103 protein-coding genes, 3 tRNA genes and 2 pseudogenes (1 of these 108 cut by a window edge) are annotated in these 113,527 nt (G+C 67.2%); 59 read left to right on the forward strand and 49 right to left on the reverse strand.

The window, feature by feature from the left end:
• Window positions 1–325: acyl-CoA thioesterase (locus tag AC1DTF_RS03270; RefSeq protein WP_477473020.1), on the forward strand; the 325-nt coding region annotated here is incomplete at its 5' end.
• On the forward strand, window positions 322–984 hold the full coding sequence (locus tag AC1DTF_RS03275; RefSeq protein WP_057169531.1) for a DUF8010 domain-containing protein: 663 nt from the start codon (window positions 322–324) through the stop codon (window positions 982–984). The genes AC1DTF_RS03270 and AC1DTF_RS03275, both read left to right, overlap by 4 nt.
• A 15-nt stretch (window positions 985–999) precedes the next feature.
• Here AC1DTF_RS03275 and AC1DTF_RS03280 read toward each other — a convergent pair whose 3' ends face one another.
• The 4 genes from AC1DTF_RS03280 to AC1DTF_RS03295 are packed head-to-tail and all read right to left on the reverse strand — an operon-like array spanning window position 1,000 to window position 4,892.
• Window positions 1,000–2,514, reverse strand: a complete 1,515-nt coding sequence (locus tag AC1DTF_RS03280) for a glycoside hydrolase family 13 protein (RefSeq protein ID WP_477473021.1) — start codon at window positions 2,512–2,514, stop codon at window positions 1,000–1,002.
• Window positions 2,514–2,918 (reverse strand): globin, encoded by a 405-nt coding sequence (locus tag AC1DTF_RS03285; protein WP_082614379.1) that lies wholly within the window; start codon window positions 2,916–2,918, stop codon window positions 2,514–2,516. Before AC1DTF_RS03285 ends, AC1DTF_RS03280 begins: the two co-directional genes overlap by 1 nt.
• Before the next feature lie 10 nt (window positions 2,919–2,928).
• Window positions 2,929–3,978, reverse strand: coding sequence for a quercetin 2,3-dioxygenase (locus AC1DTF_RS03290; RefSeq protein WP_477473022.1), 1,050 nt, complete (start codon window positions 3,976–3,978; stop codon window positions 2,929–2,931).
• A complete protein-coding gene (locus AC1DTF_RS03295; RefSeq protein ID WP_477473023.1) occupies window positions 3,975–4,892 on the reverse strand; it encodes an alpha/beta hydrolase fold domain-containing protein in 918 nt (305 codons plus the stop codon). Before AC1DTF_RS03295 ends, AC1DTF_RS03290 begins: the two co-directional genes overlap by 4 nt.
• 195 nt (window positions 4,893–5,087) lie before the next feature.
• Here AC1DTF_RS03295 and AC1DTF_RS03300 point away from each other — a divergent pair, with 195 nt between their 5' ends.
• From AC1DTF_RS03300 to AC1DTF_RS03310, 3 genes are read left to right on the forward strand one after another with little or no spacing between them, the layout of a single operon-like run.
• Window positions 5,088–5,732 (forward strand): HNH endonuclease, encoded by a 645-nt coding sequence (locus AC1DTF_RS03300; protein WP_057169535.1) that lies wholly within the window; start codon window positions 5,088–5,090, stop codon window positions 5,730–5,732.
• A 52-nt stretch (window positions 5,733–5,784) separates the two neighbouring features.
• Complete coding sequence (ctaJ, locus tag AC1DTF_RS03305; RefSeq protein ID WP_057169536.1) at window positions 5,785–5,988, forward strand: aa3-type cytochrome oxidase subunit CtaJ; 204 nt, start codon at window positions 5,785–5,787, stop codon at window positions 5,986–5,988.
• Window positions 5,975–6,451 (forward strand): DUF5130 domain-containing protein, encoded by a 477-nt coding sequence (locus AC1DTF_RS03310; RefSeq protein ID WP_477473024.1) that lies wholly within the window; start codon window positions 5,975–5,977, stop codon window positions 6,449–6,451. The genes ctaJ and AC1DTF_RS03310 overlap by 14 nt, the downstream gene beginning before the upstream one ends.
• A 52-nt stretch (window positions 6,452–6,503) precedes the next feature.
• Here AC1DTF_RS03310 and AC1DTF_RS03315 read toward each other — a convergent pair whose 3' ends face one another.
• Both AC1DTF_RS03315 and pepN read right to left on the reverse strand, forming a co-directional pair.
• Window positions 6,504–6,863 carry an HNH endonuclease gene (locus tag AC1DTF_RS03315; RefSeq protein ID WP_057169538.1) on the reverse strand — a complete coding sequence of 120 codons (360 nt, stop codon included), beginning with the start codon at window positions 6,861–6,863 and terminating at the stop codon, window positions 6,504–6,506.
• Between the two features lie 90 nt (window positions 6,864–6,953).
• Window positions 6,954–9,512, reverse strand: coding sequence for an aminopeptidase N (gene pepN / locus AC1DTF_RS03320; RefSeq protein WP_057169991.1), 2,559 nt, complete (start codon window positions 9,510–9,512; stop codon window positions 6,954–6,956).
• A 95-nt stretch (window positions 9,513–9,607) separates the two neighbouring features.
• Between pepN and AC1DTF_RS03325 the strand changes: the two genes are divergently transcribed.
• The 4 genes from AC1DTF_RS03325 (at window position 9,608) to AC1DTF_RS03340 (ending at window position 13,214) form a co-directional block, all read left to right on the forward strand.
• On the forward strand, window positions 9,608–10,216 hold the full coding sequence (locus tag AC1DTF_RS03325; RefSeq protein WP_057169539.1) for a mycothiol-dependent nitroreductase Rv2466c family protein: 609 nt from the start codon (window positions 9,608–9,610) through the stop codon (window positions 10,214–10,216).
• A gap of 201 nt (window positions 10,217–10,417) precedes the next feature.
• Window positions 10,418–11,815: a purine-cytosine permease family protein gene (locus AC1DTF_RS03330; RefSeq protein WP_057169540.1), complete on the forward strand. Its 1,398-nt coding sequence runs from the start codon at window positions 10,418–10,420 to the stop codon at window positions 11,813–11,815.
• Window positions 11,816–11,826: 11 nt separating this feature from the next.
• Window positions 11,827–12,258, forward strand: coding sequence for a nucleoside deaminase (locus tag AC1DTF_RS03335; RefSeq protein WP_477473098.1), 432 nt, complete (start codon window positions 11,827–11,829; stop codon window positions 12,256–12,258).
• A complete protein-coding gene (locus tag AC1DTF_RS03340) occupies window positions 12,255–13,214 on the forward strand; it encodes an isopenicillin N synthase family dioxygenase (RefSeq protein WP_057169542.1) in 960 nt (319 codons plus the stop codon). The genes AC1DTF_RS03335 and AC1DTF_RS03340 overlap by 4 nt, the downstream gene beginning before the upstream one ends.
• Before the next feature lie 3 nt (window positions 13,215–13,217).
• Here the strand turns inward: AC1DTF_RS03340 and AC1DTF_RS03345 are convergent, their stop codons facing one another.
• On the reverse strand, window positions 13,218–13,994 hold the full coding sequence (locus AC1DTF_RS03345) for an SDR family NAD(P)-dependent oxidoreductase (protein WP_057169543.1): 777 nt from the start codon (window positions 13,992–13,994) through the stop codon (window positions 13,218–13,220).
• 107 nt (window positions 13,995–14,101) lie between these two features.
• Here AC1DTF_RS03345 and AC1DTF_RS03350 point away from each other — a divergent pair, with 107 nt between their 5' ends.
• The 3 genes from AC1DTF_RS03350 (at window position 14,102) to AC1DTF_RS03360 (ending at window position 17,264) form a co-directional block, all read left to right on the forward strand.
• Window positions 14,102–14,746 (forward strand): TetR/AcrR family transcriptional regulator, encoded by a 645-nt coding sequence (locus AC1DTF_RS03350; protein WP_477473025.1) that lies wholly within the window; start codon window positions 14,102–14,104, stop codon window positions 14,744–14,746.
• A 69-nt stretch (window positions 14,747–14,815) separates the two neighbouring features.
• Window positions 14,816–16,300, forward strand: coding sequence for an aldehyde dehydrogenase family protein (locus AC1DTF_RS03355; protein WP_477473026.1), 1,485 nt, complete (start codon window positions 14,816–14,818; stop codon window positions 16,298–16,300).
• Between the two features lie 43 nt (window positions 16,301–16,343).
• On the forward strand, window positions 16,344–17,264 hold the full coding sequence (locus AC1DTF_RS03360; RefSeq protein WP_477473027.1) for a TIGR03619 family F420-dependent LLM class oxidoreductase: 921 nt from the start codon (window positions 16,344–16,346) through the stop codon (window positions 17,262–17,264).
• A 10-nt stretch (window positions 17,265–17,274) separates the two neighbouring features.
• Here AC1DTF_RS03360 and AC1DTF_RS03365 read toward each other — a convergent pair whose 3' ends face one another.
• A complete protein-coding gene (locus AC1DTF_RS03365; RefSeq protein WP_477473028.1) occupies window positions 17,275–18,015 on the reverse strand; it encodes an SDR family oxidoreductase in 741 nt (246 codons plus the stop codon).
• Between the two features lie 86 nt (window positions 18,016–18,101).
• On the opposite strand from AC1DTF_RS03365, the gene AC1DTF_RS03370 reads away from it, so the two are divergent.
• Genes AC1DTF_RS03370 through AC1DTF_RS03385 form a run of 4 tightly spaced genes read left to right on the forward strand, consistent with a single transcriptional unit; the run spans window position 18,102 to window position 21,687 of the window.
• Window positions 18,102–18,641, forward strand: a complete 540-nt coding sequence (locus AC1DTF_RS03370) for a TetR/AcrR family transcriptional regulator (RefSeq protein WP_477473029.1) — start codon at window positions 18,102–18,104, stop codon at window positions 18,639–18,641.
• A gap of 33 nt (window positions 18,642–18,674) precedes the next feature.
• Window positions 18,675–19,154 (forward strand): ribose-5-phosphate isomerase, encoded by a 480-nt coding sequence (locus AC1DTF_RS03375; protein WP_477473030.1) that lies wholly within the window; start codon window positions 18,675–18,677, stop codon window positions 19,152–19,154.
• Window positions 19,155–19,156: 2 nt separating this feature from the next.
• On the forward strand, window positions 19,157–19,951 hold the full coding sequence (locus tag AC1DTF_RS03380; protein WP_477473031.1) for an Fpg/Nei family DNA glycosylase: 795 nt from the start codon (window positions 19,157–19,159) through the stop codon (window positions 19,949–19,951).
• 44 nt (window positions 19,952–19,995) lie between these two features.
• Window positions 19,996–21,687 (forward strand): cation:proton antiporter, encoded by a 1,692-nt coding sequence (locus AC1DTF_RS03385; RefSeq protein ID WP_057169550.1) that lies wholly within the window; start codon window positions 19,996–19,998, stop codon window positions 21,685–21,687.
• 90 nt (window positions 21,688–21,777) lie between these two features.
• On the opposite strand, the gene AC1DTF_RS03390 is transcribed toward AC1DTF_RS03385, so the two are convergent.
• Entirely contained in the window at window positions 21,778–22,590 is an 813-nt protein-coding gene (locus AC1DTF_RS03390) for a hypothetical protein (RefSeq protein ID WP_057169551.1), read from the reverse strand.
• 111 nt (window positions 22,591–22,701) lie between these two features.
• Here AC1DTF_RS03390 and AC1DTF_RS03395 point away from each other — a divergent pair, with 111 nt between their 5' ends.
• Window positions 22,702–22,989 carry a hypothetical protein gene (locus AC1DTF_RS03395; RefSeq protein ID WP_057169552.1) on the forward strand — a complete coding sequence of 96 codons (288 nt, stop codon included), beginning with the start codon at window positions 22,702–22,704 and terminating at the stop codon, window positions 22,987–22,989.
• A 60-nt stretch (window positions 22,990–23,049) separates the two neighbouring features.
• Here AC1DTF_RS03395 and AC1DTF_RS03400 read toward each other — a convergent pair.
• A tRNA-Gly gene (locus AC1DTF_RS03400) sits at window positions 23,050–23,120 on the reverse strand.
• A gap of 129 nt (window positions 23,121–23,249) precedes the next feature.
• Between AC1DTF_RS03400 and AC1DTF_RS03405 the strand changes: the two genes are divergently transcribed.
• From AC1DTF_RS03405 to AC1DTF_RS03420, 4 genes are all read left to right on the forward strand, one after another.
• Window positions 23,250–23,323: transfer RNA gene (locus AC1DTF_RS03405), tRNA-Pro, on the forward strand.
• A 41-nt stretch (window positions 23,324–23,364) separates the two neighbouring features.
• On the forward strand, window positions 23,365–24,855 hold the full coding sequence (gene tig / locus AC1DTF_RS03410; protein ID WP_477473032.1) for a trigger factor: 1,491 nt from the start codon (window positions 23,365–23,367) through the stop codon (window positions 24,853–24,855).
• Between the two features lie 117 nt (window positions 24,856–24,972).
• On the forward strand, window positions 24,973–25,572 hold the full coding sequence (locus AC1DTF_RS03415) for an ATP-dependent Clp protease proteolytic subunit (protein WP_057169554.1): 600 nt from the start codon (window positions 24,973–24,975) through the stop codon (window positions 25,570–25,572).
• A 5-nt stretch (window positions 25,573–25,577) separates the two neighbouring features.
• A complete protein-coding gene (locus AC1DTF_RS03420; RefSeq protein WP_477473033.1) occupies window positions 25,578–26,195 on the forward strand; it encodes an ATP-dependent Clp protease proteolytic subunit in 618 nt (205 codons plus the stop codon).
• Window positions 26,196–26,254: 59 nt separating this feature from the next.
• Here the strand turns inward: AC1DTF_RS03420 and AC1DTF_RS03425 are convergent, their stop codons facing one another.
• Window positions 26,255–27,193 carry a hypothetical protein gene (locus tag AC1DTF_RS03425; protein ID WP_477473034.1) on the reverse strand — a complete coding sequence of 313 codons (939 nt, stop codon included), beginning with the start codon at window positions 27,191–27,193 and terminating at the stop codon, window positions 26,255–26,257.
• A gap of 257 nt (window positions 27,194–27,450) precedes the next feature.
• Between AC1DTF_RS03425 and AC1DTF_RS03430 the strand changes: the two genes are divergently transcribed.
• A complete protein-coding gene (locus tag AC1DTF_RS03430; protein ID WP_200962243.1) occupies window positions 27,451–27,609 on the forward strand; it encodes a hypothetical protein in 159 nt (52 codons plus the stop codon).
• 4 nt (window positions 27,610–27,613) lie between these two features.
• Here the strand turns inward: AC1DTF_RS03430 and AC1DTF_RS03435 are convergent, their stop codons facing one another.
• The 3 genes from AC1DTF_RS03435 to AC1DTF_RS03445 are packed head-to-tail and all read right to left on the reverse strand — an operon-like array spanning window position 27,614 to window position 30,323.
• On the reverse strand, window positions 27,614–27,985 hold the full coding sequence (locus tag AC1DTF_RS03435; protein ID WP_057169557.1) for a DsrE family protein: 372 nt from the start codon (window positions 27,983–27,985) through the stop codon (window positions 27,614–27,616).
• Window positions 27,986–28,045: 60 nt separating this feature from the next.
• On the reverse strand, window positions 28,046–29,599 hold the full coding sequence (locus AC1DTF_RS03440; RefSeq protein WP_477473035.1) for an HD domain-containing phosphohydrolase: 1,554 nt from the start codon (window positions 29,597–29,599) through the stop codon (window positions 28,046–28,048).
• Window positions 29,600–29,606: 7 nt separating this feature from the next.
• Window positions 29,607–30,323 carry a hypothetical protein gene (locus tag AC1DTF_RS03445; protein WP_477473036.1) on the reverse strand — a complete coding sequence of 239 codons (717 nt, stop codon included), beginning with the start codon at window positions 30,321–30,323 and terminating at the stop codon, window positions 29,607–29,609.
• Window positions 30,324–30,669: 346 nt separating this feature from the next.
• On the opposite strand from AC1DTF_RS03445, the gene clpX reads away from it, so the two are divergent.
• On the forward strand, window positions 30,670–31,950 hold the full coding sequence (gene clpX, locus AC1DTF_RS03450; RefSeq protein ID WP_057169558.1) for an ATP-dependent Clp protease ATP-binding subunit ClpX: 1,281 nt from the start codon (window positions 30,670–30,672) through the stop codon (window positions 31,948–31,950).
• Window positions 31,951–32,008: 58 nt separating this feature from the next.
• Here the strand turns inward: clpX and AC1DTF_RS03455 are convergent, their stop codons facing one another.
• From AC1DTF_RS03455 to AC1DTF_RS03465, 3 genes are read right to left on the reverse strand one after another with little or no spacing between them, the layout of a single operon-like run.
• Entirely contained in the window at window positions 32,009–33,316 is a 1,308-nt protein-coding gene (locus AC1DTF_RS03455) for a glycosyltransferase (protein ID WP_477473037.1), read from the reverse strand.
• Between the two features lie 44 nt (window positions 33,317–33,360).
• Complete coding sequence (gene fdhD / locus AC1DTF_RS03460) at window positions 33,361–34,212, reverse strand: formate dehydrogenase accessory sulfurtransferase FdhD (RefSeq protein ID WP_057169560.1); 852 nt, start codon at window positions 34,210–34,212, stop codon at window positions 33,361–33,363.
• Window positions 34,205–36,526 carry an FdhF/YdeP family oxidoreductase gene (locus tag AC1DTF_RS03465; protein ID WP_477473038.1) on the reverse strand — a complete coding sequence of 774 codons (2,322 nt, stop codon included), beginning with the start codon at window positions 36,524–36,526 and terminating at the stop codon, window positions 34,205–34,207. Before AC1DTF_RS03465 ends, fdhD begins: the two co-directional genes overlap by 8 nt.
• Before the next feature lie 94 nt (window positions 36,527–36,620).
• Here AC1DTF_RS03465 and AC1DTF_RS03470 point away from each other — a divergent pair, with 94 nt between their 5' ends.
• Window positions 36,621–37,559 carry a LysR family transcriptional regulator gene (locus AC1DTF_RS03470; RefSeq protein WP_477473039.1) on the forward strand — a complete coding sequence of 313 codons (939 nt, stop codon included), beginning with the start codon at window positions 36,621–36,623 and terminating at the stop codon, window positions 37,557–37,559.
• Between the two features lie 43 nt (window positions 37,560–37,602).
• Here the strand turns inward: AC1DTF_RS03470 and AC1DTF_RS03475 are convergent, their stop codons facing one another.
• A complete protein-coding gene (locus tag AC1DTF_RS03475) occupies window positions 37,603–38,715 on the reverse strand; it encodes a Vgb family protein (RefSeq protein WP_477473040.1) in 1,113 nt (370 codons plus the stop codon).
• 157 nt (window positions 38,716–38,872) lie between these two features.
• Between AC1DTF_RS03475 and AC1DTF_RS03480 the strand changes: the two genes are divergently transcribed.
• A complete protein-coding gene (locus tag AC1DTF_RS03480) occupies window positions 38,873–41,047 on the forward strand; it encodes a glutamine synthetase III family protein (RefSeq protein WP_477473041.1) in 2,175 nt (724 codons plus the stop codon).
• A gap of 184 nt (window positions 41,048–41,231) precedes the next feature.
• On the opposite strand, the gene AC1DTF_RS03485 is transcribed toward AC1DTF_RS03480, so the two are convergent.
• Window positions 41,232–42,869 (reverse strand): fatty acyl-AMP ligase, encoded by a 1,638-nt coding sequence (locus tag AC1DTF_RS03485; RefSeq protein WP_477473042.1) that lies wholly within the window; start codon window positions 42,867–42,869, stop codon window positions 41,232–41,234.
• Window positions 42,870–43,115: 246 nt separating this feature from the next.
• Here AC1DTF_RS03485 and AC1DTF_RS03490 point away from each other — a divergent pair, with 246 nt between their 5' ends.
• The gene (locus AC1DTF_RS03490; RefSeq protein ID WP_477473043.1) at window positions 43,116–44,273 is read left to right on the forward strand and encodes a Gfo/Idh/MocA family protein; all 1,158 of its coding nucleotides are present in this window, start codon (window positions 43,116–43,118) and stop codon (window positions 44,271–44,273) included.
• 3 nt (window positions 44,274–44,276) lie between these two features.
• On the opposite strand, the gene AC1DTF_RS03495 is transcribed toward AC1DTF_RS03490, so the two are convergent.
• Window positions 44,277–44,564, reverse strand: a complete 288-nt coding sequence (locus tag AC1DTF_RS03495; protein ID WP_477473044.1) for a hypothetical protein — start codon at window positions 44,562–44,564, stop codon at window positions 44,277–44,279.
• 447 nt (window positions 44,565–45,011) lie between these two features.
• Between AC1DTF_RS03495 and AC1DTF_RS03500 the strand changes: the two are divergent.
• A pseudogene (locus tag AC1DTF_RS03500) lies at window positions 45,012–45,137 on the forward strand (flavin reductase); the annotation flags it as partial.
• A gap of 59 nt (window positions 45,138–45,196) precedes the next feature.
• Here the strand turns inward: AC1DTF_RS03500 and AC1DTF_RS03505 are convergent.
• The 6 genes from AC1DTF_RS03505 to AC1DTF_RS03530 form a co-directional block, all read right to left on the reverse strand.
• Window positions 45,197–45,682, reverse strand: a complete 486-nt coding sequence (locus AC1DTF_RS03505) for an acyl-CoA thioesterase (protein WP_477473045.1) — start codon at window positions 45,680–45,682, stop codon at window positions 45,197–45,199.
• 241 nt (window positions 45,683–45,923) lie between these two features.
• Window positions 45,924–47,492, reverse strand: a complete 1,569-nt coding sequence (locus AC1DTF_RS03510) for a diflavin oxidoreductase (RefSeq protein WP_477473099.1) — start codon at window positions 47,490–47,492, stop codon at window positions 45,924–45,926.
• 89 nt (window positions 47,493–47,581) lie between these two features.
• Complete coding sequence (locus AC1DTF_RS03515; RefSeq protein ID WP_477473046.1) at window positions 47,582–48,841, reverse strand: cytochrome P450; 1,260 nt, start codon at window positions 48,839–48,841, stop codon at window positions 47,582–47,584.
• 10 nt (window positions 48,842–48,851) lie between these two features.
• Window positions 48,852–50,300, reverse strand: a complete 1,449-nt coding sequence (locus AC1DTF_RS03520) for an aldehyde dehydrogenase (protein ID WP_477473047.1) — start codon at window positions 50,298–50,300, stop codon at window positions 48,852–48,854.
• Between the two features lie 18 nt (window positions 50,301–50,318).
• Window positions 50,319–51,419, reverse strand: coding sequence for an NAD(P)-dependent alcohol dehydrogenase (locus AC1DTF_RS03525; protein ID WP_477473048.1), 1,101 nt, complete (start codon window positions 51,417–51,419; stop codon window positions 50,319–50,321).
• Window positions 51,416–53,011, reverse strand: coding sequence for an acyl-CoA synthetase (locus AC1DTF_RS03530; RefSeq protein ID WP_477473049.1), 1,596 nt, complete (start codon window positions 53,009–53,011; stop codon window positions 51,416–51,418). Before AC1DTF_RS03530 ends, AC1DTF_RS03525 begins: the two co-directional genes overlap by 4 nt.
• Window positions 53,012–53,149: 138 nt before the next feature.
• Here AC1DTF_RS03530 and AC1DTF_RS03535 point away from each other — a divergent pair, with 138 nt between their 5' ends.
• Window positions 53,150–53,794, forward strand: coding sequence for a TetR/AcrR family transcriptional regulator (locus AC1DTF_RS03535; RefSeq protein WP_477473050.1), 645 nt, complete (start codon window positions 53,150–53,152; stop codon window positions 53,792–53,794).
• 370 nt (window positions 53,795–54,164) lie between these two features.
• Here the strand turns inward: AC1DTF_RS03535 and AC1DTF_RS03540 are convergent, their stop codons facing one another.
• The 4 genes from AC1DTF_RS03540 to AC1DTF_RS03555 form a co-directional block, all read right to left on the reverse strand.
• Entirely contained in the window at window positions 54,165–54,389 is a 225-nt protein-coding gene (locus tag AC1DTF_RS03540) for a hypothetical protein (RefSeq protein WP_477473051.1), read from the reverse strand.
• Window positions 54,390–54,661: 272 nt separating this feature from the next.
• Entirely contained in the window at window positions 54,662–54,991 is a 330-nt protein-coding gene (locus AC1DTF_RS03545; RefSeq protein ID WP_477473052.1) for a cupin domain-containing protein, read from the reverse strand.
• A 49-nt stretch (window positions 54,992–55,040) separates the two neighbouring features.
• Window positions 55,041–56,129, reverse strand: coding sequence for an LLM class flavin-dependent oxidoreductase (locus tag AC1DTF_RS03550; protein ID WP_477473053.1), 1,089 nt, complete (start codon window positions 56,127–56,129; stop codon window positions 55,041–55,043).
• Window positions 56,126–56,632, reverse strand: coding sequence for a flavin reductase family protein (locus AC1DTF_RS03555; protein ID WP_477473054.1), 507 nt, complete (start codon window positions 56,630–56,632; stop codon window positions 56,126–56,128). Before AC1DTF_RS03555 ends, AC1DTF_RS03550 begins: the two co-directional genes overlap by 4 nt.
• A gap of 407 nt (window positions 56,633–57,039) precedes the next feature.
• Here AC1DTF_RS03555 and AC1DTF_RS03560 point away from each other — a divergent pair, with 407 nt between their 5' ends.
• The 8 genes from AC1DTF_RS03560 to AC1DTF_RS03595 all read left to right on the forward strand — a co-directional run bounded on the left by AC1DTF_RS03560 (window position 57,040) and on the right by AC1DTF_RS03595 (window position 64,412).
• Entirely contained in the window at window positions 57,040–57,810 is a 771-nt protein-coding gene (locus AC1DTF_RS03560; protein ID WP_477473055.1) for an SDR family NAD(P)-dependent oxidoreductase, read from the forward strand.
• 50 nt (window positions 57,811–57,860) lie between these two features.
• A complete protein-coding gene (locus tag AC1DTF_RS03565) occupies window positions 57,861–58,715 on the forward strand; it encodes a mycofactocin-coupled SDR family oxidoreductase (protein ID WP_477473056.1) in 855 nt (284 codons plus the stop codon).
• A gap of 66 nt (window positions 58,716–58,781) precedes the next feature.
• Complete coding sequence (locus tag AC1DTF_RS03570) at window positions 58,782–59,255, forward strand: acyl-CoA thioesterase (protein WP_477473057.1); 474 nt, start codon at window positions 58,782–58,784, stop codon at window positions 59,253–59,255.
• Window positions 59,252–60,337, forward strand: a complete 1,086-nt coding sequence (locus AC1DTF_RS03575; RefSeq protein WP_477473058.1) for an S-(hydroxymethyl)mycothiol dehydrogenase — start codon at window positions 59,252–59,254, stop codon at window positions 60,335–60,337. The genes AC1DTF_RS03570 and AC1DTF_RS03575 overlap by 4 nt, the downstream gene beginning before the upstream one ends.
• Window positions 60,337–60,960, forward strand: a complete 624-nt coding sequence (locus tag AC1DTF_RS03580; RefSeq protein ID WP_477473059.1) for an MBL fold metallo-hydrolase — start codon at window positions 60,337–60,339, stop codon at window positions 60,958–60,960. Before AC1DTF_RS03575 ends, AC1DTF_RS03580 begins: the two co-directional genes overlap by 1 nt.
• 3 nt (window positions 60,961–60,963) lie before the next feature.
• Window positions 60,964–61,821, forward strand: coding sequence for a DUF7161 family protein (locus AC1DTF_RS03585; RefSeq protein WP_477473060.1), 858 nt, complete (start codon window positions 60,964–60,966; stop codon window positions 61,819–61,821).
• A 26-nt stretch (window positions 61,822–61,847) separates the two neighbouring features.
• Window positions 61,848–62,984 carry a beta-mannosidase gene (locus AC1DTF_RS03590; protein ID WP_477473061.1) on the forward strand — a complete coding sequence of 379 codons (1,137 nt, stop codon included), beginning with the start codon at window positions 61,848–61,850 and terminating at the stop codon, window positions 62,982–62,984.
• 66 nt (window positions 62,985–63,050) lie between these two features.
• A complete protein-coding gene (locus AC1DTF_RS03595) occupies window positions 63,051–64,412 on the forward strand; it encodes a styrene monooxygenase/indole monooxygenase family protein (RefSeq protein ID WP_477473062.1) in 1,362 nt (453 codons plus the stop codon).
• On the opposite strand, the gene AC1DTF_RS03600 is transcribed toward AC1DTF_RS03595, so the two are convergent.
• On the reverse strand, window positions 64,398–65,150 hold the full coding sequence (locus AC1DTF_RS03600; RefSeq protein WP_477473063.1) for an SHOCT domain-containing protein: 753 nt from the start codon (window positions 65,148–65,150) through the stop codon (window positions 64,398–64,400). The two genes, AC1DTF_RS03595 and AC1DTF_RS03600, sit on opposite strands and share 15 nt — an antisense overlap.
• 66 nt (window positions 65,151–65,216) lie before the next feature.
• On the opposite strand from AC1DTF_RS03600, the gene AC1DTF_RS03605 reads away from it, so the two are divergent.
• Entirely contained in the window at window positions 65,217–66,305 is a 1,089-nt protein-coding gene (locus AC1DTF_RS03605) for a class I SAM-dependent methyltransferase (protein WP_477473064.1), read from the forward strand.
• On the opposite strand, the gene AC1DTF_RS03610 is transcribed toward AC1DTF_RS03605, so the two are convergent.
• From AC1DTF_RS03610 to AC1DTF_RS03620, 3 genes are read right to left on the reverse strand one after another with little or no spacing between them, the layout of a single operon-like run.
• Window positions 66,302–67,843 (reverse strand): acetolactate synthase large subunit, encoded by a 1,542-nt coding sequence (locus tag AC1DTF_RS03610; RefSeq protein ID WP_477473065.1) that lies wholly within the window; start codon window positions 67,841–67,843, stop codon window positions 66,302–66,304. The two genes, AC1DTF_RS03605 and AC1DTF_RS03610, sit on opposite strands and share 4 nt — an antisense overlap.
• Window positions 67,843–68,916 carry an NAD(P)H-dependent amine dehydrogenase family protein gene (locus AC1DTF_RS03615; protein WP_477473066.1) on the reverse strand — a complete coding sequence of 358 codons (1,074 nt, stop codon included), beginning with the start codon at window positions 68,914–68,916 and terminating at the stop codon, window positions 67,843–67,845. The genes AC1DTF_RS03610 and AC1DTF_RS03615 overlap by 1 nt, the downstream gene beginning before the upstream one ends.
• 27 nt (window positions 68,917–68,943) lie before the next feature.
• Window positions 68,944–69,477: a hypothetical protein gene (locus AC1DTF_RS03620; RefSeq protein ID WP_477473067.1), complete on the reverse strand. Its 534-nt coding sequence runs from the start codon at window positions 69,475–69,477 to the stop codon at window positions 68,944–68,946.
• 65 nt (window positions 69,478–69,542) lie between these two features.
• Between AC1DTF_RS03620 and AC1DTF_RS03625 the strand changes: the two genes are divergently transcribed.
• Window positions 69,543–70,283: an SDR family NAD(P)-dependent oxidoreductase gene (locus AC1DTF_RS03625; RefSeq protein ID WP_477473068.1), complete on the forward strand. Its 741-nt coding sequence runs from the start codon at window positions 69,543–69,545 to the stop codon at window positions 70,281–70,283.
• Complete coding sequence (locus AC1DTF_RS03630; protein WP_057169765.1) at window positions 70,283–70,705, forward strand: hypothetical protein; 423 nt, start codon at window positions 70,283–70,285, stop codon at window positions 70,703–70,705. Before AC1DTF_RS03625 ends, AC1DTF_RS03630 begins: the two co-directional genes overlap by 1 nt.
• A gap of 4 nt (window positions 70,706–70,709) precedes the next feature.
• On the opposite strand, the gene AC1DTF_RS03635 is transcribed toward AC1DTF_RS03630, so the two are convergent.
• Window positions 70,710–72,488 carry a hypothetical protein gene (locus tag AC1DTF_RS03635; protein ID WP_477473069.1) on the reverse strand — a complete coding sequence of 593 codons (1,779 nt, stop codon included), beginning with the start codon at window positions 72,486–72,488 and terminating at the stop codon, window positions 70,710–70,712.
• A gap of 218 nt (window positions 72,489–72,706) precedes the next feature.
• On the opposite strand from AC1DTF_RS03635, the gene AC1DTF_RS03640 reads away from it, so the two are divergent.
• From AC1DTF_RS03640 to AC1DTF_RS03655, 4 genes are read left to right on the forward strand one after another with little or no spacing between them, the layout of a single operon-like run.
• Entirely contained in the window at window positions 72,707–75,058 is a 2,352-nt protein-coding gene (locus AC1DTF_RS03640; protein WP_477473100.1) for an AAA family ATPase, read from the forward strand.
• A complete protein-coding gene (locus AC1DTF_RS03645) occupies window positions 75,055–76,467 on the forward strand; it encodes an NCS2 family permease (protein ID WP_057169763.1) in 1,413 nt (470 codons plus the stop codon). Before AC1DTF_RS03640 ends, AC1DTF_RS03645 begins: the two co-directional genes overlap by 4 nt.
• Before the next feature lie 52 nt (window positions 76,468–76,519).
• Window positions 76,520–77,158 (forward strand): TVP38/TMEM64 family protein, encoded by a 639-nt coding sequence (locus AC1DTF_RS03650; protein ID WP_477473070.1) that lies wholly within the window; start codon window positions 76,520–76,522, stop codon window positions 77,156–77,158.
• 55 nt (window positions 77,159–77,213) lie between these two features.
• Window positions 77,214–78,017, forward strand: coding sequence for a transglutaminase-like domain-containing protein (locus AC1DTF_RS03655; RefSeq protein ID WP_057169761.1), 804 nt, complete (start codon window positions 77,214–77,216; stop codon window positions 78,015–78,017).
• Here the strand turns inward: AC1DTF_RS03655 and AC1DTF_RS03660 are convergent.
• The gene (locus AC1DTF_RS03660; protein ID WP_477473071.1) at window positions 77,962–78,921 is read right to left on the reverse strand and encodes a YVTN family beta-propeller repeat protein; all 960 of its coding nucleotides are present in this window, start codon (window positions 78,919–78,921) and stop codon (window positions 77,962–77,964) included. The two genes, AC1DTF_RS03655 and AC1DTF_RS03660, sit on opposite strands and share 56 nt — an antisense overlap.
• Window positions 78,922–79,118: 197 nt before the next feature.
• Between AC1DTF_RS03660 and AC1DTF_RS03665 the strand changes: the two genes are divergently transcribed.
• On the forward strand, window positions 79,119–82,319 hold the full coding sequence (locus AC1DTF_RS03665) for an ATP-binding protein (protein ID WP_477473072.1): 3,201 nt from the start codon (window positions 79,119–79,121) through the stop codon (window positions 82,317–82,319).
• Here the strand turns inward: AC1DTF_RS03665 and AC1DTF_RS03670 are convergent.
• Entirely contained in the window at window positions 82,244–83,167 is a 924-nt protein-coding gene (locus AC1DTF_RS03670) for a DUF5995 family protein (RefSeq protein WP_477473073.1), read from the reverse strand. The two genes, AC1DTF_RS03665 and AC1DTF_RS03670, sit on opposite strands and share 76 nt — an antisense overlap.
• A 126-nt stretch (window positions 83,168–83,293) precedes the next feature.
• Between AC1DTF_RS03670 and AC1DTF_RS03675 the strand changes: the two genes are divergently transcribed.
• The 3 genes from AC1DTF_RS03675 (at window position 83,294) to AC1DTF_RS03685 (ending at window position 88,715) form a co-directional block, all read left to right on the forward strand.
• On the forward strand, window positions 83,294–84,463 hold the full coding sequence (locus AC1DTF_RS03675; RefSeq protein WP_477473074.1) for an oxygenase MpaB family protein: 1,170 nt from the start codon (window positions 83,294–83,296) through the stop codon (window positions 84,461–84,463).
• Window positions 84,464–84,552: 89 nt separating this feature from the next.
• Entirely contained in the window at window positions 84,553–87,429 is a 2,877-nt protein-coding gene (locus AC1DTF_RS03680) for an MMPL/RND family transporter (RefSeq protein WP_477473075.1), read from the forward strand.
• Window positions 87,430–87,635: 206 nt separating this feature from the next.
• A complete protein-coding gene (locus tag AC1DTF_RS03685) occupies window positions 87,636–88,715 on the forward strand; it encodes a GGDEF domain-containing protein (protein WP_477473076.1) in 1,080 nt (359 codons plus the stop codon).
• Here AC1DTF_RS03685 and AC1DTF_RS03690 read toward each other — a convergent pair.
• Both AC1DTF_RS03690 and AC1DTF_RS03695 read right to left on the reverse strand, forming a co-directional pair.
• Window positions 88,712–89,608 carry an alpha/beta fold hydrolase gene (locus AC1DTF_RS03690; RefSeq protein WP_477473077.1) on the reverse strand — a complete coding sequence of 299 codons (897 nt, stop codon included), beginning with the start codon at window positions 89,606–89,608 and terminating at the stop codon, window positions 88,712–88,714. The genes AC1DTF_RS03685 and AC1DTF_RS03690 overlap by 4 nt on opposite strands.
• 40 nt (window positions 89,609–89,648) lie before the next feature.
• Entirely contained in the window at window positions 89,649–90,215 is a 567-nt protein-coding gene (locus AC1DTF_RS03695) for a TetR/AcrR family transcriptional regulator (protein WP_057169753.1), read from the reverse strand.
• A gap of 93 nt (window positions 90,216–90,308) precedes the next feature.
• Between AC1DTF_RS03695 and AC1DTF_RS03700 the strand changes: the two genes are divergently transcribed.
• From AC1DTF_RS03700 to AC1DTF_RS03710, 3 genes and pseudogenes are all read left to right on the forward strand, one after another.
• A complete protein-coding gene (locus AC1DTF_RS03700; RefSeq protein ID WP_477473078.1) occupies window positions 90,309–90,719 on the forward strand; it encodes a hypothetical protein in 411 nt (136 codons plus the stop codon).
• A pseudogene (locus AC1DTF_RS03705) lies at window positions 90,716–91,717 on the forward strand (FAD-dependent monooxygenase); the annotation flags it as partial. The gene AC1DTF_RS03700 and the pseudogene AC1DTF_RS03705, both read left to right, overlap by 4 nt.
• Window positions 91,718–91,735: 18 nt before the next feature.
• Window positions 91,736–92,158: an aromatic-ring hydroxylase C-terminal domain-containing protein gene (locus tag AC1DTF_RS03710; RefSeq protein ID WP_477473101.1), complete on the forward strand. Its 423-nt coding sequence runs from the start codon at window positions 91,736–91,738 to the stop codon at window positions 92,156–92,158.
• Here AC1DTF_RS03710 and AC1DTF_RS03715 read toward each other — a convergent pair.
• A complete protein-coding gene (locus tag AC1DTF_RS03715) occupies window positions 92,122–92,718 on the reverse strand; it encodes a YdcF family protein (protein ID WP_477473079.1) in 597 nt (198 codons plus the stop codon). The genes AC1DTF_RS03710 and AC1DTF_RS03715 overlap by 37 nt on opposite strands.
• A gap of 38 nt (window positions 92,719–92,756) precedes the next feature.
• The gene (locus AC1DTF_RS03720) at window positions 92,757–94,070 is read right to left on the reverse strand and encodes an HNH endonuclease signature motif containing protein (RefSeq protein ID WP_477473080.1); all 1,314 of its coding nucleotides are present in this window, start codon (window positions 94,068–94,070) and stop codon (window positions 92,757–92,759) included.
• A 69-nt stretch (window positions 94,071–94,139) separates the two neighbouring features.
• Between AC1DTF_RS03720 and AC1DTF_RS03725 the strand changes: the two genes are divergently transcribed.
• The 3 genes from AC1DTF_RS03725 (at window position 94,140) to AC1DTF_RS03735 (ending at window position 96,995) form a co-directional block, all read left to right on the forward strand.
• Window positions 94,140–94,985 carry an SDR family NAD(P)-dependent oxidoreductase gene (locus AC1DTF_RS03725; RefSeq protein ID WP_477473081.1) on the forward strand — a complete coding sequence of 282 codons (846 nt, stop codon included), beginning with the start codon at window positions 94,140–94,142 and terminating at the stop codon, window positions 94,983–94,985.
• A gap of 80 nt (window positions 94,986–95,065) precedes the next feature.
• Window positions 95,066–96,199, forward strand: coding sequence for a cellulase family glycosylhydrolase (locus tag AC1DTF_RS03730; RefSeq protein WP_477473082.1), 1,134 nt, complete (start codon window positions 95,066–95,068; stop codon window positions 96,197–96,199).
• 448 nt (window positions 96,200–96,647) lie between these two features.
• The gene (locus AC1DTF_RS03735) at window positions 96,648–96,995 is read left to right on the forward strand and encodes a CDGP domain-containing protein (protein ID WP_477473102.1); all 348 of its coding nucleotides are present in this window, start codon (window positions 96,648–96,650) and stop codon (window positions 96,993–96,995) included.
• Between the two features lie 39 nt (window positions 96,996–97,034).
• Here AC1DTF_RS03735 and AC1DTF_RS03740 read toward each other — a convergent pair.
• Window positions 97,035–97,108: transfer RNA gene (locus AC1DTF_RS03740), tRNA-Ile, on the reverse strand.
• A 69-nt stretch (window positions 97,109–97,177) separates the two neighbouring features.
• On the opposite strand from AC1DTF_RS03740, the gene AC1DTF_RS03745 reads away from it, so the two are divergent.
• Complete coding sequence (locus AC1DTF_RS03745; RefSeq protein WP_057169746.1) at window positions 97,178–97,558, forward strand: phage holin family protein; 381 nt, start codon at window positions 97,178–97,180, stop codon at window positions 97,556–97,558.
• A 53-nt stretch (window positions 97,559–97,611) separates the two neighbouring features.
• Here the strand turns inward: AC1DTF_RS03745 and AC1DTF_RS03750 are convergent, their stop codons facing one another.
• Window positions 97,612–98,508 carry an Lrp/AsnC family transcriptional regulator gene (locus AC1DTF_RS03750; RefSeq protein WP_477473083.1) on the reverse strand — a complete coding sequence of 299 codons (897 nt, stop codon included), beginning with the start codon at window positions 98,506–98,508 and terminating at the stop codon, window positions 97,612–97,614.
• A gap of 219 nt (window positions 98,509–98,727) precedes the next feature.
• Between AC1DTF_RS03750 and AC1DTF_RS03755 the strand changes: the two genes are divergently transcribed.
• From AC1DTF_RS03755 to AC1DTF_RS03770, 4 genes are read left to right on the forward strand one after another with little or no spacing between them, the layout of a single operon-like run.
• A complete protein-coding gene (locus AC1DTF_RS03755; RefSeq protein ID WP_477473084.1) occupies window positions 98,728–100,248 on the forward strand; it encodes a purine-cytosine permease family protein in 1,521 nt (506 codons plus the stop codon).
• 3 nt (window positions 100,249–100,251) lie between these two features.
• Window positions 100,252–101,199, forward strand: a complete 948-nt coding sequence (speB, locus tag AC1DTF_RS03760; RefSeq protein WP_477473085.1) for an agmatinase — start codon at window positions 100,252–100,254, stop codon at window positions 101,197–101,199.
• On the forward strand, window positions 101,192–102,805 hold the full coding sequence (locus tag AC1DTF_RS03765) for a thiamine pyrophosphate-binding protein (protein ID WP_477473086.1): 1,614 nt from the start codon (window positions 101,192–101,194) through the stop codon (window positions 102,803–102,805). The genes speB and AC1DTF_RS03765 overlap by 8 nt, the downstream gene beginning before the upstream one ends.
• Before the next feature lie 15 nt (window positions 102,806–102,820).
• Complete coding sequence (locus AC1DTF_RS03770; protein WP_057169741.1) at window positions 102,821–104,281, forward strand: sodium:solute symporter family protein; 1,461 nt, start codon at window positions 102,821–102,823, stop codon at window positions 104,279–104,281.
• Between the two features lie 30 nt (window positions 104,282–104,311).
• Here AC1DTF_RS03770 and AC1DTF_RS03775 read toward each other — a convergent pair whose 3' ends face one another.
• The gene (locus AC1DTF_RS03775; protein ID WP_477473087.1) at window positions 104,312–105,124 is read right to left on the reverse strand and encodes a carboxymuconolactone decarboxylase family protein; all 813 of its coding nucleotides are present in this window, start codon (window positions 105,122–105,124) and stop codon (window positions 104,312–104,314) included.
• Window positions 105,125–105,301: 177 nt separating this feature from the next.
• Between AC1DTF_RS03775 and AC1DTF_RS03780 the strand changes: the two genes are divergently transcribed.
• Complete coding sequence (locus tag AC1DTF_RS03780) at window positions 105,302–106,471, forward strand: N(5)-(carboxyethyl)ornithine synthase (RefSeq protein ID WP_477473088.1); 1,170 nt, start codon at window positions 105,302–105,304, stop codon at window positions 106,469–106,471.
• On the opposite strand, the gene AC1DTF_RS03785 is transcribed toward AC1DTF_RS03780, so the two are convergent.
• From AC1DTF_RS03785 to AC1DTF_RS03805, 5 genes are all read right to left on the reverse strand, one after another.
• Entirely contained in the window at window positions 106,455–107,825 is a 1,371-nt protein-coding gene (locus tag AC1DTF_RS03785; RefSeq protein ID WP_477473089.1) for a metallopeptidase TldD-related protein, read from the reverse strand. The genes AC1DTF_RS03780 and AC1DTF_RS03785 overlap by 17 nt on opposite strands.
• A complete protein-coding gene (locus AC1DTF_RS03790; RefSeq protein ID WP_057169737.1) occupies window positions 107,822–109,339 on the reverse strand; it encodes a TldD/PmbA family protein in 1,518 nt (505 codons plus the stop codon). Before AC1DTF_RS03790 ends, AC1DTF_RS03785 begins: the two co-directional genes overlap by 4 nt.
• An 80-nt stretch (window positions 109,340–109,419) precedes the next feature.
• Complete coding sequence (locus AC1DTF_RS03795) at window positions 109,420–110,670, reverse strand: NAD(P)/FAD-dependent oxidoreductase (protein ID WP_477473090.1); 1,251 nt, start codon at window positions 110,668–110,670, stop codon at window positions 109,420–109,422.
• Between the two features lie 126 nt (window positions 110,671–110,796).
• The gene (locus tag AC1DTF_RS03800) at window positions 110,797–111,621 is read right to left on the reverse strand and encodes a CbiQ family ECF transporter T component (RefSeq protein ID WP_057169735.1); all 825 of its coding nucleotides are present in this window, start codon (window positions 111,619–111,621) and stop codon (window positions 110,797–110,799) included.
• Window positions 111,618–113,527 carry the 3' portion of a DUF2232 domain-containing protein gene (locus tag AC1DTF_RS03805; RefSeq protein ID WP_477473091.1) on the reverse strand. 100 nt of this gene lie beyond the right edge of the window, so only the last 1,910 of its 2,010 coding nucleotides appear in the window; its start codon lies beyond the right edge, outside the window — the gene reads right to left on this strand; the stop codon is at window positions 111,618–111,620. Before AC1DTF_RS03805 ends, AC1DTF_RS03800 begins: the two co-directional genes overlap by 4 nt.

Here is a 113,527-nt window from a genome sequence, read left to right on the forward strand (position 1 = left end):
CCTCGAAGAGGCCCGGGTGCCTTTTCTGCACGAGCCGTTCGTCAACGACATCGAGACCGTCGGGTTGCTGATCGCCGAGGTGAAGGTCACCTACAAAGGGCAACTGCGCCTGATGGATTCGCCGTTGCAGGTGACCATCTGGGTGAGCAGGCTGCGCGCGGTGGACTTCAACCTGGGCTATGAGGTGCGCTCGGTGCACGCCGATCCGGAGTCCAAGCCCGCGGTGATCGGCGAGACCCAGCTGGCGGCCTTCAACATCGAGGAGCAGAAGCTGGTGCGGCTGCTGCCGCATCACCGCGAGTACCTGCAGCGCTACCAGCGGTGAACAGCCCCGAACGCGGTTTGTGGCTCGATGACGCCGCGCACCGTAAAGACCTGTCCACCTTCGTCGACCGGGCGCTGCGGCTCGACGACTCGGCGGTGATCCGGTTCCGGGAGCGTGCGGGCAGCGGGCAGGTGGTGGCCTGGGTGTCCACCGGATTCGATGTGCTGGCCAGCAGGGTGGTCGCCGGTCGGGTGCGCCCGACGGACCTGTCGGCGGGAGCGGACACCTTGGTGCGCTCGCTGTCGGCGATGGACGCCTCCGGTTATGTCGAGCCGGGTTTCGCGATGGATTCCGCGTGGCGTGGTGTGCTACCGCCCGATACCGGGTTCACGCACCTCGACGATGTGCCGGCCTGGGCGATCCTGGAACTGGTGGAGCGGGGCACCGCGCTGGCCAAGGAACACAGCAGCGCGCACGGGCCGCCGGCCTCGCTGCTGGATCAGGAGGTCCTCGCGGTCAGCGCAGGGGAGACCACGGTCGGTATCCCGATGCGTTGCGTCTTCGCGTTGACCGCCATGGGATTTCTGCCGCAGAGCGCCGACGTGCTGTCCTCGGACGAGATCGTGCGGGTCCGCGTGCATCCCGCGTGGCTGCGGGTCGACGCGCGGTTCGGCACGGTGTACCGGCGCCTGGGCGACCCGGCGATGGTGCTCAGGTGATGGTGCGCGGCTGAGCTACACCAACCACGCAGCGGTGTCAGGTGCCAGCTTTCCGTCCACCAGCGGCCCGCTGGTCAACAGCACCTGGCCGTCCGGAAGCGCGATGGGCGCAGCGCCGGCGTTGAACGCGCACACCAGTCCACCGGGTCGCCGGAACACCGAATCGCCCAGCCACTCCACGGTGTTGCCGGCGAATTCGGCACGCCCGGTGCGTAACTCGATGGCCCGCCGGTAGAGCGTCAAGGTCGACGTCGGATCACCCTGCTGCGCCTCGACCGTGAGCGATGCCCAGTCCGCAGGCATCGGCAACCAGGTGTCCGGTGCCGAGGAGAACCCGAACGGCGGCGCAGAACCGCTCCACGGCAACGGAACCCGGCAGCCGTCACGGCCGCGTTCTATCCGGCCGGAGCGCTCCCACACCGGATCCTGCAACACGTCGTCGGGTAGCTCGACATTGGGCAGGCCCAGTTCGGCGCCGTTGTAGACGAACACCGATCCCGGCAGTGCGAGCTTCACCAGCGCCATGGCGCGTGCCCGCCGTAACCCGGCAGCGCCGCCGCCGTACCGGCTGACTTCGCGCGGCACATCGTGATTGGACAGTGTCCACGTCGGTGCCGCCCCGGCCAGTGCTGCCGCGTCCAGCGAGTTGTCGATGGCCGCCCGGATTCCCGCCGCGTCGTAATCGGTCTGTACCAGTTGGAAGTTGAAGCCCAGGTGCAGTTCGTCGGGACGCAGATATTTGGCGAACTGTTCGTTGCCGTGCACCCAGATCTCGCCGACGGTGACGGCGTCGGGATAGTCGTCGAGCACGGTGCGGATGAACCGGTGGATGTCGTGCACGGCCTCGTTGTCGAAGCGGGGGTCGTCGGCCTTGTTGCGCAGCAGTTCGTTCTCGCGCAGATCCATGTCCGGCAGTGCCTGCGGCTTGGCCATCCCGTGCGCCACGTCGATGCGGAACCCGTCCACACCGCGGTCCAGCCAGAACCGCAGGGTCTTCTCGATATCCTCGAAGACCTCGGGGTGCTCCCAGTTCAGGTCGGGCTGGGCGGCGTCGAACAGGTGCAGGTACCACTGCCCGTCGCCCACCCGGGTCCAGGCCGGCCCGCCGAATATCGACACCCAGTTGTTGGGCGGCTGGTCGCCGACCCCGTCGCGGAAGATGAAGCGGTCCCGGCGTGCCGGGTCGGCCAGTGCCTCGACGAACCACGGATGCGCGGAGCTCACGTGATTGGGCACCAGATCCATGGTGAGTCGGATACCGCAGGCGTGCGCGGCCTCGACCAGCCGGTCCAGCGCGTTCAGATCGCCGAACAGCGGGTCGATATCGCGGGGGTCGGAGACGTCGTAGCCGTGGTCGGCCATCGGGGACACCATGACCGGGTTGAGCCACAGGGCCTGCACCCCGAGTTCGGCCAGATAGTCCAGCCGCTCGGTGATGCCGTCGAGATCGCCGACGCCGTCACCGTTGCTGTCGGCGAACGAGCGCGGGTAGACCTGATAGAACACGGCCCGCGACCACCACGGTGTCATCAGAAAGCGGAGTTGACCATCGAATCGGCGGCCATCTGCAGGTAGTCCAGCAGGGCCCGCCGGTGGGCGTCGTCCAGGGTCGCCGAGTCGATCGAGGCGACCGCGGTGTGCATGCACCGCAGCCAGGCGTCACGTTCGAGGTAACCGATCCGGAACGGTGAGTGACGCATCCGCAGCCGCGGGTGGCCGCGCTCGTCGGAGTAGGTGCGCGGCCCGCCCCAGTACTGCTCCAGGAAAAGCCGCAGCCGCTCCTCGGCGCCGTCCATATCGCCCTCGGGATACAGCGGCAGCAGGATCTCGTCGTCGCGCACCTGCTCGTAGAACCGCGCCACGATCGCGGCGAACGTGGCATGGCCTCCGACTTCGTCGTAGAACGAGCGTTGCGGCTGAGTCACCACACCCATTGTTCCCGATCTAGCCGCCGCGCACCGGTGGGGGGCCGACGACTTCGAGGTCGAGCTCCGCGCGGGCCCGGGCGAAACCCTCGGCGGGAAAGCCGACAGCGGTGCCCTCGGCGTGCACATACGCCTCGGTCGGGGTGTTCATGTAGTCGAAGAACCTCTCGAACACCCCGGTCGTCAACAGGCCGAGCATCTGCGTGGTGTGGCTGTCGAACGCGAAGCTGTGCACGGCGCCCGCCGGGGCGTGCACGAAGTCGCCCTTGGTGAGCAGCAGTTCCTCGCCGTTGACGTGCAGCAGGATCCGGCCTTCCAGGCAGAAGAAGTTCTCGGTGTGTTCGCGGTGGAAGTGCCGCGGAATGTAGTCGCTCTTGGCGCCGATGGTGTGCAACGCGAAGTAGGTGGCATCGGTGTTGCGCGGCCGGGCCAGGAACGTGTTGAGCTCGTCCTCGCCGGCCAGACGATCACCCTCACCGGCCCGCAACACGTAGGGAGTGGCGCCGGCGGGCAGGCCCGCACCGGTGACCGGAGGCAGCGACTTCTTCTCCAGATCATGGGTGCGGATGCCGAAGCGTTCGACCGTCTCGGACTGCTGCGCGGGGGACACCCCGGCGTCGTACACGTGCGACGCCGTCTCGCGGCCCACGGACTGCGCCCACCGGTGACCGCCGCCGGTCAGCCAGCTCAGGAACCGGGTGCGGTGTGCCAGCATCCGGTAGGCGTACGGGGTGCCGGCCGGGATGGTCACCGAATCCCCGGGCACCAGGTGGTGCGTCTCGCCGGGCAGCCACACCTGCAGCGCTCCGTCGGTGAGGTAGAGGAAGCGGTGCTCGTCATCGTGGGACACGAAGCCGGTCTCGGTGCCCTTGGCGCCGTAGACGTACGCCGCGCCGAACTGGCCTCCGGTGTCCTCGGGCCGGGCGATGACGGTGACGAGTTGGCCGCCGAGTTCGTAGCGCAGCCCTTCGCCGGCGGCCAGGTGGTAGGGCAGGCAGCGCCCCGGCAGTGCGTTCTGCAGCGGTGCGGCGGCCTGGACGTCATCGAGGGTGGGGATGTCGAGTGTCATGGCACGTCTTTCGATGGATGAGTTTTCAAGGTGTGGGCGAAGAAGGCTTCGATGGTGGGGAAGGAGGCGTACCGGTGCCGTGCGGTGAAAGCGCGCAACCGGGCGGTGGATCGCACCGCGGTGGGCGCCTGCGGTTCGCGTTCCAGGTGGCCCTGGTCGAGCGACTGGCCGGGTCCGAGTTCCAAGACGTCGCCCGGATTGAGGAACCCGTGACCGAACCCGTCGATCAGGTACAGCGCGGCATCGTCGCCGTTGCCTGCCAGCGCCTCGTAGAGGGCGATGCTGTGCGCCGCGGGAACCATGGTGTCCTGGAGTCCGTGCAGGATCAGGAAGGGCGGCGCGTCCGGACCCACGTGTGCGACGGGGCTCGCGTCCCGGGCGAGCAGCGGTCGTTCGGCGGCGGTGCCGCCCAACAGATCGGCCTCGGGGCTACCCGCGCGTGCCTGGGACAGGTTGACCGGACCGTATCCGTCGACCACCGCCTGCACCGCGGATGAGACCGGCGCGGGCCCCTCCCCGGGCAGTCTGTCGACACCGGAATGCAGGCCGGCGAGTGCGGCGAGATGGCCACCGGCCGACGAGCCCCACAGCCCGATGCGGCCGGGGTCGGCGCCGAACCGGTCGGCGTGTGTGCGCAGCCAGCGCACCGCGGCCCGGACATCGTGCAACTGCCCCGGATGCCGGGTGCCCGGCGCCAGCCGGTAGTCGATACTGGCCATCACATAACCATGGACGGCGAAGTGCCGTAACAGATCTGGACGGGCGGTGCGGTCCTGCATCCGCCATCCACCACCATGTAGCCAGACGATGACCGGCAGTCGGTCAGGTGACTGCGCCGGCCCGGTGACGTCGATGAGCAGCCCGGGGCCGAACTCATGGGTGGATGTGCGGACGACGGTGGAAACCGTGTCCAAGGGGATGAATCCTCCGACTGCAGTGCCGGGGCCTGGGTCGCCGCCGTAGCGGTTGTAAGGCCCTTCCGTCAGTCACTGCGCTTAGCTAGCCTAACAGATTTTTCACCGGAAGTTCACCGGACTGACCAGCGAACACCGACAAAATTGCCGTGCGATCGGCCCCAAATCGTGGTGAACTGTCTTTCCGGAGGACGAATGTCGCAGCGCAAGAAAAGCCCTGCTCGACGACAGGGCTACCCATTCCCCACGGCCGTGGCCGATTCTCCCGGCGTGCACTCCTCACAAGTGCTGGAGGTTCCGCCTGCCGCCCACCAGGGTTCGGTCTGGGGGCGGCGCAGGGTGCTGCTGCTGAATTCCACCTACGAACCGCTCACCGCATTGCCCATGCGCAGGGCCGTCATCATGCTGATGTGCGGTAAAGCCGACGTCGTCCACGACGACCCGTCCGGGCCGGTCATCCATTCGGCGACCCGCACCATCGTGGTCCCGTCGGTGATCAGGCTGCGCACCTTCGTCCGGGTGCCCTACCGCGCCCGCGTCCCGATGACGCGTGCCGCGCTCATGCACCGCGACCGGTTCCGCTGCGCGTACTGCGGGCAGAAGGCCGACACCGTCGACCATGTGGTGCCGCGCAGTCGCGGTGGCGAGCACTCCTGGGAGAACTGCGTCGCGGCCTGCTCGTCGTGCAATCACCGCAAGGCCGACCGGACGCTCGCGGAGCTGGGCTGGTCGCTGCACTCGGCACCCATGCCGCCCAAGGGGCAGCACTGGCGGCTGCTGTCCTCGGTGAAGGAACTCGACCCGGCGTGGGTCAGATATCTGGGCGAAGGCGCGGCGTGAACGGCGCTGCGATACGGTTTGCATCGTGAGTACAGCCCTAGCCCATGCCCTGATGGGTGGGATCCCGCTCGTGGTGTTTCTGGTACTGGCTGCGCTGGCCTACCGCCACAAGGGACCGCACCCTGAGTCCTACAAGCTCGGCGACGAGTGGACCCACGACCCGATCCTGTGGGCGGCCGATGAGCCGGCAGATCACGGCCACGGCGGCCACGGGTCGCACGTGACGGTGGGAGGTGGCGCAAGTGGCAAGTGGTAGCCAGGAACTCGCAACCACCCGCACCGACGTCGAGCTGCCCTACGGCTACGCGCTGACCTACAGCGGCCGGATCTCGGGAGTCACCGAGCCCGGCGAGCTGTCGGTGCACTACCCGTTCTCGACCAAGGACCTGGTCGCTCTGGACAACGCGCTGAAGTATGGCTCGCGGTACGCGAAGGCCCGTTTCGCGGTGTTCATCGGTGACCTCGGTGCCGATACCGCGGCCACCGCCCGCGAGATCCTGGCCAAGGTCCCGACTCCGGACAACGCCGTGCTGTTCGCGGTGTCGCCGAATCAGAAGGCCATCGAGGTCGTGTACGGCGCCGACGTGAAGGGCCGTGGCATCGAGACCGCCGCACCGCTCGGCATCTCCGCCGCCCTCGGCTCGCTGCGCGACGGCAATCTCATCGACGCTCTGGTGAGCGCCATCAACGTCACCTCCGCGGCGGTCTCGCCGCGCTGACAGCTGTGCACATCGGCCCCGGTATCGCACGTCGGTACCGGGGCTGATTGCTCTACAGGACAGCCTGCGTCATCGCAGCACGGATCTCGATGTAGCGCATCAGGAAGGTGCGCTCGTCGAGGCGTTTGCGCCGCATCCAGTGCGTGACTTCCTCATTGCACTTGCTGGCGTTGCACGCCGCGCACGCGGGCACCACGTTCTCGATGGTGTACCTGCCGCCGCGGGAGATCGCCATGACGCAGTCGCGCTGCATCGGCTTGTCGGTGACACCGCAGTAGGCGCACCCGTTCCAGGCGGATCTGAGTGCGGCCCACTGCTCATCGGTGAGGTCGTTGATGACGGCCTTGACCCGGCGGGTGCGCTTGCGCGCCGCGCGGGCTCTGCGACTGTTGGGCTTACCCGACACGGCCATGGCGCACAGCGTAGGCAGTCCCCGGCGAGCGACCGCGCTTGTACGCGGCGTGCGGCGTGTCGGCGCACAGACACGGTCGCCCGCGGGAAATCAGCTCACATCGAAGGCGCGGGCCCGCAGTGCGCGTTCCACGCCCGCACGCCCCTCCAGCACCAGCCGGTGCAGTGCGGGCGGCACGTCGGGTCCGGACAGGAAGGCGTCCGCGGCGTCCAGCCCGCCCTGGCTGATGTCCCAGGACGGGTAGAGCCCGATCACGACGGTCTGGGCGACCTCACTGGACCGGCGTTCCCACACGCCCGGGATGGACGCGAAGTACAGGTCCCGGAAGCGCGCGAGCAGGTTGCCCTGGCCGGGCTGTGCGAAGCCGCCGACGATCGCGCGGGTGGTGATGTTGGCCAGCGTGTCATCCTCGATCACCCGCTGCCAGGCGGCGTTCTTCACCGTCACCTGCGGGCGCGCGGCGGCCGCGGCGGCGGCGTTGCGCTTGCCGGCGGCGGTCGGGTCGCGCTCGGCCTCGGCGTCGATGAACGGGCTGTCGGTGCCGTCGGCATCGATCACCCCGGCCGCCGCCAGTGCGGTCACGATGCGCCAGCGCAGGTCGGTGTCGATGACCAGCCCGGACAGGTTGACGGCGGCGGGCTCGTTGTCCAGCAGGGTCGACAGCACCGCGATGTGGTTGGGCGCCAGCACCGAGGTGCACAGCGCGTTCACGAACGCCAGCTGGTGATCGGATCCGGGAGCCGACTCACGGGCCCGGTCCAGCAGGGCGTCACCGAAGGCCGGCCAGCCGTTCTCCTTGGCCCACTCCGGATCGGCGTAGGAGTTCAGCGCGGTCTGGGCCTGCAGCAGCAGCCGCTGCGCGACACCGACTTCGGTCTCTCCGTGGATGCCGCCGATGACCAGCGTCACGAAGTCGCGGGCCTTCATCTCGGCCTCGCGGGTCATCTCCCAGGCCGCCGACCAGGCCAGCGTGCGGGGGAGCGGGTCGGCGATGTCGGCGATGCGGGCCAGCACCGTCTGCAGGGACTGCGGATCCAGCCGCGACGAGCAGTAGGTGAGGTCGTCGTCGTTGATCAGCACGAACTGGCCGCGCGAAACACCCACCAGCGCGGGCACATCGGTGCGCGCGCCCTCGACGTCGAGTTCCTCGCGGTGCACGCGCACCAACTTGCCCGAGGCGTCCTCGTCGTAGATGCCGACGGCCAGGCGGTGCACCCGGGTCTCCCCGGCGCCCGGTGCGGCACCGGACTGCACCAGCGCGAAACGGGTGAAGGCCCCGTCGGCGTCGACGTCGAAATCGGCGCGCAGCGTGTTCAGGCCGGTGGTCTTGAGCCACTGCTGCCCCCACCCGGACAGGTCGCGGCCCGAGGACTTCTCCAGCGCGCCAAGCAGATCACCGAAGGTGGCGTTGCCGAACGCATGGTCGCGGAAGTAGTCGCGCAGGCCGGCCAGGAATGCCTCCAGCCCGACGTAGGCCACCAGCTGCTTGAGCACGCTGGCGCCCTTGGCGTAGGTGATGCCGTCGAAGTTCACCTCGACTGCGTGCAGGTCGGGGATGTCGGCGGCGACGGGGTGGGTGGACGGCAGCTGATCCTGGCGGTAGGCCCAGGACTTCTCCACGTTGGCGAACGTCGTCCAGGCCTGGGTGTACTCGGTGGCTTCGGCCTGGCACAGCACCGAGGCGAAGGTGGCGAAGGATTCGTTGAGCCACAGGTCATCCCACCATTGCATGGTGACCAGGTCGCCGAACCACATGTGCGCCATCTCGTGCAGCACGGTCTCGGCGCGGCGCTCGTAGCTGTACCGGGTGACCTTGGACCGGAAGACGTAGTCCTCCAGGAAGGTCACCGCGCCGGCGTTCTCCATGGCGCCGGCGTTGAACTCCGGCACGAACAGCTGGTCGTACTTGCCGAACGCGTATGGTTCGCCGAAGTTGCGGTGGTAGAAGCCGAAGCCCTGCTTGGTCTCGGTGAACAGCCGCTCGGCGTCCATGAACTCCGCCAGCGACGCGCGGCAGAAGATGCCCAGCGGGATGTCGCCGTGGTCGTCGGTGTAGACGTCGTCCCAGCGGGCGTACGGCCCGGCGATGAGCGCGACGAGGTAGGTGCTCATCTTCGGGGTGGTGACGAAGGTGTGCAGGCCGTCCTGCACGGATGCGGTTGCGCCGTTGGAGATCACCTGCCAGTGCTCGGGCGCCTTGACGGTGACGTCGAAGGTGGCCTTCAGGTCGGGCTGATCGAAGCAGGCGAACATCCGCTTGGCATCCGCGGTCTCGAACTGCGAGTAGAGGTACACCTCGTTGTCGACGGGGTCGACGAAGCGGTGCAGACCCTCGCCGGTGTTCGAGTACAGGCAGTCGGCGTCGATCACGAGCTCGTTGTGTTCGGCCAGTCCGCTCAGCGCAATGCCGGCGGACTCGTCGTAACCGGAGACGTCCAGCGCGCGGCCGTTGAGGGTGGCGCTGCGCACGGTGTCGGCGGCGAGGTCGATATAGGTGTCCGCGCCGGCGAGGGCGCTGAACGTCAGGGTCGTGACCGACCGGAACGTCTTCTCACCGGTGGTGAGGTCGAGGTCGATGCGGTAGTTGTCGACGGTCACCAGCGTTGCGCGTTCGGCCGCCTGGTCGCGAGTCAGATTGGGGAGAGCCACGCCGACCAACTTAGTCGCAGCCGGGGAACATATGCCGGGTGGCAACAGTTGTGCCGTTGTGGAGACTGCCCGCACGTACTGAGAGGACTCGGCTGATGGCTCAGAAGGACACCGCAGGATTCTGGTTCGACCCGCTGTGCCCGTGGTGCTGGATCACCTCGCGCTGGATCCTGGAGGTGGAGAAGGTTCGCGATATCGACGTGAACTTCCATGTCATGAGCCTGGCGGTGCTCAACGAGGGCCGCGACCTGCCGGAGAACTACCAGGAGATGATGAAGAAGGCCTGGGGTCCGGTGCGGGTGGCGATCGCCGCCGAGCAGGCCCACGGCTCGGAGATCCTGTCGCCGCTGTACACCGCGATGGGCACCCTGATCCACAACGAGGGCAACAAGGACTTCGACGAGGTCATCAAGAAGTCGCTGGAGCAGGTCGGCCTGCCCGCCGAGCTGGCCGAGGCCGCCGGCAGCGACACCTACGACGACGCGCTGCGTAAGAGCCATCACGAGGGCATGGACGCCGTCGGTGATGACGTCGGCACCCCGACCATCCACGTCAACGGTGTCGCGTTCTTCGGCCCGGTGCTCTCGCGCATCCCGCGTGGTGAAGAGGCCGGCAAGCTGTGGGATGCCTCGGTGATCTTCGCGTCCTACCCGCACTTCTTCGAACTCAAGCGCACCCGGCACGAGTCGCCCGAGTTCGACTGACCTGCCGCCCGCCGCGCCGCGACTTCGTGGCATGCGCCATCATGCCCCCGTACGCTCGGGATCGCTTGTCCACCAACGCATCACCCGGTGAACAGCATGCTTCGCCCAGGTGTACCGGGGGCGTACGGCGACGAAATCCGAAGGTGTGAAATTCGGACGTTCCGGTTGCAAGCATCTGCCGCGCGCGTCAAAGTGCTCAGAATGACAGCGGCTGAGCCCACCACCGACGGCACCTACCGGGACCGCATTGTCGCGGTCGAACCCGGCGGCAATGAATTCATCGCCGAGGCTGATCGGCACGGTCGGCCGAGCCAACTGCTGTGGACGTGGGCGTCGCCCAACCTGGAGTTCGCCACCATCTTCCTGGGCGTGCTCGCCGTCTCGTACTTCGGCATGACGTTCTGGCAGGCGGCGGCCGGCATCCTGCTCGGTGCCGGGCTCGGCGCGCTGGCGCACGCGTTCCTGTCGGCTCGCGGACCTCGCCTCGGTGTGCCGCAGATGGTGGTGGGCCGCCTGTCCTTCGGCTACAAGGGCAATGCCGTGCCCTCGACCCTGATGGCGGTGACCGCCGGCGTCGGCTGGTTCGCGACCAACAGCATCAGCGCCGCATTCGCGTTGTCGACGCTGTTCGGCATTGCGCCGCTGCTGGCGTTGCTACTGGTGGTGGCGGTGCAGACCGCCCTGGCATTCTTCGGGCACAACCTGGTGCAGGCCTTCGAGCGGTGGGCGTTCCCGGTGCTCGCGGTGATCTTCGCGATCACCTCGGTGCTGATCTTGTCCAAGGCCGATCTGGGTGCGCCGGCCGTCGAGGGCGGCGTCGGCGGACTGGGCGGATTCCTGCTGACGGTGGGCGCCACCTTCGGCTACGTCGCGGGCTGGACGCCGTACGCCGCCGATTTCAGCAGGTACCTGCCCAGCACCGTCTCGCCGGTGCGCACCGGGCTGTTCGCCGCGGCCGGACTGTTCCTGGCCAGCTCGGTGCTGGCCATCGTCGGCGCGGCCTCGGTCACCATCGTCACCGCCGCGGTCTCGGACAACCCGACCGACGTCTTCACCAGCTCGCTGCCCGGCTGGCTGGCGGCCGCGACGCTGCTGGCCATCGCGATCGGGGCCGTGGCGGCCAATGCGATCAACGTCTACTCGGCCGGGATGGCCTTCGTCACCACCGGCGTCAAACTGCCCGCCCACGTCGCGCGGGCGACGGCCACCGTGTTCTTCGGGGTGGCCGGTTTCCTGGTCGCCTGGTGGGCGCTGGCGGACGCCGCAGCCAGCTACGAGACGTTCCTGCTGCTGATCGCGTACTGGGTCGGGCCCTGGCTCGGCGTGGTGTTCGCCGATCAGTACCTGCGCCGCGGCCACCGCGTGGACGGATTCCTGTATGACCACACGTATTCCAACTGGCCGGGTCTACTGTCGTTCCTGATCGGTCTGGTGGTGTCGGTGCTGCTGTTCTGCAATCAGGAGTTGTTCGTGGGATTCGTGGTCCGGGCGGTGCCCGAGCTCGGCGACATCGGGTTCTTCGTCGGGTTCGTGCTGGCCGCGGGCAGCTATCTGGTGTTGTGCCGGTCCAAGATCCAAGCGGAACGGGTGGCTTTGTGAGTCCTGAGGAAATGCTCGACGTCGCCGTCGAGGAGGCACGAAAAGGGTTGGCCGAGGGTGGGATACCGATCGGCGCGGCACTGTTCACCGCCGACGGTGTGCTGCTGGGCCGCGGGCACAACCGTCGCGTGCAGAATGACGACCCGTCGGTGCACGGCGAGACCGACGCGTTCCGCAACGCGGGCCGCCAGCGCGACTACCGGTCGACGGTGATGGTGACGACCCTGTCGCCGTGCTGGTACTGCAGCGGCCTGGTGCGCCAGTTCAACATCGGCGCCGTCGTGATCGGCGAAGCCAAGACGTTCTCCGGCGGGCACGACTGGCTGGCCGAGAACGGCGTGCAGATCACGCTGCTCGATGATCAGCGCTGCGTGACGATGATGGAGGAGTTCATCGCGGCGCGGCCGGAACTGTGGAACGAGGACATCGGGGTGGCTGAATGAGTGCCATTGCTACCGTAGACATCTCACGCTGGTACGCCGGTGGTGACGACGCCGACGCGTTGGCGGCCGAGGTCGACGAGGGTCTGCAGCGGGCCGGATTCATCGTGGTCACCGGTCACGGTGTCGACGTGGGACTGGCCGCGCGGGTCCGGGCGGCGAGCCGGGAGTTCTTTGCGCTGCCCGACGAAGTCAAACAACGCTATTCGGTGCCGGTCGGCGGGCACGGCTGGATCGGTCCCGGCGCGGAGGCCAACGCCTACGCCGAGGGCACCGAGACCCCGCCGGATCTGAAAGAGAGTTTCAGCCTGGGCGCCGAGACTCTCACCGGTGATGCGGAGGTGGACCGTATCTGGTTCGCGCCCAACGTCTGGCCGGCCGAGGTGGCGCACCTGCAGGGCCTGGTCGACGAGTACACCACGGCCATGCGCAGGCTCTCCGATGACCTGCTCGCCTTGTTCGCCCACGCGCTGGGCCTGTCCGACAATCCGTTCGCGGCGTTGGCGAGCCGGCCCACCTGGACGATGAACATCAACCATTACCCGCCGGTGAGCGTTGTCGGAGAACCCGAGCCCGGTCAGTTCCGGATCGGCCCGCACACCGACTTCGGCACCGTCACCGTGCTGGATCGCGAGCCGGGCGCCGGTGGCCTGCAGGTGTATTCGGAGGCCGAAGGCTGGGAGGACGCGCCCTGGGAGCCCGGTGCGCTGACCGTCAACATCGGTGACCTGTTGGAGTACTGGAGCGGGCGGCGCTGGCCGTCGGGTCGGCACCGGGTGCTGCCGCCGCAGCCGCACGCCCCCGAAGAGGATCTGGTGTCGTTGATCTACTTCTACGAGGCCAACCACGATGCGATCGTCACGCCGCTGGAACCGCCGATCGGGCGGGTCTCCGGGCTGGATCCGGTGACCTCGGCCGATTTCATCAAGGAACGCCTGGACGCCATCACCGTGGCCTGACGCTCACTGGGCGAACGAGAATCCACCGTTGACCGGAATGGTCTGTCCGGTGATCCAGGCGCCGTGCCCGCTCGCCAGCATCGCCGCCAGCGGGGCGACGTCGTCGGGTGAGCCCGGGCGGCGTATGACGTAGTTGCGCAGGATCGACTGCGCCTGGGTGGAATCGGGTTCGGCCCACAGCGGCTCGGTGGCGGGGGTGCGCATGGTGCCGAGCGCGATGTTGTTGGCGGTGATCCCGTAACGCCCGTGTTCGAGCGCCACGGACCGCGTGAATCCGGCCGCGCCGGCCTTGGATGCGGCATACACGGCAGAGCTGGGATCGCCGACCCGGCCGGCATCGGAGACGATCGTGATGACGCGTCCCCATCGGGCGGCGATCATGTCCGGCAGGACGGCACGCGTGCAGTTGAGCACGCCATAGAGATTCACGCGCAGGTAGGGCTCCCAGTCGTGCGGGGCCGATTCGGCGAAGCGTCCGCGAGTGCCGAACCCGTGCGCCCCGGCATTGCCGGCATTGTTCACCAGGATGTCGACGGAGTCCGCGGCGGCGAGGGCGGCGGTCACGGCGTCGTAGTCGGTGACGTCGAAGGGTGCCGGCTGCGCTGCCCACCCCGCGTCTCGCACCTCGGTCACGACCGCATCGGCGAGGTCCGGCCGTAGATCGTTGACCAGGACCTCGGCGCCGGCCGACGCGAAGGCAAGGGCCAGGTTGCGCCCGACACCCTGGCCGGCGCCAGTGATCAGCGCGCGGTGCCCCGACAGGTCGATGTTCAGGCTCATGGGCCGGGTCTCCTCAGATCGCTGGACATTTCGCCATGACTCTACGATAGTAGAGAGATGTCGCGGTGTGACCTGGACCATATTTGGCTCAAGGCCGGTCACTTGTCATGCCGATGAACGCCGGCAGCTCGGAGGCGACCGCAGGGGTCCGGCGCAAACCCGACCCCGACTCGCGGCGCCGTGAATTATGCGATGCTGCAATCGAACTGCTGGCCGAAGACGGTGTGAAAGGGCTCAGTCACCTGAAGGTCGACCGCCGCCTGGCCCTGCCCGACGGCACGACGTCGTTCTATTTCCGGACCCGGTCGGCTCTGGTGCTCGCCCTGGCCCACCGCGTCGCCGAGCGCGATCTGGCCGAACTCACCGCTGCGACCGAGTTTCAGGCGAACGCCGCACCCGGCCCGTCGGGACTGGCCCGGCTGGTGATGGCTTCGGCGACGGGCGAGCCGTTCGCGAGGACAAAGGCCCGGTACGAACTCATGCTGCAAGCCAACCGCGATCCTGACCTGGCCGTTGTCGTGCACAGCAATTCGGAACGCTTCCTGGGTTTGATCCGTGACTTCGTCGAGCGGATGAACCCCCGGGGCGCCCACATCTCGCGGGCGGTGCTCGACCAGCAGGCCTACGTGCTGACCCAACTGATCAGCGGCATCATGCTGGCGTTCACCGCCGGCGACGACACGATCACCGGCGCCGGGGAACTCGACCGCATCATGGCCGCTGTCGTCGCGGGAGTTGCCGGCGCGCACTGAAACCTCGGAAATTGCCGTACAGAAATCCGAAACCGGCTGCGGTCGGTCTGATTCAGGGAGTGATGATCGATGAGCGGTACGACGCTGGAGACCGGAGTGCTGGCCGGTGACGATCGGATGCTGATCGGCGGTGAACTTCAGGGCACGGCGGGCGGCGCCGTGTTCGACGTGGTTCACCCGGCCAGTGAGCAGGTGGTCGGTCAGGCCGCGGACGGCACGGTCGATGACATGGCTCGCGCGGTCGAAGCGGCCCGGCGTGCCTTCGACGGGACAGAGTGGTCGCGCGATGTCGAATTCCGGTATCACTGCCTGACACAGCTGCATGCCGCGCTGAAGAACAACAGCGAACGTCTGCGCCGGATCTTGGTCACCGAGGTGGGTTGCCCGGTGACGGTGACGGGTTCGCAGATCGAGAGCCCCATCGAGGAGGTCAGCCATTGGGCCGAGTACGGCCGGGCCTTCGACTACGTGGTGGACACCGGCCTGCATGACACCCCGATGGGGCCCGCGCGCCGCCAACTGCATTACGAGCCAGTGGGTGTGGTCGGCGCCATCACGCCCTGGAACGTGCCGTTCTATCTCAACATCGCCGAGACGATGCCGGCGTTGATGGCCGGCAACACCGTGGTTCTCAAGCCGGCTCAACTCACCCCGTGGTCGGGTACCGAGCTGGGACGCATCGTCGCCGAGGAGACCGACATTCCCGCCGGAGTGTTCAACGTGGTGTCCTCGAACGCCAACGACGTCGGTGCCGCATTATCGGCCGACCCCTGCGTCGACATGATCACCTTCACCGGATCGACCGCCACCGGGCGGGCGGTTCTGGCTGCCGGTGCACCCACGGTGAAGAAGACCCTGCTGGAACTGGGCGGCAAATCCGCTCACATCGTGCTCGAGGACGCGGACTTCGCTTCCGCGCTGCCCATCGCCGCGATGATGGCGTGTGTGATGTCGGGCCAGTCATGCGTGCTGCCGAGCCGGATACTCCTGCCGCGCAGTCGCTATGAGGAAGGTCTGGAGATCCTGAGGGTGTCGATGGAGAGTTTTCCAATCGGCGATCCCTGGACGCCCGGGATCATGCAAGGCCCGCAGATCAGTGCTCAGCAGCGTCAGAAGGTGCTCGGACTCATCGCCAGTGGGATCGAGTCAGGGGCGCGGCTGATCACCGGCGGGGGAATCCCGGGGAACCTGCCGGTGGGTTATTACACCGAACCGACGTTGCTTGCCGATGTCGACCCGGATTCGCGAGTGGCCCAGGAGGAGATCTTCGGCCCGGTGCTGACCGTCACGCCCTACGACACCGAGGACGAGGCCGTCGAGATCGCCAACAACTCGATCTACGGCCTGTCCGGTGAGGTGTCGAGTGGTGACGTGGACCGGGCATTGGCCGTCGCCAAGCGGATCCGCACCGGCAACGTGTCGATCAACGCCAAGAGCCACTTCGGCATCAACAGCCCGTTCGGCGGCACCGGCCAGTCGGGCCTCGGCTACCGCAACGGCGCCGAGGGCTATCGCGAGTATCTGGCGATCAAAACGATCGGGCTTCCGGAATGAACGGCGTGACCGCCGCGCCCCGCCCAGGCCGGATCACGGTCGCGTGAAGTTCGCGTTCGGGTTGCCCCATACGTTGCGGATCAAGGCGATGATGCAGCCGTGGGAGGCTGGCGTGACCGGCGCGGACCAAACCCGGATGGTCAAGCTGGCGGACGACCTGGGCTATGACATGGTCGCCGTCCCAGAGCATTTCGTCATCCCGCGCGACCACGTGGAGGTATCCGGGCCGCACTACTTCCACGCGGCGTCGGCGCAGGCCTATATCGCGGGAGCCACCGAACGCATCGTGGTGAACTCATGCATCACCATCCTGCCGCTGCAGAATCCGATCGTCCTCGGCAAGGCCCTGGCCACCGCCGACTGGTTGAGCAGTGGCCGAATGATGATGTCGGTCGGCGTCGGGTGGCTGGAGGAGGAATTCCAGGCCGTCGGTGTTCCGTTCCGGGAACGGGGCCGGATCTGTGACGAGTATCTGGCAGCGATGATCGAATTATGGACGAGCGACACCCCGGAGTTCGAGGGCAAGTACGTGTCATTCCGCGACATCGCGTTCGAGCCGAAACCCGTTCAGCAGCCGCATATCCCCATCTGGATCGGCGGCGATGTCGAGGCCTCGCTGAAGCGTGCCGCGCGGTTCGGTTCGGGCTGGTGGCCCTTTCTGAGCGACCCCGACGACATTCCCGCCCGCCTGGACTTCATCAAGTCGCAACCGACGTTCGTCGACAAGCCTTTCGATGTGATGTTTCCGGTCAAGGCTCCGCCCATCAACGGTCGCCACGAATTCACTGGTGAGGCGGCCGACCGCCGCACAATGAGCGTCGATGAGATCGTGGATCGGTTGGGCAGACTTGCCGAACTGGGCGTCACCGTCAGTTCTGTGCCGCCGCAGGGGGTGGGCGATATCGAGGGCTACCTGGACTTCGCGCGCTGGGTGATCGAGGACATCAAGCCCAGGGTCGGTTGAGGAACGATGCTCAGCCCTGGACCGTCGGCCGGATCGAGAGCTCGCCGATCTCGACCTCCCAGGGCTGATCGATGACGAACTCGACCGCCCTGGCGATCGCGTCCGGCTCGATCCCGGATGTCCCCATCGTGGCGCCGATTTCGGCGCGGATCCCCGGGTCGGTGATGGAATCGACGAATTCGGTGCGCACCACACCCGGCGAGATCGCCGTGGTCTTCAGCGTCCCGTCGGTGGACTCCTGACGGAGACCTTCCAAGAGGGTGCGCACCGCGTTCTTGGTGGCCGCGTACACCGCCATGGTCGGCACTATCTTGATTCCCGCGGTCGAGACGATGGTGACGAAGTGGCCGCGCCCCTGGTCCTGGAAAACAGGGAGGGCGGCGTCGATGCCGTGCAGCACCCCGCGCAGATTGACGTCGATCATTGCGTCCCAGTCCCCGCGGCGGCGCGCGGTCATCGGGGAGATCGGGCCTATGCCGGCACTGCTGACCAACACATCGAGGCGTCCGTACTCGGATACGGAAGTCTCGACGAGCCGGTGCAGATCCTCGGCGCGGGTGACATCCACCGTCACCACACTGGCCCGGCCTCCGGCCGCGCGGATCTCTCCGGCCAGCGAGTCCAGGCGGTCGGCGCGGCGCGCCCCGAGCACGACGGTCGCCCCGCGGCTCGCGAGCCGGCGCGCCGCGGCCGCCCCGATGCCGCTGCTGGCGCCCGTTATCGCCACCACCTTGTCGACGATCGAATCCATTCGTTAGCCTCCTGAGTCGACGCGGACAATCTGTCCGTTTCCATACAAGCGGACAATTTGTCCGTTTTCAAGGTGGGGGTGGGGTCATGTCCGAGCGCACCGATGCGGCACGCAATCGGTCGGTGATCATCGAGGCCGCGCGGCAACTGATCACCGAGCCCGGAGAGCTCAAGCTCAGCGCGGTCGCCCGGCGAGCCGGCGTCGGGCAGGCCACGCTCTACCGTCATTTCGCGACCCGGGACGAGTTGGTGCGCGCGCTCTATGACGGGGAGATCGACGAGCTCGTGGCCCTCGCCTACGCACTGGTCGACGAGCACCCGCCGCGCGAGGCCCTCAAGCTGTGGTTTGCCCAGCTCGCTGACTACGCGCGGGTGAAGTTCGGGGTGATGGCCGCGGTCGAGGCCTCGGTATGGCAGGACATCGGTGCGCAAACCATGGGCAAGCTCGGCGACGCGCTCGACGCGTTGCTGGCCGCCGGTCGCCAAGCCGGGGTGCTGCGCGGGGATATCGATTCGCGCGACGTGATCCTGCTGTCGTGGTTCCTGGCCCACGTCGAGGATGACGAATGGGCGCAGCGCACCCCACGCCTGCTCGACGTGTTGCTCGACGGTTTGGCGGCTCGCTGATCGGCGTCGGGGGCGTCTGCCAGAATTACCGCCATGCGCGTCTACATCGGTGCCGACCACGCCGGATTCGAGTTCAAGAAGACCATCATCGAGCACCTCAAGAGCAACGGCCACGAGCCGATCGACTGCGGTGCCTATGTCTACGACGCCGAGGACGACTACCCGGCGTTCTGCATCGACACCGCCGTCAAGACCGTCGCCGATCCGGAGAGCCTGGGCATCGTGCTGGGCGGTTCGGGCAACGGTGAGCAGATCGCCGCGAACAAGGTGCCCGGCGCCCGGTGCGCGCTGGCCTGGAGTGTGGAGACCGCGCAGCTGGCCCGCCAGCACAACAAGGCGCAGCTCATCGGTCTCGGCGGCCGGATGCACAGCGAGGAGGACGCGCTGGCCATCGTCGACGCCTTCCTGGCCACGCCGTGGTCGGAGGCCGAACGCCACCAGCGCCGCATCGACATCCTGGCCGCCTACGAGGTCGACCACATCGCACCGCCGGTGCCCGGCGCACCCGCCTAAACGTGCCCGAGGGGCATACCCTGCACCGGCTCGCCCGGCTGCATCAAAAGAGGTTCGGTCGTAAACCCGTCATCGTGACGAGCCCGCAACAACGATTCGCCGAGGGCGCCGAACGGGTGAGCGRCCGAGTCCTGCGGGAGTCCGACGCCTGGGGTAAGCACCTGTTCCACCACTACGACGGCGGCGCCGTCGTACATATCCACCTCGGCCTGTACGGCAAATTCACCGAGGCGCCGCTGCCGCTCGACGAGCCCGTCGGGCAGGTCCGGATGCGGATGATCGGCACCGAGTACGGCACCGATCTGCGCGGCCCGACGGTGTGCGAGGTGATCGAGGACGTGGCCGTCGACGACATCGTGGCACGGCTGGGTCCCGACCCGCTGCGCCCGGATGCCGACCCGGCGTTGGCGTGGACACGAATCTCCAAGTCCCGCAGGACCATCGGTGGGCTGCTGATGGACCAGAAGGTGATCGCCGGCGTCGGCAACGTGTACCGCAGCGAGCTGCTGTACCGGCACCACATCGACCCGTACCGTCCCGGCACCGATGTGTCGGCCGACGAGTTCGCCGACATGTGGACCGATCTCGTCGCGTTGATGAAGGTCGGTGTGCGCCGCGGCAAGATCGTGACGATCCGTCCCGAGGACGACCGGGGCGCGCCCTCGTACGGGCGTGGCCGGCCCCGGACCTACGTCTACCGGCGCGCCGGTGACCCCTGCCGGGTGTGCGGCACGACCGTGCGTACCGCAGAACTGGAGGCGCGCAACGTGTTCTGGTGCCCTACCTGCCAGACCTGACGCGAGGTCAGCGCCAATACCGTCGACCAGGGAGAATCTTCGGAGTGGAACTCATTCTCGTCGTCGTCGGAGCCATCGTGGTGACCGCCATCGCGCATCGGCGGGGGCTGGAGCCCGCGCTGATCATCGTGGTGGTCGGCATCGCGGTCTCGTTCATGCCGGATTTCGAACCGCCGGAACTGGACTCGCACATCCTGCTGACGGTGGTCCTTCCGCCGCTGCTGTACTCGGCGGCGCTGAACTTCTCGTTCCCGACCTTCCTGCGCAACATCCGGCCCATCCTCGGCCTCGGTGTCGGACTCGTCGTGGTGAGCGCGTTCACCGTGGCGCTGGTGTCCTCCTGGCTGGTGGTGGTGCCGCTGACGTTCGCGACCGCGCTGGTGCTCGGGGCCATCGTGGCACCGCCGGACGCGGTCACCGCCGTCGCGGTCGGCCGCAAACTGGGGCTGCCCAAGAAGGTGATGGCCATCCTGACGGGGGAGAGCCTGATCAACGACGCGGCCGCACTGACGTTGTTCAGCATCGCGGTGGCGCAGGTCGCCGGCAGCCACACCTTCATCGCCAACCCGTTCCTGCTCTTCACCTACAGCGCGCTGCTCGGTCCGGTGGTGGGCGCCGTGCTGGGCTACATCACGCTGTGGATCCGCAAGCGGCTGGCCAACCCGGGCCTGGAGACGGTGCAGGGGCTGGTGGTCCCGTTCGCGGCCTTCATCTTGGCCGAGGAGATCCACGCCTCGGGTGTGCTGGCGGTGGTGGTCGCCGGATTCGTGGTCGGCAACGGGACCCTGTCGGCGGGCTATCAGACCCGGCTGCAGGAGCGCTACGTCTGGAACTCGGTGGACGTGCTGCTGGAGGCGTTCGTGTTCGCCTACATCGGTCTGCACCTGCGCTTCGTGCTCGACGATCTGAACGCCGCACACGAATCGGTGATGGAGGTGCTGGTGGCCTCGACCCTCGTGCTGCTGATCGTGCTGTTCATCCGGCCGCTGTCGGTGCTGCTGATGTTCGGTCGCGGCAAGCTGTTCCGGCACGTCGAGGCGAGATGGAGTGTGCCGGTTCCCGACGGCGATGCCCGCGGCGGGCGGGGCCGCGCGTCGCGGCGCAGAGAGCCGGGCAAGTGGCGGACCAAAATCGACCGCCGCTCACTGTCCTGGCAGGAGAACGTGGTGGTGTCCTGGACCGGGATGCGCGGGGTCGTCACGCTGGCCGCCGCGGCCGCCATCCCGGTGACGACGGCGAGCGGGGAGCCGTTCCCGGAGCGGGCCACCATCCAGGCGATCGCGTTCGTGGTGGCGATCGGCACCCTGTTGATCCAGGGCTGGACGCTGCCACTGCTGATCAAACGGCTGCAGTTGTCCCGCTTCAACGATGACCACGACGCCGACCGGGCCGAGGAACTCAAGGCCGAACAGGTGGTGCACGACGCCGCCGATGAGGTGCTCGCGGAATTCCGGGCCAACCCGCCGGCCGGGATCAATCCCCAACTGGTCGCCGAGATCCGGGCCACCATCGCGCGGCACTCCCAGGATGTCGACGAGATGCCCGATCCGGAGGCGCCCACCAAGCGGGCCGAGGTGTTCTCCCGGGTTTATCGCTCGGTGCTGGCCGCCCAGCGGGCCGCGCTCATCGCCGAACGCGATGAGGGCCGAATCGAGGACGAGGCGGTACGGGCCATGCTGGAGCGCCTCGATCTGCAGGAGGCCGGCGTCAGCGCCCGGCTGGAGAGCCGGCTCTGAGGTCTGTTCGTCACCGAGGCTGACGTTTCCGCGGTCGCGAACTCATCCAGACCGCAAGAGCGTCAGTCTCGGAGGCAGCCGCCGGGTGACCTAGAAGTCGAACCCGCCGAAGTCGCCGCCACCGAAATCGCCACCGCCGAAGTCGCCACCGCCGTCCCAGCCGCCCTGCTCGGCTCCGCCGCCGTCCCAGCCACCCTGGTCGCCGCCACCGTCGCCGAGCTGGCCCTGGTCCATACCGTCCTGGAACCCGTCGCCGTAGCCGTTCTCGAACGCCTGGGCGTCATAACCGACGCCCGCCATCCCGCTGAACATGGTGCTGAACAGCAGCGCCGACCCGATACCCCAGGCGCCCGCGACGAGCGCCGGCTTCCACCACGGTTCGGAGTACCAGCCCGCGGGGACCGGACGTCCGGCGACGCGTCCACCGGGGTAGTAGTTCGGGGTGCGCTCCGAGGGTGTCGGGGAGGCTTCGATCTGGCGGCCCTCGAAGTCGACGCGCCGGTCCTCGGTGACATTGCCCGCAGTGCGTTGGCCCGCAAGGGATTCCAGTTCGGGTCCCGGGTCCATGCCCATCGCGGTGCGGGCGGCGCGCACGTAGTAGAGGCCCTCGATGGCGCTCTCCTTGGCCAGTAGGGCCTGCTTGGCCGTGGTGGCCTGATCGATCTGCGAGGAGGCCGCGGTGTACCGCTCGGAGGCGTCGGCCATCGCCTGCTTGGAGGCGTCGTCGTTGCCGTCCAGGTTGAGCACCTGGCCGCCGAGCCGCTCGATGACGCGGCGGGCGTCGGCCTGTGCGTCGGCCAGCGACTCGGCCGACTTCCGGCCGTTCGCCTGTGAGGAGTTGTAGACGACGAATGCGATCGCCGCGACGACCAAGATGATGAGGATGAGCAAGACGCCGTTCATGGCTCCCAGCGTACCGACAGGAAACGGTTCTCCCTGAGTGTGAACTCAGCTGCTGACGGTGGTGCCCATCGAGGCGTAAATTCAAGCTCAAGCAGGGTCGGGGTACCTCCGATGAAAGGCCTGCACGTGGTGATCAACATTCGTCATATCGCAATCGCAGGCGCGGCAGTAGTCGCGCCCTTCGCGATCGCGACAGGGGTTTCGGCGGGTACGGCCGGCGCCGCCGAGTGTGGGGTCGGGACCGTCTTTGATCCGCCGACCAACACCTGCGTGGCGGCTCCACTGCCGCCGCCGGGTCCGCTCCCGCCCCCGCCGCCGTGGAACGGCGATCCCACACCGGGATTCTCCATCGGGATCTGCGCACCGATCCCGTTCGTGTCGTTGTGCACGGGCATCTGAGTCAGGGCAGCGAAAAACGGCCCTACCAGCGTTTCCGCCGGTAGGGCCGTTTCTTTCGAGAGCGGGCGACGGGAATCGAACCCGCGTAGCTAGTTTGGAAGACTAGGGCTCTACCATTGAGCTACGCCCGCTTGCGGTGCATCGGAGACTGTACCGGCGAAGGCGCAATCAAATCCAATTGATTGCGTCACGTCTCGTGCCCGTAGTATCTCGCGTGGTCGGCGTACGTGCGTGCCGACCAGGCAGGCACGGATCAGGCACGGGGTGTAGCGCAGCTTGGTAGCGCATCCGCTTTGGGAGCGGAAGGCCGCAGGTTCAAATCCTGTCACCCCGACCGCACGAGTATCTCGAACCACACATACAAGGAGTAACGCAGTGAAGAGCACCGTCGAGAAGTTGAGCCCGACTCGGGTTCGGATCAACGTGGAGGTGCCCTTCACCGAGTTGGAGCCCGACTTCGATCGCGCGTTCAAGCAGATGGCCACCCAGGTCCGGCTGCCCGGCTTCCGTCCCGGCAAGGCCCCGCGCAAGCTGCTGGAAGCACGCATCGGCCGCGGCGCCGTCCTGGAGCAGGTCGTGAACGACGCGCTGCCCAGTCGCTACAGCGAGGCCGTCAGCGCCGCCGAACTGCAGCCCCTCGGCCAGCCCGAGATCGAGGTCACCAAGCTCGAGGACAACGAGGAACTGGTCTTCACCGCCGAGGTGGACATCCGTCCCGAGATCGACCTGCCCGACCTGAGCGCGCTGAAGATCTCCGTCGATCCGATCGAGGTCGGCGATGACGAGGTCGACACCGAGCTGCAGAACCTGCGCGCCCGCTTCGGCACCCTGACCGGCGTCGAGCGCCCCGCCGCCGAGGGCGACTTCGTCTCCATCGACCTGTCGGCCACCGTCGACGGCGAGGACGTGCCCGAGGCCGCCACCGAAGGCCTGTCCCACGAGATCGGCTCCGGCCAGCTCATCGAGGGCCTCGACGAGGCGATCGTCGGCCTCAAGGTCGACGAGAGCAAGACCTTCACCACCACCCTGGCCGCCGGCGAGCACGCCGGTAAAGAGGCCGAGGTCACCGTCACCGTGAAGTCGGTCAAGGAGCGCGAGCTGCCCGAGGCCGACGATGAGTTCGCGCAGCTGGCAAGCGAATTCGACACCATCGACGAGCTGAAGGAAAGCCTCGTCGAGCAGGTCCGTCGGGTCAAGCGCATCCAGCAGGCCGAGCAGATCCGCGACAAGGCGCTCGAGGTGCTGCTCGAGGACGTCGAGGTGCCACTGCCCGAGGCGATCGTCAAGGCCCAGGTCGACGACACCCTGCACAACGCGATCCACGGCCTCGACCACGACGAGGACAAGTTCAACGAGCAGCTGACCGAGCAGGGCAGCAGCCGTGAAGAGTTCGACGCCGACAACCAGAGCAACGCCGAGAAGGCCGTCAAAACGCAGCTGCTGATGGACGCCGTCGCCGACAAGCTGGACATCCAGGTCGGCCAGGAGGACCTGACCGAGCGTCTGGTGCTGATGTCGCGCCAGTACGGCATCGAGCCGCAGCAGCTGCTGCAGGTGCTGCAGCAGAACAACCAGCTGCCGGCCATGTTCGCCGATGTGCGCCGCGGCCTGACCATCGCCGCGGTGGTGCACAGCGCGACCGTCACCGACACCGACGGCAATGTCATCGACACTGCCGAGTTCTTCGGTCCGGCCGGTGGCGCCGAGGCTGAGGATGCCGCCGAGGCTCCGGCCGAGGTCGAGGCCGATGACGCCGACGCCGATGCCGACGACGACGCCGAGAAGAAGGCGAAGAAGGCGGAAAAGAAGGCCAAGAAGAAGGCCGAGAAGAAGGCCGAGGCCGACGACGCCGACAGCGCGGAGTGACGCCGCGCGCGTGACGCTGTGAGCGAAAGCGCGCGTTTCAGGGAGTGCACGATCGCGCCGGTTGGTTAGTGTTCGTGTGTACGTAGACGAGAAAGCAGGTATTCAGTCGTGACTGAGATGCGATCGGGCGCGTCGGGGCTCAACCTCATCGACTCGGTGTATGAGCGGTTGCTCGCCGAGCGCATCATCTTCCTGGGAACCCAGGTCGATGACGACATCGCCAACCGGCTGTGCGCGCAGATTCTGCTGCTGGCCGCCGAGGACCCCACCAAGGACATCCACCTCTACATCAACTCACCGGGTGGATCGGTGACCGCCGGCATGGCGATTTACGACACCATGGTGTTGGCGCCGTGCGATGTGGCCACCTACGCGATGGGTCTGGCCGCGTCGATGGGTCAGTTCCTGCTCGCCGCCGGCACCAGGGGCAAGCGGTACGCCTTGCCGCACGCGCGGATCATGATGCACCAGCCGTCGGCAGGTATCGGCGGTAGCGCTGCCGATATCGCCATCCAGGCCGAGCAGTTCGCGTTGACCAAGAAGGAAATGAACCGGCTCAACGCCGAGTTCACCGGTCAGACCCTGGAGCGGGTGGAAGCCGACGCGGATCGCGACCGCTGGTTCACCGCTCCGGCGGCGCTGGAATACGGTTTTGTCGACCACATCATCACGAGCGTCAGCGTCAACGGTGAGGGACCAGGAGCAGGAATCAAATGAACCCGATGCAATCGCGCTACATCTTGCCGTCGTTCATCGAGCACTCCAGCTTCGGCGTCAAGGAATCCAACCCGTACAACAAGCTGTTCGAGGAACGCATCATCTTCCTCGGTGTGCAGGTCGACGATGCCTCGGCCAACGACATCATGGCCCAGCTGCTGGTCCTTGAGTCGCTGGATCCCGACCGCGACATCACCATGTACATCAACTCGCCGGGTGGATCGTTCACCTCGCTGATGGCGATCTACGACACCATGCAGTACGTGCGTGCCGACATCCAGACCGTCTGCCTCGGGCAGGCCGCGTCGGCCGCCGCGGTGCTGCTGGCCGCCGGTACCCCGGGCAAGCGCCTGGCTCTGCCGAACGCGCGTGTGCTGATCCATCAGCCCGCCGTGGGCGGCRCCATCCAGGGGCAGGTCTCGGATCTGGAGATCCAGGCCGCCGAGATCGAGCGCATGCGCAGCCTGATGGACGCCACTCTGGCCCGCCACACCGGCAAGGATCCCGCGCAGGTCCGCAAGGACACCGACCGCGACAAGATCCTCACCGCCGCGGAAGCCAAGGAGTACGGGATCATCGACACGGTCCTGGCCTACCGGAAGCTCTCGGCGCAGAACGCGTAGTCACCTTTTACACACACTCGACCCCGGTTCGCCTTCGCGAGCCGGGGTCGAGTGCTGTGTCAGGTCTCGTCGGACGCCGGGGCGTCGTCCCCGTCGTTAGCCGGGTCTGAATCCCCGGACGGTGACGCCGGTGCCGGGTCCGCACCGGTCTCTTCCTCGTCATGCTGTGACGACGGATCAGAAGTCAGTTCGTGCTGGTCGACCTCGGCCTCAGGCTCGTCGGATAGCAGTTCGTCAGGATCGAATGCGGGTTCCGCACCCTCGGGCGCGGTGAGCACCGTCGTCTCCGGGTCGGTGATGGTCTCGAGCGGGTCGCCGACGCCGGGTGCTTCCGGCTCGTCAAAGGTCTGCACCTCGGTACGGTCCTGCTCGGTGTCGTTGCGCTCGTTCGTGCGGGCCGAATCGGCGGTACCGACAGGATCGGGGTCCGTCTGCTCCGGATCGACGAACGTGACTGCGGTGCGGAGCACAGGTGCAGGCCCGGCAAGGGTGCCGGCCGTGGCGGCTCCGCTCAACGTGGCAGGTAAGCCGACGATGCCGCCCAGGGCTGCCGCGATGGTTCCGATGACCGCACCGATCACCCCTTCGATCTGCGCGATCACCCCGTAAATGGCCGCGACAGCGATTCCGCCCACGAAGGTGATGGCCAGAATCGCGCCGCCCACGAGTGGTGTGAGCGCGGGAATTCTGACGAAGGGCGCCAGTAGCCCGACGACGCCGCGCAGGATCGTGGCAGCAATCTGGCCGACGCCGTTCGCGATCGGAGTGCCGCTGGCGGCCGACAGCAGGGGTACCGCCGCCGCGGCAATGTCTTGTGATGCCGAGGGTTTGGTGTCCGGGGTGAGCGGTTCGACGAGTGTCGCGAATCGATCGATCTGCTCGATGAGTTCAGGCACCGTCACGTCGAACGGTGTGGTCGACGCGGTGAGTTCGACCGCGGGCGCAGCGGTCGGCGGTGGGCTCGCCAGGACGGGTGCCGCGACGAGGGTCGACGCCACCAAGCATGTACACAACGCAGCGCCACCGGCACTGCGGACGGATCGCGCGGGCTGGATCATCGTCGTTCCTTCCCTGATGTGACGCTCGGAAACCGACATTGTCGGACGCGTCGATCAGGGTGAGGTGAGTAGGACGACACTCATATTTCAGTCGAGTGCGTCGTCGCCGCCAATATTGCCGCTCGCGTCAAAGCTGTCTCACCGAGACGGGGCCCGTGGGACTCTTGGTCCGTCGGGAAACTCCGAGGGAGACGACCATGACCAACAGACACCGCGCGATGGCTGGCGCGTGCATGTTCTCTGCCGGGCTGTTCATCCAGATCGCCGCGCCGGCGGTCAGCCTGGCCGACGAACCGGTGTGCCCAGGACCGGTGGGGCCCGGCCCGGTCGGGCCCGGGGGACTGGGACCGCGCTAGCCGATCAGTAGCTGAAGGTGGTGGCCCCGTCGCCGATCCACTCCCACAACTGCACGGTGCCACCGGGTTCTGCCCCGGCGATGAAGCTCTTCGAGTCCAGCTTCTTGGAGTCGATGCAGATGGGGCAGACCAGATATCGCCCACCAGCCTTCTCGTAGCGTTCGATCAACCCGGTCAGCGGCGGGCATCCGTCGCAGGCGGTGCCCACTGCGACACCCGGGACCACCAGCCGCACCGCCTCCTTGGTCAGGAACATCATTGTCGGGCGGCCGGATTCGGCCGCGCCGACCGCCATCAGGAAGGCGATGGTGACGCGTTCGGCGTCCTCCAGGCCGGTGGTCAGGCTGATCGCTGCCTTGTTCGTCGAATTGCTCATAACCTGATCGTCTACACCCGAGCGCTTACCCGCGTGGGGCGTTTGCCCCACTTCGCGAGGTCAGGCCTCGACCAGTCCGTGCCGCAACGCGTACATGCTGGCCCCGATGCGGTTGGAGGCACCGATCTTGGCGTACGTGCGCTCGACGTGATTACGCGCGGTCTTCTCGCTGATCACCAGCGCCGAAGCGATCTCTTTGTTCGACGCGCCGCGGGCCACCATCCGCAGCACGTCGACCTCGCGTGGGGTCAGTCCGTCCGGCCGCAGCGGCGCGCGCCGGGACCGGTGACCGGCGGCCTGCAGCACCGCCTCGACCGCGGTCGCGTCGAGCTCGCCGGCTGCCACCCGGTCGTGCAGCCGGCGCATCGCCGTCTGCGGCGTATGTTCGGGCCGGTAAGGCCTTGGCTCGCAAGCAGACTGATAGCTGACCGCGGCGGCCAGTATCCGGTCCGGAAGGCCGAGCGCCGAGCCGGGCAACCCCCGTGGGTACCCGGAGCCGTCCACGCATTCATGATGGTTACCGGCGATCTGGGCCACCTGCTGCAGGCCGGGCACCTGGCTGAGGATCCGCACCGTCAGATAGGGATGCAGGCGCACCCGCTCGAACTCGCCGGCGCTCAACGGTCCCGGCTTGGACCAGATCTGATTCGACACCCCGATCCGGCCCAGATCGTGGACGTGACCGGCGCGTCGGGTCAGCGCGATCGTGTCCGCGTCCAGGCCCGCCGCCGCGGCGCCATCACCGGCCAGTTGTGCCACCGCTCGCGAATGGCCAAGGGTGAAAGGGCATTTCAGATCCACGAAATCGCCGAGAGCTACCAGCATGGCGTCCAGCCCGTCGTCGTCGAGGCGTTCGTGACGGTCGGGCGCCTCGTGCAGCGCAGCCGTCCACACGTCTCCGGTCGTGGGCCCGGCCAGGATCGCGTCCGCGTCCCGCACAAACGCCTCGACCACCCGCGGGTCGAACTGTCCGCCGCGCCGGGTGGTGGCCAGCGCCACCGCGCGGGCCACCCCGCCGGTGCGGTGGTGTACCTCCACCAGATCGGCCAGTTGAGCGATCCGCATCTGGATCGGGATGGCATCCCCGCCCGCGCCGGCGGGCATGCCGCCGCCGTCGTACCGCTCGAAGGCGAAGGCCAGCGCGGCCTGCACCTCGGGTCCCAGCCCCATCCGGTCGGCGAGCAGCGCCGCGGAAGTGCAGTGCGAGTGGATCATTCGGGACAGTTGGCCGCGCGCATCGACGAACAACGCGGCCAGCACGTTCAGCCGCCGGGCCAGCGGTTCGCCCCTGGCGATGTTGTGCAGCAGGAACCGCAGAAACTCCCACCCCGTCGCCTCGACCTGGTAGGTGTCGTGGCGGACGGCGATGTCGTCGCCGAACCACCGTGCGTATTCATGCGAGTCGGCGTGACACCCGATCCACATGATCAGCGTCGTGTAGTAGACGGCGTCGCGCGACGGCCCGGTCAGGCCGAGACGATCGGCCAGCCTGGTCGCGATGAGCGCCGACCGCAGCATGTGTTCGCCGGGCTGGCCCAGACCGAGATCGACGGCCACCGACAGCGCAGCCAGCAGTTCGGCGCGGGTGGGTGTTTCGGCCGGCGGTGGGGCCATCGGCTGATTATGCGCTGCGGTGCACCGCGGGGTCATAGGTCTCGAAGTGCCCGGAGCCGACCACGAAGATGCCGCGCTGCGGCGGCCGGAAGTCGGCGAGTTCGGCCTGCCGGTGCAACGGGCCGGGCGCGCCGAGATCCACACCGCGCAGCGACGCACGCCCGGAGGCCAGCCACACCTGACGCGGAGCGATCATGAACTGCTGCCCGTTGGGGGCGGTGCCGGCCAGGTGGATCGTCCCCGCGCGCAGGACGGCGCCCGCAGCCGTACCGATGAGACCGAGCGCCGCGCGGCTGGTCCAGGTTCGCTCCGGCAGAGCCCGGCCGATGGCACTGATGGCGCGGGTCATCGGCGTGGCGCGGATATCGACGGTCCACTCCAGCAGTCCGTCGATCGTGACGAACAGGGTCCATGGGCTGACCCACGCGACGTCGATACCGCACTGGACCGCGTCCTCGGGGGTCGCCGCGCTGAAATAACGCGCACAACTCTGTTGGCCCGGAGTCGTGGCATAGAAGGTCCACGTGCCGGCCGGGTCGCGATGCCAGACGGACCGGTAGCCCGGGGAGAACGTGGTCGCGGGGAAGTGGCGCAGGGCCAGATAGTGGCCGCTGGCAAACGGGAAGCCCATGACGCCGAAACCGACGAAACGTTCGTCGTCGCCGGCGGGCAGGACGGGGTGATCGAGTACCGCGGTCGCGACCGCGAGCGGAGTGATTTTCATGGAGTTCACGCTGCCCGGCGGCACCGCCCCGCACATGGGGCGTCTGCCTCAAAATGCCGCCGTCGCCGTCTGAAACCGCCAGGTACTGTGGAAGCCGGTGTACATGGATCGGACCAGGTGCTTTAGACCGCAATCTCGTCACGACGACGACACGCCAGGGACACGGACCGCGTGCCGCCGGGTGGCAGGCCACCAGGAGAGATATGTTCTCCTGCACGCGAACAAATACCACCGACGCGATTCGGCCCTTCGGTCGCACCGTGACGGAACGAACGGGTAGCGTCGGGTTTACACCCGGGGCAACCCACATTTGAGTGACAGCGAACAGGAAGTAGGACCCCCCCACATGGCTCGCATCGGAGACGGCGGTGACCTGCTGAAGTGCTCATTCTGTGGGAAGAGCCAGAAGCAGGTCAAAAAGCTCATCGCGGGGCCTGGTGTCTACATCTGCGACGAGTGCATCGATCTGTGCAACGAGATCATCGAGGAGGAGCTGGCTGACGCTGATGACGTCAAGCTGGACGAACTCCCCAAGCCCGCCGAGATCCGCGAGTTCCTCGAAGGCTATGTGATCGGGCAGGACACCGCGAAGAAGACGCTCGCGGTCGCCGTCTACAACCATTACAAGCGCATCCAGGCCCAGGAAAAGAGCCGCGATTCGCGTGTCGAGCCTGTTGAGCTGGCCAAGTCCAACATCCTGATGCTCGGCCCGACCGGCTGTGGCAAGACCTACCTGGCCCAGACGCTGGCCAAGATGCTCAACGTTCCGTTCGCCATTGCCGATGCCACCGCGCTCACCGAGGCCGGCTATGTGGGCGAAGATGTCGAGAACATTCTGCTCAAGCTGATCCAGGCCGCCGACTACGACGTCAAGCGCGCCGAGACCGGCATCATCTACATCGACGAGGTYGACAAGATCGCCCGCAAGAGCGAGAACCCGTCGATCACCCGCGACGTTTCCGGTGAGGGCGTGCAGCAGGCGCTGCTCAAGATCCTGGAAGGTACCCAGGCGTCGGTGCCGCCGCAGGGTGGGCGCAAGCATCCGCACCAGGAGTTCATCCAGATCGACACCACGAACGTGCTGTTCATCGTGGCCGGTGCGTTCGCCGGCCTGGAACGCATCGTTTCGGACCGCGTCGGCAAACGGGGCCTGGGCTTCGGCGCCGAGGTGAAGTCCAAGGCCGAGATCGACACCCAGGACCACTTCGCCGAGGTCATGCCCGAGGATCTGATCAAGTTCGGTCTGATCCCTGAGTTCATCGGCCGTCTGCCGGTGGTCGCCTCGGTGACCAACCTGGACAAGGAGTCGCTGGTTCAGATCCTGTCGAAGCCGAAGAACGCCCTGGTCAAGCAGTACACCAGGTTGTTCGAGATGGACGGCGTCGAGCTGGAGTTGACGCCGGAGGCCCTGGACGCGATCGCCGATCAGGCCATCCATCGCGGCACCGGTGCCCGTGGCCTGCGCGCCATCATGGAAGAGGTCCTGCAGCCGGCGATGTACGACATCCCCAGCCGCGATGACGTCGCCAAGGTGGTCGTCACCAAGGAGACCGTGCAGGACAACGTGCTCCCGACGATCGTGCCCCGCAAGCCCCCGCGCAACGAGCGCCGCGACAAGACCGCATAGGTCACGCTTCAGATCGACGACATGGCTGTTCTCCCCCGCGGGAGGACAGCCATTTCGTCTATTTCGACGAGGTGAGCTGACGTCCGGCGATCACCTCGTCGAGCACAGCGGCGATCTCGGTGACGCCGTCGCGCTCGGCGTACGCGTCCTGCAGGCGGCGGGTGTTCTCGCGGTAGGTGACGTTGCCCAGGATGTCCAGGACAGCGCGCCGCACCTGGGCGGGGGTGGGGGTGCCGGTACGCAGATTGATTCCGGCGCCGAAATACTCGACGCGTGCGGCCACCTCCGGTTTGTCCTCGGTGTGGCCCGCGACCACCATCGGCACCCCATCGGACAGGGCGCGCTGCACGGCCCCGTAGCCGCCGTTGGTCACCATGACGTCCACCATGGGCAGCAGCACATCGTGCGGCAAGTACTCGGCGGCAAAGGTGTTGGACGGCAGTGGTATCCCGATCTGGGCGAGCGGTCGGCCGCCGGTGGTGACGATGACGGTGAGGTCCTCGCCGGCCAGTGCCTCGATGGTGGGTTCGATCAGCCGGCTCAGGTCGGCGTTGTCGACGGTGCCCTGCGTGACGTGCACGACGGGCCGTCCGCTGCGCAGCACATCCCACCACGGCGGTGCGGTGAAATCATCGTTGGGCAGCGGGCTGACCGCGCCGACGAACCGCACGTGGGCGGGCAGATCGCTGCGGTGGTACTCGAATTCGGGGATGGTCGGCACGATCACCCGGTCGGCGAGCACCCCGCAGTCCAGGATGAACACCGGCAGCGGCGGCAGTCCCAGTGCGGCGAGCATCCGGTTCGCCGCACGGTGTGCGGGTCGCAGCAACACGTTCTGGACGACTCCGGTGAGCAGACGGTTGCGCAGCCGTCCCAGGGCGCCGGGCATCGGGGCGATGCCGGGGCCGCCCGGCGCGGTATCCCTGCTCGTGAGGAACAGCGGGGTGGTGGTGTAGCTGAGGATGGGCGGACGTGCCACGGTGTCGTCGAGCAGCAGCGGTAGGGTGCCCAGGAAGAACGCATCGGTCAGGACGGCGTCATACTCGTTGTCCGCCAGCAGCTCCCGAAGCGCGTTGAACTGATGCGGGAGCGGACGCACGAAGACGTTCTCCACATCGAAGTTGATCCGCGCGATGCCGGAGGTCGCCGCGCGCCCCGGCAGCTCTGCGTCGAACGCCGAATCGTCGTAGTCGGCGGCCAGCGGCAACGGGCGTGGTTCGGCGCCGGTGGCACGGATCTTGTCGGCGTGCCGTGCGCTGGTGAGGACGGTGACGCTGTCACCGCGGGCGACCAGACCGCGTGCGACATTCAGCAGCGGGGCGATGTGTCCGACGGGCGGGCAGGAGGCGATCAGGATCTTCGGCATGCGGACGATGCTGGTTGATCAGCGGGTGTCCGCACTTGGAGGTTCTATGGAGAAAGCGTGGAGATTCGGGGTTGGTTCCGGACCCGGTCGGGCCGGGTGTAGATGTTCATCGAGTCGCCGCGCAGGAACGCCACCAGGGTCAGACCGGACTGGGCGGCCAGATCCACCGCCAGTGAGGACGGTGCGGAAACCGCCGCCAGCAGGGGGATGCCGGCCATCACCGCCTTCTGCGTCAGCTCGAACGATGCTCGGCCGCTGACCAGCAGCACGGTGCCGGTCAGTGGTACCCGGCCGGATTCCAGCGCCCAGCCGATGACCTTGTCGACGGCGTTGTGCCTGCCGATGTCCTCGCGCACCACCAGTGCGGTGCCACGCGCGTCGAACAGGGCGGCGCCGTGCAGGCCGCCGGTGGCCGCGAACACCTTCTGCCGGTCGCGCAGCTTATCGGGCAGCGCGGAGAGCATGTCGGCGTCCACGATGACGGGATCGTCGCCCGGCGCGTGCTTGCTGCTCAGCCGCACCGCGTCCAGCGAGGCCTTGCCGCACACCCCGCACGAGGAGGTCGTGTAGAAATTGCGGGTCACATCGACATCGGGTGCCGGGACACCCTGTGCCAGCGTCACATCGAGCACGTTGTAGGTGTTCAGGCCGTCCGGCCCGGCGCCGTTGCAGTACTGCACGGCGGCGATGTCCTCGCGCCGGGATACCAGTCCCTCGGTGAGCAGGAATCCCTGGGCCAGTTCGACATCGGATCCGGGGGTGCGCATCGTGACGGTCAGCGGCTTGCCGTTGACGCGGATCTCCAACGGTTCCTCCACGGCCAGCGTCTCTGGCCGGGCGACCGCGTCGGCGGCGGTCACATGCTGCACGCGGCGGCGCGCGGTCACCCTACCCATGTCGATCTCCCGTCGCTTCGCTCGCCCGGGCGACCGCTTCCAGCCGGATCACCACGGCCTTGGACACTGGCGTGTTCGACCGCGCCGCAACGTGATCCAACGGCACCAGCGGATTGGTCTCCGGGTAGTAGGCCGCGGCGTTGCCGGCCGGGGTGGCGTAGGCGACCACCCGGAAGTCCTTTGCCCGGCGTTCCTCGCCGCCGAACTCCGATATCAGGTCCACGCGGTCACCGTCTTTCAGCCCGAGCGCGGCGATATCGTCGGGGTTGACGAACACCACCCGGCGTCCGCCCTTGACGCCGCGGTAGCGGTCGTCGAGGCCGTAGATGGTGGTGTTGTACTGGTCGTGGCTGCGCAGGGTCTGCAGGATCAGCCGCCTTTCGGGCACCGGAACCCACTCCAGCGGGCACACCGAGAAATTGGCTTTACCGGTGGCGGTGTGGAATTCGCGGGAATCCCGGGGCGGGTGGGGGAGCTGGAATCCATCGGGCCGGCGCACCCGGATGTTGTAGTCGGTGCAGCCCGGCACCACGTCGGCGATGGCGTCGCGGATGCGGTCGTAGTCGGCGTTGAACGCCTCCCAGTCGACGGGGTGATCGGGGCCCAGCAAGGCACGGGCCAGCTGGCAGACGATGGCCACCTCGCTGCGCAGCTGATCGCTGGCCGGGGTCAGGCTGCCGCGGGACAGGTGCACCATGGACATCGAATCCTCCACCGACACCAACTGCTTGCCGGATGCCTGGATGTCGCGGTCGGTGCGGCCCAGGGTCGGCAGGATCAGCGCGGTCCTGCCGTGCACCAGATGGCTGCGATTGAGCTTCGTCGAGATCTGCACCGTGAGTGCGCAGTTGCGCAGCCCGGCCTCGGTGACCTCGGTGTCGGGGGTGGCCGAGACGAAGTTACCGCCCATCCCGATGAAGGTCCTGGCGTGCCCGTCGCGCATGGCCCGGATGGCGTCGACGGTGTCGTGGCCGTGCTTGCGGGGGCTGGTGATACCGAAACGCGAATCCAGTGCGGCCAGAAATTCTTCCGGCATCTTCTCCCAGATGCCCATGGTGCGGTCACCCTGCACATTGGAGTGACCGCGCACCGGGCACACCCCGGCACCCGGCTTGCCGATCATGCCGCGCATCAACAGCAGATTGGTGGCCTCGCCGATGGTGGCGACCGCGTGCCGGTGCTGGGTCAGGCCCATCGCCCAGCAGATCACCGTCCGCTCGGAGCGGATCAGGATGTCGGCGACGCGGCGCAGCTGACCCTCGTCGATGCCGGTCGCCTCGAGCGCGGTGTCCAGATCGACGGCGCGGGTCTGGCGTTCGTATTCGTCGAACCCCGCGCAGTGCGCGTCGACGAAGAGCCGGTCGACCACCGTGCCGGGCGCGCGGTCCTCGGCTTCGAACAGCAACCGGCCCAGCCCGGCGAACAGCGCCATGTCGCCGCCGATCCGGATCTGCACGAACTCGTCGGCGATCGGGATGCCGTCGCCGATCACGCCGTTCACCTTCTGCGGATCCTTGAACCGGATCAGCCCGGCCTCGGGCAGCGGGTTGACCGCGATGACGGTGGCGCCGTTGGCCTTCGCTTTCTCCAGCGTCGACAGCATGCGCGGATGGTTGGTGCCCGGGTTCTGCCCGGCGATCAGGATCACGTCGGCGTGCACCACATCGTCGACGGTCACCGAGCCCTTGCCGATACCGATGGAGTCGATGAGCGCGGTGCCCGAGGATTCGTGGCACATGTTCGAGCAGTCCGGCAGGTTATTGGTGCCGAAGCTGCGGACCAGCAGCTGGTACAGGAAGGCGGCCTCGTTGCTGGTGCGCCCGGAGGTGTAGAACAGCGCTTCGTCGGGGGAGGCCAGATCGTTGAGGTGATCGGCGATCAGCCGGTAGGCGCCGTCCCAGTCGATGGGTTCGTAGTGGGTGGCCCCGGGGCGCAGCACCATCGGGTGGGTGAGCCGGCCCTGCTGGGACAACCAGTACTCGGGCTTCTCGGACAGTTCCGCGACCGAGTGGCGGGCGAAGAAGTCGGTGGTGACTGTGCGCTTGGTGGCTTCCTCGGCGACCGCCTTCGCGCCGTTCTCGCAGAACTCGGCCAGCTTGCGGCCGCCGTGCTCTTCGGGCCAGGCGCAGCCCGGGCAGTCGAAGCCGTGCCGCTGATTCAGTCTCGCCAGCGTGGCGGCGGTGCGTACCGGACCCATCTCGGCGAGGCCGCGCCGCAAACTGACCAGGACCGCCTTGACCCCGGCCGCCTCGTGCTTCGCCCCGGTGACGGTGACATCGCGCTCGTCATAGCTCGCATCGACATCCTTGGTCATATTTTCCAGGCTAACCCTCGGCGGCCGACGAGAGCGCCAATCCGCGGCGGCCCATATTTGCCATTTCACATGCAGTGATAGACGGTGTCTATTGATGGCAAGTGACGTCCTCCTCCAGCACCTGGACTACCTGCTGGCGCTCGCGGCCGAACGACACTTCGGCCGGGCCGCCGCGCGCTGTCATGTCAGCCAACCGACGCTGTCGGTCGCGATCCGCCGGCTGGAGAAGGATCTCGGCATCGTCATCGTGCAACGCGGGCACCGCTTCGAGGGGTTCACCGAAGAAGGGCGCCGCGTCGTCACCTGGGCGCAGCGCATCATCGCCGAACGCGATGAGATGCTCGCCGATCTGGAACGCATGCGGGGCCGGCTGACGGTCACCGCCCGGCTGGGCGCCATCCCCACCGCGGTTCCCGCCAGCCCCTTCATCACCACCGAGTTCCTGCGCCGCAACCCGGCCGCCTCGGTGCGCATCGAGGCGCTGTCCTCCCGGGAGATCGCGCGCCAGCTCGCCGATTTCGAAATCGACGCCGGATTGACCTACCTCGATGACGAAGCGCCGCCGGGGACGCGGTCGGTCGAGCTGTACCGCGAGCAGTACGTCCTGGTGGCCCCGGCCGACAGCCGGTTGATGGGCGAACCGGAAGTGGCCTGGTCGGACGCGGCGGCGCTGGAGCTGTGTGTGCTGACGACCACGATGCGTAATCGGCGCATCCTGGACGCCAACATGGCCGCCGAGGGAGTCCAGTACCGCCCCGTCGTGGAGGCGGCGTCGGTCGATGCGCTCTATGCCCACCTTGCGCATTCGCGTCGCGCGACCATCGCGTCCACGGCGTGGCTGCCGCAGCTCGGTGTGCCGACGGGTTTCGCCGCCCGGCCGATGGTTCAGCACGGTCCCCGGCCGGCGATCGGACTCGTGGTGCTGGACCGGGCGCCGGCGTCCATTGTCGCGGCCGCCCTCGTCGAGGTCGCCGGGGATGTGGACTTCGGGAGCCACATCGACAGCGCGTGGGATGCCGCCCGGCTCGGGTAGATCACGGTCCGCGTGACGGTTGAAACTGAAGTGGCGCAGGTGGTTACCGGGCAGCGGGGTACCCGGGATCCACGATCTGGAGCACGCCTGCCGTCACGCCGGCGATGAAGAGCCGTCCGGTATTCCCGTCGACCCCGAGAGTGTAGGGATTCTGGACGGTCGCGATGCGCTCCACCTCACGCGGAGTCGGCTGCGCCATGTCATAGCCGACCACCTCATTGGTTCCCGAGGACGCCACCCAGAGCCGGTCGCGGGTCGCGTCGTACGCGATCCCATAGGGTCCGCCGGGCTGGGCGATCTCGGCGATCTGGCGGGGCGCGGTGTCGAACACCCGGATCGCATCGCCCCGTGTATCGGCAGCGATGTACCGACCGTGCTTGTCGGCCACGAGGTGGGTCGGTCCCCGACCCGCCGGGGTCGATCCTCTGATCGTCAGCGTGTCGGCGTCGAACACCGTCACGTCGTTCGTGCGGACGTCCAGCATTCCCATCAGGTTTCCGACGGGAGCCATACCCGCGGGCTGGACGCTGCCGGTGAAGACCTTGACGATGTCCTCGCCGCGCAGGACGGCCACGGTACCGCCGAGTTCGTTGGCGACAAAGACCGTGCCGTTGGGCGCTTCGGAGGCATCGTGCGGAACCGTGCCCGTGATGATCTGCGGTTCGGCGCGTCCGCCGGGCAGGTCCACCCGCACCAGGGCATTGGCGCTCTCGACCGGAACCAGCACCGGGCCACCGGGCCTGGCGAGCTGCAGATGCCGGACGAATCCGGGTAGTGGGACGCGCTTCGTGACGGCGCCGGTGTCGGCGTCGAGCAGGACGAGTTCGTGGGGGTTGCGTTTGGCCACCGCAACGGTGCGGGTCTTCGCGTCGACCACGACACCCTCGGGCGCATCGCCGACGGGGACCTGCCTTCCGGGCGGCCCCGGCCCCGGTGCGGGCGCTCGCTGCGGCTCGGCGGGCGGCGGCAGATCGTCGACGGGCGGGCGGGTGCCCTCGGTCGGGACGCCGGCCGGCAGTAGGCCGGTGGTGGTTGCCGTCTCTGCGTGGGTGGTGCCGGTCGGGCCGGACTCCTGCGCAGGTTGCGCGCAGCTCGCGACCGTCAGCACCAGCGCCAAGGCGAAGAAACGGAATCGCATGGTTGACGGGCTACCCATCTCAGCGACTCTGACCCACCGGTTTGCCGCGTCGCCGTCCGGGCGACCCGCATTCCGCTGTTGACGCCGGCGTAACAAGTTCGGCATCCATTGTTCCTATCGTTGGCCGGTCAACGTCCGTCGAGTAGCTGGCGGACCGCAGTGCAAAGGAATTCCATTGAGCGCAAATGCTGTCCGCCTCCAGGCGATCACCAATGTCGAAGGCTACGTACCGCCGGCCATCAGCTTCGACCCCACCGAGGCGCCTGGCGAGATCTTCGGCGCGAACGTGTTCACCAAGGCCGAGATGCAGCTGCGGTTGCCGAAGTCGGTGTACAAGTCCGTCGTCGCGACCATCGAGAAGGGCGCCACGCTCGACCCGGCGGTCGCCGATTCGGTCGCCTCGGTGATGAAGGACTGGGCCCTGTCCAAGGGCGCGACCCACTACGCGCATGTCTTCTATCCGATGACGGGTCTGACCGCCGAGAAGCACGACAGCTTCCTTGAGCCGGTCTCCGACGGTCAGACGCTGGCCGAGTTCGCCGGTAAGACTCTGATCCAGGGCGAGCCCGACGCCTCCAGCTTCCCGTCGGGCGGGCTGCGCAGTACGTTCGAGGCGCGCGGCTACACCGGTTGGGATGTCACCAGCCCGGCCTACATCCTGGAGAACCCGAACGGAAACACGCTGTGCATCCCGACGGTGTTCGTGTCGATGACCGGCGAGGCGCTGGACTACAAGACGCCGTTGCTGCGCAGCCAGCAGGCCATGGGCGCGCAGGCCGAACGCATCCTGAAGTTGTTCGGGCACAAGGATTTCGACAACATCGTGTCGTTCTGCGGGCCGGAGCAGGAGTACTTCCTGGTCGATCGGCACTTCTTCCTGTCGCGGCCCGACCTGATCAATGCCGGCCGCACCCTCTTCGGCGCGAAGCCGCCCAAGGGCCAGGAGTTCGACGACCACTACTTCGGCGCCATTCCCGACCGGGTGCTGGGCTTCATGATGGACACCGAGCGTGAGCTGTTCAAGCTCGGTATCCCGGCCAAGACCCGGCACAACGAGGTCGCCCCCGGGCAGTTCGAGATCGCGCCGATGTTCGAGCGGGCCAACATCGCCGCCGACCATCAGCAGCTGCTGATGACGACGTTCAAGACGATCGCCAAGAAACACGGTATGGAGTGCCTGTTCCACGAGAAGCCGTTCGCCGGCGTCAACGGCTCCGGCAAGCACGTCAACTTCTCGCTCGGCAACTCGCAGTTCGGCAGCCTGCTGGTGCCCGGCGACACCCCGCACGAGAACGCGCAGTTCCTGGTCTTCTGCGCCGCCGTCATCCGCGCGGTGCACAAGTTCTCCGGCCTGCTGCGGGTCTCGGTGGCATCGGCCACCAACGATCACCGTCTCGGCGCGAACGAGGCGCCGCCGGCGATCATCTCGATCTTCCTCGGCGATCAGCTGGCCGATGTGTTCGAGCAGATCGCCAAGGGTGCCGCGACCTCGTCGAAGGGCAAGGGCACCATGATGATCGGTGTCGACACTCTGCCGCACCTGCCGACCGACCCGGGCGACCGGAACCGCACCAGCCCGTTCGCGTTCACCGGTAACCGGTTCGAGTTCCGGGCACCGGGTTCGGGTCAGACCATCAACGTGCCGATGATCATCCTGAACACGATCATGGCGGACTCGCTGGACTACATGGCCACCTGGCTGGAGAAGTCGGTCGGCGAGGGCGAGGACTTCGATGTCGCGGTGCAGAAGTTGCTCACCGAGATCATCACCGAACACGGAGCCGTGGTCTTCAACGGCGACGGCTATTCGGAGAATTGGCAGATCGAAGCCGCCGAGCGTGGGCTGCCGAACCTCAAGACCACACTGGATGCGATCCCGGAGCTGGTGAAGCCGGAAGCCATCGAGGTGTTCGAGAAGTATGGCGTGTTCAGCGAGCGGGAGCTGGAGAGCCGCGTCGAGGTCCGCTACGAGACATACGCGCTCACCGTCGCCGTCGAGGCCAAGCTGGCACTGGAGATCGGCTCGACCGTGATCCTGCCTGCGGCGCTGCGGTACCAGACCGAACTGGCCCAGAACGTCGCGACGCTCAAGGCCGCCGGCGTCGAGCCGGATCTCTCGCTGCTGAAGATGGTCTCCGAACCCATCGGTGCGCTCACCGCAGCGTTGGCCACGCTCAAGGAGGGGCTGTCGCATCACGCCGACAGTGCCACCGAGGAAGCCGAGCACGCCCAGTCGGCGCTGCTGCCCGCGATGGACGCCGTGCGCGTTGCGGCAGACACACTGGAAAGCATTGTGGCCGATGATCTCTGGCCGCTACCCACCTATCAGGAGATGCTCTACATCCTCTGACGGTGACCTGGAGCCGCCCCGGCGGCGACATCGGACATCGCCGGGTGCGGGGGACAGGCCCGCCCGGGGCCTCTGGTGACCTCAGCCCCCGCGCCCGGCGATCAGGTCTGTCTTCCGCGAGCGTGCGTGTCTGTGTGGGACACGCCGCTCGCGGAGGCCATTCCGCGCACGCTCGCGCAGGCGTTCAGCCCACGAGTGCCGCAGACGAGGCCCGGCGCAGCTTGCCGGACGGCGTCTTGGGGATCAACCCCGGTCCCAGCACCACCACGTTGCGTGGCCGCATGTCGACCTCGGTGACCACCTCGTGCGCGACGTCATGCTTGATCCGGCGGACCTCGTCGTCGTCGTCGAAATCGTTGGATTCGATGACGATGGCGAACGATTCACGGGAATCCCCGGCATCCAGCCGCACCGCGACCGCGCCGCCCGGCCGCACGCYCCGCACCCGGCCGGCGGCKCGTTCGATATCGGTGGGGTAGATGTTGCGGCCCGCCATGATGATGACGTCCTTGACACGGCCGCACACCACCAGATTGCCGGTCTCGGTGAGATACCCGAGATCGCCGGTGTCGTACCAGCCTTGGGCATTGCGGGCTTCGACGAACCCGCCCTTGGTGATGTAGCCGCTCGTCACCGGCCCGCCACGAAGTTCGATCACGCCGACACCACGCGCGGCCAGCAGGTCACCGTTCTCGCCGATGATGCGGGCCTCCAATCCGTCCAGCAAGGGGCCGAGGCAGGCCAGCCGGGTGGTTCTGCTGCCCTTGTTCGCCGGGACCGCCTGTCCCAGGGCGGCCAGTAGGTCGCTGTCGACCTCGTCGACCACGAGCCCTCCGCCGCACTCCGAGAACGACACTGCGACAGTGGTTTCGGCCATTCCATAGGCCGGCAGTACCGCGTCCGGGCGCAGTCCGAACGGTTTGCCCACCGCGATCAGTTCTTCGACGTCCGCCGGCTCCACGTGCTCGGCGCCGGACAGTGCCCAGCGCAGGGTGGAGAGGTCGAAGTCGCCGACTTTCGCTTGTCTGGCCAGCCGTTTGGCGAGCAGCGCGTAGGCGAAGTTGGGTGCCGCGGTCATCGTCCCCGCGTACTTGTCGATGAGCTTGGGCCAGAGCAGGATGTCGGTGAGAAAGTCCATCGGCGTGATCTTGACCAGTTCGGCCCCGAAATACATCGGCACCGTGAGGAATCCGGTCATGCCCATGTCGTGGAACAGCGGCAACCAGCTCACGATCACATCGGTGTCGGTGTTCACGTCGGCCCCGACGAACATCGCATCGGCGTTCGCGACGAGGTTGTCGTGGGTGATCTGAACCGCCTTCGGTGACCCGGTCGAGCCGGACGTCAACTGCAGCAGCGCGATGTCGTCACCGGTGGTGCGGGTCGGTCCGATGCCCTCGGCGGCGAGCAGTTCGGTCACCGTCAGCACCGTGACGCCGTGTTCCTCCAAGATGGGAACGGCGGCCATGAAGGGATCGGAGACGATGACGGTCCGCGCCGCGATCATGTCGATGACGCTGATGGTGTCGATGGCCCAGGACACCAGATCGGTCCGGGGTGTCGGCTGGTGCAGCATCGTGATGCTGGCGCCGCGCATCCACAGTCCTTGCGCGGTGGGGGCGATCTCCACCGGCGCGCCCGCCAGCACGCCGACCGCGTCGCCGTGCCCGACACCCGCGGCGGCCAGGCCGCCGGCCACTCGGCGTGCACGATCGTGGACTTCGCGCCAGGTATGGCGGACCGGGCAGTGCGGTTCGCCCGTCACCATCCCGTTGACGCTCCACTGAGCGTTCGCACACATGTTTTCCGTAAAGCGGCTCACGACAATCCTCCGGATCAGGGCGCAAATCCCGAGGTCCGGGGGATCGGCGTATGCCAGCTAGCCGGAATTCTAGTGCCAAGTCCCGGTGTGGGGGCGTCGACGAGCGGGAAAACGGCCGCGGATTTCACTCGCCTGGCGCGTCTGTGGGTACCTCTTCGCGCTCGCTGAGCCCCAGTTCAGAGCATTTGTCCTGACGTTCGCACAAATGCTGGACAGCCGCGGTGCCCGGTCGCTACGCTCACCGGGGTGAGCAACTTCCCCGTCGGGATCATCGGTTTCGGGTGGATGGGCCGCGTGCACGCGCAGGCCTATGCGCGGCTGCGTCATCACTATCCGAACGTGCCCGCTCCGCAACTCATCGCGATCGCCGACGAGGTGCCGGGCCGGGCCGAGGAGGCCGCGCAGCAGTTCGGCGCCGCCGCCGCGCACACCGAATGGAAGACGCTCATCGACGACCCGGCGATCCGTGCGGTGAGCGTGACCGCGCCGAACTTCCTGCACCGCGAGATCGGTACCGCCGTCGTCGACGCGGGCAAGCACCTCTGGATCGAGAAGCCGGTGGGCCTCGACGTCGATGATGCGCTGGCCGTTGCACAGGCCGCCGATGCGCGTGGTGTCCAGACCACGGTCGGATTCAACTACCGCAATGCGCCGGCGGTGGCCGCTGCGCGGCAACTCATCTCCGACGGAGAACTCGGCACCATCACCCACGCCCGCTTCTATTTCCTCAGCGACTATGCCGCCCATCCCGACGGCGCACTGAGCTGGCGGTTCCAGCGCTCGCGGGGTGGCAACGGAGTGCTCGGTGACCTGGCCTCGCACGCCGTCGATTTGGTGCGCTACCTGCTGGGCGAGGTCGATGCCGTCGTCGCCGACACCGCAACATTCATTGCGCAACGGCCCGAACCGGACGGCGCTACTTCGGGCCATCAACTCGCCGGCGGTGGCGTGCGCGGCGACGTCGAGAACGAGGACTATGTGACGGCTCAGCTGCGCCTGGCCTCCGGTGCCCGCTGCGGTGTTGAGGCCAGCCGGGTGTCGGTGGGCGAGCAGAACGCCTACGGATTCGAAATCCACGGCACCGCAGGTGTCGTCGCATGGGACTTCCGCCGAATCGGCGAGTTGCGGGTCGGCGCCGGATCGACGTTCCAGGATCAGTCGGTGACGACGCGGTTCGTCGGGCCTGGCGACGGTGAGTACGCGGCTTTCCAACCCGGGTCGGCCATGGCCATGGGTTACGACGAGCTCAAGGTCATCGAGGCGCACCGGTTCCTGCGGTCGGTCCAGACGGGATCGGCTGTCGGCGCGACCATCTGGGATGCCGTCGCGGCTGCGCAGGTCATTGAGGCGATCACCGCGTCGGTACGCACCGGATCGTGGGTCCGTCCTCGCGTCCTTAGTTGAGACTCAGCCGATCTGCCTGCGGATCTCGTCGGCAACCTCCAGCGTCGCGATCGCGTACCGCAACGGATGGATCTCGGACTCGGGCCGCGGCGGGTCGCCGCCCGTGCGGCCACGAACAATGAGGTTCTCTGTCAGCTCAACTGGGGCGTTTCCCTGGCTGATGTTGGCCGTGCCGGATGTGCGTTTAACCCAGATCGGACGACTGGTCGCAGCTGAGTTCACCGACCCAACCCGGTTGACCGCGTTGGGTGTGAATCGGTTGATCGCTTCGCTGCAGTCCGCGATGTGCACTTACGCCGTCCGGTCGCCGAGCATCTCGTCGCTGCAGCCAAGGATTCCATTTGCGACTCAGCGGCGGCTCGTTGCTTACTCGCCAAGGACGGGGCTTTGTTGGCTGACTTTGGTTCCCTCACCAGCATTGCCGCGACTGAACTGGCTCGGCTTTTGCCATTGCGCCCGTTTAACACCCTGATCTCAGTACCGGGCTGGGGTGTAGTCCGTGCCTCCAACTACGCCGCAGGCCTCGGCGATCCCGCACGGTGTCGGGGACCCAAAACAGATCTATCGCGCGTCGGGGCTGTCTCCGATGCAGTACGAGCCCGTCTAACATCGTCGAGAGGGTTCAGTCACCGTGGCGCTGGATCGAGCTTTGATCGATCTCGGTATCGGATTGTGGCTCATCGAACCCCCGGCTAAGTCCCACGCCCACGGGCTCAAGTACCGCGCAAGCGCGGGAGTAATCACACCTTGCATATCGGTCGCGTCGAGCGGCTGTGGTACGACGATGGTTGTCCGCTCGTCTTTTACACCGGCAGCTTCCGGTCGTTGGAACTTCTGGGACGCGACGACCCCTGGGGCTTCTGACAACAGCCAGGCTTCCACTGTGACGGACGGCGCATAGTGGCCTGTTAGGGCCGGCGGCGTCAGATCGACGTACGTAGCTTCAGAGATTCAAGCACGTGACGCTTCTCGACCGGAATGGGCGTGGGACCGGAGTCAGCAACCAGCACCAGGGTCGTGTCACAGGTGCTGACGCAGTTGCTGCCGATGAACAGCGCTGAGCATGCGACGAGGGAACTCGTGCCGATGCGCCCGACAGCCACCGCCGAGGTGATCGTGGCCGGCCAATGCGATTCCGCCAGGAAGTGCACCACATTTTGGGCGCTGACCAGACGTGACAGACCGTCCTCGGTGTAAATGTCGGGGAAGACGTGCCGGTTCAGTCGCGCGCGGATGTCCTCGTGCAAGGTCTCCAGGGCAAGGTTGTTGAGGTGGCCGTTGACGTCCATATCGGCATAGCGTGCCTCAACCTGCAGCGTCATCGGATATGCATCTATTCGGCGGCGTTGCGGCGGGGGCTTCGGGGCAGTGTGCATCACCTGCTGCACACGTTCTTCGTCGGTGCTCATCTGCACATCATATCGTTGTGCGGGATGGCATAGGACGACGTGTTTGCAAGCGCTTCAATGGATCTCATCATTGTGGTGTCCTGGGGTAGCGGTCGGGACAAGGCTTGGCTGATCGCCCGGGTGCGCAGTACGTCCTAGGTGCCCCGCCTTCGATTGCTCTCAGTGGGCGCGGGCGAGGTGACGTCGGGCAGGCAGAGAATGGGCGGCCGGACAACACTGTCCGCCAGCGTATTTGGGTCATTTAGTATACGTCGCGCAGGTAGCGACCCCCTCTGATGAGGGCGTTCACGTAAGCGTGGGCCGCGGGCGCATCCATGCCGCCGGCGCCTTCTACGATGCGGTGCAGCGCAGAGTCGACGTCCTTGGCCATCCGGTCGGCATTCCCACAGACATAGAGGTGGGCACCGTCCTGTAGCCAGCTGAAGATCTCATCGGCATGCCGACACATGCGATGCTGCACATAGGTTTTTGACTCACCGCCCTGGTCGCGGGAGAACGCGAGGTCCAGTCTGGTCAGAGTGCGGGATCTGCGGAACTCGTCGATCTCATCCCGGTAGAGGAAGTCGTCATCGCGGGTACGGTCACCGAAGAACAGCCACGATTGGCCGGTCGCGCTGCGGGCTTGCCGTTCCTGCAGAAAGCCCCGGAACGGCGCGATGCCGGTGCCAGGTCCGATCATGATGATGGGAACGTCATCGGCAGGAAGCCGAAACGTGTGGTTGGGGCGCAACTGGATACGCGCGGTCCGGCATCGGTCGGCCAGGAATGTCGAGGCCACCCCGCCGTGCAGGCGGTCCCCGCAGCGGTAGCGCACCGATGAGATGGTGAGGTGTGCGTGGTCGGGATGCATCAGGGGGCTCGACGATATCGAGTAGTCACGCGGTTGCAGCGGCCGCAGGGTGGAGATGAAATCGTCGACACCGACGGACGCGACCCGGATGAGCTCCAGAACGTCACCGCCTCGGTTCAAGGGTCTGGGAGTCACCCGAGTTCGGCTGGACACCAGCGTAATCAGATCACGAGATGGTGTACGTATCTCGGCATGCTCGGTCAGCACCACCTGCATCGGCTGGTCGTATCCGGGCACCGGCATGTCCGGGTCCGCGCTCAGCGTCGACATGATCGCATCGACCAGTCGGGGATCATTGTGTGGCTGTACCGCCAGCGAATCACCGGCTTGGTAAGTTATTCCGGTGCCGGAGAGGTCGATCTCGTAGTGGCAGACCTCTTTGGTCGAGTTGGGTGAAGTCAGGCGCCGCGTTGCGGCCAGCGGGGCACTCGCCTGCTCGTCGAGCCTGGTGCGTGCCGCTCCCGTGCTCACCGCTACAACCCCGGCGGAAGGCCGTTCGGTATCACGTGTCAGGAATTCGAGCACCTGTTCGGCCCAGGCCGCCGACGTTGCCAGATAGTCACCGCCGTCGATGTCGATGCGGTCGAGAATTCGAGTGGCGCCGAGCTTCTCTAATTGTGTGTCAAGAAGTCTGCCGGCGTTGCAGAAGAAGTTGTAAGTGGAGTCGCCGAGTGCGAGCACCGCGTAGTGCAGGCCGCTCAGGGACTGTGTGCAGGACTGCAGTTCCTCCCAGAACACCGCGGCGTTGTGGGGAAACTCGCCATCCCCCGATGTCGAGGTCACCGCGATGAAGTGGCTGGCACTGCCGAGCTGGGTCACGTCGACACCGTTGAGTTCGACCGCCACGGTCGGCAGGCCCGCGGCCTCGGCGTTCTCGGCGAATGTCAGAGCTGCGTCCTCGGCGTTGCCCATCTCGCTGCCGAACCCGATGACAAGGGAGGTCGACATCTGGTCGATCACCATTTCTCTTGTTGGCTGATCGGTTGATCAGGTGTTGGGCGCGGCAGCCACCGCACACTGTGCGGTGGCCGCCGCAGGTCTGGGTTTCCCTAGAACGTRCAGGGCATCCTGCGGATGGCGTGCACGAAGTTGCCCGGAACGTATGAAGGTTCGCCGGCTTCGATCCTGGGCAGCTGGGTGAGCAATTCCTCGAACAATGCACGCAACTGTGCCCGTGCGACATGCGCACCCAGACACAGGTGGATTCCGCCGCCACCGAACCCGTGGTGGGGATTGGGGTTTCGGCTCAGATCCAGCTGATCGGGCCGGTCGAATACTTCGGTGTCGAAGTTGCCCGAAGAGTAGAACATTACGACCTTCTCACCGGCCCGGATCTGCTGGTCGCCAAGTTGGGTGTCCTCGGCGGCGGTGCGCCGGAAGGTCATCACGGGGGAGGCGTAGCGGACGAACTCCTCGGCCGCGGTGCCGATTCGGTTGGCGAAATCGTCTGCGAGCCAGGCTTTCTGGTCAGAGAAGTCGGTCAGCGCCTTCATGGCGTGGCTGGCCGTCTGGCGGGTGGTGTCGTTACCGGCGACGGCCAGCAGCACGAAGAACGCTGAGATCTCGGCGTCGGTCAGTCGTTGACCGTCGATCTCAGCCTGCACCAGATCGGTGAACAGATCGTCACCCGGGTTCTTGCGCCGGTCTGCTGCCAGCGCCTGGGCAACCGTGTGCAGGTAGGTCTGGCCCTCCAGCAGCATCTCCAGCGGGTGTCGGCCGTTCAGGAACACCGGGTCGGCCCACGACACCAACGCGTCCGCGGCATGCGCCACGGCTTGGCGCTCCGACTCCGGGATGCCCACCATGTCCGACAACGTCCGGATCGGTAGCTGCTTGGCGCACAGTTCGACGAAATCGGCGCCGCTGCCGGCGGTGGCCAGTTCACCGACAATCTCGCGGGCGTTGGCCTTGATCTGATCCTCGATGCGGCGCACCTGACGCGGGGTGAAGGCCGACGCCACCAGTCTGCGGATCTGGGTGTGCCGCGGCGGGTCCATGGCCAGGAAGGACTGGGAGGCCTCCAGCATGTCCTCGGGCACGCTCTCGAACAGCACACCCCTGCCGGAGATGAACACGTCGCTCAGGCGGCTGACCTGTGCGATGTCGGCATGCCGCGTCACTGCCCAGAACCCGGGGTCATCTGGGACGGTCAGCAGCGCATCCTCGACGGGCGGATGCCAACTGATCGGGCGGTTGCTGCGGAGCTGGGCGAAGGTGAGCTCACGCTCGCGTGCGGTGCCCGCCCAGAAAGCGCGTGAGGAGACATCGAGTTGGTCGTAGGGACGTGCAGTGACGGGGGCTGTACTCATCAGGTGACTCCTAGCGGATGTAGATCGACTTGAGGTTGACGTAGGCGTCGAGCCCTTCGGGGCCGAGTTCGCGGCCGAGACCGCTCGACTTGGTACCGCCGAACGGCGCGCCGATGTCCAGGTCGAAGTAGTTGACGCCGATGCTGCCGGTCTGCACGCGTCGGGCGACATCAAGGCCGGCCTCGGGGTCGTTGGTCCACACGGTGCCGCCGAGCCCGTACTCGGAATCGTTGGCGATGGATACGGCCTCATTGAGTCCGGCATAGGGGATGACCGTCAGCACAGGGCCGAAGATCTCCTCTCGGGCCAATCGTGTGTGGTTGTGGACCCGGCCGAACACCGTCGGCGCGACGTACCAGCCCTGCTCGGGAAGCGGTCCAGTGGTACCGGCGTGGATCAGAGCGCTGTCTGCTGATCCTTCGTTGATAAAGTCCTGCACTCGATCTCGTTGCCGGCTGCTCACCAGCGGGCCGACTTGGACGCGCTGATCCAGCGGATCGCCGACCGTCAGACCGGACACCATTGCGGCGAGCGCGTCGAAGATCTCGTCATGACGGTGTGCCGGGACCAGCACCCGGGTCGATAGGTAGCAGGTCTGGCCGTTGTTGAGCAGCGAGGCCATGGCCAGCCCCGTGACCAGTTCCGGGATCTCGGCATCGTCGAGGACGATCGCCGCGGATTTTCCGCCCAGCTCCAGCGTCACGGGCCGGAGAAGCTCACCACAGGTCTTCCCGATGGCACGCCCCACCGGGGTCGATCCGGTGAACGCGACCTTGTCGACGCCGGGATGCGCGGCAAGGTACCCGCCCACCTCGCCGCCGCCGGTGACCACATTGAGCACACCCGCGGGCAGGCCGGCGCGTTCGGCGGCCTCGGCGAGCATGAACGCATCGAGGGTGGTCTCCGGCGCGGGTTTGAGCACCACCGTGCAACCCGCCGCCAAAGCCGGCGCCAGCTTGAACATGGTAAGGATCTGCGGGAAGTTCCACGGCACGATCATCGCCACTACACCGACGGGTTCGCGCCGCACCACGGTCGTCCCGCCGCCGTCGATACGTTCTCGGCGTTGCTCGGCGGGGATGGTGCGCGAGAGGGCGGCGTAGTAGCGCAGCAGCCCCACCGGTCCGTCGCCCTCGGCGAACTGCGCCACCGCGATGGGCATGCCGTTCTGCCGGGTGGTCAGTTCCGCGCGTTCGGCGCTGACCTTGTCCAGCTCGTCGGCCAGACGTTCGAGATGGTCGGCACGCTGGGAACCGCTGAGCGCGGACCACTCCGGGCCGTTGAGTGCGGTGCGGGCTGCGTCCACCGCGGCGTCGACGTCGAGTGGTGCCGCGGCCGGGGCGCTGCCGACATGCTGGTGGTCGGCGGGGGAGCTGACAGTGATCAACTCCCCCGGGGATGACGTTGTGCGCCAGGCGCCGTCGATGTAGAGATGCCGATAGTCATGTCTGGTGGCCATTTTTCGGGTCCTTCGAGATCAAGTGCCGGGCAGCAGGACGGGCTTGATGACTCGACCGGACAGCGAGTCGGTCTCGGCATCGTTTATGGCTTCGAACGGATAGGTCTTGATCAGCCGGTCGAACGGGAAGCGCCCCTGCTTCCACAGAGCCAGCAGTTTCGGTATCAGTAGGCTCGGAGTCGCGTCGCCCTCCAGAATTCCGGTGACGGTGCGGCCGACGGCCAAAGCCATCGGATCGAGGACCAGATCGCCCAGCTGTGCGCCGACCAGACCGCAGACGCCGGTGGGCCGCAGGCTCTCCACGGCGGTGACGATCACCGCAGGCACGCCGGTGGTGTCCAGCGCGTACTGCGTTCCGTCACCGGAAACATCGATGATGGCGTCGCGCACCGCACGGGTGTCCGCGCCGTTGACGGTATGGGTGGCACCGCACTGCTCGGCCACTTGGAGGCGGGAGTCGTGCAGATCCACGGCGATGATGGAGGTGGCACCGGATGCGGCGGCCGCCATCACGGCGCTGAGCCCGACCGCGCCGGCACCGAATACCGCGATCGAGTCCCCGGTACCGACCTTGAGTGAGTTGAACACCGCTCCGGCGCCGGTGAGGAACCCGCACCCCAGCGGTCCGAGTAGTTCCAGCGGCAGCTCCGGGTCCACCTTGACGGCGTTCTGCGCTGCGATATTGACATGCGTGGCGAACGAGGACTGACCGAACCAGCGTGCGGCGATGGGGTTACCGTCGGCGTCGGCGACGGCCGACGGTGCGCCGTCGCCGACGCCGCTGAGGTTCAGCTGGAAAAAGGTGGCGCAGTAGGCCGGATGGCCGGCGCGGCAGTTCAGGCACAAGCGGCAGGAATCGAAGGACAACACCACGTGGTCGCCGACCTCCAGTTCCGTGACACCCTCGCCGACCGCGTCCACGACGCCAGAGCCTTCGTGGCCCGCGATCAGCGGTGGGCCGACGGTCAGTCCCGGCACCCGCGGCAGGGTGTCGGTGTGGCACATGCCGACACCGACCACCCGGACCCGGACCTGCTGTGAGCCCGGTTCGGCGAGTTCGATATCTTCGATCGCGTACGGCGCGTCGTGGCCGCGAAGCACGGCGGCGGCAATCTTCATGACGTTACCTTCCTTGTGGTCGTCACAGTGACGGTGGTGGCACCCGAGATCTGCTGGGCCAACTGAGTTTTGGCAAGCTTTCCAGTGGGCGTCCGGGGAAGCTGCTGGACGAATGAGTACGCCCCGGGGAGTTTGAACCTTGCGACGCGGCCGCGCAGGAAATCGGTGAGTTCGGCCGCCAACTGTTCGGCGGGTGTGTCTACGGCCGGGATGACGACACCGTGCACCGATTCGCCCATTTCGTCGTCGGGCACACCGATCACGGCGACATCGACGACGCTGGGATGCAGGGCCAGCGCGTTCTCGATCTCCTGGGGATAGATGTTGACCCCGCCGGAGATGATCATGAATCCACGTCTGTCAGTGAGGAAGAGGTAGCCGTCCGCGTCCAGGTAGCCCAGATCGCCGGTCGTGCTCCAATTCGGATGCCGAGGGTGCAGGGCTTTTGCCGTCTTCTCCGGGTCGCCGTGGTAGCAGAACGGTTGATCGTCGCGCTCGAAGTACACCGAGCCAATCTCGCCGGCGGGCAGCTCGTTGCCATCGTCATCGCAGATGTGCAGCACGCCGACCCCGGCGCGTCCGACCGAACCCGGCCGCTGCACCCACTCCGCGCTGCTGATGAAGGTGACCCCGTTGCCTTCGGTGGACGAATAGTATTCCTGCAGAATGGGTCCCCACCAGTCGATCATCGCCTGCTTGACGTCGACCGGGCACGGGGCGGCGGCGTGCACCGCCACCTTCATGGAGCTCAGGTCGTAGCGAGCCCGGGTCTGTGCGGGCAGTTTCAGCATCCGGATGAACATCGTGGGCACCCATTGGCTGTGTGTGACGCGGTACCGCTGGATGGCTGCCAGCGCCGGCTCCGGCTCGAACTTCGGCATGAGCACCACGGTGCCGCCGAGGGCTTGCACCACTGCGCCCAAACGCAACGGGGCGGCGTGATACACCGGCGCCGGTGACAGATACACCGAGTCCTGGTCGAATCCGTATGCCGTGCCGAACAACTGGGTGTACAGATCGCCAGGCTCATCGACCTGATGAGTGGGGAGCTTCGGTTTGATGCCCTTGGGCCTTCCTGTGGTCCCTGAGGAATAGAGCATGTCGCTGCCCCGCGGCTGGTCGGGCAGCGGCGTCGGGGAGATGCCGGCCAGCTCGGCCTCGTAGGAGGCGAAGCCGTCGATGGACCCGCCGAACGCCAGTCGGTCCGAGACCCGATCGGGGTCGATCGGCAGCTGCTCGACCACCTCGCGCAGGCGAGCCGAGGCGACGAGGGCCCGGGCCCCGCAGTCCTCGACGATGTACGCCGCCTCGGACGGCGCCAGGTGCCAGTTGACCGCAGTGATGTACAGCCCGGACCGCTGCGCCGCCCAGTAGACCTCGAAGGCCACCGGGTCGTTATCGGTGAGCAAGGCGACATGATCGCCGGGACGCAGACCCCGGTCATGCCAGCGCCGCGCAAGTTGTATCGACCGCCGGTCGAGCTGCCGATAGCTCACGGATTGGCCGCTAGCCGCGTCGATGACAGCTGGCTTGTCGCCGAACGCCTCAACGTAGTCACCGGGAAAGTACCCCGTCACCGTCCTGCTTGACATTGCGCAGATCCCTTCCGCGGAGACACGTGGCCTGTGTCACAATCAGTGTGGCTAGACGGTATGTCTAAGCACGGTGTTGAGTCAAGTTTGGGGTGCGCTCTCGATTACGCTTGTGGAGCCATTCAGGAAGGGGGATGCATGCCGTCACTAACGCGAAAGACGTTGAGCAGCCGCGCTCAGCGCAAGACCGAGATCGAACAGGCGCTCTTGGTGGCGACCGAGCGGCTCATGAATGCTGGGTCGTCGTTCACCGAGATCAGCGTGGATCGGCTCGCTACTGAGGCCGGCGTGTCGCGAGCGACGTTCTACATCTACTTCGAAGACAAGGGTCACCTGTTGCGATTGCTGGCGCAGCAGGTGTTCGAGGAACTCTCGGATGCCGCGCGGCGCTGGTGGGACCACGCCGATCGCCGCGACCCACAGGACACGCTCGAGGCGATGCGGGCGATCGTCGCAACCTATCGCCGCCATCAGGTGCTGATCGCCGCCGTCATTGAGATGGCCGCCTACGACGCCGAGGTCGCGGCGACCTACGACACCATTTTCGATGGGATCATCGCCAACGTGGTGGCGTTGATCGAGGCGGGGCGCGTTGCAGGGGTGATCCGTGAACTGCATGTCGAGCACACGGCCGCGGCGCTGACCTGGATGGTAGAGCGGGCGTGTCACCAGGCCTTCAGGCGAACGCTGAGTCCCACCGATGACGAGGCGCTTGCGCACTCGCTGATGCAGATCGTCTGGGCGAGCCTGTATCTGGAGCACCCCTCGGGGCCGTCGGCATGACTCTGCGAATCCTGTTCTGCCCGTAAGTCATTGGTGACCTGCCTGGCCGTCGACGCTACCGGGACCCGCTCCCGCTCGGCGAAGGTGGAGCCGCAACCTGTCGCGGATGAGGTGACGTACCTGCTGGGCAACGGCGGGCGCGCTGGGTCAGGGGTGCGGCGATGAACCTGACGGGCGGCCTCTGGCGAGGTCGTTGACGCGGCCCGCGCGGCGTTGGACGCCTGACGAACTCGCTCATCGATCCGGAGTGAGCCGGCGGATGGTGTCGTGAGCAGGCGACGTTCTTGAACGGCAACGCCGATCCAGTAGCCGAAAGGAGATAGGGGTACGGGCCGACGGGGGTATTCGTTGCTGACCGGCTGGCCAGCGCTCACAGATGATCGTGGTCCGCACCTTGCCGAACTCTGCCGTCCTCGTGCTGATCAAGATCGCCGCCAACTTGGCCCTGCACACCAGAAAATGAAGTTCTCCAACAACTTTGGGTGTTGAGCGCGGCGCGCACTTCATGTCCAAGTGTTTTGGGGAAGGAGATCCCGCGGCGATGGGGCTTGCCGGGTTCGTCGGGACCGTGACCGACCGCTTCGACAAGCGGCATGGAGTTCCTTCTGGGCGGAACTATAGCTAGAGCAGCTTCTACCCGAAGTGGGACACCGCCATCGAGTTGGCCGCCGCGCTGGACGACTACGTCGACAGCTTCTGCAACATGGAACGCCGACACAGCGTTCTCTCTGTGACCTCGGCCCCACAGAGTTCGAGACCCGCTGTTCCGTCTGTCTATTCGATCACTCAACTCGCATGACCACGGCTCCGAACAGCAGGGGACAGATCGGGTGCGGTGCGCCCTCTTGGGCGCACCGCACCAATCGTTCAACTGTTGATGACGAAGACCTTGCGGAGAGTCTCGTGGACTGTCCAGGTGGCGATTTCGCCGGCGTCGATCAGGACGAGGTCGCCGGCGGCGACATCGACGCTGTCTCCACTCTGGCCCGTCACCGTGGCTTTACCAGCGAGGATCACCACGGTCTCCTGGCCAGGGAGGTTGGCGTGGGTGCCCGGTTCGGCCTGCCACACACCGTGGAACTGAGTCTCCCCGCCGTTGGTGTACAACCGCTGGGCACGCACCGCGGCGTCACTGTCGGGCCGGGGCTTGTCTTCCAACACGAGCGTCAACGGATCGTACTTGCGTATTGTTGTCATTTGCTTCTCTCCTTTGGTCGGGCATTGTCAGATCGTTATGCGGGACAGCTCATTTGCCGGTCAGGTGGGTCAGGGCGGGGCGGACCTTGGTGCCCATCAGCTCGAAGCTGCGGCGGTACACATCAGGCTCGTTGTAATACTCGTGAGTGAAGGTGACCATGCTGCCGAACCCGCCGACCTTCTGGTAAAGATCCTCGATCTTGCCGATCACCGTGTCCGGGGACCCGACGATGAGGAAGTTCTCCACCATCCACTCGATGGAAAGGTCTTCGGGGGCGATCGTTCCGCCTGAGATCAGGTCGCCGATGTGGAGCTTGTGGACGAAAGTGGGGATGTTGTATTCGCCCCACAGCTTGCCGAGTGCGCCGTTGTAGACCCGGTCGAGGGCTTCGTCGTCGGTCTCAGCGACGAAGTAGTCACGGCAAATGCGCCAGTCGGCACGAGACGCGGTGCGGCCAGCGGCGCCGGCAGCTTTCGAGTAGGCGTCCCAGTGCTGGATGAGGACGGACTCGTGAACCTGCTGACTCATTGGTATCGCTCCCCGACGTCCGGCTTCGGTCAGTGACGGTGAAGAGGGCTGCATGCCGGTGATCATCAGGGGGATGCCCTGCTCCTGAAGCGGCTTGAGATGCGGCCCGGCGATGTTGGAGTCGTATTCGGGCATGTCGACGGAGAAGAACTCGCCTTCGATCCGGAACGGTCCAGTTCGGGTCCAGATCGCCTCGATGATGTCGAGCGCCTCGATGAGCATCTTCGGGTTGTTCTTGCCGGTTCCGAAGAGTTGTGCGTCGCTAGGGTAGGCCCCCGGCGCGACGCCGGCGATGTACCGCCCACCGGTCATATGGTCGAGCCACATCATGCGGTGTGCCAGACCCACTGGATTGTGATACGGCAGCAGATGTGCTGCCGCACCGAGGGTGATGTTGGAGGTGAGTTGTGATGCCGCGGCGATCATCTGGTCGGGGGCCGGGGACGGTTCGTCGCCGAGGGTGTAGTGCTCGGCGAAAAATGCCTCATCGAGTCCGTATTCGTCGGCCCACTTGGTGATCTGCAGATCCCAGTCGATGACTTGGCGGGCTGTTCGCTTCCCAGCAGAATAGCCGAGGGCGTAAGGGATGTTGAAAACTCCGAATTTCACTGGGCCAGTGTCCTTTCGACTTCGGTATGACAACTCGCGGTCAGGCGGAGAAATCCCGACCGATGGAAAACCAGGGGTGCTGTGGCGTGATGGTCGTGCGGTGAGACCTGGGCTCCGAGGACGTTGGCCACCACGATCGTGTGATCGCCGCCGTCGTACTCGGCCTCGGTGCGGCAGTTGATCCAAGCTGCGGCCCCGTCGAGATGCGGAGCGCCGGAGTGCGCATCGGTGGTGTAGCTGACGCCGTCGAACTTATCGACTCCGCTCTTGGCAAACTGGCGGGCCAGTCCTGATTGGTGCTCGGTAAGTACGTTGACCACGAAGTGTCTGGCGTCGGCGATCCGAGGCCAACTGGTCGACGTCGCGGCAACCGATAAGAGCACCAAGGGCGGATCGATGGACAACGACAGGAAGGATTGCAGGGTCATTCCCACTGGATCGGAATCCACTGTGGCCGTCACAATTACGACGCCGGTTGGGAAGTGTCCGAGAACTGACCGCATCGTCGACCGGTCGATGGGTGAAGTAGCTGGTGTGTCCATGGAACGCCATCCTCGTGCGGGGGTGCGTAGCTAGATCAAGTTCATGAACATCTGTTCAATGTGTGATGAAGGTACCGCCGTGTGCTTCGCACGTCAACAGATGTATGAGAACCGGCCTCGTCGGGTCCGCCTTGGTGCGGATGTGCAACGAACGTCTCACTCAAATCCGTGAAATGCCAGTTGGTTTACAGCCCGGCGCGGTGAATCTCATGACGAGGGTTGACAGTCGGACCTAAGGGCGCGATCATTGACCAACCTACTTTCAACAAACGTTCAAAGTGGCGTCGTTCACCCGGCAGCCGGTGCATAGCTGGTGGGGCAGCGGACCGCGCCAAAGATCGGGCGCCCCAGCGGAATGGAGAAACAGTGTGAGTCTTGAGTTTGTGGGAAAGACAGTACTAATCTCCGGTGGCGCCCGCGGGCAGGGCGCCGCGCACGCACTACGGTTCGCCGCAGAGGGAGCCAAGGTTGTCGTCACCGATATTCGTGACGAGCTCGGTGAGGAAGTCGCCGAGCAGATCCGGGGGCAAGGCGGTCAGGCGGTCTACCAACACCTGGATGTGCGCGTGGCTGACCAATGGGTCGAGGCTGTGACGCGTGCCGAGAGAGAGTTCGGCAGCCTCAACGTCCTGATCAATAACGCAGGGGTCGTCAACTGCGATCCGGTGGACGTCTGCACTGATGACGCATGGGCCACCGTGCTCGATACCAACGCCGCCGGCGTCTTCAAAGGTATGCGTGCCGCGGTGCCGGCGTTGAGGCGCGCCGCCGGTGGTGCCATCGTCAACACCGCATCAATGATGGGCATCGTAGGGTCGTGGGGCTACGCGGCCTACGTATCCAGCAAGTTTGCCGTCGTCGGGTTGACCAAGTCGGCGGCTCTTACCTATGCCGCGGACAATATCCGTGTCAACGCCGTGGCCCCGGGCTGCGTGGACACCCCGATGTTGGACGAAGAGAAGAAGATCATGGCGTCGAATCCGTACTGGGATTTCGATGAATGGGTTGCCACGCAGCCGATCTCGAAGATCGCTCAACCCGAGGAGATCAGCGAGCTGGTCTTGTTCCTGGCGTCCGACCGCGCTCGGTACTGCACCGGCGGCGTGTTCCCAATCGACGGCGGCTCCACCGCTGGCTGAGACAGGTGCGCGGATATCCGCGCATTCGATATCGAAAGATGGGTTTTACAGTGGGCTTATTGGACGGCAAGGTCGTGTTCGTCACGGGAGGCGCCAGGGGACAGGGCCGTGCGCACGCCGTTGCCTCCGCCCGCGAGGGCGCGGACGTGGCTCTGCTGGACTGTGTCCAGGACATCGACACGGTTGGCTATCCCCTGGGTACAGCGGATGACCTCGAACACACCGCGGCACTCGTTGAGGACGCCGGGCGCCGGGCGCTGCGCTTCACCGGTGACGTCCGCTCGCAGGCCGACCTCGACGGCGCGGTGGAGGCGACGATCTCGGCTTTCGGAAAGATCGACGCTCTGGTCGCCAATGCCGGTATCTGGGCCACGGGTCCGTTTTGGGAACTCTCCGAGGAACATTGGTCGGACATGATCGAGGTCTGCCTGAGCGGCGTATGGCGCTCCGCCAAGGCGGTTACGCCGCACATGATCGAGCGCCAGACAGGCTCGATCGTCATGACCTCATCCGTTGACGGCCTGGAGCCGGGCGGCATCTATGCCCACTACACGGCCGCAAAGCACGGTGTCATCGGACTGATGAAGAGCGTAGCCCTCGAGCTTGCGCCGCACGGTCCGCGCTGCAATTCGGTCAATCCGGGTGCCGTCGACACCCCGATGCTCGATAACCAGCCCGGGTACGACCTGATATCGGGGCACTCGGGCGGCACCCGGGACGATCTGGTGGAGGGCGGCCACCGATTCAATGTGCTCAAGGGCACCGCACTACTCGACCCGATCGAGATTGCCAATACAGCAGTGTATTTGAACTCGGATCTGGCGGCGAAGGTGACGGGCACGACGGTCCTTGTCGACGCCGGGCATATGCTGCTGACCGGTTACAACCATAATCCTGTCCGCTGAGGCGCACGTGCATGCGAGCGGTCGCGTGGTCGACAACGCGACGTCTGGGGCTGCCGGTCACTGGTGATGACGGTCCTCATGACACCGGATATGGCGAACTTCTCCGGAAATGTGCACGGGGGAGCGATATTACGATTGCTCGACCAGGTCGCCTACTCTTATGCCAGCAGTTACGCCAGGAGCTATGTGGTGACATTATCGGTTGATCGAGTGCTGTTTCGCGAAGCCATTCACGTGGGGGAGCTGGTCACGTTCGCCGCTTCGGTGAACTACACCGGTCGAACATCCATGGAGATCGGCATTCGAGTCGATACCGCCGATATTTTGACCGGTGAACGCAGGCATACCAATAGCTGTTACTCCACCATGGTTGCGGTGGACAGCACTGGGCTGGCGGCCCAGGTGCCGCCCCTCATTCCGCAAAACCCAGTAGAGATGCAGCGCTTTAATTCGGCGCGGTTACGTCGCAAAGCACAGCGCCGGCAGTTCGACAGTGCTCACGGATGCGATCAATGCAGTCAAAGAGGAGAGACGGAATGAGTCAGACGGTGCGCGGCGTCGTTTCCCGGTCCAAAGGTCAGCCCGTCGAGTTGGTCGACATTGTCATCCCCGATCCGRCTCCCGGTGAGGTGGTGGTGGCGATCCAGGCCTGCGGTGTCTGTCATACCGATCTGACCTACCGCGAGGGCGGCATCAACGACGAGTACCCGTTCCTGCTCGGGCACGAGGCCGCCGGCATCGTGGAGACCATCGGCGMGGGTGTCACCCACGTCGAGGTCGGCGACTTCGTCATCCTGAACTGGCGCGCGGTGTGCGGTGAGTGCCGSGCCTGCAAGCGCGGCCGCCCGCACCTGTGYTTCGACACCTTCAACGCCACCCAGAAGATGACGCTGACCGACGGCACCGAGCTGTCCCCCGCGCTGGGCATCGGCGCGTTCGCCGACAAGACCCTGGTGCACGAGGGCCAGTGCACCAAGGTCGACTCCGCGGCCGACCCGGCGGTGGCCGGCCTGTTGGGCTGCGGTGTGATGGCCGGCCTGGGCGCGGCGGTCAACACCGGAAACATCAACCGCGATGACACCGTCGCGGTGATCGGCTGCGGTGGCGTCGGGGACGCCGCCATCGCCGGTGCCGCCCTGGTCGGCGCGCGGCGCATCATCGCCGTCGACGTCGACGACCGCAARCTGCAGGTGGCCCGCGAATTCGGCGCGACCCACACCATCAACGCCAAAGACCTCGACCCGATCGAGACCATTCAGGACCTCACCGACGGATTCGGCGCGGACGTYGTCATCGACGCGGTCGGGCGCCCCGAGACCTGGAAGCAGGCGTTCTACGCCCGCGACCTGGCCGGCACCGTGGTCCTGGTCGGCGTSCCGACCCCGGACATGAAGCTGGAGATGCCGCTGGTCGACTTCTTCTCCCGCGGCGGCTCSCTGAAGTCCTCCTGGTACGGCGACTGCCTGCCCGAGCGCGACTTCCCCACCCTGATCAGCCTTTACCTGCAGGGCCGGCTGCCGCTGGAGAAGTTYGTCTCCGAACGCATCGCTCTGGACCAGGTCGAGGAGGCGTTCCACAAGATGCACGCCGGCGAGGTACTGCGATCGGTCGTGGTGCTCTGATGGGCAACGTGCAGCGCGTGGTCACCAGCGGCACCTTCGAACTCGACGGCGGCAGCTGGGAYGTCGACAACAACATCTGGCTGGTCGGCGACGACAAGGAYGTCATCGTCTTCGACGCCGCCCACACCTCGGCCCCCATCATCGAGGCSGTCGCGGGACGCAATGTCGTCGCGGTSATCTGCACCCACGGGCACAACGACCACATCACCGTCGCCCCCGAACTCGCCACCGCCCTCGACGCCCCGGTSTTCCTGCACCCGGCCGACGAGATGCTCTGGCGCGTCGTACACCCCGASGCCGAMTTCCGCAGCGTCGARGACGGTCTGGTSCTCACCGCMGGCGGTATCGAACTGCACGCCCWGCACACYCCCGGACACTCGCCGGGCTCGGTCTGCTGGTCGATCCCCGAACTGAACGCSGTCGTCTCCGGGGACACCCTGTTCCAGGGCGGGCCCGGMGCCACCGGGCGCTCCTACTCGGACTTCCCGACCATCCTGGACTCCATCTCCACCAAGCTGGGCACCCTGCCCGCAGAGACCATCGTCTACACCGGCCACGGCGACACCACCACCATCGGCGGCGAGATCGTGCACTACGACGAATGGGTGGCGCGCGGCCACTGAGCAATGCACACCGTTGACGCCGTCGCGACGATCCTGCTGTTCGTCGTGCTGCTCGGCTGGGTGGGCCTGGCGGTGTACGCCGGCGCCATGAGCGTCATGCTCAGCGACAGCGGGGCACCCGGCGTGGCAATGGTCGGCGTGGCCCTGGCCGTCGTCGGCATACCGGCCTCGGCGGTCGCCGTCTATGTGGTGGCCGTCGTATCCGCCTGGCGGGCAGACGGTTACACGTTCTACTACCCGCTGGTCGCGTTCGGCGCGGGCACGGCACTGGGCGCGTCGGTGGCCGCCGTGGCCTTCGGGTTGGTGCGGCTGGGGCTGCGACTGCACGGCACCGACGCCGACAGCAGTCCGGAGGCGGTGCCCGCACCGGCGGTCTACACCTTCGACACAGTGCACGAAGTCCGCGACGGTGGTCTCGTCATCGAACTCGGCATCGAACGCTCCAGCGGCCGCCGGTATCTGAGAACCCCGATGCCGCAGCGCGACGGTGAGTATCGCGAATACCACGGCATCGACGTCGCGATGTACGACCTGTTCTCCGATGACCCCGAGGCGGCGCTCGCCTTCGCCGCACAGTGCCGCGCCGGGCGGCACGAGGATCGTTGGCTGCCACCGCCCGGGGCGCCGGCGGCCGCGCCCCCGTCCCCCGATCGCAAGCATCTGGCCAGGAAACGCGCCGTCCTGCTGACCGACCATCCCGCCGACGCCTCGGGTGTCGCCGCCCGCGGCCTGCCGGTGGGCACCCCGTTCGTGGTCATCGTCGGCAACCGCGTCGACGCGGACGGCAACCTCGCGGTCCGGCTGCCGGGCGAAGGCTCCGACATCGTTTCCGTCGACGCCCGTCTGTTGGGCGTGCACTGAGGCCGCCGGGTATTAGGCTCTGCCCCATGTCGGGGCGGCGGCTGCTCACCATGGTCATGTGCCTGGCCATGATGATCGCCGCTGTCGCGTGCGCGGCTCCGCTACCGGACCACCCGGAGCCGGCACCGGCGAGGACCACGGCCGCACCCGCACCGGAGATCCCGGATCTTGGGGTCTCGGGGACCTCCCTGACCCTGGACGGTCAACCCTGGTGGCCGATCGGTATCAACGCCTACCAGCTGGCGACCGACTGGTCGGTGAACGCCGGGTGCGGCGCTCAGGTGGACCTCGACACGTATTTCAATCAGCTGCAACCACATTCGCTGACCCGGTTCAACGCGTTCTCCAGCCTCGCGGTGAACAAGTACACCGGGCAACTCGACTTCAGCGCCCTGGACGCCGTGGTCCGCGCCGCCGAACGCCACGGCCAATTGCTCATCGCGGTGCTCTCCAGCAACGAAGGCAGCTGCGAAGGAGACTCCTTCAAGGACTACCAGTGGTACGCCGGTGGCTGGCACACCGAGATCGCACCCGGCCTGCCGATGTCCTTCCAGGCCTGGATGGACACCGCTGTGCAGCGCTGGGCCGGCTCACCGGCGCTGGCCGGCTGGACGGCCGTCGGTGAACCCGAACCGTCGGACTGCCGGGATCCGCAGTGCGACTGGACCCGGCGCTACTGTCACCCCGACTCGGCGAAGGTACTGCGCGCGTTCTACGACGCCACCGGCGCCCGAATCCGCGAACTCGACCCCGGCACACCGATTTTCAGTGGTCACGCCGGCGGCGGTCAGTGCGGCTCGGCCGGCGAGGCCTTCGAATACGTGAACGCCTCACCCGGGGTCGACGTGCTGGAGTACCACTTCTACCACGGCATCGACTACCTGCCGGGGAACGTGTTCGACGGGCTCGCGCGGCGCGCGCAGCAGGCCCAGAAACTGAACAAGCCACTGCTGATCACCGAGATCGGGATGGAGGCCGGATCCTGCGGATCGCTGGACGAGCGGGAACGGGTGCTGCGCGACGCCTTCACCGAAATGCGCAGGCAGGGCACGGCGGGTGCGATGTTCTGGGCCTTCGTGCCGGACCCGCGTCCCCGGGAATGCACGCTGGACATCGGGCCCACCGACCCGCTGATGAGGCTCGTCGGCACCGCGCCGAACTGACGGCTTTGCGATCACGCTGAGCCAGTACCTACCCGCGGCCGGGCGCTGCGCCGATAGTCAACAGCCATGACGACATCGAGCGGACGCACCGCCGCGATCATCGGCGCCGGGCAGACCGGCGTGACGGCGGCACTGGGATTGCTGGACAACGGGTTTGACGTCACCATCTACAGCGAACGTGACCAGGCCGCCCTGCGTGACGACGTGCCGGCGACCGGCACCGCGCTGATCTTCGGCGAGGCGCAGCGCGCCGAAGAGAGCCTCGGGCTCAACACCTATCTCGCCACGGCGCCGCTGTCCACCGGGCAGAGCGTGCGGGTACTCGACGGTGCCACCGAGGCGATCGCCTTCGACGGCTGGTTCGACGGCGCCCGCGGTGTCGCGGTGGACACCCGACTGAAGGCCGATGACCGACTCAGCCTGTTCCAGCAGCGCGGCGGACATTTCGTGGTGGAGGCGGTGGACCCGGCACGCCTCGACGCCATCGCCGCCAAGGCCGATCTGACGCTGGTGGCCACCGGCCGCGGCGGGCTGTCCGCGCTGTTCCCCGTCGACACCGCCCGCACCGTCTACGACAAGCCGCAGCGCAGCCTGCTGGCCTTCTCGGTCACCGGGCTCGGCCACGGGCCCGACGTGTTCGCCCATCGCAGCACCGCGGGCGGGCAGCACCACGCCTTCACCGTGGTGGCCGGCCAGGGCGAAACCTTCTGGGGCCCTTACCTGCACAAGGACGCCGGCCCGAGCTGGGCGTTCCTGGGGTGGGCCCACCCGGGCAGCGACTTCGCGCGCCGATTCTCCACCGTCACCGACGCGACGACCGCCCTGGAGATCGCGACCGGACTGCACCGCGACTACATCGACTGGGACCTACCCGAGGTGAGCAGGCTCCAGGTCATCGAGGAGGACCCGCATTCCTGGCTCACCGGGGCCGTCACCCAGGTGGTGCGGCACGGGGTCGGGCACACCGCCGGAGGGCACCCCGTCGCCGCGCTGGGCGACACCGCAATCTCCTACGATCCGATCGCCGGTCAAGGCGCCCAGGGTGGGCTGATCCACGCCGCCGCGCTGGTGCGCAAGGCCGCCGCACACGACGGACCGTTCGACACCGCCTGGCTGACGGCGGCCTTCGAGGAGTTCTACGACCGGCGCGGTCGCGCCGCCCAGCGGGTGACCCAGCTGTTCCTGGCCGATCCGGACTTCGCCGAATACGGCAACCTGTACTTCGCCGCCGCCAGCGGCAGCCCGCGGTTCGCGGGCAGGCTGTTCGGGCTGCTCGACGATCCCCGCCCGTTCGAGGCGGTGACCTCGGTGGAAGCCGCCAAGGCCCTGATCACCGAGTTCGCCGGCGAACCGGCCGATGAGGTGCTGGCCCGGTTCGAGCCGGCAGGACGCTTCGAGCGGTCCCGGCTGCTCTCACCCGCCGCCTAGCAGCCTGCGCTTCTCGGCGTCGAACTCGGCGTCGGTCAGTGCGCCGCAATCACGCAGGGCGGCCAGCGTTTTCAGCTGCTCGATGCGGATACCGTCCTCGGTCGGGATGTACGCGGACGCCGGCTGGTAGGACACCTCCGGTGGGTCGCCGAGATGGAAGGTCGGCGGCGGCGGTCCGGTGGGCACCGGGCGCGGCGCGCGGCGCACCTTGGCAGCCCAGATCCTCGCGATGATCAGGTCGACGACGGCGAGCCCGAACACCGCCGCGCACCACCAGGGCAGGGCGCCCCACCGGCTGCCGTGACCGAAGGCGAGGCGCGGGCTGAGATAGGCGCCGACGTTGCCGTCCGTACGGATCCGATACCTGCCGTCCTCGGCGACCTGGGCCACCCACACCCGGACCCGGGCATCGTTGTTCACCGTGGTTGTGCCGCCGATGCTTTCGGTGATCACCGGCTCGGGAACACCGGCCGGCGGGTCGATGCCCATCTGCAGATCCGGTATCGGCAGGCCACCACCGCTGGTGCTGCCGATGATCTGGGTGTGAAAGCTGATGATCACCTCACCGGCGGGCAGCTGCAGCTGCTCGGCACCGGGGATCGGCACCTCGCCGTAGGCGTTGTACTTGTCGAAGACGAACGCGTTGAGAATCAGCGACGCCACGAACCCGATCCCGGCCACCACCATGGTCACCACCGCCAGGATGGTGAGCAGGCGCGGCACAGTAGCTGGACTCATGGCTGGAAGTCTGGCACGACGGCCGCTTCGACGGCGCGTACCGCGAGACGGGACTACCCTCACGGCATGCCCGAATCAAGCGTGGTGGTGCGTCCGGTGCCGGTGGGCAGCGGCGACTACAGCGCGAGTTCGCGGCTGCAGGCCGCCGGGCTGAAGCAGGCGATCGCGCTGTTCGAGCAGGCCGCGGGGGCGGTGCCCATCCCACCGGCGCCGTTGCCGATCGTGATCGCCGACTACGGCGCCGCCAACGGCCACAATTCGCTGCTGCCGATCAACGCGGCGATCTCGGTGCTGCGGAAACGGACCCGGGCCGATCAGTCGGTGCTGGTCACCCACACCGATGTGCCGGAGAACGATTTCAGCGCGCTGTTCAACACCCTGCGCGAGGATCCCGACAGCTATCTGCGCCATGACCAGGCCGCGTTCTCCTCGGCCGTCGGGCGGTCCTTCTACACCCAGATCGTGCCGTCCAACACGGTGAGTCTGGGCTGGTCCTCGTGGTCGGTGCTGTGGCTGAGCCGGCTGCCGGCGCCGGTCACCGACCACATCCACGCCGCCTACAGCGCCGACGAGACGATCCGGTCCGCCCATGAACGGCAGGCCGCCCGCGACTGGCACGAGTTCGTCGCCTACCGGGGTCGCGAGCTGTGTCCCGGCGGGCGTGCGGTGGTCATGACGATGGCCGTCGGCGAGAACGGCGAATTCGGCTACCGGCCGCTGTTCGCGGCGCTGATGGCCGAACTCGCCGAACTGGTCCAGCGCGCAGTCATCACCGCCGACGAACTGACCAGGATGTGCATCCCGATCTGCGGGCGCCGGGCCGCCGACTTCACCACCCCGTTCGCCCCGTCCGGGCGCCTGGAGCAGCTCACCATCGAGCACCTGGAGGTGTTCGATGCCGAGGACCGGTTCTGGCGGCAATACCAGAAGGACAAGGACGCAACGGCTTTCGGGGCGCAGTGGAGTTCGTTCCTGCGCGCCGCGGTGTTCCAGACGCTGGCAGGTTCCCTCGATGGCGGCACTGCAGATCGGCGTGCGCGCTTCTGCGATGCGCTCGCATCAGGAGTAGCGGAGCGGCTGGCGGGCGCACCGGAGGAGATGCAGATCCCGATGGCCCAGGTGGTGCTGCACAAGCGGCCCCGGCCGCCACGCTAGCCCCAGGCGGGAACGGCGGCGTCGATCAGGTGCGGGCCCGGCTGGGCCAGTGCCGCACCGAACTGCTCGGCGAGTTCCTCGGCGGTCGTGGCCCGGGTGGCGGGCACCCCGAATCCGGTGGCGATGGCGACGAAGTCGATATCGGGCCGGCTCAAATCCAGCAGGGACCGGGCTTTCTCGCCGGTACTGAGAGCACCGACGCGAGCGAGTTCCAGCTGCAGAATCGCGTAGGCATGGTTGTTGAGGATGACGACGGTGATGTCGAGTTGTTCGCGCGCCATGGTCCACAACGCCGAGATCGTGTACAGCGCACTGCCGTCGGCCTCCAGCGCGATGACCGGCCGGTCCGGGGCGGCCACCGCCGCACCGACGGCCACCGGCAGACCCTGCCCGATCGCACCGCCGGTCAGCGTCAACACGTCGTGGGCGGGCGATGCGGCGGTCGCGGCCGGCAGCAGCACACCGCTGGTGTTGGCCTCATCGGAGATGATGGCGTTCTCCGGCAGCAGAGCGCCGATGACCTCGGCCCAGTTCGCCACGGTGAGAGGGCCTTTCGGCAGCGTCGGCGGCACCGCTTCGGAGGCCGGCAGCGCAGGCACACCGAGGTGCGCGGCTAGCGCGCCGAGATCGGCGGGGTCCAGTGTGTGCACCTGTGCGCCGGTGGGCACCAGGCCGCTGGCCCGGCCCGGGTAGGCGAAGAACGCCACCGGGGCGCGGGTACCGACCAGGATGAGTTGGGTCGCGCCGGTGAGTTGTTGTTCGGCCTGCTCGGCCAGATATGCCAGCCGCTCGATGGCGGGGATCCCGTGTCCGCGCGCGACCCGGGCCGGGAAGGTCTCCACCAGCGGCCGGGCCCCGGTTGCGGCGGCGATCCGGGCCGCGGCCGTCAGGCCCTCGGCGGTGGTGGCCGAACCACCCAGCAGCACAACGGTATTCGCTCCGTACTCGCGCAGCATCTCGGCTGCCGCCGGCACGCCGATTCCACCGGGACCGGCATCGGCCGGTGCGGGGTCGGACAACGGCGCGCCCGGTTCCGCGGGCCCCCAGGAGTAGTCGGCGGGCAGGATCACCGTCGCGACCCGGCCCGGCGGACCCACCGCGCCGGCGATCGCCGCGTCGACGGACGCAGCCAGCCCGGCGGCCGAATGCGGCCGGTACACCAGGCCTTCCGGCCAGCCGGCCAGCGCCTCGATATCGGATTCCAGCGGGGCGTCGAACTCGACGTGATGGGTGGCGTGGTCACCGACCACATTCACCACCGGGGTGTGTGCGCGCCGGGCGTTGTGCAGGTTCGCCAGCCCGTTGGCCAGTCCCGGACCCAGGTGCAGCAGGGTGGCCGCGGGCCGGCCGGCGATGCGGGCATAACCATCTGCCGCACCGGTGGCGACCCCTTCGAACGGGCACAGCACCGCGCGCATCTGCGGGCTGTCATCAAGTGCCGCAACGAAATGCATCTCGGACGTGCCGGGGTTGGCGAAGCACACCGACACGCCACCCGCCAGGAGCCGCTGCAGGACGGTATCGGCGCCGGTGGTCATCAGCGAATCGTGCCGGCACCCGGGATGAGCGGCAGATCCAGTGCCGTCACCCAGCCCGGCGGCAGATCGTTCACGGCGGGCACCGCATTGAGCGCACGCAATCCGGTCGCCAGGCAGCCCGCGGCGGCGGCGTCACGTCCGGAACCGTCGGTGAACCGGAACGCGGTCTCCTGCGAGATGCTGGGCGTGCCTTCGATATCGACGCGATACACGTCGTTGTCATTGCCGGTCGGCCAGTCCGGGGCGGCGTCGAGGCCGATCCGGTTGACATGCTCGAGCTGGATGCGGGTCTCGCCGCCCCACCGGCCGTTGATGGTGAACCGGACCGCGGCGACCTTTCCCGCCTCGATGACCCCCTTGGCGGACTTGCGGTCCTCCGGGGTCACCCACTTCTCCCAGCTGGTGGTGATTTCGTCGAGCGTGATACCGGCCGCGTGCGCGATCATCGGGACGGTGGCGCCCCAGGCCATGATCAGGATTTCCGGACTTTCCAGCAGCGGCCGGTATTCGGGTGGGCGGCCGATGCCCATCTCGAACTCGTAATCGCCGGTGTAATTGGTGTAGTCGAGCAGCTCGGACGCCCGCACCGTCTTCACCTCGGAGCACAGGCCCATCAGCGTCAGCGGGAACAGATCGTTGGCGAACCCGGGATCGATACCGGTGGTGAAGCAGGACGCTCCCCCGGCCTCGCAGGCGTCGGTGACCGGCTGGATCCAGGTCGGCGGATTCAGGTGCATCTTCGGCCACACCCACGGTGTCATCGCCGTCGAGCTGACATCGATACCGGCCCGCAGGAAGCGGGTGATCAGTTCGATGTTGGCGTCGGCCTGGGCTGCCGTCGGCCCGTAGTGCACCAGCGCGTCGGGTTTCAGGGCGATCAGCGCGTCGATGTCATCGGTGGCCGTCAGCCCCAACGGCGCACCCAGAGAACAGATCTCACCGACATCGCGGCCCACCTTGTCGGGGTTGCTCACCCCCACGCCGACGAGTTCGAAGTTCGGGTGTCTGACGATCTCGGCGATCACCATCGTTCCGACGAAACCGGTGCCCCACACCACGACGCGTTTGGTCACGTACTTCCTTTCACGGAAACGGGCGTGCTACCAGCAGCGCTTGAGGCCGCCGGGCTCGCAGACCAGCGGGTACTCGTTGACCGGGATGGACAACGGGTCGCGGAAGCTGATGGAGAACGGCTTGGTGTCCAGCGTCGCCGGCAACCCGCACACCTGGTTGTGCGACATGGTGCGGGTGCCGGTCATGGTGATGGTGTCGAACTTGAACGTCTCGTAGAGCGGAGCCGTGCCGCCGTCCGGGCAGGTCAAGCCGTCCATGGTGTTCACGTTGTAGGTCCACAGTCCGCCGGTGAGCTTGGCGTCACCGCCCTTGGCCACCGCCGTCGGGGTGGAGCTGACGTGCAGGATGCAGGCGACCGGGTCGCGGATCTCGGCACGCAGGTCGCCCACCACGGGCACGCAGACCGGGTAGATCGACCACACGGCGGTGGGCAGTCCGTCCTGGTGGAAGGTGTAGTTGCCCTCCAGCACCTGCTGCGGGTTCGCCTGGGCCGGTGCGGCAAACCCGACCATGCCGAGGGCGAGCAGCACGACACTGAACAACCCGCGAAGTATGTTCACGCCTCGCAGTATTGCAGGACGCGTCTGGCACGTCCGCGGTTTGCCCCCGTGAGAGAGTCACGAACATGACCTCATTGGACGGAAAAGTGGCATTGGTGACGGGCGCGTCAGCGGGGCTCGGGGCGGCGACGGCCACGCTGTTCGCCGAACGCGGCGCAACGGTCTACGGCGTGGCCCGCGACAGCGACCGGATGGCCGAGGTGTTCGCCGACGTACCGGGCGGCCGGTTCGGGTCCTATGACATCGGCACCGCCGATGCGTGCCGGCAGGCCGTGGCCGACTGTGTCGCGGCGTTCGGGCGCATCGATGTGCTGGCCAATGTGGCGGGCTTCCACCAGATGCGGCGCACCGCGTCGGTGACCGACGCCGAGTGGGATCTCGATCTGGCGGTCAACCTCAACGGGCCGTTCTATCTGAGCCAGGCCGCGCTGCCGCATCTGCTGGAGTCCGGCGGCAACATCGTCAACGTGTCCTCGGTGGCCGGAGTGGAGGGCGAGGTGTATTCGGCCGGCTACTGCGCCGCCAAACACGGACTGATCGGGCTGACCCGCGCGATGGCCGTCGAGTTCACCAAGGAGACGCTGCGGGTCAACGCGGTGTGTCCGGGCGGGATGCTGACCGCTCAGGTCACCGAGTTCGCCGCGCCGGAGGACGCCGACTGGGACCTGATCATGCGGATCGCCGCGCCGCGCGGAATGATGGACCCGGTCGATGTCGCGAAGACCATCGCTTTCCTGGCCAGCGATGACGCAGCCGCGATCCACGGCGCGGTGTACCGCGTCGACAACGGAAAGGGCGCCGACTGATGAACGAGATCCTCTCCGAGACAGACCCGGTCGGCACCGACTCGGTCGCGACCGTGGGCAGCATCGCGGTCCAGGGTTCCATCGGCACCGTCGGCAGCGCCGCGGTGGCGGGTTCGATCGGAACCGTCGGCAGCGCCGGGGTGGCCGGGTCCATTGCCACCGTGCAGAGCGCCGGCGTCGCCGGGTCGATCGGTACCGGTGGCAGTGCCGGGGTGGCCGGCGGGTTCGCCGTGGTGGGCAGCGCGTTCCTGGTGCTGTGCGCCGCGCTGGTCGGATGCGTGGCCTGCATCGGATGCGTGGCCTGCCAGAAATGCCGGGCCTGCATCGGGTGCGTGGCGTGCACCGACTGTGTCGGCTGCGTCGGGTGCGTGAACTGCTCGGGCCTGCGCGGTGCCGTCGGCCTGCGCAACGTGCACGCGTGACCCGCTAGACCCGGCGGCGGCGTCCCATCAGAGCGGCCGCTCCGACGGCACCCAGGCTGAGCACCGCGCAGGCGACCGCGGCGATGATCAACGTGGTCTGGCCGCCGCCGGTGCTCGCGGGCACCTCGTCGGAGGCGAGCGTCATCCGGTAGTCCCCGGGCAGCGGGCCCTCGCGCGGGGTGTCCAGACCCGGGTACTGCTGGGTGCGGTGCACCTCGAATTGCCGTTCGCCGACGGCGTTCTGCTTCCAGACGCCCCAGGCCGGTGTCACACCGTCGAGCAGCACCCGGCGCTCGCCGTAGCGGGCGTCGTCACCGACATCGACGATGCGCTGCACCCGGAAGGGCTCGTACACCGCGTCCGAGTAGCGCACCTGCACCGGCACATTGTCGTAGCGGAACAGCGGCGGCGGAGGCGGCGGCRTGAAGTTCGCAATATTCGCGATGTTCGGGATGAAGCCACCACCGAAGAAGCTTCCGACCGCAACCCCCACCGCGGTGCTCACGACGGTGTTGATGGTGTTGAGCACGACGGCGGTGAAGCTGTAGGCCGCGAGGTCGGCGACGTACATGACCATCCGCTGCAGCGGCGGGATCGTCACGACCCGCGGCCGGTTCTCGTATTCGTAGACGATTCGCACCGGATCGCGGTAGGGGTTCACGATCATCGGCCGGTAGAACTCGTCGTACTGCACCCAGTCCGGGCTCCACTGCCGCACCCGGTTGTCCCAGTCACGCTGCTCGGCGCGCAGTTCGCGTTGGTCCTCCCGCAACTCGCGCTGGTCCTCCCGCAGCTGGCGGCGCTCCTCCTCGAGGCGGTCCCGCTCATTCGAGACACCGACCAACGACGACAGCTGCGCGAGCTCCTCGAGCTTGGCCGGCTCCGGGTTCACCTCGACGGGCTTGGCGCTGCTGGCGAGCTGGACGTCCGCGACCGGGGCGTCGAGCACCTCCGGCTTCAGCGTCTCGATCACCTTGGCGGCATTTTCGACCTGGGGTTCATCGGCCGCGGACGATTCGGTGTCCGAGGCTTCGGATTCGGTGGCTTCGGTTTCGGGGGCCTGCGTTGCGGAGGCTTCGGTCTCCGACGGTTCGGCCGCTGCCGAGCTCTCGGTCGTGGGCCGGTCGCTCGGCGTCGCCTCACCGGACCGGGGCGCTGCGCCCGACGGGCTGGTGTTCAGCGCCTCCTGCTCGACCGGCTTGGGCTCGGACGTCCCCGTCGACGGGGCGGTGGTCGACGGCTCGGGCTGTGCAGACGGTGCCGCCGGGGAGGTGGTCACCTGCGTGCTGGGCCGCTTGGTGCTGGTCGTCGTCGGTTGCTCGACGGCGGGCTGCGGCTTGGGATCGGGCGTGGGTTCCGGTTTGGGTTCGGGCTTGGGGGCCACGGTCTCGGGGGCGACCGTCACGCGCGGCGCCTCGACCGGGGCCTGGGTCTGCACCGGTGCCTGTGTGACGACCGGCTCCTGGGCGACCGCGGGTGCCTGCGTGGCCGGTGCCTGCGTGGCGACGGGCGCCTGGGTCTGCGCCGGCGCTTCCGGGGTCACGGCGGGTTCGACGTACGGCGACTCCTGCTGGCCACCGCGACCACCACCGCGTCCCTCGCCGCCGGAGCCACCGGAGCCGCCCGACTGCTGCGGAGCCTCCGCCGTCGTCGTCGCGACGATCTCCGGATCGGCGACCGCCGGCGCCACGCCGGCGGTGAGTGCGGTCAGCGACATCACCACGGTCGTGGCCACACCGGCCACCATGCTTCGCCTCAGGAATTCCTCACGCGCTGCACCCATTGTGCTTCGACTCCTCGATTTCCGGAGCAGGGCAAATTCTCAGCCACTACTGCGATCCGCAGTCATCTCCCCCGACACCGGCCTGTTTGGCCCAGCAGCTGTCTCGCATGGTTCATCGCTGTGGACGCCGAAGCGTTACACCCCGGCGCGGGACGGTCTGGCACCATCGTCGCGTGCCCGCCCGCGAGTTCGTACTGACCGACGAGTTCCGCGATGCCATGGGCCTGTTGGCCCAGGGCAGACACGTTTTCCTCACCGGCAAGGCGGGCACCGGGAAGTCGACGCTGATCCGCCGCTTCATGGCCCAGACCGATCGCAATTGCGTCGTCGTCGCACCCACCGGGATCGCGGCCCTCAACGTCGAGGGCTACACCATCCACCGGCTGTTCGGATTCAACAGCACCACCAGCCTCACCGACATCAGCACCGGCCGTTACTACCCCGGCCGGTTCGCCCGCACGCTCAAGGCACTGGACACCCTCATCATCGATGAGGCATCGATGGTCCGCGCCGACCTGTTCGACAAGATCGCCGCCGCATTGCAACGGTTCGGCCCCGACCCGGGCGCCCCGTTCGGCGGCGTGCAGATAGTCCTGGTCGGTGACCTCTACCAATTGCCCCCGGTCGTCACCGAGGCCGAGGCCGGGTTCTTCACCGACCGCTACCCCACCCCCTACTTCTTCTCCGCCGACACCTTCCGCCGCGACGAGTTCCCGATGGTGGCGTTGACGACGGTGTTCCGCCAGCTCGGCGATGACCGGATGACCGCGATCCTCAACGAGATCCGCGAGGGCCTGCTGCTCGGACACGCCCAGGAACAGCTCAACGCACGCACCGACCCCGATTTCGTGCCACCAGATGACGAGTTCTGGCTGACGCTGGCCCCGACGAACCGGCTGGTGACCGCGCGCAACCGTCAGCAGCTGGAGCGGCTGGCCGGCGAGGAGATCGTGCATCACGCCCGCCAGACCGGTGACCTGAGCCTGTTCGACCCGCCCGCCGACGAGACCCTGCGGTTCAAGGTCGGCGCCCAGATCATGATGCTCAACAACGACCAGTCGGATCGCTGGGTCAACGGCACGCTGGGCAAGGTGGTCGCCCGGGTGGCCGGCGAGGAGGCCGCCGTCATCGTCGAGTTCACCGACGGCAGCCGCGCCGAGGTCGGCCTCAACACCTGGGAGGCGACCCGGCCGGTCGTGGACGGCGGCTCGCTGCGCCACGAGGTCTGCGGCACGTTCACCCAGCTGCCGTTCAAGCTCGCCTGGGCGATCACCATCCACAAGAGCCAGGGCCAGACGCTGGACCGGCTGGTCGTCGATCTGACCGGCGGCATGTTCTCCTACGGGCAGCTCTACGTCGCGCTCAGCCGCTGCACCTCGATGAGCGGGCTGGTGCTCAAGCGTCCGGTGCTGCCCAAGGATCTGAAGACCGACCGCCGGATCGCGCGCTTCCTGCAGGGTGCGGGCGGAGAAGGTGGCGCGCACCGGTTCTGCGCGATCGCGATATCGACGGTCGGCGACGAGGGCCGGATGTCCCGGCCGCGACCGGTGGAGCTGGCGGTCGCCTTCGAGGACGGCACGGCGGTGACCACCCTGGTCAATCCGCAGCGCGATCTTGCCGACGCCCGGACGGCGTACGGGATCAGCGTGTCCGACATCCTGCTCGCCCCCACGCTTGCCGAGGCCTGGGGTGTCATTGCCCCGATGCTGACCGGCTGCACGCCGGTGGGCGCCGGCATCGACGAGACGCTGGGCCTGATCGACTTCGAGCTCAAACGCCTCGGCCAGGTGACGGTGATGCCCCTCGGTGTCGACCTGCCGCGCTCCGCGGTTCGGCGCACCGATGGCACCGCGCTGGACCACGCGACGACGACGCTGGCCGCGTTCACCCAATCGGGGGCAAGCGCGTCGGGTTCGTCACCGTTCGGCGATCCCCCGGAATCGTTGTCCGGGCACCTGATCACCCGCAGCCACACCGTGCCGACGCCGACGGCCGCAGCACTGCCCGCGCTCTCGGCGCTGCTGGCGGTCAGCAGGCAGATCGGGCCCGCGCTGCTGGGTGCGCAGCATCCCATCGAAGACCTGGAGGTCACCCCGTGGATCGCGGCGGCGCGGCATTCGGTGGCCGACCAGCTGCGTGCGGCGGCGGGCCGGGTCCGCCTCACCGAAGAAGTAGCGGCGCGGTTGCGTGCCGCGCAGCGACTGCTCGAGATCGAGATCGTGGACGACGCCGTCGAATCCGCGCAGACCGGTACCGATGTCGGATCGGTGCTGGTGCCGGGAGCGCGCATCTGTTTCACCGGCACCGCACAGGACACCGCGGGACGCGAGGTGTCACGTGAGCAGATGATGCGGTTCGCCGAGGCGGCCGGGTTGGCGCCGGTGAAGACGGTGACCAAGACCCGCTGCGAGGTGCTGGTCACCGCGGAGGCCGGCACCCAGTCGGGCAAGGCCCGCAAGGCCCACGAGCTGGGTAAGCCGGTGATCTCCGCCGACGAGTTCCTGGCCTGGGTGAATTCGGGTGGGTCGTCGCGCGCGCACCCCGCGGGGCACCTTAAGGTCGAACCGTGAACCGGCTGGACCGCTTCTTCGAAATCAGTGCACGCGGATCGACGATCGCCTCCGAGTTGCGGGGCGGTGTCGTCACCTTCATCGCGATGGCCTACATCATCGTGCTGAACCCGATCATCCTGTCGGGTTCGCCGGATGTCGCGGGCGATCAACTCGGCTTCACCCAGGTCTCGGCGGTGACATCGCTTGCCGCCGGTGTGATGACCATCCTGTTCGGTGTCGTCGCCAGGCTGCCGTTCGCTTTTGCGGCCGGCCTCGGCATCAACTCCTTCCTGGCGTCCTCGGTGGTCGGGTCGCTGACCTGGCCCGAGGCGATGGGGCTGGTGGTCATCAACGGCGTGATCATCGTGCTGCTGGCGGTCACCGGACTGCGCCGGTTGATCTTCGATGCGGTGCCGATGCCCCTGAAACTCGCCATCACGGCCGGTATCGGTTTGTTCATCCTGTTCATCGGCCTCGTCGACGCCGGGTTCGTGGCCTCCACCGGCAGTCCGTCCCCGCCGGTCGGCCTGGGCGGTCAGGGTGAGGGATCGGTCACCAGCATCCCCACCGTGGTGTTCGTCTTCACGCTGTTGATCACCGGCATCCTGGTCGCCCGCAAGGTGCGCGGGGGGATCCTGATCGGACTGATCACCGGCACCGTGGTCGCCGTCGTCATCGAGGCCATCTGGCATCTGGGGTCGGCCACCGAGAAGCCCGGCGGGTGGGGGCTGTCGGTGCCGACGCTGAGCGGGTCCCCGTTCGCCGTCCCCGACCTCTCGCTGGTCGGTGCGTTCAGCCTGGACAGCTTCGGACGCATCGGCATCCTGGCCGCGGTGATGCTGGTGTTCACCCTGGTGTTCACCAACTTCTTCGATGCCATGGGCACCTTCACCGGTCTGTCCCGGCAGGCCGGCGTCGCCGATGAGCACGGCAACTTCCCGCGGCTGCAGTCGGCGCTGGTCGTCGAGGGCGCCGGCGCGGTGGTCGGTGGTGCCGCCTCGGCATCGTCGAACACGGTGTTCATCGAGTCCGGTGCCGGTATCGGCGAAGGCGCACGTACCGGGCTGGCCAGCCTGGTCACCGGCGGATTGTTCCTGGCCGCAATGTTTCTCACGCCGCTGGCCGCCATCGTCCCGACCGAGGTCGCCGCCGCCGCGCTGGTCATCGTCGGCGCCATGATGGCCTCGCATCTGCGGGAGATCGACCTCGCCGACTTCTCCATCGCGCTGCCGGTGGTGCTGACCGTCGCGGTGATGCCGCTGAGCTACTCGATCGCCAACGGTATCGGTGTCGGCTTCATCTCCTGGGCCGTCGTACGGACGGCGGCGGGCAAGGGCCGTGAGGTCAGCCCGCTGCTGTGGGTCGTCGCGGCGGGCTTCCTGCTGTACTTCGCGCGCGGCTGGGTGGACTCCCTGATCGGGGTGTGAGGTCGTCGACGACGTAAAGCCCGGCCGGCGAGCGCATATCGTCCGGCTCGCGGTGCTGGCCGTGTTCCTGCTGGGGCTCTGGTACCTGATCGGTGTCGCCCGCGTTCTCGACCTTGAGGCGATCCGCGATGCGGTCGCCGCCACCGGGCCGGCCGCCCCGCTGGTCTATGTGCTGGTGTCCGCGATCCTGGGCAGCGTATTCGTGCCCGGGCCGTTGCTGGCCGCCGGCAGCGGGCTGCTCTTCGGCCCGGTGCTGGGCACCTTCGTGACGCTGGGCGCCACGGTCGGCACCGCGACGATCGCCGGCCTGGCCGGGCGCCGGGCCGGGCGGGACAGCACCCGCGCCCTGCTCGGTGCGGACCGGGCAGAGCGCATCGACGCGCTGATCGCGCGGGGCGGGCTGTGGGCGGTGGTGGGCCAGAAATTCGTCCCGGGCATCTCCGACGCGATGGCGTCCTACGCATTCGGAGCCTTCGGAGTTCCGTTGTGGCAGATAATGATCGGGGCCTTCATCGGCTCGGCGCCGCGCGCGTTCGTCTACACCGCGCTCGGGGCGTCGGTGGGTGACCTGTCCACGCCGTTGGTCTACGTGGCCATCGCCGTGTGGTGCGCGACGGCCGTCATCGGCGCGTTCGCCGCCCACCGCGGCTATCGGACCTGGCGCGCCGGCCGCACCGACCCGGCCGAGTAACGCACCGAACGGACCCCGGTTCGCATGTTCGCCGCGACTCACGCATGATCGGGGCATGCAACGGGACGTCGCGGCCGAACTCGAGGTCGAAATCAATGCTCCGACGACCCTCGAATTCCAGATCGCGGTGGCGCCGCACCCCGGCGCCCAGGTGACCGAGTCGCTGAGCTTCGTCCTGGACGGCCGGCCGATCGAGGCACTGGAGATCAGCGGTACCCATGGCAACCGCATCCACAAATTCGATGCCGGGGTCGGCCATCTCCGGGTCGACTACTCGGCCACCATCGTCGGTTATGCCGATCCGCCGCCGGTCACCGAATACGACCAGTCGATGTATCTGCGCCCCAGCCGCTACGCGGAGTCCGACAAGCTCTTCGGTTTTGCCGGAACCGAATTCGGCCAGCTCAACGACTCGGCGACCCTGCTGGAGCGCGTCTCCTCCTGGGTGGGTCAGCGCCTGCAGTACGTGCCGGGATCCAGCGACCCGATCGACGGCGCGGTCGACACCATGCTGGCCGGGGCCGGCGTGTGCCGCGACTACGCCCACCTGGTGGTCGCCCTGCTGCGCGCGGTGAAGGTCCCCGCCCGGCTGGTCTCGGTGTACGCACCGGGGTTGTACCCGATGGATTTCCACGCTGTCGCCGAAGCGTTCGTCGACGGGCAGTGGCGGGTGGTGGACGCCACGCTGCTGGCCCCGCGCGACAGCCTGGTGCGCATCGCCACCGGACGCGACGCCGCCGACACCGCCTTCCTGGACAACCACAACGGAGCGATCTTCCTCAGCCTGCTCAATGTCCGTGCCGTCACCGACGGGATGCTGCCATCGGATTCGCCGGCCGAATTGGCGACACTGCACTGACCGGATCGGCCAGCACCGCAACGGTGTTGTGGCTGCCGGTCGTCACGTAGACCGCGCCGCCGCCGGGGCTGACCGCGATACCGCACGGCCCGCCCCCGACCGTGACGGTGGTGGTGACGATCGCGGTGGCAGCGTCGATCACCGACACGGTGCCGTCGAAGCGGTTGGCGACGTACACCGTGGACCCGTCCGGGCTGACCGCAATGCCCAGCGGCCCCTCTCCGACCGTGACGGTGCCGGTGACGACGTGGGTGGTGGTGTCGATGATGCTCACCGATCCGGGGCCCGCACCCGCCGAACCCACGTACACGGTGCCCCCGTCCGGACTGACCGCCACCGCGCAGGGTTCGTTGCCCACCGGGATGGTGGCGATGACGGTGTGGGTGGCGGTGTCCACGACCGAGACGGTGCCGTCGGACCCCATCGAGTAGCCATTGTTGGTCACGTACAACCGATTTCCCGCGCGGTTGACCACGGCCCGCAGCGGTGCGGACCCGACGGCCACGGTGGCGGCGACCCGCAGTGTGGTGGTGTCGTACACCGCCACCAGGTTGGCGGTATCGCAGACCGCGTAGAGCCGGTGCCCGGACGGGCTGATCGCCAACGACCGTGGCCGGGGTTGCTGCTCGATATCGGCGATGACGGTCCGGGCGGAGGCGTCGATCACCGAGATGACGCCGTCACCGCTGCGCGCGACATAGGCCACCGATCCCCCGGGGTGCAGCACCACCGACGCCGGATCGGAGTCGATACCGATGGTCGATGTGGTGGCCTCGGCGTCGGTGTCCACCACGGACACGTCCGAGCTGTTCACGTTGGCCACATAGAGCTGGGATCCACTCGGGCTGACCGCCAGGTCGAGCGGGTGGCTGCCCACGGCAATGGTGGTGACAACGCTGAGCATCGCGGACCTCCTCCGGTCGGGGGGTGACGGCGGGCAAATATGCCGTCTTTCGCACTGTGCCCGCGTCCTGGCAAACAGTCACGAGTAGCCGGGTACCTGCATCCGGGAGAACGTGCCGCACTTCACGAATGTCATACAGTTGAGACAACGACACATGTCAGGGTTATTCTTGATCCGATATCGGGTCAGGAGATCGGGTGCACGCAGAGTTCAGCGGCGAATCCATCGATGAGTTGCTGAACCGGGCAATACAGGCCAGCAACCAGGGTGACCTGAGCGGCGCGACGGTGCTGGCGAATCGAGTCCTCGCGGTGGACAGCTTCAACCAGGACGCCGAGGACCTGTTGTCCGCGCGGGACAACCACGGCGAGCTACGCCGCCTGACCCTGCTGTTCATCGACCTCGTCGACTCCACGGTGCTGTCCGACCGGGTGGAGCCGGAAACCTACCGGACCCTGATGATCAGCTATCGCAACCAGGTGATCAAGCTGATCGGCCACTACGAGGGCCGCATCGACTCGGTGAAGGGCGATGGGCTGCTGGCGGTGTTCGGCCACCCCAAGGCGCTGGAGGACGATGCGCATCGCGGCGTATCGGCCGCGCTGGACATCACCAGAGCGGTGCAGCGGCTCAGCGCGCAGGCCGAGCGCAAGTTCGGCGTCACCTTGGATGCGCGCATCGGTGCGCACCGCGGGCTGGTCTACCTGGACACCAAGGCCGACGATGTGTACGGCTTCGCGGTCAACCTGACGCAGCGAATCTCCGGTCTGGCGCAGCCCGGGACCGTCGCGGTGTCCGAGGCGATCGCGACGCTGGTGTCGAACACGTTCGAGCTCAAGCGATTTCCCGCCGCCCACGTAAAGGGCGTGGCCGACCCGGTGTCCTATCGCCAGGTGGTCGGCGAGCGGGTCACGACGCCGGTGAGAAAACCCGCCCTGGTGGGTCGCGCCGTCGAACAGGCACGCCTGCACCAGGTGTGGAACACGGTGCGGCAGTCGCGGTCCGGTTCGGCCGGGGTGGCCCTGCGCGGCGAGGCCGGTATCGGCAAGACCCGCCTCGCGCAGGCGACCGCGGATCTGGTCGAGGAGGCCGGCGGCCGGGTGATCGAGCTGCGCGGGTCACCGTTGCACCGCGACGCCGGCCTGCACCCGGTCCGGCGGCTACTCGAACGCCGCTGCGGGGTGACCCATGTGACCAGCGGCGTCGAGCGGTTGCGGCTGCTGGAAGCCGAGGTCGCCGGCCGAGGCTTGGACCCGGGAACGACCGTCCCGTTGCTGGCACCGGTGTTGGGGGTGGGTCCCCAATACGGATACACCCGCGCCGCCGTCGAGGGCCGGGCGCTGTACCAGATGATCGCCGCAGGCGTGCACGACTACATCGAGGCCTGTCTGGGTGACCGGCCGGGCATGATCCTCGCCGAGGACGTGCACTGGTTCGACCCGTCGACCACCGAGATCGTCGGCGCGCTGTTGGCCTCGCCCGTCGGCCGGCATCTGGTGGTGATCACCGGGCGCCCCCGCGACTGGCCGCAGAGCGACTGGCCGGTGGAGCTTCTGGAGCTCGGACCGTTGACCGACGACGAGGCCGATGAGTTGATCAGGACCCTCAACCCGGAGGTGTCGCCCGCCCAGCGGTCCCGGGTCCGGGCCCGTTGCGACGGGGTGCCGTTCTACCTGGAGCACGTGGTGGCGGCCGTCGACATCGCCGCGCCCGAGTCGCAGGTCCCCGATGTGCTCTACTCCCCCTTGGCCGCTCAGTTACACGCGCACACCGACGCGGTACCCGTCATCGAGGCCGCCGCGGTGATCGGGCGCAGCGGGGAGCTGGCGCTGCTGCGATCGGTTGTCGGCGCTGACGGGCTGGATGTCGATGATGTGGTCGGCACGCTCGCGCAGACGGGGGTGTTCGTCCTCGACGATGAGCACCGGTGGCGATTCCGGCATGAACTGATCCGCGAGGTCGCCAACGAACTGGCGCCGCCCAATAGACGCCAGGACCTGCACGCCCGCACCGGGGACGCCATGGTCACGGTCGTCAGCGGCGCGGAACCGGACTGGCCCGTGGTGGCCGGTCACTACACGCAGGCCCATCAGTTCGAGGCCGCCGTGCGCGCCTACCGGCAGGCCTCGATCGCCGCGCGCAACCGCGGTGCGCTACCGGAAGCCACCATCCTGCTGTCGAATGCCGTTGAGCAGTCTGATCATTGCGCACCGGGCCCGGACCGGGACCGCACCGAGATCGCCGTCCGCCTCGAGCGGGGTTTCCTGGCAAGCGCCATGGAGGGCAGCTGGAGCGGCACCGGACCGGCCGATTTCGAACGCTGCCTGACGCTGGCGCTCGACGGCGGTTACGACGACGAACTCTTCGACACGCTCTCGGCGCTCATCGGGTACTACGTGCCGCGCGCCGAACTGCGCCGTGCCCGCAATCTGCTCGATTCGCTGTCGGACCGGCTCACCGCGGACCGGCCCTGGAGCTATCCGGCCGTCGAATCCTCCTTGGGTTCGGTGCTGTGGATGCAGGGCGAGTTCACCTCTGCCCGAAAGCATCTGGGAAACGYGCTGATAAAGGGTCGCGACGCCGATCCCGCCGTGCTGAACAGTGCGTGGTGGGTGTCGGTCGATCCGGTGTCGGTGGCCCACGTGTTCCTGGCGCTGACGGCGATGGTCAACGGCGATCTCGCGACCGCCGAGCACGAGATCGCCGAATCATCGCGCCGCTGCGAGCAACTGGGCTTCCCACAGAACGCCCAGAACCGGGTGCACACCTTCTACATGGAGATCTGGGTTCAGCTGGAGTTCGGCCGTCTCGATGAGGCGTCCACGGTGTCCGGACGCCTGCGTGAACTGAGTACGTCGGCCGGCCTGGACTTCTGGCGCTTCGTCAGCACCACCGTGCACGCCAACATACGAGGGCGGACTGCCCTGCAGAACGGGGCCGACGCCGAAGCCCTGTCCCACGCCGCCCGCAAGCTCTCCCAGCTCGTCGACGGCGCGCGTCAGCTGAATCTCAACGCCTACTTGACGTTCCACGATGCACTGATCGCGCGCCTGTTGCTGGCCGCGGGCGCGGCGGATGCGGCCCGGCAGCGTCTGGACGCCGCGCTCGCGCACACCGCCCGGACCGAGATGAACTTCTACGACGCGGAACTGATCCGGATCCGGGCGCACTGTCTGCCCGACGAATCGTCCCGGCTGGCGGCGATCGAGGCCGCACTGGCGTTGGCACACCGGCAGGGCGCGGCACTGTTTGAGCTGCGCTGCCTGCTCGATCTGGTCGCCCGCGGTGCGCGGGACCGCCGCGCCGACCTCGCAGCGACGGTTCAGGCCTTCCCGGCCGGCGCCGAGCTGCCGGAACTGTTCCTGGCCCGGAAGATACTGGACCCCGCGATCGGTTGACCGCGCTTCGGCAGGTAGCGCTCGTCGATCGCGGCCGGCGTCTCGGCGCCGCTCAGCAGCACCTCGATGTTCCCGGCCACATCGGGTCGCTCCCGGCGCTGGACGGCCTTCACCAGCCGGGGGAAGGTGCCCAACGCCGATGCCGGCGGGTCCAGGTACCAGGCTCCGATCGCGGCGGTCCAGGCCGCCTGGTTGACCTCCTGCTCCTTGACCCGGTCCGGATTCATCGCGGCGTAGACGGCCGACAGCCAGGCCGACCGGCGCAGTTTGGTCAGCATGTACTGCAGGATCAGGACCTCGCTGGGCACCAGCCTGCGCATCCAGATGACCGCCGGGGAGACCGTCTCGACCTTGTCCAGCATCCCCGGGATCTGCGAGCACAGCAGGGCGTTCACGCGATTGAAGTCGGCTTCCAGCGGGCTCAGCGCCTGCCCCGGGGCGGCCATCAGGGTGGCCGGGGCCAGGTCGAAGGTGATGTGGGCGTTCAGACCGGCCAGCATGTGCTGCAGCATGGTCGCGCGATCGTTCTTGTCGCCGACGAATGCGACCTCCCACGGCAGGGTGGGTCCGCGTGTGTCGACCGGATGGAAATAGGTGTTGAGCGCGTCGAAATAGCGCCTCGCGAACTCGACGTCCATTCGTTCCATGCGGGGGCCGTCGTCGAATTCTCCGGCGATGATGGCTTCCCGGATTCCCAGCGTCACCCGCTTGTAGAGGACGGCGAAATAGCCGATTTTGCTGCCGACCGCGATCGACCATTCCAGCACCGTGTCGATATTGCGCAGAACGTCGTCGATGGTGTCGGCCTGCGGCAGTGGCGCGAGTACGGCCTGCGGCTGTGAAGTCATGCGTTTGGTTCCCCCGTGAACGCGATACGACAGCCGGCGGCCCGTCGTCGAGAAGATCTCCCGTCGAGATCATCACATGGTGCGACAACCCCGGCAACCAATTCGCTTATGTGTCAGGCTGAGCCGATGGCGGGGGCAGCAGAGGCACGGTGGACGGACGACTTTCTGGACAGCATGCGCGATATCGGTGACCCGGTCGCCGATATCGCTGTGGCGCAGGTGCTCCGGCGCGGCGGGATCGACGAGGTGAACGCGGCCATGCACACCCTGGTGCGCGCCGATCAGCAAGTGCCCCAAGAGTTGCCGGAAGAGCTCAAGGCATACCTGGCCCAGACGCTGGAGCTTCCCACGTGGGYCGATCAGGACAAGATCGCGCGCGGCCAGCAAGTCTTCGAGAAGTGGGGCATCTACATCGCACTGTGCCTGTACTGCGCGTCCCTCCCGTCGTCCTACGCCGCCGCCAACGGGGTGCAGGTGCTGCATCTGACGGCCCGCCTGGACACCGATCCGCAACGACGCATCCTGGAGACCGGACAGTTCCTGTTCGACGTGCTCTCCGACGGCGGTTTCGGGCCGAATGGTAAGGGTCGCAGAACAATTCAGCGGGTTCGGCTGATGCACGCCGCGGTGCGGCAGCTGATCGCGACGCGCAGCGAGACAAAACCCGAACTCTGGAAGCCGGAATGGGGAACCCCGCTCAACCAGGAGGATCTGGCCGGCACATTGCTGGCCTTCTCCTGCGTGGTCATCGAACCCCTGCGCCGCCTCGGTGTCCGCCTGAGCAAAGGCGATATCGAAGGTTATGTGCATTTGTGGAATGTGGTCGGCCACCTGCTCGGCGTCCGCGAAGATTTGCTCGCGGCCGACGCCGAGGAGGCGACGGCCTTGATCGGGGCCATCGAACGCCGGCAATTCCGGAAATCCGACGAAGGGGTGGCGCTCACCGGGGCGCTGCTGAAACTGTTGGACGAATTGACCCCGGGATATCAATTCGACGACACCATTCCCGGGCTGGTGCGCCATCTGATCGGTGAGGACACCGCGGATCTGCTGAAGGTTCCGAAATCCGACACCTTCGATCAATTGAGTTTCTTCGCCCGGGCCGTCGACTGGTTTCTCAGCCATGTGCTGCGCAGGCGCGAGCGCGAGCTGGCGCGCTATCACCTCATGTCCACACTCGCCCGCCCGTTCGGGATCGATCTGCTGCGGCAGATCTACACGGTCCAGACGCGCGGCAAATCGGCGCCGTTCGACATCCCCGACCGGCTGGCGCGGCGCTGGGAACTGTCTCCGTAGCGTTGGTGAGGGCAGGCTGTCCTGCCATCGGCAGCGCGAATCTGGTAAAAATTAAGTACCTCTAAACATGATCAGGAGAGCGACCGGACGTGCCCGACTCTTCAGCGGCCACGGTCGTCACCCCTAATCACCAGCAGCGACGCGGCGGCATCGCCGGTTTCATCCGCAAGTTCGCCATCCTCATCATCATCGGCTGGATCGGGATCGTCGCGCTGCTCAGCCTGACGGTGCCGCCGCTGGAGACCGTCGGCCAGATGCGCTCGGTGTCGATGACACCGGAGTACGCCCCGTCGGTGATCGCCAGCAAGCGGGTCGGCCAGGTCTTCGACGAGTACAAGTCGGACAGTTCGGTGATGGTCGTCCTGGAGGGCGAACAGCGCCTGGGCGCCGATGCGCACTACTGGTACAACGACATGGTCGATCGGCTGCTGGCCGACACCACCCACGTCGAGCATGTGCAGGACTTCTGGGGCGACCCGCTGACCGAGGCCGGGGCGCAGAGTTCGGACGGGTTGTCCGCCTACGTGCAGGTGTATCTGGCCGGCAACATGGGCGAGTCGCTGGCCAACGAGTCCGTGGAGGCCGCGAAGAAGATCATCGAGGCCGAACCGCCGCCGCCGGGGGTCAAGGTCTATGTGACCGGCATGTCGGCGCTGGCCGCCGATCAGCAGATCTCCGGTGACCGCAGCGTCAAGATCATCGAGGGCGCCATCTTCGTCGTGATCATCACGATGCTGCTGCTGGTATATCGCTCGATCGTCACCACGATCCTGGTGCTGGTCATGGTGGTGCTGGGGCTGACCTCTGCGCGCGGCGTCGTCGCGTTCCTGGGCTATCACGAACTGATCGGGCTCTCCACCTTCGCCACCCAGCTCCTGGTGACGCTGGCGGTGGCCGCCGCCACCGACTACGCGATCTTCCTGATCGGCCGATATCAGGAGGCGAGATCGGTCGGCGAGGACCGGGAATCGGCCTATTTCAGCATGTTCCACGGCACCGCCCACGTGGTGCTGGGCTCGGGCCTCACCATCGCCGGCGCCATGCTGTGCCTGCACTTCACCCGGCTGCCGTACTTCCAGACCCTGGGTGTGCCGATGGCCTTCGGCATGGTGGTGGTGGTCTTCGCCGCCCTCACCCTGGGCCCGGCCATCGTCACCGTCGCCAGCCGCTTCGGCAAGGTCCTGGAACCCAAGCGCGCCATGCGCATCCGCAGCTGGCGCCGGGTCGCCGCCGTGGTGGTGCGCTGGCCCGGTGCGGTGCTGCTGGCCACCATCGCGCTCTCGCTGATCGGCCTGCTGGCACTGCCGGGTTATCAGACCAACTACAACGACCGCAATTACCTGCCGCAGGATCTGCCCGCCCAGCAGGGATTCGCGGCCGCCGAGCGGCACTTCGGCGTGGCCCGGATGAACCCCGAATTGCTGCTCATCGAGACCGACCGCGATCTGCGCAACTCGGCGGACTTCCTGGTGATCGACAAGATCGCCAAGGCCGTCTTCAAGGTGCCCGGCGTCGGCAACGTGCAGACCATCACCCGCCCGTCGGGCGAGCCGCTGGAGTTCAGCACCATTCCCGCCCAGATGAGCATGGGTGGCGCGAATCAGAAGATGAACCAGAAGTACCAGGAAGACATGTTCGCCAACATGCTGGTGCAGGCCGAGGACATGCAGTCCACCATCGACACGATGAACCGCATGGTGTCGCTGATGGGTGAGATGAGCGCGACGACGCACAGCATGGTCGGCAAGACCGAGGACATGGCCGTCGACGTCGCGGAACTGCGCGACAACATCTCGAACTTCGACGACTTCTTCCGGCCGATCCGCAACTACTTCTACTGGGAACCGCACTGCTACAACATCCCGCTGTGCTGGTCGATGCGATCGATCTTCGACGCTCTCGACGGCACGGACCGGCTGACGACCCAGTTCGAGGCGGTGATCCCGGACCTGCGTCAGCTCGATGCGCTGATGCCGCAGATGCTGGAGACGATGCCGGCGCAGATCGCGACGATGGAGTCGTCACGCGACATGATGCTGCGGATGTATCAGACCCAGAAGGGCATGCAGGATCAGGGCATGGCGATGTCGGAGAACCAGCACGCCATGGGCGAGGCGTTCAACGACGCCAAGAACGACGACACCTTCTACCTGCCGCCGGAGACCTTCAACAACGAAGATTTCAAGCGCGGCATGGACAGCTTCATCTCCCCCGACGGTAAATCGGTGCGGTTCATGATCTCTCACCAGGATGATCCGCTGACCCCCGACGGCATCAAGCTGATCGACGAGATCAAGACGGCGGCCAAGGAAGCCGTGAAGGGCACTCCGCTGGAGGGGTCGAAGATCTATCTGGCCGGCACCGCGGCGGCCTTCAAGGACATGCAGGAAGGCAACAACTGGGATCTGGTCATCGCCGGCATCGCGGCGCTGAGCCTGATCTTCATCATCATGTTGCTGATCACCCGTGCGTTGGTGGCCGCGGCCGTCATCGTCGGCACCGTGGTGGTGTCGCTCGGTGCATCCTTCGGTCTGTCCATTCTGGTCTGGCAGCACATCATGGGTGTCGAGTTGCACTTCATGGTGATGGCCATGGCGGTGATCGTGCTGCTCGCCGTCGGCGCGGACTACAACCTTCTGCTCGTGGCGCGGATGAAGGAGGAGATCCCGGCCGGTTTGAACACCGGCATCATCCGCGCGATGGGTGGCACGGGTTCGGTGGTGACGGCCGCCGGCCTGGTGTTCGCCTTCACCATGATGGCGATGTTCGTCAGCGAGATGACGGTGGTGGCACAGGTCGGCACCACCATCGGTCTGGGTCTGCTGTTCGACACGTTGGTGATCCGGTCGTTCATGACACCGGCCATCGCCGCGCTGATGGGCAAGTGGTTCTGGTGGCCGCAGCGGGTCCGGCAACGGCCCGCACAGCCGGTGACGCCCCCGAAACCACTGGAGCCCGCCCAGTAGCTGCCGTCCCGATCGTGCAGTTTCAGCAAATGTCCAATAGCTCACATATCGGGTCGGGCAAGGCCGTTCATGACGGGTAACCCCTGCCGGAGGCTACCGAAACGGCACTTCAGCGAATACTCTGCTGGGCTAATGTTCGTGTTGCCGCGTACGATTTCGACGGGACTGCCCGCGCGGGGCGCTGCACGAGACCACACGGAGGCCGGATGAGCGTCGAGGACTCCGCGCGCACCGCCTCGTCCACGGCGGAATGGTCCGACGAAGACGACGCCGCGGGCAGCATGCAGCACCTGCTGCGCGCGGTGCAGGAACTCTCCCTGGCCCGCACCCTGCCCGAGATCCAGCAGATCGTGCGCGCCGCGGCGCGTGCGCTCACCGGATGCGACGGCGCCACGTTCGTGCTGCGGGACAACGGCATGTGTTACTACGCCGACGAGGATGCCATCGCCCCGCTGTGGAAGGGCAGCCGTTTCCCGATGGAGACGTGCATCAGCGGCTGGACCATGCTCAACCGGCAGGCAGCGGTGGTCCAGGACATCTACAAGGATGACCGCATCCCGCACGAGGCCTACCGTCCGACCTTCGTGCAGAGCCTGGTGATGGTGCCCATCCGCAAGCTCGATCCGGTCGGCGCGATCGGCAATTACTGGGCCGATGAGCACATGCCCACCGAGCGGGAAGTGTCGTTGCTGCAGGCGCTGGCCGATGCCACGTCGGTCGCCATGGAGAACGTGCAGATCTCCGCCGAGCTCGAACAACGGGTGCTCGACCGCACCGCCGATCTGGAGCGGGTCAGCAACGAGATGCTGCAGCTCTCGGTCACCGACGATCTGACCGGCGTGACCAATCGGCGCGGTTTCTACCTGCTGGCCGAATCGGTGTTGTTGGCCGCCCGCCGCGACGGACTCGACTGCCTGTTCGGCTTCATCGATGTGGACGGCCTGAAGAAGGTCAACGACCGTCAGGGCCACGTCGTCGGGGACGCCCTCATCATCGATGTGGTCCAGGTCCTGCGGGCGACGTTGCGCACGTCCGACGTGCTGGCCCGGTTGGGCGGTGACGAGTTCTGTGTGCTGGCCGTCGGCGCGGACCGTGACCCGGCCGCCCTCAAGGCGCGGATCACCGCGGCGATGCAGGATTTCAACGACACCGAGGTCCGCTCCTACGAGGTGTCCACCAGCATCGGGCTGATGGCCGTGCCCGCCGGTGACACCAGCACGGTCGACGAGCTGCTGGCGCGCGCCGATGAGCTGATGTACGAGGAGAAGAAGGCCCGCCCGGCTTAGGTCGTGATGAACGCGACGGCCGCGTCCAGGGCCGGGCGATGCCGCAGGATGCGGTAGTGCGCCAGCCGTCCCAATCCCTTGGTGGTGTGCAGCTTGGCGTTCGGCCAGGCGGCGACGATCTCCTCGCTGTATCCGTACGGGCTGTCCGGATCGTCGGGGTCGTGGATGACCAGCAGCGGCGGATTCTCCGGTCGGTCGGCCACCGCGGAGATGTCGGTGTCGAACAGCGGCATCTTGAGCTTCTGGTCCAGCCGGCGGTGCAGGCCGTCCCGGATGCGCGGGCCGAAGCCGTGGCGTTGGGTGAAAACGTCGAGATACCAGGAGAAGTCGCCCATCGGCGCCAGGAACACCAGGCGTTGCGCGGCGGCTCCCCAGGACACCGCCAGCGAGGTGGCCTTGGCGCCGAGCGAGTGCCCGACGATGGCGTGCGCGGGGCCGAACGCGTCGACGACGGCGTGCACGGCCCGGGCGCACTCCACGACGGTGGTGCGGCCCGGGGCCAGCGCCCCGGGATCGGATCCGTTGTGGCTGGGCAGATCGAAGGCGATGACACGGTGGCCGGCCTCGACGAGGGGTTTGACGAACACGCCCAGGTGGGCCTGACAGCCTCCCCAGCCGTGCACCAGATACACCGGGTCGCCCTCACCCCAGGACTCACCGATGATCCGGTTACCGTCCCAGGCCGCTTCGACGGGTTGACTCGCGGGGACACCCGGCGGCATCCGCAGACTCATCTCGACCGCCGGCGGGGTGCACCACAATTCGGTGGCCCACCGGGCGCCCTCGCCGGGCGCGAACCGTTCGAGCAGATCGAACCGTTCCCGCACATGGGTGGCGATCGGTGGCTCGACGCCGGAGCCGGCCTGGCTCGGGTCGCTTTCGGGCTCAGTCATGTGGGTCCCCCATGTGCGTCACCTTAGTGATCCCGTATTGCTAGCCCGCCGCTGGAGCGGGATAGCTCAGGTAGTGCGCCAGCACCGGACCGAGCCACTCGACGAGTTCGCGGTCCGGCATCCGGGCCAGTGGCGGGGTGCCGAGGATGTGGCGCGAGACGGCAACGCCGAGCAACTGTGCGCCGATCAAGGCCGCTCGTTCGGCGGGCCGGTCCGGCACGATCGCGGCCAGGGCCGGGGCCACCTGTGCGGCAAAGACTTCGAGCAAGGCGTCGGCGGCTCCCCGGTGGGTGGCGGCGGCCCGCAGCAGCGGCAGAAACGGGCCGTCGGGCGCCCAGACCTCGACGAACATCGGGATCACCAGTGCGGCGATATCGGCAGGGGCCACGCCGGTCAGATCCGGGAAGGTGATGTCCAGTTGGGTCGCCGCCGCGAACAGGCCGGCCTTGTTGCCGAAGTAGTGCATCACCAGCGCCGGGTCGACCGCCGCCGCCGCCGCGACGGACCGGATGGTGGTGCGCTCGAACCCCTGCTCGCCGAACTGTGCTTGCGCGGCGGCCAGGATGCCGGCCTTGGTGGCCTCACCGTCGCGCGGTCTCGTTGCCATGCCGTGCAGCTTATTCAACAACTGTTGACACAGGCAATGGTCGGGCCTAACGTCGAGTTCAACAGTTGTTGAACTCAGTCGCAGGAGGTTCGTGTGACCGTCACCGCCATCCAGATCGGCCTCGATCCCGACGTCATCGACGTGACATCCCCCGACTTCGCGCGGTTCCCCGGGCTGACCAGAGAGAAGCTGCGCGCCGCCAACGATGACAACGTCGCCGGTCTGCGGGCCGCCGGCTACGTGGTGGACAACTGCCTCATCCCGTTCGGTGAGGCGGGGACGGCGAAGGCCCTGGAGCAGTTGGAGGCCGGCAACTACGACGCCGTGCTGATCGGCGCCGGGATCCGTCTGGTGGCCGGCAATACGCTGCTGTTCGAGTCGATCGTCAACGCCGCCCACGTCACCCAGCCGGGCTGCCGGTTCGTGTTCAACAAGGAGGCGGTGTCCACGCCGGACGATATCCGCCGTTGGTATCCGAGCCCGGAGGCGGTGCCAGCCCGATGAACTCTGTCGATGTGATCGTCGTGGGCGCCGGACCGTGCGGCCTGACGGCGGCCGGCGACCTCGCCCGTGCCGGTCGCTCGGTGGTGGTGCTGGAGCGCTGGCCGACGGTGAACCCGTCCAGCCGGGCGTTCGTCACCATGGCCAGGACGCTCGAGGTGCTCGACGCCCGCGGGCTGGCCGACGACCTGTTGGCCGGCGCGCACCGGACGCCGGGGGTGACCATCTTCGGTGGCGCGCGCATCGATCTCACCCACCTGGATTCCGCCTATCCGTTCGCGATGATCACCCCGCAGACCAATGTCGATGCGGCCCTTGATCGTTACGCCTCCGCGCAGGGCGCCGATGTGCAGCGCGGCTACGAGGTCGTTTCGCTGACGCAGGACGGCGACGGGGCGACGGTGACCGCGCGGTCCCGCGCCGATGGCAGCGACACCTCCTGACGGGCTCGGTTCGTGGTGGCCGCCGACGGTGCGCACAGCACGGTACGGACGTTGATCGGCGCGGACTTTCCAGGAAAGACCATCCTGTCCTCGGTGGTGCTGGCCGATGTGAAACTTGCGCACGGACCATCCGGCGATGGGCTGACGCTGCGCAGCACGCCGGAGGAGTTCGCGTTCCTGGCGCCCTATGGGGACGGTTGGTACCGGACCATGCTGTGGGACCGCGGCTTTCAGGTCGCCGACGATGTCCCGGTCGAGGACGCCGAGATCATCGACGTGCTGAAGCGCGCCACGGGTAGGGACCTGGGCATCGTCGAGGTCAGTTGGAAGTCGCGATTCCATTGCGATGAAAGACAAGTCACGCAGTACCGGCACGGTCGGGTGTTCCTGGCCGGGGATGCCGCGCACGTGCACTCCCCCATGGGCGGGCAAGGCATGAACACCGGCATTCAGGACGCGGCCAACCTGGCATGGAAGCTCGACGCCGTGCTGGGCGGTGCTTCTGAGGCCGTGCTGGACACCTATCACGCGGAAAGTCATCCGATCGGTAAGCGGGTGCTACGGCAGTCCGGGCTGATGGCGCGTGGGGTGACGCTGCATCCGCGGGTCGCTCGGGGGTTGCGGAACGTCATTGCCCCGCGGCTACTTCGGGTCCCCGCGGTACGGGATGCGGTGGCGGGCAGCTTCTCCGGTATCGGATTGCGGTACGGGCGGACGGGAGTGCGCGCGGCGCAGATCCCACTGGTGTCCGGAACGTTGACCGGGCTGCAGCGGACACCGGGTTTCGTGTTGGTGCGTGAACGCGGGGCTGCGCCGGTGGAGGTTTCTGGTCGGCTGCAGGTTGAGCGGACCGATGACGGTCCGGCCGTGCTGGTGCGGCCCGATGGGTATGTGGCGTGGACCGGATCGTCTTCGGATCGCGAGGGGTGGGATGCGTGTCTGACGCGGTGGACCGGTGCGGTTCAGCGGTCTGAGGCCGCGGCCCGACACACCCGGTAGCACTCGAAGGCGACCAAGACGGCGTGCAGCGGACCCCACTCCCCCGGAATGTAGTCGCGCGCCTGCACCAAATGGTCCGCCAGTTCTGGTGATTCGTCGTGGAGGATTCTGCGGGCGCGCCGTGCGTGGAAGGTGTCCGACGCGATCTTGATGACCGGGCTACCGGCCATCAACGGCACCGAGTACTTGATGTTCTCGACGGTGGTCGTCGACTGGTCCTCGATCACCACGTTGTGCGCCGGCACCCCGAGTTGGTGGACTGCGTAGTCGGCCATCATCTGTGCCTCCGGAAGCTTGCTGCGCACGGCACCGCCGGAGAACACGAACCGCGCACGATCGGGATCGGTGGAGCGCACCGCGATGCGTACCCGCCAGCGGTGCAGGATCGGCAGAGGATTTCCCAGCACCAGCACGCACTCACCAGTAAGGATCTGCCGGGGGTTGGTGGCTCCGGTCGGCAGCGCGGATCTGGACGCTCTCCACGTGCTCCACTCGGCCCATCCGAACCCCACGGTCAAAGCTGCCGCCGTTACCGCGGCCCAGCTTTTACCGGCAGTCATCGACCCATTCGATCACAACCGCAGGTCAACTCTCACACCTAGTTCGTCGTGGGAGGTGGTGGTTCGTACGGTGTGTACCACCACCATTGCGCGCGTTCCCCGGTCGGGCCTGTGCACGGTGGTACGTCGGGTGGGGGTTTGGTGGGTGGTCGGGCCAGTGATCGGTTGGTGAGGGGTTCGCCCTCGCTGTCGGTGACTCGTAGTGTCTCGGCGGGCCCGGTGATCGTGATGCCGCCGCGGTGATGCATGCGGTGGTGGAACGGGCAGAGCAGGACCAGGTTGGACAGCTCGGTGGCCCCGCCGTTTTCCCAGTGCACCAGGTGATGGGCATGCAGGCCGCGGGTGGCCCCGCAACCCGGGACGACGCAGGTCTGGTCGCGGTGCTCCAGCGCGCGGCGCAGCCGGCGGCTGATSGYKCGGGTSGCCCGGCCSACCCCGATGGGTCGGCCGTGGCGTTCGAACCACACCTCACACGTSGCGTCACAGAGCAGGTAKCGGCGRTCMTCGGMGGTGAGGGTGGGGCCCAGATGCAGGGCGGCGACGGGTTTCTCGACATCGACATGSACKACSACGGTGGTGTGCTGSCCGTGCGGGCGCCGCCGCACTTCGCTGTCCCAGCCGGCCTCAACCAGGCTCATGAACGCATCCACCCCGTCCGGGAACGGCGGCGCCTGCTCAGAGATCTTTGGCTCGGCGTCGCCGTCGCGGGCCCAGCCGTCCTCGGGGTCGATGCTGTCGGCCGTGTCGTGGTCGCGTTTCCAGTCCGCGACCAATGCATCGCGGTGTGACTGTAGGCCGGCCTCGAATTTCGCGGCCTCCACYTTGGGCAGGGTGATCCGCCACGTGGTGGAGTCTTCGCCCTCGATGGCGGTGATCTTGCGTTTCGGTTCGGGCTTAACCTCGGGTTCGGGGCGGGGTTCCTGTTTGACCGCGGTGCGCAACTGGGTCACGGTGGCGTACTGCACCAGATGTGCGTAGTGCTCATCGCAGCCCTGGCCGCCATGTTCGGCGATCACCCCGAGCTGATCCAGCGACACCCGGCCTTCCTGTAACCCCGCGACGCAGCGTTCAAGTTCATCGATGCGATGAGCGATGGCGACCATGGTGTCGGCGTTACGCGGTGAGACACCGGTCTTCCAGGCCACCAACGCCTCCAGGGAACGACACCCCGTGGCACCCCACAACGCATTACCGTCGGCGGCGCCCCTGCCGTCGATCTCAGCAATGATCTCCACCAACCGACCATCGAGGGCATTACGCTGCCCGATCAGCTCACCCATCTCCTCGAACAACACCTCAATACGCCGCACCGGAGGCACGTGCTCGGCGTAAGCGGTTGTGGGAGGCGGCATATCACGATTCTAGAAGAGAGGTCCGACAAGTTCGGATAGCTTCGCAGGGGTACCGCGAGGAGGACTTCAATGAACCGCACGGCTTCGCACCGCCGGCGCCTGAAGTCGCTGCGCCGATCCCGCGTCCGCTCCTATACAGGCGGGTGGGCCGTGGTGACGGGCGCGGCCCGCGATGTCGGCCTGGGATACGCGTTCGCCCGGCAATTGGCCGCCGAAGGGTTGAACCTGATCATCGTCGACGTGCTCGAGGAGGATCTGACCGCACGGGCCGCCGAACTGCGCGCCGAGTTCGGTACCGAGGTGCGGGCCGTGGCGTGCGATATGGGCGATACCAACGCGATTGAGCAGATCGCAAGTGCCGCCGGCGCCGAGATCGATGTGCTGGTGTGCAATCACATGTTCACTCCCCCGGACACTCCGAAGATCCTGGACATGTCGCTCGATGTGCACCGCCGGATGATCGACATCAATGCCCGCGGCTACACCGACCTGGTGCACCGCTTCGGCAATCAGATGCGCGCCCGGGGCCGGGGGGCGATCATCATCGTGTCGTCAGGCGTCGGTCTGACGTCGAGTCCGTTCACCGGGGCGTACAGCGCGAACAAGGCGTTTCAAATCTGCCTCGGCGAGTCGCTCTGGTTCGAGCTGCTCGGCACTGGGGTCGACGTGCTGGTGATGGTGGGCGGTCTGATGAACACGCAGGGCGACCTCTTCGACACCTATCCGCAGTGGCTGATCTCCGAACCGCACGCGGTGGTGCGACGGGTCCTCAAGGCATTGGGCCGCAAACACATGCTGGTGCCGAGCCTGCCGAATCGGCTGTTCCTCCTCGCGCAGACCCGGCTCATGACGCGCCGGCGTGCAGTGATGACGATCGGACGTTTCCAGGCGAAGGGCCTCGGGAAATCGGACTGATCATCACGGTTTGACCACCGAGTGATTGCGAAGCGGTTTGTGGGTCGAGGCCGACGATCGAGGCACCGTAGGTTCTATAGGTGCACCGTCGGACGGCCCTCAAACTCCCGCTTCTCTTGGCAGCCGGCGCTGCACTGAGCCAGGTACCGATCGCGTCCGCGGCGGCACCCCGCTGGCCGGCGGACCGTGCGAACACCTGGTATCAGGCGCAGGGCTGGCTGGTCGGCGCCAACTACGTTCCCGTGACGGCYAGCAATCAGATCGAGATGTGGCAGGCGGGCACCTATGACCCGCGGCGCATCGACGGTGAATTCCAGCTGGCACGACGGGTCGGGATGAACACCATGCGGGTGTTTCTCCACGATCAGCTGTGGGCTCAGGACCGCGCCGGATTTCTGCGCCGCGTGCAGCAGTTCCTCAACATCGCCTCCAGCCGAGGTATCAAACCGCTGTTCGTGCTCTTCGACTCCTGCTGGGACCCGCATCCGAAGGTCGGTCCGCAGCGCGCGCCGACTCCAGGCGTGCACAACTCGGGCTGGGTTCAAGGGCCGGGCGCCGAGTTGATCGATGACCCCGCCTACCTTCCCGTGCTGCGCGATTACGTCACCGGGGTCATCGGAGCGTTCCGCGGAGACAGTCGCATCCTGGGCTGGGACCTCTGGAACGAACCGGACAACCCGGCCAGGCAGTACCGCAAGGTCGAACGCTCCGACAAGCAGCAGGTGGTCGCGAAGCTGCTGCCACAGGTCTTCGAGTGGGCGCGGTCGGTCGATCCCGTACAACCGTTGACCAGCGGTGTGTGGCAGGGCAATTGGGCCTCCGGTCGTCGCAGCGCCATCGCGTCGATCCAGCTCGACAACTCCGACGTCATCACGTTCCACAGCTATGGAACACCGGACCAATTCGACGCTCGCATAGATGAACTCGCCCCGTTGGGTCGCCCGATGATCTGCACCGAGTACCTGGCCCGCGAGGAAGGCAGCACCGTCGAGGGCATCCTGCCCATCGCGAAGAAACGCGGAGTCGGCGTCTACAACTGGGGGTTCATCGCCGGCCGCACTCAGACCTACCTGCCGTGGGACTCGTGGGACAAGCCGTACAAGGAAGCGCCCAAGACGTGGTTCCACGATCTGATCCAGCCGGACGGTAGCGCCTATCGTCCCAGCGAGATCGCGACCATCCAGAAGCTGACTGCCAAGGCGCCGCCGGCATGAGGCTGGGCGGTTAACCCAACGCCCTCGAACGCGGTTTGTTGATATCGGCAACTGGTGTGACCGGGTGAAGTCGGCCCTTCGGATCAAAGCCCAACCCGCCGGACCAGAGCAAACTCTTGCGGCGGTCTCGGTGGGCTGTTGCCCCAGAAGGCATCAGCACTCGACCGCCATCTCGGAGCATCGCCACTCAACTACCTATGGGGGAACATCCTGCGCGACGGATCCACTAGGGCCTCCCAAAACGGTGTTCCCGGTCGCGCGAAGTGTTGCCAGTGACTAACTTCTGACTCACTAGCCCCACACGTAGCAACAGCAACTCTGACATCTGCGTTAATTTGCGGAACTCAACATCCTCTATCGAGTTAGCTTGCTACCTTAGTTATCCGTTTGGGTAGGGGGAACTATGAATTATCTATTTGCTGTGGCAACTACTATTGCCGCGTCCAGTATGACCATCTGCATACCAACAGCAAATGCCGACGTGCAACCAGGATGCGAATCCATTCGATGGGGGTTCCTCGGCACCCAGACCCGCACAATCTGCGACGGGCCGATGCTGTCGGACGGTAGTTGGGTGCGTTATCGCATGGTCTGGGTGCCCGCGCATCAGGTGCCTGTAAGCACCTACTGTGGTACATATAGCTGCTCGACGAGTGGCGGCTACTGGGCAAACGAACAGATTTTTAGCAAAGAAAAGTACCCAGTGCGGCCAGAAACGGTGCTACCCGATGAGCCGGGCTGGCTGCCACCGTCCTATACGGACGCAGGCGGGTTCACGCCCGTCAACTTCAACTAGTCCCACTGCTGAAGATTGCAGTCGGACACAGGACCGAAGTGGGGCGGGCGGGGCTCGAACCCGCGACCAAGGGATTATGAGTCCCCGGCTCTAACCAACTGAGCTACCGCCCCGACGCGTAATGCGGCACCTATGTTCGCACAGCACCCCCGACCGGCCCGCACCCCGGTTACGCTCACCGCGTGATCAGATTCCTGCTGCGCATCGCGGTGTTCCTGGGGTCCTCAGCCATCGGGTTGCTGGTCGCCTCGCTGCTGGTGCCCGGCGTGACGCTGCGCCCGCTCGGATTCCTCACCGCGGTGGTGATCTTCACCGTCGCGCAGGCCATCCTGTCGCCGTTCTTCCTCAAAATGGCCAGCCGGTACGCCTCGGCGTTCCTGGGCGGGATCGGGCTGGTGTCCACCCTGGCAGCGCTGGTGCTGGCCTCGCTGTTCTCCAGCGGCATCAGCATCCGCGGTATCGGCTCGTGGATCGCGGCGACCGTGATCGTCTGGCTGGTCACTGCCATCGCCACCCTTGTGCTGCCGGTGCTGGTGCTGAAGAAGAAGACCGCTACGAGCTGAAGACGGGCTGACCTGCTCGATCGAGAAGTGTTCGAGCGCACCGGCGTGCGCCATTACCGCGCGATCGCTTCCAACACCGACGCGTAACTCTCCTTGACCACGTCGAGATGCACCCAGCTCTCGACCACCCCGACGCTGGGCAACGCACGGATGGCATCGAGGATCTCCACCAGCTGCGCCGCGGAAAACGCACGCACCGTGGCCAGTACATCGAACCGGCCCAGCGTGCGGGCCACGAAGATCACCGACCGCATCGCCATCAGCGCCGACACCGCCTCCCCGGCCGGCCCGGTCAGCCGGATCCCCAACCCCAGCGCACTCTGGCGGTCCTGACCGGAGTGACGCACCACCGCACCGATGCGAACCACCTGTGCCTCCACCAACCGGACCACCCGGCGACGCGCGCCCGCCGGTGAAAGGCCCACCGCCGCGGCGAGTTCCACATACGAAGCACGGCCGTCGTCCTGCAGCGCCCGCAGCAGCGCCAAGTCCACGGCATCGACTTCCACGCTGACCTGCCCGACCGGGCCGATGACATCGCGCAGCACCTCCACGTAGCTCAGGGTGTCGACACCGACGACCCCGTCCAGCGCGCGCAGTTCGTCGACCACCCGGTCGATCTCGTGTAGCGACGCAACCCGCACCTCCGCGATCAGCCCGTAGGCCCCACTGGTGAGCGACAGAAACGCCACATCGACGCGACGGGCCAGTCGCTGCGCGATCCCGGCCGCCGGACCGTCGACCGTCAGGCTGATGTGCGCCAGTGCGCCGCGGCCCAGCACCGCCGGATGCGCCACCCCGCGCACCACTACCTGCCCGCTGTCGATCAGTCGCTGTACCCGCGTCGCCGCGACCGACCGCGACAACCCCACCCGCTCGGCGATCTCGCGGTGCGTCAACCGGCCGTCGACTTCCAACAGACTGACGATCGCCTCGTCAACCTCGTCCATCTGGACCTCCCGGCGAAATTAGTCAGAGTTTTTTCTGCACGTGTCCGTACCGCAAAAAGATCGCTGAACACGTACCCAGAAGCAATTTCTGACCGATTTGATCGCATTCACCGACATATCAACATCAGAAACACCAGCGTAACGAATGAATCGATTGCGCAGGTCAGCGTTCGGACTTACCGTAATCCACATCACATTCCCTGCGCCGTAAGGATCGTCATGACCCTCACCGAATCGGCCGCCGCCACTCCCCCCAAAGCCACCCGGATCGAAACCCACGGCGTCGAAACCATCCCCGACGACGAACGATCCGCCGGGCCCCTGGATCTGTTCCGGCTCATCTTCGGCGGCGCCAACACCATCGCGACCGTCGTGCTCGGCACGTTTCCGATCCTGTTCGGATTGTCCTTCCGCGACGCCCTGCTGGCCACCCTGGCCGGGCTGCTACTCGGATCTCTGATCCTGGCGCCGATGTCGCTGTTCGGTCCGCGCAACGGCACCAACAATGCCGTGTCGTCCTCGGCGCACCTCGGCGTGCACGGGCGCGTCGTCGGCTCATTCCTGTCCCTGCTGACCGCGGTCGCCTTCTTCTCCATCTCGGTGTGGACCTCCGGCGACGTGCTGGTCGGTGGCGCGAATCGGGCAATCGGTCTGCCGCAGAACGATATTGCGGTCGGCGTGGCGTACGGAATCTTCGCGCTACTGGTGCTGGTGGTGTGCATCTACGGGTTCCGATTCATGTTGCTGGTCAACAAGATCGCCGTCATCGCCGCCACCTGTCTGTTCCTGGCGGGCATCGTCGCGTTCGGGGGCATGTTCGACGCCGGGTACGCAGGCACCCTGGTGCTCGGCGACCCGCTGTACTGGCCCTCCTTCGTCGGCGCCGCCCTGATCGTGATGTCCAACCCGGTGTCCTTCGGCGCCTTCCTCGGCGATTGGGCCCGCTACATCCCGCGCGACACCCCGGGCTGGAAAACCATGGTGGCCACCGTCGCCGCGCAACTGTCCACCCTCGTGCCGTTCCTCTTCGGTCTGGTCACCGCCACCGTCATCGCCACCAACGCACCCGAGAACTTCGCCGACGGCGACTACGTCGGCGGGCTGCTCACCGTCTCCCCTGGCTGGTACTTCATCCCGGTCTGCCTGATCGCACTGATCGGCGGCATGTCGACCGGCACCACCGCGCTGTACGGCACCGGACTGGACTTCTCCAGTGTGTTCCCCCGGTTCAACCGGGTGCAGGCCACCATTCTCATCGGCGCTATCGCCATTGTGTTCATCTTCGTCGGCCGGTTCGCGTTCAATGTGGTGCAGAGCATTTCGACGTTCGCGGTGCTCATCGTCACGTGCACCGCACCGTGGATGGTGGTCATGATGATCGGTTGGTTCACCCGCCGCGGCTGGTATGACCCCGATGCCCTGCAGGTGTTCAACCGCCGGCAGCGCGGCGGCCGGTACTGGTTCAGCCACGGCTGGAACTGGCGCGGCCTGGGCGCCTGGCTGGTCTCGGCGGCGCTGTCCATCAGCTTCGTCAACCTGCCCGACCAGTTCGTCGGCCCGCTGGGCAATCTGGCCGCCGGGATCGACCTGTCCATCCCGGTCGGGCTGGGTCTGGCCGCCGTGCTGTATCCCGCCCTGCTGTGGGCATTCCCCGAACCCCGCGACGCCTTCGGCCCGGACGGCCCACGCGCCGTCCCCGCCGGCCCCGCCGCCAACACCCCCATCACCTCGGAGGACTGATTCATGAACTCGCCCATCGGACCCGTCGACGCGTCCAAGGTGCCCCGTTTCGCCGGACCCGCCACCTTCGCCAGGCTGCCGCGCCTGGATCAGGTCACCAATGCCGACGTCGTGGTGGCCGGCGTGCCGTTCGACTCCGGAGTCTCCTACCGGCCCGGCGCCCGGTTCGGTCCCACCCACGTGCGCGAGTCCTCCCGGCTGCTGCGCCCTTACAACCCCGCCATGGACGTTTCGCCGTTCGAGCTGATCCAGGTGGCCGACGCCGGTGACATCGCGGCCAATCCGTTCAACATCCACGAGGCGATCGAGACGATCGAAGGCGCCGCACGGGATCTCACCGCCGACGGCACCAAACTCGTCACCATCGGCGGCGATCACACCATCGCGCTGCCCCTGCTGCGAGCAGCGGCGGCCAAGCACGGACCCGTCGCGCTGGTGCACTTCGATGCCCACCTGGACACCTGGGACACCTACTTCGGCGCCGAGTACACCCACGGCACCCCGTTCCGGCGGGCTGTGGAGGAAGGCATCGTCGACACCGAGGCACTCTCCCACGTCGGCACCCGCGGCCCGCTGTACGGCAAGAAGGATCTCGAGGATGACCGGCGCTTCGGTTTCGGCATCGTCACCTCGTCCGACGTGTACTACCAAGGGGTCCGCGAGGTCGTGGACAAGCTGCGCCAGCGCGTCGGGAACCGGCCGGTGTACGTGTCCATCGACATCGATGTGCTCGATCCCGCCCACGCGCCGGGCACCGGCACCCCGGAGGCCGGTGGGATCACCAGCCGCGAACTGCTGGAGATCCTGCGCGGGTTCCGCGGCCTGAACCTGGTCGGTGCCGATGTCGTCGAAGTCTCCCCCGCCTATGACCACGCCGAGATGACCGGGATCGCCGCCTCGCACGTCGCCTACGACCTGGTATCGCTACTGGCCCTGGGCCACGATGCGTAACGGCGGCGACCTGGTCGTCGAAACCGTCACCGCACTGGGTGTTTCGCACGTCTTCGGGATTCCCGGGCAGAACGCGCTCGGCCTGTTCGACGCCATCCGGCGCAGCGATCTGCGTTTCATCAGCTCACGCGTGGAGAACAACTCGGCGTTCGGGGCCGACGGGTACAGCCGCGTCACCGGAGAGGTGGGGGTGCTGTTCCTGTCCACCGGGCCCGGCGCGCTGACCGCCCTCGGCGCGTTGCAGGAGGCCTACGCCACCGGGGTGCCACTGCTGGTGATCGCCAGCCAGGTGCCGCGCTCAGGTCTGGGGTTGCGCCGCGGCATGCTCCACCAGCTCGACGACCAGAAGGCCAGTGCGGTCAATGTCACCAAATCGGTGGCGACGGTGCGGGAGGCGTCCGAGATTCCCAGCCTGCTGGCCGACGCCTACGCGCTGGCACAGTCCGCACCGGCCGGACCGGTGTGGGTGGAGATCCCCCAGGACGTGCTGCTGGATCCGGTCGAAAACGGTTACGTGCCGCCCGTGTCGACGTTGACACCGGTGGTGACGCAGCGGGCACCGCGCGCCGAGCTGGTGGAAGCCGCAGCAGCGCAGTTGAATTCTGCTGACCGTCCGGTGATCCTGGCCGGCGGCGGGGTGCGCCGCTCACCCGGCGGGCCGGCGGCGTTGGTGGCGCTGGCCGACAAGCTCGGTGCGCCAGTGGTCTCCACGGTCGGCGGCAAGGGCGCGATCCCGTTCGAGCACCCGCTGTCGGCGGCGTCCTGGATCGAGGACCGCTACACCACCGACCTGCTCGAGGGCGCCGATGTACTGCTGGCCGTCGGCACCGCGATAGGCGAGGTCACCAGCAACTACTTCACCTTCGCCCCGCGGGGTCAGCTGATCCACATCGATGCCGAGGCGCGGGTGCTGGAGACCAACCATCGGGCTCTGGCTCTCCATGCCGACGCCGCCACGGCATTGGCGGCGCTGGCGGAGAAGGTCGATGCCCGTGACATATCGGCGGGGGTGGCCGCCGCGGCCGCCTTGCGGAAGTCCGTGCAGGACAGGCTCGCCGCCCAGGACGTGGATGCCGAGCTGACGCTGATGGCCGATCTGCGCGCCGCCGTCCCGGGCGGCACGCACACGTTCTGGGATATGACGATTGCCGGCTACTGGGCATGGTCGGCGTGGGATCCGCGCGGAGGCGCGTTCCACTCGGCCCAGGGCGCCGGCGGCCTGGGGTTCGCGTTCCCCGCCGCGCTCGCCGCGGCCATCGCCACCGGGGAGCGCACCCTCGCGGTCTCCGGGGACGGGGGTGCGATGTACTCGATCGCCGAATTGGCCACCGCGCGCCAGCACGACGCCAAGGTGACCTGGCTGATCGTCGATGACGGTGGCTACGGAATCCTGCGCGAATACATGACCGCCACCTTCGGCGCCGCCACCGCCACCGAGCTCGCGCGACCCGATTTCGCTGCGCTGGCAGCCAGTTTCGGAATTTCCTCGCAGACCGCCACGCTGGAATCGATCGGCGAGATCATCGCCGGCACCTTCGACACCGACGGTCCCGCCGTCGTCGTCCTGCCCGCACTGCTGCGGATGTTCGCGCCAACTCACCTCTGATCAAGGAGCCTCATCATGGGCAAACCACTCGATATCGCGATCGTCATCGGCTATCTGATCGCCATGCTGGCGTTCGGCTTCTGGGGCAAGACCCGCACGAAGGACTCCGCGGACTTCCTTGTCGCGGGACGGCGCCTCGGCCCGGTCTTCTACACCGGCACCATGGCCGCCGTCGTACTCGGCGGCGCCTCCACCGTCGGCGGGGTCGGCCTCGGCTACAAGTGGGGCATCTCCGGCATGTGGCTGGTGGTCGCGATCGCCGTCGGCCTGCTGGCGTTGAGCCTGCTGTTCGCCGGACCCATTCAGCGCCTGCGGGTCTACACCGTGGCGCAGATGCTCAGCCTGCGTTATGGCGTCGACGCGACGTCTGCGTCGGGCATCGTGATGGTGGCCTACACGTTGATGCTGTCAGTGACCTCGACCATCGCCTACGCCACGGTCTTCAACGTGTTGTTCGGTACCGGCCGCACCCTGTCGGTGATCATCGGTGGCGCCGTGGTCATGCTGTACTCGGCGATCGGCGGCATGTGGTCGATCACCTTGACCGATATGGTGCAGTTCATCCTCAAGACCATCGGGGTGTTCCTGCTGCTGCTGCCGTTCACCTGGAACAAAGCCGGCGGCCTGGACGGCATCCGGGAACGTGCGGGCGACGCGGTGTTCAGCATGACCGCGATCGGCACCGACACCATCATCACGTTCTTCGTGGTGTACAGCTTCGGAATGCTGATCGGACAGGACATCTGGCAGCGCGTGTTCACCGCCCGCTCACCCCAGGTGGCCAAATGGGGCGGCACCGCCGCCGCGGTGTACTGCTTCTTCTACGGCATCGCCGGGGCCCTGATCGGGATGGCGGCCTCCACGTTTCTGCCCGATGTGGAAGCCAAGGACGATGTGTACGCGCAGATCGCGGAATCCATTCTGCCGGTGGGGATCAGCGGCCTGGTGCTGGCCGCGGCCGTCGCGGCGATGATGTCCACCGCGTCCGGTGCGCTCATCGCCACCGCCACGGTGGCCCGCACCGATGTCAAACCGTTGCTGCTACGCCTGTTCCGCAAACCCGCCGATACCGCGGGAACCGCTGAGGTGGAAGTCCATTCGGACCGCCGCTATGTCGCGGTGCTGGGCATCCTGGTGATCATCATCGCCGCCCTGCTCAACGACGTGGTGGGTGCGCTGACTCTCGCCTACGACATCCTGGTGGGCGGTCTGCTGGTGGCGATCCTCGGCGGCTTCCTGTGGAAGCGGGCGACGGGTGCCGGCGCGTTGGCCTCCATGGCCGTGGGCACCGTGGTCACGCTGGGCACCATGGCGGTGGTCGGCGATGTGCTGGCCAACGAGCCGATCTACTACGGCCTGGCCGCCAGCCTGATCGCCTACATCGTCGTCAGCCTGCTGACCCCGCGGACCTCCGCGGCGGTGATGCAGGTGTGGGATGACCGGCTGGCCGGTCGTGATGCCGACGTGCAGGTGTAGCTCCGTCACTGCTGAAGACCAAGAAGACCGCTACGAGCTGAACACGGGCTGGCCGTCGACGCCGAGCAGGTAGTGCTCCACACCGTCGGCCACCCGCGGCGCATCACCTCCGAGCGCGACCGCGATCTTGTTGGTGCCGTTGCGCATCACATCAAGCGTGATCTCCAGAGCCTGCTCGGCCGAGAAGTGTTCGAGCACAACGGCAGCCGACTCACCGACCGAAGACGGTGTCCAGATCAGCGCATCCACATAGCGCAGCGCCGCCTTCTGTGCCGACGTCAGCTGGTCGGACTGCCCGTACGCGCCGATGTCGTCGTACAACGACTCGGAACCGCCCGCATCGAGCGCGGTCGTCTCGCGCAGCGACTGGCAGAGCCGGCAATTGTGCTGGGTCGCGCCGCGCAGCCGAACGATCTCGGTGGTCAACGGATCCAGCCCCCGCATCGCTCCGACCGCGGAGGTGAAGCGGTTCAACAGCGCATCCGCCGGATGGGTGGTGCGGTCCCACGAGTCCGGATCCGGAAACGTCATGCCCAACGCATTCAGACCGGCACGCACCCGGGGCACGAAATCGGCCACGTACATCAACGCCACGACCCCCAGCACCTCGGCGCCGAAGGCCGCCACCAGGGCAGCCCGCTGCTCGGCGGTCACCCCGGCGACGTCGGTGCTGAACTGCTCGGCGAACTCCGCGAGCACCGGCTCGGCCTCCGAGGAGGCTGCCGCTTCGGACGGTAGCGGCGCCAGGCCTACCGCCTGCGCGCACACCGTGCGCATCAGCATGTTTTCGGGGGCGAGCCCGGCCGGGGAGAGCGCCACCAGATCGGTCAGTAGGTCCAGCACGGCCTCGATCCTCCCCCACAACGCACCCGTGGCGGGTGAAACCTCGAAACTTCAGGTGTGAAAGTGCGTTGTGATGGGCGGGGTAATGTTGCGGACATAGAGGCCGCTCAGGCCTCACAGTAAAGGGCTCGCTATGTCTGATAAATCTGCTCGACAATCTCTGACCGCTGGATGCGCATGACAACCACTGAGCCGGAACTTCTTTCGTTGGGCATCATGGCCCGTTCGCGGAAACCGAACGAGCAGCGGCTGCCCATTCACCCGGCCCACTTCAGCAGGATCGAACCCGAACTTCGGCAGCGGATCTTCCTGGAGCACGGCTACGGCGAGGATTTCGGCGCGACCGACGACGGTCTGGCTGAACTCGTCGGCGGAGTGAGATCACGCGCGGAGCTGATCGCCGAGTGCGACGTCATCGTGTTACCCAAGGTGCAGGCCGAGGACCTCGCGGACATGCGAGTCGGGCAGGTCGTCTGGGGATGGCCGCACTGCGTACAGGATTTCGCGCAAACCCAGGTCGCCATCGACCGGCGGCAGACGCTGATCGCCTTCGAGGCGATGAATCACTGGCAGGCGGACGGCGGCTTCGGTTTGCACGTCTTCCACAAGAACAACGAACTCGCGGGCTACTGCTCCGTGCTGCACGCCATGCAGCTCGCCGGCGTCACCGGCAGTTACGGTCGACGACTCCGGGCCGCCGTCCTCGGCTTCGGCGCGACGGCCCGCGGTGCCGTCACCGCCCTGAACGCGCACGGTGTCGACGACGTCCGGGTACTCACCAACCGCGACGTGGCCGCTGTCGGGTCACCGATCCCGTCGACTCAGATCATCCAGATGCGGCCTGATGAGGACACCCCTGAACAGATTCTGGCCGACACACCGGAGGACGGCGCCGTACCGGTGGCGCGCCTGTTGGCCGAGAACGACATCGTCGTCAACTGTGTACTCCAGGATCCCAACGCGCCCCTGATCTTCGTGACCGAAGACGATCTCGCGGCATTCACCCCGGGCAGCCTGCTCATCGACGTGTCCTGCGACACCGGCATGGGCTTCAGCTGGGCGCGTTCCACCTCGTTCACGGATCCGGTCATCGAAAAGGCCCATGGCGTGCAGTATTACGCGGTGGATCACAGCCCGTCCCACCTGTGGAACTCCGCGACCTGGGAGATCAGCGAGGCGCTGCTCCCGCACATCGAAACGGTGCTCAAGGGACCCGCCGCGTGGGATGACAACACCACGATCTCGCGCGCCATCGAGATTCGGGACGGCACGATCATCAATCCCGAGATCCTGAAATTCCAGCGTCGCGCCGAAGCGCATCCGCATCCGGTTATTGCGCCTGACTGACCGAGGACATGTGGAAGTCGGGAATCCGCAACGGCGGCATGGTCGCCCGGGTCGCCCAGTCGCCCCACTCCCGCGGCAGGGTCGGCTCGCTGACGCCGGCCTCGCTGGCGCGGCGCAGCAGATCCAGGGGGCTCTCGTTGAACCGGAAGTTGTTGACCGCCGCGGTCACCTCACCGTCCTCGATCAGGTACACCCCGTCACGGGTCAGCCCGGTCAGCAGCAGCACCGCCGGGTCCACCGTGCGGATGTACCACAGCGTGGTCAGCAGCAGCCCGCGTTCGGTGCCGGCGATCATGTCCGCCAATGACTTCGTTCCGCCGGTCATCAGCAGGTTGTCGGCCGGAACCGTGACCGGCGCATCGAATTCCGCGGCCGCGGCACGCGGATAGGCCAGCGCGTTGATGGTGCCGTCCCGCAGCCAGTCGACCCGGCCGATGTCCATCCCGTTGTCGAAAATCGAGGACTGCTCCGAGGAGCGTGACGCCACCACGAACGGGGTGCACTCCTGCCCGGGCGCGGCCGGATCGGAATACAGGGTCAGGCCCAGATCGGTGAGCTTCTCGCCCACCCGGGTACCACCGGGCGCCGACAGCGCGGTGCGACCCTCCTGTGCGCCCCGGCCGTCCATGCTCCACCCCAGGTAGATGAGCATGTCGGCGACGGTCGACGGCGGCATCAGCGTCTCGTAGCGCCCGGCGGGCAACTCGATGGTCCGCGCCGCCCAGCCCAGCCGGGTCGACAACTCGTCGAGCAGACCGTCGGTGGGCACATCGGTGAAATCCGGTGTGCCGACGCCGGCCCACGCGCTGGCGCCGTTGCGTTTGGCGTTGATCTCCACCGAGCCGGTCGGCTGGGTGAAGCGGCGGCGCAGCCCGCCCGACGTGGCGACGAACGTGGTCTCCAGGATGTGCCGGGCGTACCCGTAGAGCCGGTCCTCGCCGCGGAAGCCGCGCACCAGACTGGTTGCCACATCGGCGAATACATCCGCCCCGGTGCTCGGCACCGGGGTATCCCAGTCCGCGGGCGCCGGCCCACCGGGCAGCGCCGGTGCGTTGTCGCTGGCCGCCGGGGCCGACGCCGCGGCGGCCTGGGACGCCGCGACCAGCGCTGCGAGCGCGGCCTGATCGACCTCGGTGGAGCTCACCGACCCGACGTGCGCTTGCTCACCGCGGCGCACCACCGAGATGACAGTGGTGCTGCGGCCGCGGGACTCACCGTTGGTGGTCATGGAATTACCGGCCCAGCGCAGCGAGGCATCGGCGCGGTCGGTGACGATGACGGTGGTTTCATCGGCACCGCCGAGCCGGGCGGCCTCTGCCAGCACCTGGTCGACGAGCTGTTGTGCGGCGATCATGAGCGCCCCGATTCGGCTTGCGTGTTGAGCACATTCACTCCCCGGAACAGTGCCGACGGGCATCCGTGGCTGACCGGCGCGACCTGGCCGGGCTGGGCCTTGCCGCAGTTGAAGGCGCCGCCGAGCCGCCAAGTGGACGGCCCGCCAACGGCTTCCATCGATCCCCAGAAGTCGGTGGTGGTGGCCTGGTAGGCGACGTCGCGCAGTTGGCCGTCCAGCTTGCCGTCCCGGATCCGGAAGAACCGCTGTCCGGTGAACTGGAAGTTGTACCGCTGCATGTCGATTGACCAGGATTTGTCGCCGACGATGTAGATGCCGTCGGATACCCGCGAGATCAGGTCGTCGGTGCTGAGGTCTTCGGTGCCCGGCTGCAGCGAGACGTTCGCCATCCGCTGGATCGGTACGTGGTGCGCGGAGTCCGCATAGGAGCAGCCGTTGGAGCGTGACTCCCCCAGCCGCGGCGCGAACACCCGGTCCAGCTGGTAGCCGACGAACAGTCCGTCGCGCACCAGGTCCCAGCTCTGCGCGCGCACCCCTTCGTCGTCGAAACCGGTGGTGGCCAAGCCATGCTCGACGGTGCGGTCGGCGGTCACGTTCATCACCGGCGAGCCGTACTGCATGCTGTTCAGCTTGTCCGGGGTGGCGAACGAGGTGCCGGCGTAGGCCGCCTCGTAGCCGATGGCCCGGTCGTATTCGGTGGCGTGACCAATGGATTCGTGGATGGTGAGCCACAGATTTGACGGGTCGATCACCAGGTCGGTAGGACCTGCGGTGACGGTGGGCGCCTTCACCTTCTCGGCCAGCAGTGCCGGCAATTCGGCCAGCTCGGCACTCCAGTTCCAGACACTGTCATCGGCGACGGCCTCCCAGCCGCGCGCGGTCGGCGGGGCCAGGGTGCGCATGGTCTCGAAGGATCCGGCCGACGGGTCCACACTGACGGCCTCCAACGACGGCTGCACCCGCACCCGCTGCTGGGTGGTCGAGGTGCCGAAGGTGTCGGCGTAGTAGGTCTGCTCCTTGACCGCCTGCAGGCTGGCCGATACGTGGTCCACCCCGTCGGCGGCCAACAGCCGTTCCGAATAGTCGGCGAGCACCGCGATCTTGTCCGGGCCGGGCACCGTGAACGGGTCGATGCGGTAGGCCGACACCCAGCTCAGGTCGTCATAGACCGGCTCGGCGGCCAACTCGATGCGCTCGGCGTTCAGCGGCGCCAGGGTGGTCGCGACCCGCACGGCGCGGCGCGCGGTGTCGGCGGCGACGGCGGGGTCCAGCTCGGCATGCGAGGCGAAGCCCCAGGTGCCGTCGACGATCACGCGCACCGCCAGACCGATCTCGCGGTCCAGGGTGGAGTTCTCCAGCTCGCCGTCGCGCAGTTGCACGACTTCGGTGGTGAGGCGGTGGATGCGCAGATCGGCGTAGCTGGCCCCGGCGGCGCGGGCCGCCGACAGAGCGGCATCGGCCAGCGCCCGGCGGGGCAGCGCGAGGAAGTCGGGGTCGACGGTTCGGCCTGTCACGGCAACCACCGTAATGGCAGGAGTTTGTCGTCAGGGGCGGGTGGGTCGCCGCGCCGCCCCTGACGACGGGAGGAAAGTCGTCAGCGCAACGGGTCGAAGGCCCGCAGGGCCTCGGGTTGCTTACCGGTGGTGATCTGCTCGGTCAGCAGCCGGCCGGTGACCGGTCCGTGCGCCAGACCCCACATGCCGTGCCCGCCGGCCACATAGAGACCGGCGCCGATCTGCCCGACCACCGGCAGGCCGTCCGCACTCACCGGGCGCGGGCCGACCCAGACATCGCTGCGCGCCTCCCAGCGCACACCGTCGAGGAGGCGTGCTGCCGAGTCGACGATCGAGCGCACCCGGGCGGGAACCACCGGGTCGTCGGGACCCCGGAATTCCATCGTGCCCGCGACCCGCATCGCGCCGCGGTAGGGCGTACAGGCCACCCGCACGGTCGGCAGGTAGACCGGACCCGGCATCGGGCGCTCCACCGGGACGGTGAAGGAGTACCCCCGGCCGGCGCGGATCGGCACCCGGACCCAGCGCTGGGCCAGGTCGGGCAGCCAGGCTCCGGTGGCCAGGACGACGGCGTCGGCGGTCAGGTCCTCGCCCCCGATGGTGCGCAGGACCACGCGGCCGTTGGTGCTCACATCGACGATGCGCTCGGTGCGCAGCGTGGCGCCGCGTTCGATCACCGCCCGTCCCAGCGCGGTCACGAACCGGCCGGGGTCGACGTAGCGCTGCTGTTCGACGGACAGTGCCACCGTGGCATCCGGGGCCGCCAGCGGCACCGCCTCGCGCAGCGCTGCGCCGGTGAGCCGGCGGGTCTGCACCGGCAGGCCGGCACGTTCGAGCATCCCGATCTCGGCACGGAGCTCATCGGCCCGCGCGTTGTTCTCGAACAGCGCCACGATCGCCGAATCGGTGGCCGGGGCGTCCACCCCGTTGGCGATCAGGACGTCGAAGGCCTCCACACATTCGGCGTTCAGCGGTTGATTGGCGTTCACCACCCGCTGGGCGGACGCGTGGCTGCTGTGGCGCGCGAAGGTGGCGAGGAAGCGTGCCAGCCCGAAATCTGCGCGCAATGGAACATGCAGCGGGGCAGACGCATTCAGCATCGAACGCAACCCGTATCTGAGGACGCCGGGCTGGTTGAGCGGAATGGTCAGTGCCGGTGAAACCCATCCGGCGTTACCCCAGGACGAACCGGCGGCCACCCCGTCGCGGTCCACCACCGTCACCTCGACGCCGCGCTCCTGCAGGAACCACGCCGTGGACAACCCGACGATCCCCGCTCCGACCACGATGACAGTCCTCGGCCCTTCGCCGACGCGATCGACGCCGACCATGTGATGCCCTCCGCTCCTTGGCTGGTAGTGACACCATCATCGGAGCAGCACGGCGCAAAGGCGCTGCGGAAACGGCCAATCGGCCACGCGAGGATTGTCGGGTCCCGACAATCGGATCTGGGGGCGTCAGGTGGTGCCGAGGAACGAGGCGGCTTCCAGCCACCCCGCGGCCCCGCAGACGACGGCAACCAGCACGAGCACCACGTAGTCGGCGGCGCCGGGGCGTGCCGGCGCCGCGGCGATCTGGCCGGACCCGCCGCGCGCGGTGATGGCATCGCCCATCTCGTCGGCGCGCCGCAGCGCCACCGTGACCGCGGCGGCCAGCAGATCGATCACCTCGGCGATCCACTGCTTGCGTCGCTCGCGACGGGTCTCCGCGCGCAACCGCGGGCGCAGTCGGCGCGCCGCATAGAGCACGGTGAACTCGTCCATGAGCATCGGGAACGCCCGCAACGCCAGTGCCAGGGTGACCGCCCAGTCGTCGATCGGCAGTTTCAGCCAGCGCAGCGGGCGGCCCAAAGTGGATACCGCGGGCGCGATTTCGGCGACATTGGTGGTCCAGGACACCAGGGCGCCCAGGCCGAGCAGCACGATCGACACCGCGGTGACGCGCAGGAACTTCAGCAGCCCGCCGAGTTCGAGCTCGACTCCGGCGAGATCGACGATCGGGGTGCCACCGGCGAAGGCCGCGGTGACCCCACCGAGCAGCACGATCAGCCACAGCCAGCCCGGAATCGAGGGCAGCGCGCCACGCGGGATCCGCGCCAGCACCACCGCCGCCGTCACCAGAAGGGTGACCAGGGCGATGGGCAGCCAGCCCGGGTAGAACATCAGCAGCACGGCCAGCGCCAGCACGGTGACGAGTTTCGTTCCGGCCCACAGCCGGTGGATCACGGTGTCGCCGGGCACCGGTCGCAGCAGCACGACCGGACGGCGTTGTGAGGAGCTCATGAGGTGGCTCCCGAGGCGACCGGCACCAGCGCGCCCTCGTGCAGGTGCAGGGTGCGCGGGCATAGTTCTTCCAGCCCGGCGAAATCGTGGGAGATCACCACGACGGTCAGCCCGCCGCGGCGCAGTTCCTCCAGCAGCCGCAGCAGTCCGCGGGCGCTGGCGGCGTCGAGCCCGGCCAGCGGTTCGTCGAGCACGATGGCCCGGGGTGAGCGGGCCAGCAGCCCGGCCAGCACCACGCGGCGCATCTGGCCGCCGGAGAGTTGGTCGATACGCCGGTCCGCCAGAGCGGGTTCGAGCCCGACGGTGGCCAGGGCGGCCACCACCCGCGCCCGGTCGCGGGCGGGGAATCCGGCGGCGGAGGCGATCTCGCGGTGCACGTGGCTGCGCATCAGCTGCAGCCGGGCCGCCTGGAAGGACAGCGCGACCGCACCGACCTGATCGGAGACCGGCTTGCCGTCGAGCAGGCAGGTTCCGGTGGTCGGCAGGGTCAGGCCGGCCAGGATCCAGGCCAGCGTCGACTTACCGGAGCCGTTGAGGCCATGGATCAGCACGCCGTCGCCCTCATGGACGACCAGGTTGATATCGCGCAGCGCGGTCTTGGCCCACGGGGTGCCGTCGGCGTAGCGGTGGCTGACATCGGTCAGCTCCAGCACCGGTACCTCCGAGCGAGCCTCGTCGCTGGGGGTCGGCACCTCGGCGGCCTGCACCATCTCCGATCCGCCGGCCAGATTGACCACCCGGTCGGCGGCCTCGGCTTCCTCGTTGTAGTGGGTGATGTGCACCAGCGACATGTCGCGCTTGCGGGTCAGCCCGCCCAATACCGACATCAACCCGTCGCGGCCCTGCTGGTCCACCATGCTGGTCACCTCGTCGGCGATCAGCAGCGAGGGCTTGCGGGCCAGCGCGGCGGCCACCGCCAGGCGCTGCAGCTCGCCACCGGACAGGCTGCCGGTGTCGCGTTCGTCCAGACCGTCGAGCCCGACCTCGGAGAGCAGCTCGGGCACGTCGACGTGGGTGCCGGGAGGCAGCCCCCACACCACGTCGTCGGCCACCCGGGTGCCCAGCACCTGACTTTCGGGGTGCTGCATGATCACCGCGGTGCCGCCCGGGGCGCCGAGACCGACCCCGCCGGGACGTTCGACAGTGCCCTCGGTCGGCTCGCGTCCGGCGAGGATCAGCATCAGCGTGGTCTTGCCGGAGCCGTTGGCGCCGGTGACGGCGAGGTGTTCGCCGGGGTAAACGTCCATCGACAGCGGCCCGAGCGCGTCGCGGGTGGTACCGGGATAGCGGAACACCACATCGCGCAGCGCCATCGGGACCGGCACGACCGGGCCGTCGGTGATGACGGTCTCCAGCTTGTGCACGTCGGGCACCCCGAACAGCCGGGCCAGCACCCGCGACAGCGCCCACCAGCCGACCAGGCTGACGCCCATGATGGCGAACAACCCGTAGCAGAAGATGAGGATCGGCCAGTGCTCCAGGGCCAGCCCGAACAGTTCCCGGAACTTCTCCGCGGCGGGCCGCAGTTCGGGGATGTAGCTCCAGATTGCGACGGAGCCGTCGACGTTGGCGGTCATGGCGGTGAACACCAGCTCACGCAGCCGCGACGCGATGAGCAGCGCCAGCACGGCGGCGGCGCCGAACACCGCACCGGCCACCACCGACACCAGCACCACGACCGGCAGACCCCGGCCACGGCGTTTGACGATGCCGGTGAGCCCGCCGATATAAGCGCAGTTGATGACGGTCATCAGGCCGCCGAAGCCGCCGATCAGGAACGCGATGAGCGCGGCGGCGATGGTGGCGGCCAGCACGACGCGCAGCCGGTACCGGTAGGCGAGCAGGCCCATCGGCACGGTGCCCAGCAGGGACAGTGCCGCCGCGAATGGGACGACGACGGCGATGA

The sequence above is a fragment of the Mycobacterium sp. P4_H6 genome, from assembly GCF_056400845.1.

What these genes read in the sequence shown, in the direction of transcription:
- AC1DTF_RS03280 (WP_477473021.1), bottom strand. Translation starts at nt 2,514, where the DNA reads ATGACACCGTGGTGGTCGCGGGCCGTGTTCTATCAGGTCTACCCGCGC.
- AC1DTF_RS03285 (WP_082614379.1), bottom strand. Translation starts at nt 2,918, where the DNA reads ATGGGTGTGGTGACTCAGCCGCAACGCTCGTTCTACGACGAAGTCGGA.
- AC1DTF_RS03290 (WP_477473022.1), bottom strand. Translation starts at nt 3,978, where the DNA reads ATGACACTCGACATCCCCACCCTCGATGACGTCCAGGCCGCCGCACCG.
- AC1DTF_RS03300 (WP_057169535.1), top strand. Translation starts at nt 5,088, where the DNA reads ATGTCGCAGCGCAAGAAAAGCCCTGCTCGACGACAGGGCTACCCATTC.
- ctaJ (WP_057169536.1), top strand. Translation starts at nt 5,785, where the DNA reads ATGGGTGGGATCCCGCTCGTGGTGTTTCTGGTACTGGCTGCGCTGGCC.
- AC1DTF_RS03315 (WP_057169538.1), bottom strand. Translation starts at nt 6,863, where the DNA reads ATGGCCGTGTCGGGTAAGCCCAACAGTCGCAGAGCCCGCGCGGCGCGC.
- AC1DTF_RS03325 (WP_057169539.1), top strand. Translation starts at nt 9,608, where the DNA reads ATGGCTCAGAAGGACACCGCAGGATTCTGGTTCGACCCGCTGTGCCCG.
- AC1DTF_RS03330 (WP_057169540.1), top strand. Translation starts at nt 10,418, where the DNA reads ATGACAGCGGCTGAGCCCACCACCGACGGCACCTACCGGGACCGCATT.
- AC1DTF_RS03335 (WP_477473098.1), top strand. Translation starts at nt 11,827, where the DNA reads ATGCTCGACGTCGCCGTCGAGGAGGCACGAAAAGGGTTGGCCGAGGGT.
- AC1DTF_RS03340 (WP_057169542.1), top strand. Translation starts at nt 12,255, where the DNA reads ATGAGTGCCATTGCTACCGTAGACATCTCACGCTGGTACGCCGGTGGT.
- AC1DTF_RS03345 (WP_057169543.1), bottom strand. Translation starts at nt 13,994, where the DNA reads ATGAGCCTGAACATCGACCTGTCGGGGCACCGCGCGCTGATCACTGGC.
- AC1DTF_RS03350 (WP_477473025.1), top strand. Translation starts at nt 14,102, where the DNA reads ATGCCGATGAACGCCGGCAGCTCGGAGGCGACCGCAGGGGTCCGGCGC.
- AC1DTF_RS03355 (WP_477473026.1), top strand. Translation starts at nt 14,816, where the DNA reads ATGAGCGGTACGACGCTGGAGACCGGAGTGCTGGCCGGTGACGATCGG.
- AC1DTF_RS03365 (WP_477473028.1), bottom strand. Translation starts at nt 18,015, where the DNA reads ATGGATTCGATCGTCGACAAGGTGGTGGCGATAACGGGCGCCAGCAGC.
- AC1DTF_RS03370 (WP_477473029.1), top strand. Translation starts at nt 18,102, where the DNA reads ATGTCCGAGCGCACCGATGCGGCACGCAATCGGTCGGTGATCATCGAG.
- AC1DTF_RS03375 (WP_477473030.1), top strand. Translation starts at nt 18,675, where the DNA reads ATGCGCGTCTACATCGGTGCCGACCACGCCGGATTCGAGTTCAAGAAG.
- AC1DTF_RS03390 (WP_057169551.1), bottom strand. Translation starts at nt 22,590, where the DNA reads ATGAACGGCGTCTTGCTCATCCTCATCATCTTGGTCGTCGCGGCGATC.
- AC1DTF_RS03395 (WP_057169552.1), top strand. Translation starts at nt 22,702, where the DNA reads ATGAAAGGCCTGCACGTGGTGATCAACATTCGTCATATCGCAATCGCA.
- AC1DTF_RS03415 (WP_057169554.1), top strand. Translation starts at nt 24,973, where the DNA reads ATGCGATCGGGCGCGTCGGGGCTCAACCTCATCGACTCGGTGTATGAG.
- AC1DTF_RS03430 (WP_200962243.1), top strand. Translation starts at nt 27,451, where the DNA reads ATGACCAACAGACACCGCGCGATGGCTGGCGCGTGCATGTTCTCTGCC.
- AC1DTF_RS03435 (WP_057169557.1), bottom strand. Translation starts at nt 27,985, where the DNA reads ATGAGCAATTCGACGAACAAGGCAGCGATCAGCCTGACCACCGGCCTG.
- AC1DTF_RS03440 (WP_477473035.1), bottom strand. Translation starts at nt 29,599, where the DNA reads ATGGCCCCACCGCCGGCCGAAACACCCACCCGCGCCGAACTGCTGGCT.
- AC1DTF_RS03445 (WP_477473036.1), bottom strand. Translation starts at nt 30,323, where the DNA reads ATGAAAATCACTCCGCTCGCGGTCGCGACCGCGGTACTCGATCACCCC.
- AC1DTF_RS03455 (WP_477473037.1), bottom strand. Translation starts at nt 33,316, where the DNA reads ATGCCGAAGATCCTGATCGCCTCCTGCCCGCCCGTCGGACACATCGCC.
- fdhD (WP_057169560.1), bottom strand. Translation starts at nt 34,212, where the DNA reads ATGGGTAGGGTGACCGCGCGCCGCCGCGTGCAGCATGTGACCGCCGCC.
- AC1DTF_RS03465 (WP_477473038.1), bottom strand. Translation starts at nt 36,526, where the DNA reads ATGACCAAGGATGTCGATGCGAGCTATGACGAGCGCGATGTCACCGTC.
- AC1DTF_RS03470 (WP_477473039.1), top strand. Translation starts at nt 36,621, where the DNA reads ATGGCAAGTGACGTCCTCCTCCAGCACCTGGACTACCTGCTGGCGCTC.
- AC1DTF_RS03475 (WP_477473040.1), bottom strand. Translation starts at nt 38,715, where the DNA reads ATGGGTAGCCCGTCAACCATGCGATTCCGTTTCTTCGCCTTGGCGCTG.
- AC1DTF_RS03505 (WP_477473045.1), bottom strand. Translation starts at nt 45,682, where the DNA reads ATGAGCACCGACGAAGAACGTGTGCAGCAGGTGATGCACACTGCCCCG.
- AC1DTF_RS03520 (WP_477473047.1), bottom strand. Translation starts at nt 50,300, where the DNA reads ATGGCCACCAGACATGACTATCGGCATCTCTACATCGACGGCGCCTGG.
- AC1DTF_RS03525 (WP_477473048.1), bottom strand. Translation starts at nt 51,419, where the DNA reads ATGAAGATTGCCGCCGCCGTGCTTCGCGGCCACGACGCGCCGTACGCG.
- AC1DTF_RS03530 (WP_477473049.1), bottom strand. Translation starts at nt 53,011, where the DNA reads ATGTCAAGCAGGACGGTGACGGGGTACTTTCCCGGTGACTACGTTGAG.
- AC1DTF_RS03535 (WP_477473050.1), top strand. Translation starts at nt 53,150, where the DNA reads ATGCCGTCACTAACGCGAAAGACGTTGAGCAGCCGCGCTCAGCGCAAG.
- AC1DTF_RS03540 (WP_477473051.1), bottom strand. Translation starts at nt 54,389, where the DNA reads ATGCCGCTTGTCGAAGCGGTCGGTCACGGTCCCGACGAACCCGGCAAG.
- AC1DTF_RS03545 (WP_477473052.1), bottom strand. Translation starts at nt 54,991, where the DNA reads ATGACAACAATACGCAAGTACGATCCGTTGACGCTCGTGTTGGAAGAC.
- AC1DTF_RS03555 (WP_477473054.1), bottom strand. Translation starts at nt 56,632, where the DNA reads ATGCGGTCAGTTCTCGGACACTTCCCAACCGGCGTCGTAATTGTGACG.
- AC1DTF_RS03570 (WP_477473057.1), top strand. Translation starts at nt 58,782, where the DNA reads ATGACGGTCCTCATGACACCGGATATGGCGAACTTCTCCGGAAATGTG.
- AC1DTF_RS03585 (WP_477473060.1), top strand. Translation starts at nt 60,964, where the DNA reads ATGCACACCGTTGACGCCGTCGCGACGATCCTGCTGTTCGTCGTGCTG.
- AC1DTF_RS03590 (WP_477473061.1), top strand. Translation starts at nt 61,848, where the DNA reads ATGTCGGGGCGGCGGCTGCTCACCATGGTCATGTGCCTGGCCATGATG.
- AC1DTF_RS03595 (WP_477473062.1), top strand. Translation starts at nt 63,051, where the DNA reads ATGACGACATCGAGCGGACGCACCGCCGCGATCATCGGCGCCGGGCAG.
- AC1DTF_RS03600 (WP_477473063.1), bottom strand. Translation starts at nt 65,150, where the DNA reads ATGAGTCCAGCTACTGTGCCGCGCCTGCTCACCATCCTGGCGGTGGTG.
- AC1DTF_RS03605 (WP_477473064.1), top strand. Translation starts at nt 65,217, where the DNA reads ATGCCCGAATCAAGCGTGGTGGTGCGTCCGGTGCCGGTGGGCAGCGGC.
- AC1DTF_RS03610 (WP_477473065.1), bottom strand. Translation starts at nt 67,843, where the DNA reads ATGACCACCGGCGCCGATACCGTCCTGCAGCGGCTCCTGGCGGGTGGC.
- AC1DTF_RS03625 (WP_477473068.1), top strand. Translation starts at nt 69,543, where the DNA reads ATGACCTCATTGGACGGAAAAGTGGCATTGGTGACGGGCGCGTCAGCG.
- AC1DTF_RS03630 (WP_057169765.1), top strand. Translation starts at nt 70,283, where the DNA reads ATGAACGAGATCCTCTCCGAGACAGACCCGGTCGGCACCGACTCGGTC.
- AC1DTF_RS03640 (WP_477473100.1), top strand. Translation starts at nt 72,707, where the DNA reads ATGGGCCTGTTGGCCCAGGGCAGACACGTTTTCCTCACCGGCAAGGCG.
- AC1DTF_RS03655 (WP_057169761.1), top strand. Translation starts at nt 77,214, where the DNA reads ATGCAACGGGACGTCGCGGCCGAACTCGAGGTCGAAATCAATGCTCCG.
- AC1DTF_RS03660 (WP_477473071.1), bottom strand. Translation starts at nt 78,921, where the DNA reads ATGCTCAGCGTTGTCACCACCATTGCCGTGGGCAGCCACCCGCTCGAC.
- AC1DTF_RS03670 (WP_477473073.1), bottom strand. Translation starts at nt 83,167, where the DNA reads ATGACTTCACAGCCGCAGGCCGTACTCGCGCCACTGCCGCAGGCCGAC.
- AC1DTF_RS03685 (WP_477473076.1), top strand. Translation starts at nt 87,636, where the DNA reads ATGAGCGTCGAGGACTCCGCGCGCACCGCCTCGTCCACGGCGGAATGG.
- AC1DTF_RS03690 (WP_477473077.1), bottom strand. Translation starts at nt 89,608, where the DNA reads ATGACTGAGCCCGAAAGCGACCCGAGCCAGGCCGGCTCCGGCGTCGAG.
- AC1DTF_RS03695 (WP_057169753.1), bottom strand. Translation starts at nt 90,215, where the DNA reads ATGGCAACGAGACCGCGCGACGGTGAGGCCACCAAGGCCGGCATCCTG.
- AC1DTF_RS03710 (WP_477473101.1), top strand. Translation starts at nt 91,736, where the DNA reads ATGGCGCGTGGGGTGACGCTGCATCCGCGGGTCGCTCGGGGGTTGCGG.
- AC1DTF_RS03715 (WP_477473079.1), bottom strand. Translation starts at nt 92,718, where the DNA reads ATGACTGCCGGTAAAAGCTGGGCCGCGGTAACGGCGGCAGCTTTGACC.
- AC1DTF_RS03725 (WP_477473081.1), top strand. Translation starts at nt 94,140, where the DNA reads ATGAACCGCACGGCTTCGCACCGCCGGCGCCTGAAGTCGCTGCGCCGA.
- AC1DTF_RS03735 (WP_477473102.1), top strand. Translation starts at nt 96,648, where the DNA reads ATGACCATCTGCATACCAACAGCAAATGCCGACGTGCAACCAGGATGC.
- AC1DTF_RS03750 (WP_477473083.1), bottom strand. Translation starts at nt 98,508, where the DNA reads ATGGACGAGGTTGACGAGGCGATCGTCAGTCTGTTGGAAGTCGACGGC.
- AC1DTF_RS03755 (WP_477473084.1), top strand. Translation starts at nt 98,728, where the DNA reads ATGACCCTCACCGAATCGGCCGCCGCCACTCCCCCCAAAGCCACCCGG.
- speB (WP_477473085.1), top strand. Translation starts at nt 100,252, where the DNA reads ATGAACTCGCCCATCGGACCCGTCGACGCGTCCAAGGTGCCCCGTTTC.
- AC1DTF_RS03765 (WP_477473086.1), top strand. Translation starts at nt 101,192, where the DNA reads ATGCGTAACGGCGGCGACCTGGTCGTCGAAACCGTCACCGCACTGGGT.
- AC1DTF_RS03770 (WP_057169741.1), top strand. Translation starts at nt 102,821, where the DNA reads ATGGGCAAACCACTCGATATCGCGATCGTCATCGGCTATCTGATCGCC.
- AC1DTF_RS03780 (WP_477473088.1), top strand. Translation starts at nt 105,302, where the DNA reads ATGACAACCACTGAGCCGGAACTTCTTTCGTTGGGCATCATGGCCCGT.
- AC1DTF_RS03785 (WP_477473089.1), bottom strand. Translation starts at nt 107,825, where the DNA reads ATGATCGCCGCACAACAGCTCGTCGACCAGGTGCTGGCAGAGGCCGCC.
- AC1DTF_RS03795 (WP_477473090.1), bottom strand. Translation starts at nt 110,670, where the DNA reads ATGGTCGGCGTCGATCGCGTCGGCGAAGGGCCGAGGACTGTCATCGTG.
- AC1DTF_RS03800 (WP_057169735.1), bottom strand. Translation starts at nt 111,621, where the DNA reads ATGAGCTCCTCACAACGCCGTCCGGTCGTGCTGCTGCGACCGGTGCCC.